Source organism: Ruegeria sp. TM1040 (assembly GCF_000014065.1).
Lineage (GTDB): Bacteria > Pseudomonadota > Alphaproteobacteria > Rhodobacterales > Rhodobacteraceae > Epibacterium.
The window spans coordinates 510,001-620,000 of record NC_008043.1; the positions used below are offsets into that span (position 1 = coordinate 510,001).

Sequence of the window (110,000 nt, forward strand, 5' to 3'; positions counted from 1 at the left end):
CAAAATACCTCCGTAAGTTCGCGAGAAGGAGGCCCGGGTCCTACGCAAGTGGAATCCGGGGGCACAAACCAGGGGGTGGCGACTGTTTATTAAAAACACAGGGCTCTGCGAAGTCGCAAGACGACGTATAGGGTCTGACGCCTGCCCGGTGCCTGAAGGTTAAAAGGAGGGGTGAGAGCTCCGAATTGAAGCCCAGGTAAACGGCGGCCGTAACTATAACGGTCCTAAGGTAGCGAAATTCCTTGTCGGGTAAGTTCCGACCTGCACGAATGGCGTAACGACTTCCCCGCTGTCTCCAACATCGACTCAGCGAAATTGAATTGCCTGTCAAGATGCAGGCTTCCCGCGGTTAGACGGAAAGACCCCGTGCACCTTTACTACAGCTTCGCACTGGCATCAGGATTGTGATGTGCAGGATAGGTGGTAGGCATCGAAGCAGGAACGCTAGTTCCTGTGGAGCCATCCTTGAGATACCACCCTTCGCACTCTTGATGTCTAACCGCGGTCCCTTACCGGGATCCGGGACCCTGCGTGGCGGGTAGTTTGACTGGGGCGGTCGCCTCCTAAAGCGTAACGGAGGCGCGCGAAGGTGGGCTCAGAGCGGTCGGAAATCGCTCGTTGAGTGCAATGGCAAAAGCCTGCCTGACTGCGAGACTGACAAGTCGAGCAGAGACGAAAGTCGGCCATAGTGATCCGGTGGTCCCGAGTGGAAGGGCCATCGCTCAACGGATAAAAGGTACGCCGGGGATAACAGGCTGATACTGCCCAAGAGTCCATATCGACGGCAGTGTTTGGCACCTCGATGTCGGCTCATCTCATCCTGGGGCTGGAGCAGGTCCCAAGGGTACGGCTGTTCGCCGTTTAAAGAGGTACGTGAGCTGGGTTTAGAACGTCGTGAGACAGTTCGGTCCCTATCTGCCGTGGGTGTAGGATACTTGAGAGGAGTTGCCCCTAGTACGAGAGGACCGGGGTGAACGATCCACTGGTGGACCTGTTATCGTGCCAACGGTAGTGCAGGGTAGCTATGATCGGAAAGGATAACCGCTGAAGGCATCTAAGCGGGAAGCCCCCCTCAAAACAAGGTATCCCTGAGGGCCGTGGAAGACCACCACGTCAATAGGCCGGAGATGTAAGCGCAGCAATGCGTTCAGTTGACCGGTACTAATCGCCCGATTGGCTTGATCTGATCCAGTAAAAGACAGCCAAAAACCAAAAAGCAAAAACAAAACTTGGACAACTCGTTGACCCTCATAAAGGGGTCAACACGTTGATGATGAAAATCATCAACACGTTGATAAAACTGAAATGAAGCAGAACATACATGTTCTGTGACATAACTCAGGTGTGGCCACGCGATTTGCCTCCGGCATATCGCTTCCGGCCACCGTCTGAACTCGCTTCGCGAGTGCAGCTTTGGGTTCTTATTCGGTTTGGTGGCCAAAGCACAAGCGAAACACCCGGTCCCTTCCCGAACCCGGAAGTTAAGCGCTGTTGCGCCGATGGTACTGCATCTTAAGGTGTGGGAGAGTAGGGCACCGCCAAACCTAATAAGAACCCAAATAAATCCTCTCTAAACAAAAAAACAAAACAAACAACGCGGGATGGAGCAGCCAGGTAGCTCGTCAGGCTCATAACCTGAAGGTCGTAGGTTCAAATCCTACTCCCGCAACCAAATCAAATACATGATTACAACAAACTAAACCTCGCATCCGCGGGGAAAATCGCGTTCGAGAAAACGAAAAACAACGCACAAGGGTCACGAGAACTCGGAAACAAGTTGGTCCAGCATATCTCGTCCCAAGGGCTTCGACAGAAACCAGCCGACTGACGCAAATGACTCAGCCTTGCGTGCATCCGCGGGATTGCTTGACGTCGTCAAAAGAGCAACTTTGACTGGCGGTTGCGCCTGGCTCAACTTCTCATCGACAATCTCCAGGAACTCAAAGCCGTTCATTCGGGGCATGTTGATGTCCAGAAGAATAAGCTCCGGTAGCCTGTCACACCGCTCAAGCTCCTCAATCGCCGACTCGGACAGGATCAACGTGTCCAGTGCCAGTTCCGACACTTCGCGCCAAAGCCGGTCGTTGTCCTTCTGAAGACGCTTGAGTTCCTGCAATTGACCGGAGCCCGTCCTACCGTATTTCGTCTCTAGCGGAAGAACGTCTGTTCAGTCACACCAATCTGATGCATCTCATCCAGAAGTGGCATGCCTGGACCCGTCAGAAACGTAACCTGCCGTAACTTCGTGACAATCTTTACAGGCTTGGGGCGCTTAGAGCCCATCTGTGCTATGGGCCTTCGGTTTCTGGGGGCAGGTGCAAACGCGCGCAGCCCTGATGCGCGGCGCGCGTTTGATGCGGCGCGTGAGCAGCCCTAGCGCAACCGTTCTTCGGATTGCGCGTCAAACAGGAACACGTCGCGGTCTTCAAAGTCAAAGCCGACGGAGTCGCCTTCCTCTAGGCTGTCTTCTTCGCGGGTTTCCACGATGAGCTTGGCGCCCTCTGCGCAGATCAGGTGATCGTAAGAGACCCCTCCCAAGCGTTCGCGCAGATCCAACGTGGCAGGACCATCGGCGCTCAGTCGGATGTGTTGCGGACGCAGGCCCACGATGACCTTGGCCCCGTCTTGCGGCAACGCTACCGAAGTGGTGATCTCGCGTCCGCCAAAGGCTCTTACCACAACCTTGCCACCGCGAACCTCTCCCTCGACAAAATTCATGCTCGGAGAGCCGATGAACCCGGCGACAAAGCGATTGTCGGGATCGTTATACAACTCCATCGGCTTGCCGACCTGCTCGACGCGCCCGGCGCGCAGCACCACGATCTTGTCCGCAAGGGTCATGGCCTCGACCTGATCATGGGTAACATAGATCATCGTTGCGCCAATTTCCTTGTGCAGACGCGCGATCTCCACCCGCATGTCAACGCGCAGCTCTGCGTCAAGATTGGAGAGCGGCTCGTCAAACAGGAACACCTCGGGGCCCCGCACGATGGCGCGGCCGATGGCAACGCGCTGGCGCTGGCCACCAGAGAGCGCCTTGGGCTTGCGTTTGAGGTATTGATCGAGTTGCAGGATGCGCGAGGCCTCTGCGACCTTCTCCTTGATCTCCGCCTTGGGGTGGCCGGTCATCTTGAGGCCAAAGCCCATGTTTTCCTCAACCGTCATATGGGGATAGAGCGCGTAGGACTGGAATACCATTGCGACACCACGCTCGGCGGCATCCAGATCTGTCACATCGCGGCTGCCGATGTGGATCTTGCCCGCCGTGGTTTCCTCAAGCCCCGCCACCATGCGCAGCAAGGTGGATTTCCCGCAGCCCGAAGGCCCCACGAAGACGCAGAACTCGCCGTCCTCAATCTCGAGGTTCACATCAAAGATGGTCTGCACTTCGCCGTATTTCTTGACGGCATTTGTCAGCGTGACACCAGTCATGATTTCGTCCTTTTCAAAAAGCGCGGGAGCGATGGTGCCCGACGCCGGTCGTGGGTCAGGTGGGGAACTGCCAGCTTTCGGCAGCCTCAGCGATCTCATTTGCAGTCTTCAAAAGCAGCGGTTTCAGAGAGGTGAGACCCTCCAGAGATTGCCGCTCTGTTGATGAGGTGATCGACAAGGCCCCCATGACACGATCCTTTGATGACAGGATCGGGGCGGCGATGCAGATGATACCGGGTTCGTGTTCTTCGCGGTCAAAGGCGATGCCCTGCGCGCGAATGTCGTCAAGCTCTGCGCGAAAACCGGCTTCATTGGCCAGAGTATGCGCGGTGTGCTGGAAAAACGCCTGCCGCCGGATCGCGTCCTCGCGGGCGCTCTCGTCCAGATGCGCGATCATCGCTTTGCCGACCCCGGTGCAATAGCCGGGGCCGATCTTGCCAGCCTGACTGAACATCTCGATCGGGGTGCGGGCGTTGCGCTTGTCCACATAGAGCACCTGCCCCTGATCGAGCTGCGCCAGGTGGATGGTCTCACCAACCTCTGCAGACAGCGCATCCAGATGCGGACGGGCCACCGGCGCAAGCGAGCTCTGTCGCCAGGCCGCATGCGCGAGCCGGACCAACCGCAATCCGGGGGCGTAGGTCTGCTGTGCCTCGTCGAAACTGAGCATGCCCTGATTCGTCAGTGTCTGGACCAGCCGATAGAGCGTGGCCTTTGGATGCACCGACGCCGCGAGCAATTCGCCAAAGCGCACAGGCCGTCCGTATTCCGCGACCTGATCCAAAACTTCCAAGGCTTTTCCGACGGTTCCGTCATTGCTGCGCTGCGGCGCATTTGCCGTTGCCATTGCTGTCCTCCCTCACGTCTCCAAGCTCAAGAGCGAAGAGACTGTTGACATTCATAGCCAGACTCTTCCATGGTTTCAATAGTTGGAAACTGGTTCCATATAATGAAACCACTGGCCGACAGTCAATATGGGAGGATACCATGAACTTGCTGAAGGGAACGGCCGCAGGACTTGCGATGGCCGTCGGGCTGGCCGCATCTGCTCAGGCATCGGAGCTGACCGGAACGCTCAAGATTTTCTCGGATATGTCGAACCCGGCACCGCGCGCGGTGATGGAGAAGATGGCGTCCGATTTTGATGCACTGCATCCCAATCTGAAAGTCGAACTGACCGTCATCGACCGCGAAGCCTACAAGACCCAGATTCGCAACTTCCTGACCGCCAATGCGCCGGATGTTGCCAACTGGTACGCTGCCAACCGCATGCGCCCCTATGTGTCGGCCGGTCTCTTTGAGGATGTCTCTGACCTCTGGGCAGAGCCTGCGATTGCGGAAAACCTTGCGTCCACCAAGGGCGCGATGACGCTTGATGGCAAGCAGTGGGGCGTGCCCTATACCTACTATCAGTGGGGCGTCTACTACCGCGAGGACATCTACAACGAACTGGGTCTCGAAGAGCCAAGCGACTGGGCAACCTTCAAGTCCAACTGCCAGAAGATTCTCGACTCGGGCCGCAAGTGCTTCACCATTGGTTCCAAGTTCCTCTGGACCGCCGGCGGCTGGTTTGACTATCTGAACATGCGTACCAACGGCTACGACTTCCACATGGCGCTGACCAATGGGGACGTGGAATGGACCGATGACCGAGTGAAGCAAACCTTTGCCAATTGGCGCGAGCTGATCGACATGGGCGCCTTTATCGACAACCACCAGTCCTACAGCTGGCAGGAGGCGCTGCCCTTCATGGTGAATGGTGAAGCGGCGGCCTACCTCATGGGGAACTTTTCCGTGGCCCCGCTGCGCGAAGCGGGTCTGAGCGACGAGCAACTTGATTTCTACCAGTTCCCGGCGATCAACCCGGATGTCGAGCTGGCCGAAGATGCGCCGACCGATACGTTCCACATCCCGTCCGGGGCCCAGAACAAGGAAGCGGCGCGTGAGTTCCTGCGCTATGTGGTCTCTGCGGACGTGCAGACCGCGATCAATGCGGGCGACGCACTTGGGCAGCTGCCGGTCAATGCCTCTTCCTCGGTGGATGATGACGAGATGCTGAACCAGGGCTTCGAGATGCTCTCCTCCAACAGCCCCGGCGGTATCGCGCAGTTCTTTGATCGCGACGCCCCGGCCGAGATGGCCTCGGTGGCGATGGAAGGCTTCCAGGAGTTCATGGTGTTCCCCGACAATCTCGACGACATCCTGAACCGTCTCGAGAAGGCCCGTCAGCGGATCTACTAAGCGTGACAGTCGGGCGGGAGCATGCCTCCCGCCCGCATCCCCCTGCGGCCATGTGGGCCGCTTTGCCGATATATTTTTGATCGCCCACCCGATCCGCCTGACGGCGGGGCGCGGTGCCTGTATCCGGGAGAGACTCCTTTGGCTGACACTACGACCCCCCTCAGAGATGGCGCGCCGGGCTGGATACGGCGCAACCGTCAGTCGCTTGCACCTGCCCTGTTCTTGTTGCCTGGGGTGTTGTTCTTCCTGTTCTACGTGATCTTTCCGATCCTGCAGAGCTTCAACCTGTCGTTTTACCGTTGGGACGGCTTGGGCGAGCCGGTCTATGTCGGTGTAGAGAACTACGTCGAGCTGATGGACGACCGCGCCTTTGAGGTCTCCATGTGGAACAACCTCAAATGGCTGCTGCTCTACTTGCTTGCGATCCCTGCAGGGTTGGCGATCGCATTGTTTCTCAACCAGAACATTGTCGGCATCCGGCTCTATAAGTCTCTGTTTTTCTTCCCCTTTGTGATCAGTCAGGTGGTTGTCGGACTGGTGTTCAGCTGGTTCTATGACCCCACGTTTGGGCTCTTGAACCAGATCCTTGGCTTTTTTGGCTTTGGCACGCTCAACGTTCTGGGCGATCCGAGTCTTGTCACATACGGGATCATTTTTGCCGGGCTCTGGCCGCAGACGGCCTATTGCATGATCCTCTATCTCACCGGTCTCAATGCCGTGGATCCAGAACAAGTGGAAGCTGCGCGGCTTGATGGGGCCAAGGGGCTCAAGATGCTGTGGTATGTCATCATCCCGCAGCTGCGTCCTGCGACTTTTATTGCCTTTGTGGTCACAATCATCGGTGCGCTCCGGTCCTTTGATCTGATCTCGATCATGACCAACGGTGGTCCCTTTGGGTCGTCGCGGGTGCTGTCGTTTTACATGTTTGAAAAAGCGCTCTCGGAATATGGGTTTCGTATGGGCTATGGCGCCGCCATTGCCGTGGTCCTGTTCCTCATCATGCTGTCCTTCATCGCCTACTTCCTGTGGTCGATGTACCAAGAAGAGAAGGGGGGCCGCTGATGTTCCCGCGTCCGATCGAGAAATCCTCGCCCGCCTGGGCCGCCACCTATCAGGCCCTGGTGCCGATGGCGTTGGTTCTGTGGCTTTTGCCGCTGATCGCGGTGGCTGTGTTCTCCATCAAGCCGGATGTGGATTTCACCACCGGCAACTACTGGGGCTGGCCCTCTGCCTTCAAAGGGTTTGAGAACTACGGCAAGGTGTTCTTTGCCTCAGACATGCCGCGCTATCTTTTGAATTCGGTGCTGATCACGGTGCCGACGGTGATCGGTGCAGTGGCGCTCTCCTGCATGACGGGCTTTGCGCTTGGGGTGTATAAATTCCGGGGCAACCTCTTGTTGTTCTTCATGTTTGTTGCCGGAAACTTTGTTCCGTTCCAGATCCTGATGGTGCCGGTGCGGGACCTCACCCTGGATATGGGGCTCTACAATACCAAACTGGGCCTGGTGCTCTTTCATGTGGCGTTTCAGACCGGGTTCTGCACGCTCTTCATGCGCAACTTCATTCGGGCGCTCCCGTTCGAGCTGATCGAGGCTGCGCGGGTGGAGGGCGTCGCAGAATGGCGGATCTTCTGGTTTGTGGTGCTGCCGTTGATGAAGCCCGCCATTGCGGCGCTGGCGGTGCTGATCTTCACCTTTATCTGGAATGATTACTTCTGGGCGGTGGTCCTGACCCAAGGGGCCGAAAGCCAGCCGGTGACGGCGGGGATCACCTCTTTCAATGCGCAATATCGCGCGGCCTACCACCTGATGAGCGCAGGCTCCATCGTGGCGGCGCTGCCGCCGGTTGCGATGTTCTTCCTGATGCAGCGGCACTTTATCGCCGGGCTGACGCTTGGGGCCGTGAAATGAGCGACGGGCTGCAACTCTGGCGGATCGATGCGCCGGGTCAAACGCTGGTGCTGTCGTCCGATGGCGGTCTGCCCGGCGCGCTCTACTGGGGCCCTGCGCTGCAGCCGGAGACGGATCTGATCGCACTGGCGCGCGCCGTTGAACAAGAGGTGACAGGCGGGATGATCGACCGGCTGCCGCCCTTGTCGCTCTGCCCGGAGGCCGGGCTCTCCTTTGAGGGTCAGCCGGGGCTGGTTGCCTATCGTGACGGAGCGCCGCTTTATCCACGCTTTCGCCTCGAAGACACCAACGGCGCGCAGTTTACCTGCCGTGATCGCGCGCTAGGACTGACGCTGTTCTTTGACTTCGAGGTGCGGGGCGGGACGATTGCGGCCTCGACCACGCTGACCTCGGAGCAGGACATCATCCTGCACCATCTCGCTGCGCCCGTTCTGCCGGGTCCTCAGATGGGGCAGGAGATTGTCGATGTCTGTGGCCGCTGGATCGGTGAATTCCAACTGCAACGCACCCCATGGCGCGCGGGCATTCACAAGCGCGAGGCCCGTACCGGGCGTTCGGGGCACGAGCACCCGCCCTTGGCCTATTTTCCCGAGGCGGGCGCGACCAACACCCACGGCACCGTTTTTGCCATGCATTACGGCTGGTCCGGCGGGCATGTGATGCTGGCCGAAGAGCTGCCCTCTGGGCGGCGCCAGATCCAGTGGGGCCATGCCACGGGCACGCAAGGCGCAGGGACAAAGTTCCGCAGCGCGCCCCTCTACCTGGCGGTGTCGCAAGCAGGGTTCAACGGTTGTGCAGTGGCCTTTCAGCGTCTGCTCAGCGATCATGTGGTTGTCTGGCCCAAGCCCGAAACTCCGCGTCCGGTGCATTACAACTGCTGGGAAGCGGTCTATTTCGATCATGACTTCACTGTCCTGAGCGACATTGCCGAGCGCGCCGCGGCCCTGGGTGCAGAACGGTTTGTGCTTGATGATGGCTGGTTTGGCAGACGCGATGATGACACCACCTCCCTTGGGGATTGGCAGATCGACCGGCGCAAATGGCCCGAGGGGCTAGGCCCGCTCATTGATCACGTCGAACGCCTAGGGATGACATTTGGTCTCTGGGTCGAGCCGGAAATGGTGAACCTCGACAGTGATCTGGCGCGGGCACATCCCGACTGGGTCTTGGGGCCTGTGGATCAGATCGAAGGCCGCCAGCAGCGGGTGTTGGACCTGTCGCGCGAAGACGTGCGAGAGCATCTTTTTCAAGTGCTGTCCGCGCTCTTGAGCGAGAACCGCATCGACTACCTGAAATGGGACCACAACCGCCTGTTGCCGATTGCGGATGCGGCCCAGACGGAGGGTATCTATGCCCTGTTGCGGGACCTTCGCAGCGCGTTCCCTAAGGTCGAAATCGAGAGCTGCGCCTCCGGCGGCGGGCGGATCGACGCGGGTATCCTGAGCCTCACGCAGCGGGTTTGGCTCTCGGACAGCAATGACGCGCTGGAGCGGATGCGCATTCAGCATGATGCGGCGCTCCTGTTGCCACTATCCGTGACGGGCTCTCACGTAGGGCCGCGCACCTGCCATACCTCCGGGCGAACCATCGATATCCACATGCGCGCCTGGGTCGCCGCCCAGCGGCACATGGGGTTTGAGATGGATCCGCGCGAGCTGACCCCGACAGAGATCGAGGCGCTGACGCGAGTCACAACCTGGTGGAAAAACAATCGCAACTGGCGCATGCAGGCGGATATCTTGCGGTTGGATGCGCCTGATCAAAGCGTGATCGCAGAGCAGCAGATGGCCGCGGATGCCAGCCGCTTTGTGGTGTTTGCGGGCAAGGCACGGAGCGTGCATCAGATCCTGCCGCGCCCCTTGCGCCTGACAGAACTTGACCCCAAAGCCCAATACCGGATCGATCTCGTCAACCGCGAGGCGTTGCACCACCTGTCGCGCGGGCGCACCGCGCTCAAGGACGGGCCGCTTACGCTCAGCGGTGAGATTCTGATGCAGCAGGGGCTGACTCTGCCCTGGCAATTTCCTGAAACGATCTGGGTGATCGAAGGAGAAAAACTATGACCAAAGACCGTCGCAGCCGTGCATGGTATGGCAAACTCGACAAGGACGGCTTTATTCACCGCTCCTGGATGAAAAACCAAGGGTTTCCGGATCACGCCTTTGACGGCCGCCCCATTGTGGGCATCTGCAACACCTGGTCCGAACTCACGCCTTGCAATTCTGGCCTGCGCGATCTGGCGGAAGGAGTGAAGCGCGGCGTCTGGGAAGCCGGGGGCTTTCCGGTGGAATTTCCGGTGATGTCGCTGGGCGAGACCCAGATGAAACCTACGGCGATGCTGTTTCGCAATCTCCTTGCCATGGACGTCGAGGAGTCAATCCGCGCCTATGGAATTGACGGTGTTGTGCTCTTGGGGGGCTGTGACAAGACCACGCCCGGCCAGCTGATGGGTGCGGCGTCGGTGGATCTGCCGGCGATCGTGGTGTCGTCTGGGCCCATGCTCAACGGGAAGTATCGCGGTGAGGACATCGGCTCCGGCACCGATGTTTGGAAATTCTCCGAAGCTGTGCGCGCGGGCGAGATGACGCTCAAGGACTTTATGAACGCCGAGTCCGGCATGAGCCGCTCCAAGGGCGTCTGCATGACCATGGGCACCGCCTCCACCATGGCCTCCCTCGTCGAGGCGATGGGGATGTCACTGCCGACAAATGCCGCGCTCCCGGCTGTTGACGCGCGGCGGATGGCGCTGGCGCATCTCACCGGCAAGCGCATCGTCGAGATGATCGACGAGGATCTGAAACCTTCTGATGTCTTGACCAAAGAAGCCTTCGAGAACGCAATCCTCGCCAATGCCGCCGTGGGGGGGTCCACCAATGCGGTGGTGCATCTTCTGGCGCTTGCGGGCCGGGTCGGGGTTGACCTCGACCTGCGCGATTTCGAGATCGGATCGGAAATCCCGCTTTTGGTCAACTGCATGCCCTCGGGCAAATACCTGATGGAGGACTTCTGCTACGCGGGTGGCATGCCCGTGGTGCTGAAGGCACTCCATGAGAAGGCACATTTGCGCTCCACGAAAACCGTTTTGGGTGGCGACATCACCGCCTATGCCGAGGGCGCCGAATGTTTCAACGACGATGTGATCCGCAGCTTTGAGGCACCGGTGAAACCTGCTGCAGGCCTGCGCGTTCTGCGCGGCAACCTTGCGCCCAACGGTGCGATCATCAAACCTTCGGCGGCTTCGGATCACCTCCTCGAACACGAAGGCGAGGCCTATGTGTTCGAGAGCATCGAGGACATGAAAGCCAATATCGACCGCGAGGATCTTCCGGTGACACCCGACACCATCCTTGTGCTCAAGGGCTGCGGGCCAAAAGGCTATCCGGGCATGCCAGAGGTCGGCAATATGCCGATCCCGCGCAAGCTTGTGACCCAAGGGGTAAAGGACATGATCCGTGTCTCGGATGCGCGCATGTCGGGCACCGCTTTTGGCACCGTGATCCTGCATGTCTCGCCCGAGGCACAGGCGGGTGGTCCGCTGGCGCTGGTGCAGACCGGCGATCGCATTCGGGTGTCGGCCGCCGGAGGCGTGCTGGAGCTGATGATTTCCGCCGAGGAAATGGAACGCCGCAGCAAAGCATGGGAGCCGGATGCCCCCCATTACACGCGGGGATATGCGAAACTTTATGTGGATCACGTCCTGCAGGCCGACAAGGGCGCGGATCTCGACTTCCTGGTGGGCAAGGACACCCGCCCCGTCACAAGGGAGAGCCACTGACATGGACCTGAACGCAACCTTTCACGACCTTGAAGGCGCTTCCGTTTTTATCACCGGAGGCGGTTCGGGCATCGGCGCATCGCTCACCGAGGGCTTCTTGCGGCAGGGGGCCAAAGTGGCCTTTGTCGGGCGCTCTGATGCCAGCGCTTTTGTCGACAGGATGGCGGAAGAGACGGGCTCGCGGCCCCTCTTCATTCAATGCGACATCACTGACATTGTGGCGCTCAAAGCCGCGATTTCACAGGCGGCAGAGGCCCATGGACCTATCAAGGTGCTGGTGAACAACGCCGCCAACGATCAGCGCCACGCCACGCTCGAGGTGGATGAGGAATTCTGGGACTGGTCGCAGTCGATCAACCTCAAGGCCTATTTCTTTGCCTGCCAAGCGGTGTTGCCTGGGATGCAGGCGCTTGGTGGCGGTGCGATCGTGAATTTCACCTCCATCAGCTACATGATGGGCAACAGCGGCTATCCGGCCTACACCACCGCAAACTCGGGCATCAATGGCATGACCCGCAGCCTCGCGCGCGAATTCGGCCCGGACCGCATCCGGGTCAACGCGCTGGCGCCGGGCTGGGTGCTCACGGACAAGCAGCTTGACAAATGGGCCACGCCCGAGGCCCTCGCCGCCCATCTTGAGCGCCAGTGCCTGAAGGATCATCTCGCGCCACAAGACATCGTGGAGTCGACACTTTTTCTGGCCTCCAACGCCAGCCGGATGATCTCCGGTCAAGCCTTGGTGGTGGATGGTGGCGTCGTGGTGTCGGGATGACCGCGCCTGAGCAGACCTCGGTTGACTGGGTGGCGGCGGATTGGGGCACCTCCCATCTGCGCCTCTGGCCCATGGGCACTGATGGCGTGCCGCTAGAGCGGATCGATTCTGATCAGGGCATGTCGCGGCTGACTGCGGATGACTACGAGCAGGTGCTGCTGGATCTTCTTGCGCCCTACCTGGCTCCTGAAACCGCGCTGGATGTGATCTGTTGTGGCATGGTTGGCTCGCGTCAGGGCTGGCGCGAGGCGCCTTACGCCGCAAGCCCCTGCGCGCCGCCGTCCTTTGATACCGCGACGGCGGTGCAAACCGACGATCCCCGGCTGCGCGTGCATGTGCTTTCGGGGGTGAAACAGCTTGCACCCGCGGATGTGATGCGCGGAGAAGAGACGCAGATCGCCGGCGTGCTGGTGGCCGACCCCGGCTTTGACGGGGTGGTCTGTCTACCCGGCACCCACACCAAATGGGTTTCGCTCAAGGACGGGGCGATCACCGGCTTTTCCACCTTTCTCTCGGGCGAATTGTTTCAGCTCATCAGCGCGCAATCCGTCCTGCGCCACACGCTTGCGGGCGCGGGCTGGGATCAGGCGGCATTCGAAACTGGCTGCCAACAGGGGGCCGCACGCCCCGAGTTCCTGGCAAATGCGCTCTTCGGGCTGCGCGCCGGTGCCTTGCTCGAAGGGCTTGATCCGGTTGCGGCGCGCGCGCGTGCATCTGGCTATCTCCTCGGTATGGAGGTCGAAGCCATGCGCGAGGACTGGCAAGGCCGCCCGGTGGCCATGGTGGGCGAGAACGAGATCGCCCAAGCCTATGCCACCGCCCTCAGACTGCAGGGCGCGTCGGTGGAAATCCTCGACGCCCAGGACATCACACTGGCTGGCCTCTGCGCCGCCCGTGCGCAAATGAAGTGAGAACCAACATGAGTCGTAACATCATCGCCATCCTGCGCGGCCTGACCCCAGAGGAGGCGCTGCCTGTCACCGACGCGCTGATCTGCGCCGGCATCACCCGCATCGAGGTGCCGCTGAATTCGCCGGACCCCTATGCCAGCATCGCCGCCATGGTGGCCTATGCCGCCGACCGGGCCATGATCGGGGCGGGCACCGTGCTCGACCAAGGCGCCGTCAGCAACCTGCATCAGATCGGCGCGCAGATGGTCGTTTCTCCCGACTGCAACCCAGAGGTCATCAAGGCCACCAAGGCACTGGGCATGCACTCTTTTCCCGGTGTCTTTACCCCGACAGAAGCCTTTGCGGCGCTCCGGGCCGGGGCCGATGGGCTCAAGTTCTTTCCAGCCTTCAAACTCGGCACTGACGGGTTCAAGGCGCTCAAAGCGGTTTTGCCGCCCGAGGTTGCCACCTATGCGGTTGGCGGTGTGGGTCCGGAGAATTTCGCGCAGTGGCAGGCGGCTGGCATCACAGGGTTTGGCATTGGCTCCAATCTCTACAAGCCGGGGATGCATGTGGATGAGATCGCCGCCAATGCCGAGGCGATAGTGCGCGCCTATGACGAGGTCTTTGCATGACCGCGACGGTGTTTTGTGCCGAGACCTGCACCTTGGGCGAGGGGCCGTTGTGGCACCCTGAGCGCGCGCAGCTTTTCTGGTTCGACATTCTCGGCAAGCGCATGCTGGCGCGCGAGGGCGATGACACACGGATCTGGCAGTTTGATGAATGTGTCTCGGCCGCCGGCTGGATTGATCGCGACACGCTCCTGATGGCGAGCGAGACGGGCCTCTGGCGCTTTGATCTCGGCACGGCAGAGCGTCGCCTCATGTGCGCGCTGGAGGCCGACCAGCCCGAGACCCGCTCCAACGACGGGCGCGCGGACCCCTGGGGGGGCTTTTGGATCGGAACCATGGGGTTTGAGGCGCAAAAAGGCGCGGGCGCCATCTATCGCTATTGGCGTGGGGAGCTGCGCAAACTCGTCAGCGATGTGACGATCTCCAACGCGATCTGTTTTGCGCCGGACCGGGCCTGCGCCTATTATACCGACACCGATCTGGGTCGGATCATGCGCCAGCCGCTTGCGCCCGAGGATGGCTGGCCTCTGGGAGCACCAGAGGTGTTTCTGGATCTCAGCGCTGAACCCTACGGCGTCGATGGCGCGGTGGTCGACCGTGACGGCAACCTCTGGAATGCGCAATGGGGAGCGGGGCGCGTGGCGTGCTACAGCCCCACGGGCGCGCTCTTGCAGACGGTGGAGGTGCCAACGCCACAGGCCTCCTGTCCGGCCTTTGGCGGTGCGGATCTCTCGACGCTCTTTATCACCACTGCCGCCGAGGGCGTGGACACCCCACCCGCCGGTCAGACCTTTACCGCGCCAACAAACGCGGTTGGGCAGCGCGAACATCAAGTCATCTTGTGAGACACTCATGAAACGAACCCTTGGCACCTGCTATTACCCCGAGCACTGGCCAGAAGAGATCTGGGCCGAAGACGCCGCGCGTATGAAAGCTGCGGGCCTGACGTGGATCCGGATTGGGGAATTTTCGTGGTCGAAACTCGAACCCACTCCCGGCGATCTGCACTGGGACTGGCTCGACCGCGCGATCGAGACATTGGGGGCGCAAGGCTTGCGGGTGGTGCTCGGCACCCCCACAGCGACCCCGCCGCGCTGGATGGCCGAGCGTCACCCGGACATGTTTGCTGTCACCGCCGAGGGCCAGCCACGCGGCTTTGGCTCCCGGCGGCACTATTGCTTTAGCCACAAGGGTTATTTTGCCGAGAGCCAGCGCATCACCCGCCTGATGGCAGAGCGCTATGGTGCCAACCCGCATGTGGCCGCGTGGCAGACCGACAATGAATATGGCTGCCATGATACCGTGATCAGCTATTCCGACGCGGCTCAAACCGCTTTTCGGGCGTGGCTGGCAGAGCAGTTCGACGGCGAGATCGGCGCGCTCAACGCGGCCTGGGGCAATATGTTCTGGTCCATGGAGTATCGCAGCTTTGACGAAATCGGCCTGCCCAACCTCACCGTGACGGAGCCGAACCCGGCGCATGTGCTGGCGTTCAGACGCTTCAGCTCCGATCAGGTGGTGGCTTTCAACCGCGCGCAGGTCGAGATCATCAAGGCCCATTCAACCGCGCCGATTTCTCATAACTACATGGGGCGGATCACCGATTTCGACCACTTCAAACTAGGTGAGGATCTCGAGATCGCGACCTGGGACAGCTACCCGCTGGGCTTTCTGGAAGACCGCGTGGGGGCCTCACCCGAGGAACAGCGCGCTTATGCCCGGCAGGGGGATCCGGATTTTCAGGCCCTTCATCACGATCTCTATCGCGCGGTTGGGCGCGGGCGCTGGTGGGTCATGGAACAGCAGCCGGGGCCAGTGAACTGGGCGCCCTACAACCCGGCACCCCTGCCGGGCATGGTGCGGCTCTGGACCTGGGAGGCCTTTGCCCATGGCGCCGAGGCTGTGTGTTATTTCCGCTGGCGGCAGGCGCCTTTTGCGCAGGAACAGATGCACGCAGGCCTCTTGCGTCCCGACAGCCAGGACGCCCCCGCCATGCAAGAAGCGATGGATGTTGCGGCAGAGCTTGGCGCGGCAGCCGATGTGCAGCCCGCGCAGGCACCGGTGGCGATCCTTTTTGATTACGATGCCGATTGGGCGTGGTCGACGCAGCCGCATGGTGCAGGGCTGAGCTATTTCCAGCTGATCCTCGAACACTACAAGGCGCTTCGGCGCGCTGGTCAGACCATCGACATCCTGCCCCCGGAGACCCGCGATTTCACGGGGTACAAGATGATCCTTGCGCCCGGGATGATGCATCTGCCAGAGCCCCTCAAAGAAGCGCTCGCAAGAAGTGAGGCCGAGGTGCTCTATGGTCCGCGCAGCGGTGCGCGTGACGGTCATTTCTCCATCCCGACCAGCCCACTGCCACCTGCATTGCCGGGGCTGGACGTGACCGTGGCACGGGTGGAGAGTCTGCGCCCGGATATGCCCATCGCCCTTAAGGGCGGTGGTGCAGTGCGCGGCTATCTTGAGGAGCTTGAAGGCACTGCAGAAGTGGTCTTTGAAACCTCCGAGGGCGCGGCGGTCGCGCTCCGGGCCGGGCGACAGACTTATTGTGGCGGCTGGCTCGATGCAGAGGGGCTTGATCGGTTGATTGCCACCGTTGCGCAGGCGGCGGGTCTGGAGTTGCGCCAGATGCCGGAAGGGGTGCGCACCCGCCGCACGGCAACCGAGGTCTTCTGGTTCAACCACAGCGCAGAGCCTGTCGAAACCGAAGTTGGCCTCTTGCCTCCGGCGGGGGTGAAACGGATCGCGCTTTAGCGCGCCCTGTCGTCATCCGGGGCGCCACCCGTTGAAAGTGTCGCGAATGTATCGGGGGGGGGGCAACGCGCGCCGCGGCTTCCGTCTGACTGACATTATCCGCTTGCGTCGCGCGGCTGGCCTTGGTTCAGTCGCGCGGAGTGAGGGGATAGTTTGATCAAGATACTGCACACCGCCGACGTTCACCTGGATTCTCCCCTGCGTTCGCTCGCCCTGCGCAATGCGGGCCTGCGCGAGACCGTTGCCGCCGCCTCGCGCGCGGCCTTCAGTCAGATGATCGACCGCGCCCTCTCGGAAGAGGTCGCCGCTATCTTGATTTCCGGCGATCTTTTTGACGGCAGGGAACGCACCGCCAGAACCGGTGCCTTTCTTCTGGCCGAACTCGACCGGCTCGCCGAGGCTGGTATCCAGGTCTATTACATCAAAGGGAACCACGACGCGGAGAACCCGATCACCGGGACGCTGGATTTGCCTCAGCATGTGCATGTTTTTGATGCCCGTGGCGGCAAACACCAGCTGTCCGAGGACGTCTGGATCCACGGGGTAAGCTTTGCCGAAAGTCATGCGCCAGAGAGCTTGCTCCCGCGGTTCAAGGCGCCTGTGGCGGGGGCGGTGAACATTGCCATGTTGCACAGCTCGTTGGCCGGGGCGGCGGGGCATGATGTCTATGCGCCTTGCAGCGTCTCGGACCTGGCCGCGATGGGCTTTGATTACTGGGCGCTTGGGCATATCCACAAGCGTCAGATCCACGCCGAAGCGCCTTGGGTCGTGATGCCCGGTATCCCGCAGGGGCGCGATATTGGTGAGGCAGGCCCCAAATCCGCAACTCTCCTCACGATCGAGCAGGGGCAGATCGCGCTCTCGGAGGTGCCGACCTCCGTGGTGGAATTTGTGGAAACCGAGCTGGACGTGACGGGGGCCGCCAACGATGAGGCACTGCGCGCGACACTCAAGGCTCACCTCTCTGTGCTCAGTGCTGCGCTTGTGGCCCCGACCGGCGTGGTTCGCCTCACGCTCAAGGGCGCACCAGCGCGGCACTGGCAGATCCTGCGCGACCGCGATGTCTGGACAGAACAGGTGCATGTGCTCGCGCAGACCTGCGGGGATCTCTGGATCGACAAGCTGATCTTTGATCTTGCCCCGGAGGCGGCACAAGACACCTCCGGCGCGTCTGACGAACTGGCCGCAACCATGGCGACGATTTGTGGCGAGCCAGGATTTCAGGAACACGCCCGCCAGTATGTCGAAACCGTTCTTCAGGACCTGCCAGCCACGTTGCGCGAACGCCTGATCGCGGATGAAGCGGCTAGAGACGCATTGGTCGCGCGTCTGACCCAAGCCGGGGCAGATCGCGTGCTGGCGCAGATGAAGGGGGCCGAAAGCTGATGCGCCTCAAACGTCTGTCACTGGATCGGTTTGGCCATTTCACCGATCAACAGTTCGATTTTGGCTCTGCCCACGATGGGCATGACTTTCATATCATCTACGGGCGCAACGAAGCCGGTAAGACCACCACGATGGAAGCCGTCCTGCGGCTGTTTTACGGCTTTCCAACGCGCGAGGCCTACGCGTTTCGCCATCCGCGCAACAATCTACAGATCTCTGCGACGCTCGATTTCAATGGTGAGCTGCGCCAGTTCACCCGCCTGCCCACGCGCAGTGGCGCGCTGGTGGATGAGAGCGGCACCCCACTGCCGGAGGCTGCGCTTTCGGCGCATCTCGCCGGGCTTTCGGAACCGGATTACCGCCGTCTTCTGTGTCTGGATGACGAGACGATTGAACGCGGCGGCGAAGAGATCGCCAATGCTCAGGGCGATATTGGCCGGCTGCTGTTCTCGGCCGCGGCGGGGGTTGCGGATCTGAGCCAGGTGCTTGATGGCGTGCGCAGCCGGGCCGATGAGATTTGGAAGAAACGCGCCCGCAACACGCGGATGCGCGAGCTGAAACGCGCGCTTGAGGAGCTCGACAAGGAGATCAAGGCCCGCGATGTCTCTGCAAACGCGTGGAAATCCCTCAAGCGGGATCTCACCAAGGCGCAACAGGCTGAAGAAGACGCGCGGACGCGTCGCGATGATCTCAATACAACCCGGGCCCGGACCGAGGCCGAACGGCGCGCCGTGCCGCTTCTTGCAGAACTTCAGGAGTTGGAACAGGCGCTTGCGCCCTTTGCGGATTTTCCCGCACAGCTGGATTTCAACCCCGAGCGGCTCGTCGAGTTGCGCAGCGATTTAGGCAGCGCCACGCAGAACATCGCGCGCCTCAGCGACGAACTTCAGACCCTTGAGGAGGAGCAAGCGGCGCTTGTATTGGATCCCGCACTTGAGGCGCTTCCTGCGGCACTCGAGGCGCTTGAGGATCTGAGTGCCCGCCACCGCACCGCTGCGCTTGATCTGGATCGGCGCAAGGCCGAGCAGCAGGAGGCGCTCGAGACAATGCGGCAGGCCGCCCGCGACCTTGGTCTCGTCGCAGAGAACGCCGACCTTGCGGCCTTGGTTCTTTCCGGCGCTGATATCACCGCGCTTCAGGACGCAAGAGAGCAACTTCGCGCGGCCATCACCCACGAAGGTCTAGAAGCGCGCGAGGTCGAGGATCTCGAGGAGCGCCTGCGCGTAGCGCAGGATGCTGTGCACGATTGTGCGCCGCTCGCTGCAGAGGCCGGGCAGTTGCAAGAGCTGCTCTTGAATTTTGATGCAGAGCGGCTGGCGACGGCCCATGCAGCGGCAGCGGAGGCGATCACAGCCGCCCAATCCCGGGCCGCCCGCAGCCTGGCAGCGCTGTCTGTGCGCCACGTGACTTTTGATACCCTGCCGCATTGCCCGAGCAGCTTGCGTCAGGCGCAGGAGCACGCGGATCGTGACGCAGCGCTGGTTCAGGACCTGCGCCGGGCGACTGAGACGCGCAATCAGCATAAGGAGGACGCCAGCGCCCGCGCCGCGCAGGCAAAGGCCCTTGAACGCGCTGCAAATGTGGTCTCCGACAGTGAGGCCGAGGCCTTGCGCACCAAACGCGACGCACTCTGGGCCGTGCATGTAGACAGTTTGGATGCCGAGAGCGCCGCCACGTTCCACGAAGCGCTGAGCCGCCACGACACCGCTGCTGACGCGCGACTGACCCAATCGCGAGAACTGGCGCAGCTGCGAGAGATTGCGCAATCAGAGGCTGCGTCGAAGGCCCGCGCCGCAGAGGCCGCCACCCGGATCACTGCGCTAGAAGAACAGCGCGATGCCATTGCGGCAGAGGTCAACGCCGCTGCCACCCAGCTTGGCCTTGCGCCGCTTTCCCCGGCAGAGTGGCGCGATTGGGTTGAGCGTCATGAAACCGCGCGCGCGGATGCCGAGGCGCTTCGGGACACCAAGGACAGCCATTCGGCCACCTTTGCGCGGGCGCAGGCGTTGATGGACGCCCTTGCAGAACGTGTACCGTCTCTTCCGGCTGATCTTGATCCGGCCCTTGCACAGGCGCGCCGGATGGCAGAGGCGGCGCGCCAGACCTCCGAGGCGCGCGGCGCCGCAGAAAAGCTCTTGCGGCAGGTGGAGCGCGACCTGAATCGGCGACAGGATCGCCACAACGCCGCACAAGAGGCCAAGAAAAAGGCCGAGGACACATGGCGGGCCTTGGTGCAGGAACTTCTGGCAGGGCAGGTCTCGCCAGAGTCGCTTATGGCCTCTTTGGAGCCACTGCGGGTGCTACGCGAGCATGACAAGACCCGCAGCGCCGCCGCACGTCGGGTCCGGATGATGGAGGCGGATCAGGCGCTTTTTGCTCAAGAGGTCAACGCCTTGGCACAGCTGCACGGGGTCGGGGTCAGTTCGGACCCGGGCCAGACCTATGGCGACCTCAAATCCCTGGCCGAGACGGCCCGCATCGCGCGCGACAAGGCCGCGCGTCTGGAGCGTGCAATTGCAACGGCCACGGCAGAACGTGCGGACAACACCGCGCGGGTTGAGGCCATAGATCAGGAGCTCCGGGCGATCGCTGCGAGCTTTCCCGAGCCCCCACCTGCACAGGACATCGACACGTTGCGCCAATGCGCCGCGCAGGCCCAGAAGGTCATTGCCGACCGCGCGGCCCGCGACCGCCTGCGCCGTCAGATCCTCTCCGAGCTCGACCTGTCGGATCTGGAGTCGGCGCGCGCGCAGCTTGCCGAGACCTCGGTTGCCACGCTCAACGCGCGCCTGGAAAGCACCCTCTCCGATCTGACCCACGCCGAAGACGACCTCACGCAGGCGATCCAACAGCGGGTCAACGCAGAACATGCGCTGGCAGAGATCAACGGCGACCGCACGGCAGCGGCGCTGGTCGAGCAAAAAGCAACGCTGGAACTGCAGCTCGAAGAGGCCGCGCTCGAACATCTGGAGCTGTCTTTGGGGCATCACCTGGCCTCAGACGCAATCAAGCGCTACCGCGACAGCCACCGCAGCGGCATGCTGACCGCCACGGAACAGTGTTTTGCCGATCTGACGCAGGGCGCCTATCCCGCCCTCAGCACACAGATCTACGGCGACAGCGAGGTCCTTTTGGCGGTCGACAGAACCGGTGCCAGCAAACGGGCCGACGAGATGTCCAAAGGCACCCGGTTCCAGCTCTATCTGGCGCTCCGGGCCGCAGCGCATGAACAACTGGTGGCGCAGGGCACCATATTGCCGTTCTTCTGCGATGACATCTTTGAGACCTTTGACGAGACCCGAACCAGTGCGGCCTGTCAGGTGATGGAAGCCATCGGCACGCGAGGACAGGCGATCTATCTCACCCATCATCGCCATGTGGTTGAAATCGCCCAAAGCGTCTGTGCCACCCCGCCAATCATTCACGAGCTCTGATTGTACCAGAGCGCGCGGAATCATTTGCCGACAGGGCGGGTTTTGTTCTAGACGCGGGCCATGGATCATTTTCTCTATCGCGATGGCGCTTTGTACGCCGAAGATGTCCCCGTAGCCGAGATTGCCGCTACGGTGGGCACGCCGTTCTACGTCTACTCCACCGCGACGCTCCTGCGCCATTTCCGTCTCTTTGACGAGGCGCTTGAGGGCACCGACCATCTGGTTTGTTACGCGATGAAGGCCGCCTCCAATCAGGCGATCCTAAAGACACTCGCGGCGGCGGGCGCAGGCATGGATGTGGTGAGCGAAGGCGAATACCGCCGCGCCAAGGCCGCAGGCGTGCCGGGCGACAAGATCGTGTTTTCCGGTGTCGGCAAGACCGCCGAAGAGATCCGCACCGCGCTCACCGGGGGCATTCGCCAGTTCAACGTCGAATCCGAGCCCGAGATGGACGTGATCAATGCCGTTGCGCTCGAGCTTGGTGTCACCGCGCCGATCACCGTGCGGGTGAACCCGGATGTGGATGCAAAGACCCACGCCAAGATCGCGACCGGTAAATCCGAGAACAAATTCGGCATCCCCATCGCCAAGGCGCGCGCGGTCTATGCCCATGCCGCCAGCCTGCCGGGCCTTGAGGTGATCGGGATCGATGTTCACATCGGCTCGCAACTCACGGATCTTGAGCCCTTCCGCCTTGCCTATCAAAAGGTTGCGGAGCTGACACAGGCTCTGCGCGCGGACGGTCACGATATTCGCCGCCTTGATCTTGGGGGCGGTCTGGGCATCCCCTATACCCGCTCCAATGAGGCCCCGCCGCTGCCGGTGGAATATGGCCAGATGATCAAGGAAGAGCTCGGTCATCTGGGCTGCGAAATCGAGATCGAACCGGGCCGTCTGGTGGCGGGCAATGCGGGGCTGATGGTCTCTAAGGTGATCTACATCAAAGAGGGCGAAGGCCGCGATTTCCTGATCCTCGACGGGGCCATGAACGACCTCATCCGCCCAGCGATGTATGAGGCCCATCACGACATCATCCCCGTGGTGGAACCGACCCCCGGTCTCGAACCGCAACCCTATGACATCGTGGGCCCGGTCTGCGAAAGCGGCGACACCTTTGCCAAACAACGCCTGATGCCGCCGCTTGCTGCGGGGGATCTGGTGGCGTTTCGCAGTGCCGGGGCTTATGGCGCGGTGATGTCCAGCGAATACAACTCGCGCCCCCTCATCCCCGAGGTGCTGGTCCACGGCGATCAATTTGCAGTCATCCGGCAGCGTCCGACCTTTGACGAGATGATAAATCGCGATACCATCCCAGAGTGGCTGTAACGCTCTGGGCTGCGCGCCCTGCCTGATCCGACGGGATCATCTCTGGCGGGCGCGGATCGCTTGGGCGTGGGCCGGCACCCAAGGCGGAGCGGTATGAGCGAGCAGAAAACCCCCGACGGACCCGACCACCACCCGGTTGAAGCAGCGCTGAGGCAGCTGGCGCCCCTGCGGCGTGCGCTGTTGCTGACGCGCGCGGGCATGGTGGCTGAACGTCTCTGGCGCAGTTTCTGGCCTTTGGCGACGGTGCTGCTTCTGGCCGCCGGTTTGGTGCTTCTGGGGATTTTCGACTGGGTCGTTCTCGAGGTCGCCTGGGGCGGTGCGGTGCTGGTGGTGCTGGGCGCGGTCGCTGCTACCGTCTGGGGCGTTATGCTGTTTCGCTGGCCAAAGCCGCATGAGGCCGTGGCCCGCCTTGACGAAACCCTGCCCGGACGCCCGATTGCAGCGATTCTGGATCATCAGGTGTCTGGGGCCGAGGATGCCGCGTCCGTCGCGCTCTGGCAGGCGCATCAGGCCCGGATGGCAGCCCGCGCCGCCGAGGCCGAAGCGCCGGCCCCCAATCTGCGTATTGCTGACCGCGATCCCTATGCGTTGCGTTATGTGGCGCTTCTGGTGCTGGTCACGGGGCTGTTGTTCGGCACCGCCTGGCGCGCAGGCAGGGTCGCCGAACTCATGCCCGGCGGTGGCAATGCGGGTCTGAATGGCCCGACCTGGGAGGGCTGGGTCGAGCCGCCGCGCTACACCGGCCTGCCGACGCTCTATTTGGGGGATCTTACCGAAGATACCCTGCGCATACCGCAAAACAGCCGCGTCACCCTACGGTTCTATGGCGATGTGGGCGATCTGACGCTGGCAGAGACCGTCTCTGGCCGCACCGGAGAGCTGCCCTCTGCCTCCGCGCCGGAGCAGAATTTCACCGTGACCGAGGCTGGGGATCTCACCATTGATGGTGCTGGCGGTCGCAGTTGGCGCGTGGAGGTGATCCGCGATGCCCCACCGCTTGTCTCTCTCGCAGGAGAGCCGGATCTGTCGGCGGATGGCACGCTGACCTTGCCGTTTAATGCCTCGGACGACTACGGCGTCGTGGGCGGCACGGTGACGATTTCCCTCGACGGGGCCGCATTGGACCGCCGCTATGGGCTGGCAACCGCGCCGGATGCCCGCGATCCCATCACGCTGCCTTTGCCGCTCTCTCTGACCGGCGATCGTCGCCTCTTCAGCGAAGTGCTCGAGGAAGAATTCTCCGCTCATCCCTGGGCCAACCTGCCGGTGATCTACAGCCTGCGTGCCGAGGATGCGGCGGGCCAACAGAGCGTTGCAGCCACCTTGCACGGCCCTTTGACCGCTCGGCGCTTCTTTGACCCGATGGCGGCGGCTTTGGTCGAGCAACGGCGCGATCTCCTCTGGGCGCGCGCCAACGGGCCACGAGTCGCAAAAATCCTGCGCACCCTCAGCCACCGCCCCGAAGAGCTCTTCTCGGACATGGGCAACTACCTGCAATTGCGCACGATTTTGAAGCGATTGGAGCGGTATAGCGCACATGGCCTGAGCCCCGTTCACCAGGACGAGATTGCAAGCGCGCTCTGGGCCCTGGCGTTGCAGCTGGAGGAGGGCGATGTCGGCGATGCGCTGGAACGGATGCGGCAGGCGCAGGAACGGCTGAGCCAGGCCATGCGCGACGGCGCCAGTGATGAGGAAATCGCCCGCCTGATGCAGGAGTTGCGAGAGGCCACCGACGACTACATGCGCCAGCTGTCGCGACAGGCGCAGCAGCAGGATGGAGACCAGGAGGGCGGCGAGAGCAGCGACAATGCGATCCAGCTCAGCCAGCAGGACTTGCAGGCCATGATGGACCGCATCCAGGAGCTGATGGAACAGGGCCGCATGGCCGAAGCCGAACAGGCCCTTCGGGAGTTCCAGCAGATGATGGAAAACATGCAGGTCACACAGGGTCAGCCCGGTCAGGGCGACAGCCCCGGCCAGCAGGCCATGGACGGTTTGGCGGATACCTTGCGCGAACAGCAAGGCCTGTCGGATCAGGCCTTCCGAGACCTGCAAGAACAGTTCAACCCCAACGCCCAGCGGGGCGAAAGCCAGGGCAATGAGGGCCGGGACGGCGGCCTTGGCCGTGGACAGAGCCATCAGGGCGGCGGCGCAGGCGGTCAGGACGACGGCCCCCAGGGCGAAGGCGGTCAAAACGAAGGCCGAGAGGCCGAGGGCGGCCAATCTCCAAGCGGGGGACAGGGCAACGGCGCGGGCGATCTTGCGCAACGTCAGCAGGCCCTGCGTGACGAGCTGCAACGCCAGCGCGATGGCCTGCCTCTTGGCGGACCCGAGGGCGAGGCTGCACGGGACTCGCTCGATCAGGCCGGGCGCGCCATGGAAGGTGCCGAAGAGGCGCTGCGCGAGGGCGATTACGCCGAAGCCATTGACCGCCAGTCCGAGGCCATGGAAGCCCTGCGCGACGGTATGCGCGCCTTGGGCGAGGCCATGGCAGAGCAGCAACAGCAAGGCCAGCAACCGGGCGGCCAGCAAGGACAGAGCACCCGTCAGGGCAATGCGCTCGACCCGCTGGGCCGGGACCGGGGCGGGCAGGGCAGCGACTTCTTTAGCCGTGACAGCATTGGCGAGGGGCAGGCCTATCGCCGGGCTTGGGATCTTCTGGAAGAAATCCGACGCCGCGCTGGAGAGCGTGAGCGCAGCGAAAGCGAGCGCAACTACCTGCAACGTCTGCTGGATCGCTTCTGATCGGCACAGCCGGTAACGGCAAAGCGCGTCGCGCCACGCTTGCCATCTGCCCGGTCACGATCACCGCCGCCGTTGCGCCGCAGCCTGTGGGACCTGTGGGACATGGGCGCCGGATGCGTCGTGGAGTCGGTAAGCAGCCCCGAGCTAAGCCGAGCTAAACGGTGAACCGACCAGACGGCTGTTATTCTGCTGCCAGCGCCTGTGCTTGCGCATCAAGCCAGAGCCGCCACTGATCGACCCAGGCCACATAGGAGCTGAGGTAAGGATCAGCTTGCGGCAGGCTCTCCGCAATCATTGCGGCATTGCTGTAAACCAGAATAGCCAGCGCCATCAGTAGGATCACCAACAGAAATCCGCGCGAAAATCCGCGTTTGCGCGCAGGTGGCGCGGGGGCATCCGCAGGCGGTGGCGTCGCGGGTTTGGTTTCCCCCGGCGCATTGGTGGCTACATCCTCAATATTCGGCAACAACCCTCTGCGCGATCCCGGCTGCGGGTCTAGGCGATCCCGGTCCAAAGGCGCGGCATGCGCCTGCGGGGCAGGGTCCAGGCCTTGCATCCGGGCCACCCGCTCCTCGGATTGGCGGGCCCGGCGCGCGGCTTCATCCTCAGGCAGGTCCTCAAGCCCCAATTCTGGCTGGGTTTCCAAACTGTCGCGCCCAGACCGCAGGGCTTCTTCGCGCATGGCTTCTTCGCGCAACACGCGCGAGATCTCGGGATCGAGACGACGCTTTGCGGGCGCGGGGTCTGCTTCGGGTTCTGGCGGGGCGGCTGGCGGTGTGCCCGGTGCAGGCGCATCCGGATCTTCGTGCCAGTGCTCTTCGGCCGCTGCCGGCTCGGGCTCGGGGGCGCTTGGCCATGCGTCCTGGGGCGGCTCCTGCAGCGCGTCCTCTCGCGTGTGAGCGGCGTCGACAGAACCCGCTTCCGTTGCCGGAGGCGGGGTGGCGGCGCGGGCCTCGGCCTCTTCGGCCATCATCTGCGTGGAGGGCTGAAACCAGGTATCACCGCAATTGGAACACTGCACATCACGCCCGTCCTGCGGGATCACATCCTCGGGCACCTCATACTGTGCGCCGCAATTGGGGCATATCAGTCTCATCCGATCTCCTTGGCGGGTGCTCTGGCCGCGAAAAGGGTGAATTTCCCTCTAATCATAGTAACTTCCTGAAAGGCAAGAAAGAGCCAATCCCCGCCGAGATCCACAATGAGCACAGGGCTGGCTCTCCTGCACCATTGAAACTGCCGCAGCGGTCGTGCAAAACACCGCGACGAACGGCGGCATCGCCAACGACGACCAAATGACACGCCGGGCTGGGATGGTACCGTGATCGAACTCGAAAACGTGGGCTACAACTATGGCGGAGGCGAGCTCTTCAGCGACCTTTCCGTGCAATTGGCCCCCGGCTCCTTTCATTTTCTGACCGGTCCTTCGGGGGCCGGGAAAACCACGCTGCTCAAGCTCTGCTACGGGGCGTTGACCCCGACGGCGGGGCGCGTGCGGGCGTTCAATATGGATGTCAAAGGGCTCGATCGCGATCAGATGGCCTATCTGCGCCGCCGCGTCGGTGTGGTGCATCAGGATTGCCGTTTCCTCGACCACCTGCCGGTGGTGGAGAACATTGCCCTGCCGCTCACGGTGTCGGGGCGTGGCCTTCTGGAAGAACAGGCCAACCTGCACGAGTTGATGAACTGGGTCGGACTTGCGGAGCGTATGGATGCGTTGCCGCCGGAACTTTCGGGCGGGGAGCGGCAGCGCGCCGCCCTTGCCCGCGCCGTGATTCTGAGCCCGGACGTCATCATCGCGGATGAGCCCACCGGCAACGTCGATTGGGAAATGTCGCAACGGTTGCTGCGCTTGCTCGTTGAACTCAACCACATGGGCAAGACGATCCTTGTGGCGACCCACGATCTGCCGCTTATCCGCGCGGCCAAGAACCAGGTACAGGCGCGGGTGCTCAGGATTTCCAACCGGCAACTGATCTCGGCGGGGGCAGACCTATGAATGCGCTGCGCAAGCTGATTTTGGGAGATGCACAGGCGGACCGCGTGGTGCCGCCGTCTGGCTTTACCGCGCAGCTGACCCTCTTTGTGTCGGGCGCGATGGCCTTTCTGTGTGTCTTTGCGCTGGCGCTCTCGCTTGCGTCGGGCCGGGTGGCGGATCGCTGGTCGGACGAGCTCGCCCGTGCAGCCACCCTGCGCATCAATGCTCCGGCTGAACAGCGTGTGGCCCAGACTGAGGCCGCGCTCAGGATCCTGCGTCAGACCCCGGGTGTGGCCAATGCCCGCGCGCTGACACAGGACGAGCAGGCGGCACTGTTGCAGCCCTGGTTCGGTGCGGGCATCCCCCTTGATACGCTGCCGGTGCCGCAATTGATCGAGGTCACGGAGGATACGCCCGGCTATGACGCGCAGGGCCTGCGTCTGAGGCTGCAGGCCGAGGTGCCCGGCGCGGTGCTTGACGACCACGCCCGCTGGCGCCGCCCGCTGGTGGAGGCCGCGATTGCGCTGCGTCGCCTCGGGGTGGTCTCGATCCTGCTGATCGGTGGCGCCATGGCCGCGATGATCACGCTTGCGGCCAATGCGGCCCTTGCGGCCAATGCGCAGGTGATCGAGGTTCTGCGTCTCGTTGGGGCGCAGGACAGCTATATCGCGCAGGCCTTTGTGCGCCGCTTTACGCTCCGGGCGCTCTTTGGGGCCACAGTCGGCGTCGTGTTGGGGATGCTTGGCGTTTTCCTGATGCCCGAAGCCTCCGAGGAGGGCGGCTTTCTCACGGGACTTGGCTTTCAAGGCTGGCGCTGGCTCCTGCCGCTTGCTATCCCGCCACTGGCGGCGCTTGTGGCCTTTGTGGCCACCACCCGCGCGGCCCGCAAACGCCTTGGAGATCTCGCGTGACCCTTGCTTTTCAATATCTGCGCTCGCTGCTCTACATGATCCAGATCTATGTGGCGATGCTGGTGCTCGGGATCGCTTTTGCGCCCTATGCGCTACTGTCCAAAAACGGCGCGCGTCAAGCCTGCAAGACCTATGCCCGCTGGGCGATCTGGTCGGCGCGCTGGATGGTGGGCATCCGCTGCGAAGTGCGCGGCCCGGTTCCCCAGGGTGAGGTGCTCGTGGCCGCCAAGCATCAGAGCTTTCTCGATATTCTGGTGATCTTCAATGCCCTGCCACAGGCCAAGTTCATCATGAAACAAGAGCTGATGTGGACCCCGATCATTGGCATCTACGCCAAACGTCTGGGCTGTATTCCAGTCAACCGCGGCAAGCGCGGCGCAGCGATTGCGCGTATGATCAAGGACGTGGCGCGCGAGTTTTCCGAACCCGGCCAACTGGTGATCTATCCGCAAGGCACCCGTGTCGCGCCCGGAGCGCAGAAACCCTACAAGGTCGGCAGCGGCGTGCTCTATGAAGAGCTGAAACAGCCCTGCGTCCCGGTTGCCACCAACGTGGGCCTGTTGTGGCCCCGCACCGGCCTTTTGCGCAAACCCGGACTTGGGGTGGTCGAATTCCTCGACCCGATCGCACCGGGACAGGCGCGCGACAGTTTCATGGCTGAGTTGGAGCAGCGTATCGAGGCCCGGTCAGATGCATTGATGGCAGAATTGGGATTTGAACAAGATGGACGCGATAGAATCCATTGAAGACCTAGAGGCGCTTTACGGGACACCGGGAGCGCCTTCTTTACGCAAGGTGGCGCGGCAAATGACGCCGCTTTATCGCAAGTGGATCATGGCGTCTCGGCTGTGCATGCTGGCCACGGTCGGCCCCGAAGGCACCGACGACAGCCCGCGTGGCGATGATGGCCCGGTGGTGCTGGAACTCGATCCGGGCACGCTGGCGCTGCCCGATTGGCGTGGCAACAACCGGATCGACTCCTTGCGCAATATCGTGCGCGACGGGCGGGTATCGCTGATGTTTCTGGTGCCCGGCTTAAACAATGTGGTGCGGGTGAATGGCTCCGCGATAGTGACTGCCGACCCTGATCTGCTGCAACGCTTTGATAAGGCAGGTAAACTGCCGCGTACGGTCATCGTGATCAAGATCAACGAGATCTACAGTCAATGCGCGCGCGCCCTGATGCGCGCCCGTACCTGGACTTCGGGTGACGAGAGCGAGGGCCTGCCGTCGATGGGCGACATCCTTGCCGAGCAGACCGCAGGCGAAGAAGGCGGTCGCTCCTACGATGAGGCATGGGCTCCCCGTGCCGCCAAAACCATGTGGTAGGGGGTTACGCCGGTGCAGGCGGCGCCATGAAAATCAAAGAACTGCCCGCGCTATCCCCCCCAATCGGGATAGGCCACGTGGAAGATGCCCCACCGCTCGGGGGATTGTGGCGCCCCCAAGAACCACCCTTTGGAAAGGGCCTCGTCGCCCATTTTTGCCTTGGGATCAAAAACCAGCTGCGGGAAATCCCGCGAAACGATTATGCGTGTCAATTCCAACAGTTCTGCAGCGTCTTCATAGCTCAGCGCATAAGGGGCGTAGGTGGATATTGTGCAACGGGAGTCCTCCAGTCGCAGGAAACTGCCCGATTGCGTGTCGATCCAGCTTTTGTCCGGTTTTTGAAACAGCCCCGACAGCAGCGTGTCTGGACTGTCTCCGGTCAGTACGGGGGCAAGACAGATACCATAAAACAGTTCGGCAATGCGTTCCGCGCGTGAGTGCGTTGGCCAGATTTGCGATGCCGCGCCAAGCCCCATCGCAAAACCTGCGACAATGATCCCGAACAGAAGGCGTTTCTTCAAAACACAGGCCCCAGATATCCGCCGGTGACCTGTTTCGGCCACCAGTGCGCTTGCCTCAGCTCATCAACAACTCGCCCACGAGGATCTGCGGGCGGATGTTGGTGAAATTGGCCACATCATCAATGATTACGCCGCCCTTTTCACCCATAGCAGTGTTGAGCGCGTCCTGATCGGGAAAGGTGATGGTCGCAATCAACAGATAGGGCGGCGGCACATCCGGCCCCCCGGCCAGCCCACGCGACGCCTCGACCGTTTCAATCAAGTCACCCCAATGCTCCTCGATGAGCGGCAGATGGGTCTCAACATAGTAATCATAGTCAAACGTCGCCTCATCGGAGGCGGGGTAGAGCACTTGCAGGCTGAGGGTCATTGGCATGTCTCCTGTTGAGGACGCAAACGGCCCGCCAAGTGGCGGGCCGCTGGTGATGGACGTGCCGGGGCGCGCCCCCCGCGCGGGGCTTAACTGTGGATCGCGCCGTCGCCGCAGGCAAGGGCTGCTTCGCGCACGGCCTCGGAATAGGTCGGATGCGCGTGGCAGGTCAGCGCCAGATCCTCGGCGGAGGCGCCAAATTCCATCGCCACACAGATCTCGTGGATCAGATCGCCTGCACCGGGGCCGATGATGGCCGCACCGAGGATGCGGTCGGTTTCCTTGTCGGCAATCAGTTTCACAAAACCACCCTCGGCCTGATGCACGGCCTTGGCGCGGGCGTTGCCCATGAACATGAACTTGCCCACCTTGATCTTGCGACCTTCGGCCTTGAGCGCGTCTTCGGTGGCACCGACGGTCGCCACCTCTGGGGTGGTGTAGACCACACCGGGAATGACGCCGTAATTCACGTGGCCATGTTTGCCCGCGATCACTTCGGCCACGGCCATGCCTTCGTCTTCGGCCTTATGCGCGAGCATCGGACCCTCGATGACGTCGCCGATGGCGTAGATGCCTTTGACGTTCGTGGCCCATTGCGCGTCGGTGGCGATCTGGCCGCGTTCGGTCATCTTGACGCCAAGCGCGTCGAGGCCAAGGCCTTCGGCATAGGGTTTGCGCCCCGTGGCGACGAGCACCACATCGGCCTCGATGACCTCTGCGTCGCCGCCTTTTTTGGGCTCATAAGAGACTTTGGCCTTGGATTTCGTGGTTTCAACGCCCTTGACGGCGGCCCCCATGATGAAGCTGAGGCCCTGCTTTTCAAGGATGCGTTTGAAGCCGCGCTGGACGTCCTTGTCCATGCCGGGACAGACCGCGTCCATATATTCGACCACGGTGACCTCTGCGCCAAGGCGCGCGTAGACCGAGCCGAGCTCGAGGCCAATGACGCCTGCGCCGATCACGACCATTTTCTTCGGGACTTTGGGCAGTTCCAGAGCGCCGGTGCTGTCGACCACAAGGCCCTTGTCGTTGTCGACCTCGACACCCGGCAGGGCGGAGGGCACGGAGCCGGAGGCGATGATGATGTTCTTGGCCTCATGGGTGTCGTCGCCCACTTTGACCTTGCCCGCCTCGGGGATCGACGCCCAGCCCTTGATCCAGTCGATCTTGTTCTTCTTCATGAGGAACTCGACACCGCCGGTGTTCTGGCCGATGACCTCATCCTTGTAGGATTTCATCTGGTTCCAGTCGACCGAGGGGCTTTTGCCCTTGAGACCCATGGCGCCGAAGTTGTGCTCTGCTTCATGCAGCATATGGGTTGCGTGCAAGAGCGCCTTGGAGGGGATGCAGCCCACGTTGAGGCAGGTGCCGCCAAGGGTTTCGCGGCCTTCTACGATGGCGGTCTTGAGGCCCAGCTGGGCGCAGCGGATTGCGCTGACATAGCCGCCGGGACCGGCGCCGATTACGATGACGTCATAGGATGCCATGGGTCATGTGCTCCTTTGGAGTTGAGCGGGGAGGGGGCGCTGCCCCCGGCCCGTACGGGCCTCCCCCGGGATATTTTGGGTTAGAAGATGAAGATGCGCTCGGCAATGTCCAGAGCGAATTTGTTCGATCTGAAAGATCATCAGAGCGCCTCCGCGATGGTGATTGGAGTTCCGTCTGGCACAAGCGACCAGATTTCGCGCATCTCGGCGTTGGTGACCGCGATGCAGCCGTCGGTCCAGTCTAGCATCAGGTGCAATGCGCCCAAGGCCCCCCAGCCATTGGGCAGGCCGTGGATCATGATATTGCCGCCGGGATCGCGCGCCGCGGCTTTGGCTGCGGCCTGGTCTGCGGCATTGGGGTAGGAGATATGCAGGCTCAGATGCGCGATGGAGTTTGGATTGCGCCAGTCGATTTCATAGCGCCCTTCGGGGGTGCGCTCGTCGCCCTCGGATTGTTTGTGGCCTTCGGGTGCGGCCCCAAGCGAGATGTCGTAGCTGCGGATGGTTTCGCCGTCGCGCAGCAGATGCAGCGCGCGGGTGGATTTGATCACGAGGATCTCATCCGCCTGTTGGTGGGCTTCGGCCATTGGCGGCGGTGTGCCGGACCCCGTGCGCGCCATCACCTTGGTATAGGCGAAGATGGCCACGCCGAGCCCCAGCCCCAGCAGGCCTAAGCGCAGGATATGTCTGGTGATGCTCATATCAGGGCGGCCACCAGCATCGCCGCGGTCGCGAGATAGCCCACGGCCCAGATCAGGCTGCGCCAGGGCACCCAGCCAAAGGCATAGGCCGGGATGTAAAGCACCCGCGAGCCAAGGTAAGCAAAGGCGCAGACGGTGGTGAAGAGCGAGGATTGTCCCGAAAGGGTGACGACCACGCAGGCGATCGAAAAGAGGATCAGCCCCTCAAAGTGGTTGTTCATCGCCCTGAAGAGCCGCGCGGTGCGTTTGGAGACCATATCCTGCAAATCGCCGCCCATGCGATCCCGGTCCCGCGGCCCTAGCGTCTGACCGGGCTTCAGCTCAAGGTTCGCAGGCACCGCCATCAGGGCGATCTGAAAGACCTGAAGCAGGGCCGCGAGGGTGAGGGCGGTGAGTTCGGGGGTCATGTCAGAAAAAACTCGCGCCAATCATCAAAAGCGTGGCGAGGAGACCAATGACATAGATCACACTGCGCCAAGGCACCCACGCAAAGGCATAGGCCGGCACATAGAGCGCGCGCGCGGCCACATAGGTCCAGGCGCAGATTGCAGTCAAGGAAGAGGCATTGTCGGTCAGGGTGAGCAGCAGCACCGCAATGATGAACGGACCGATATTCTCGGTATGGTTCGCCAGCGCGCGCCGCAGGCGATTGCTGCGTTCCGACAGCCGCTCATCCAGATTTTCGCGGGTCCCGACGTTGCCATCGCGACCGATATCGGCTTCCAGCGCCCGTTGCGACCAGATGACCGTGACCACATGGATCAGGACCGTTGCAGCAAGTGCGCTGAGTTCTGGCGTCATTGTGCCCCCTCATACTCTGAGATCAGGTGTCGGATATGGGTGGTCTCCTCTCGGGTGAAATCTCCCTCTGTACCGTCAACCACAAATTCCTGAAGCACGTACCACTCCGCGTCATTTACAAGTTTACCGCGTTTTACGGCCTTGTTCATCGTTTTGCGTATGAGGCCGGACTCCGAAAAGAAATCAAACCCGATATCCGCGCGAAACCGGGCGAGGAAAGCGTTGATGTCCTGAACAACCTCCTGCTCGCCGGATTTCATAAACGAATGAAATTCATTGGCAGTGTGGGCGTACCAGTTTTGGACCTCTTTTAGAATTTGCTTGCGATCGCTTTTGCGAGACTGCTGATCATAAAGATCGAGGAAGAAACTCCCGGGCACCACAACGGTGTCTAGGTCCAGCGTTTCTCCCGCTGGGAGCGTGGCTTCCAGCTGTGCAATGCGCCACGTGCGAAAGTAGTCCAGACCTTCGATCAGTCGGACAAGTTCGGCACGGATCTCTATATCTGGTTGAGGAGGCGTCATTGTCGCCCTGTTGAGGTCATTGCAGAAGGTTACCTTGCTTTTGTTTAAGCAAGTAGACGATGGCACATGTTGAAACGGAAATCACAATTCCCCAGTAGCCGAAAAACGTCCAAAACATGAAATTTAGCAGCGTTCGACCAAAGGCGGTGGCTTCGAGAACTGAAAGAAATACCAATAGCTGCGAGGCAAGAAATAATGCCGTAAATGCAACCGCCCGTCGCGATCTCAAGAAACTTGAAATCGCGACGCCAGCGCTTGCAACGACGCTGCCAAAGAAACCCGCGAGTGAGAGGACATATGCAATCTCGTTCGAAAGTAGTGCTGGATAACGTTTCTCTGGCATTGGCATAGAAAGAACGTCTGCAGTCCGCGACAACCCGGAAATTGCAAAAATGGCGTAACCAATGATGATTAACCAAAGCAAGATGGGCTTCCCAGACTGCAGTTGCATCGCTTTCTTACAGATCCATCAACAACCGGCGGGGATCTTCCAGCGCTTCTTTGACGCGCACGAGGAAGGTCACAGCGCCTTTGCCGTCGACGATACGGTGGTCATAGGACAGCGCCAGATACATCATCGGGCGGATTTCCACCTTGCCGTTGATTGCCATCGGGCGGTCCTGGATCTTGTGCATGCCGAGGATACCGGACTGCGGCGGGTTCAGGATCGGCGAGGACATCAGCGAGCCATAGACACCACCGTTGGAGATGGTGAAGGTGCCGCCCTGCATTTCCGCCATCGACAGCTTGCCGTCACGGGCGCGCGCGCCTTTTTCGGCAATCGCCTTCTCAATATCGGCAAAGGACATCGCATCGGCGTCGCGGATGACCGGAACCACCAGACCCGTGGGCGTGCCTGCGGCGATGCCCATGTGGACGAAGTTCTTGTAGACGATGTCGGTGCCGTCGATCTCGGCGTTGACCTCGGGGACCTCTTTCAACGCGTGGCAGCAGGCCTTGGTGAAGAAGGACATAAAGCCCAGTTTCACGCCGTGCTTCTTCAGGAACAGGTCTTTGTATTCGTTGCGCAGCGCCATCACCTCGGTCATGTCGACCTCATTGTAGGTAGTGAGCATGGCAGCAGTGTTCTGGCTGTCCTTCAGACGCTTGGCGATGGTCTGGCGCAGACGGGTCATTTTTACGCGTTCTTCGCGCGAGGCATCATCGGCAGACACCGGCGCGCGCGGGGCTGCGGGAGCCGCTGTCGGGGCGGGCGCGGATTTTGCGGCGGCGATCGCCGATGCCACGTCCTCTTTCATGATGCGTCCGTCGCGGCCTGTGCCTTTGACATCCGATGCGGAGAGACCGGCCTCGGCCATCGCCTTTTCCGCCGATGGCGCATTGGCGACATCCTTGGAGACGGCGGCAGGGGTCTCCGCCGCAGCGGGCGCTGCAGCCGGGGCCGCCGCTACCGCTGCACCGTCACCGGAGATGACGCCGAGTTTGGCAGAGGCGTCCACGGTGGTGCCTTCGGGCGCGGTGATCTCGGCCAGAACGCCAGCGGCAGGCGCGGGCACCTCGACGGAAACCTTGTCGGTTTCCAGCTCGCAAAGCATTTCGTCCTGCGCGACGCTGTCACCGACTTTCTTGAACCATGTGGAAACGGTCGCCTCAGAGACGCTTTCGCCCAGCGTCGGCACCATCACGTCAACAGCATCCCCACCCGAAGAGGCAGGTGCCTCAGCCGGGGCGGGTTTCGCTGCCGGGGCTGAGGCTGCTGCGGCGCCGCCTTCGGTAATATTGGCCAGGAGCGCATCAACGCCCACGGTGTCGCCTTCCTTGGCAACGATCTCGGCCAGAGTGCCAGCCGCCGGGGCGGGCACTTCGACTGTGACCTTGTCGGTTTCCAGCTCACAGAGCATCTCGTCTGCGGCAACAGTGTCGCCCGGCTTCTTGAACCAGGTGGCGACGGTGGCTTCGGTCACGGATTCGCCCAGAGTGGGCACGCGCACTTCGGTGGTCATGATCTCAATCTTCCTCAGATGCTCAGCGCTTCGTTCACGAGCGCAGCTTGTTGGGCTTTGTGTTCGCTGGCCAGGCCGGTTGCAGGCGAGGCCGAGGTGGCGCGCCCGACATAGATCGGACGGGTGTTCTTTGCCTTGATGCGGGTCAGGACCCACTCAATGTTGGGCTCGATAAAGGTCCAGGCACCCTGGTTCTTGGGCTCTTCCTGGCACCAGACCATTTCTGCGCCCTTGAACCGCTCCAGTTCCTTCACGAGGCTGATCGCCGGGAAGGGGTAATACTGCTCGATCCGCATGATATAGACATCGTCGATGCCGCGGGCGTCGCGCTCTTCAAGAAGGTCGTAGTAGACCTTGCCCGAACACAGCACCACGCGCTTGATCTTCTTGTCCTCAACGAGCTTGGTCTCAGAGAGACCCGTTTCCGCATCATCCCACAGAACCCGGTGGAAGGACGAGCCGGTGGTGAACTCATGTGCCTTGGACACGGCAAGCTTGTGGCGCAGAAGCGACTTCGGCGTCACCAGAATGAGCGGCTTGCGGAAGGTCCGGTGCAGCTGACGGCGCAGGATGTGGAAGTAGTTCGCCGGCGTCGTGCAGTTCGCCACGATCCAGTTATCCTGACCGCACATCTGCAGGAAACGCTCCAGACGCGCCGAAGAGTGCTCTGGACCCTGGCCCTCAAACCCGTGCGGCAAGAGGCACACAAGACCGGACATCCGCAGCCACTTGCTCTCGCCCGAGGATACGAACTGGTCGAACATGATCTGCGCGCCATTGGCAAAGTCGCCAAACTGCGCTTCCCAGAGGGTCAGCGCGTTGGGCTCTGCCAGCGAGTAGCCATATTCAAAGCCCAGAACCGCGTATTCCGACAGTGCCGAGTCGATGACCTCATAGTTGGCCTGACCCGCGCGGATATTGTTGAGCGGGTAGTAGCGCTCTTCGGTGTCCTGATTGACGATGCCCGAATGGCGCTGCGAGAAGGTCCCGCGGGTGGAGTCCTGCCCCGCCAGACGCACCGGATACCCCTCGGTCAGAAGCGAGCCGAACGCCAGCGCCTCGCCGGTGGCCCAGTCAAAGCCTTCGCCGCTCTCGAACATCTTTTTGCGCGCATCAAGGAAGCGACCGATGGTCTTATGCACCGGATAGCCCTCGGGCAGAGTGGTCAGACCCTTGCCGACCTCCTCCAGCGTCTCGGGCTTGATGGCGGTTTCGCCACGCTGATAATCCTCGTCCTTGCTGTCGAGATGCGACCAGCGCCCATCCAGCCAGTCGGCCTTGTTGGGCTTGTAGGTCTTGCCGATCTCGAACTCTTCGTTGAGGTGCGCCTGGAACGCCGCCTTCATGTCTTCGATCTCGCCCTCGGGGATCAGACCGTCCTTGACCAGACGTTCCGTGTAGAGGCTCAGGGTCGTCTTGTGACCCTTGATCTTCTTGTACATCAACGGGTTGGTGAACATCGGCTCGTCGCCTTCGTTGTGACCAAACCGGCGATAGCAGAAGATGTCGATGACGACGTCCTTGTGGAACTTCTGGCGGAATTCGGTTGCGACCTTGGCTGCGTGGACCACGGCCTCCGGGTCGTCACCGTTGACGTGGAAGATCGGTGCCTCAACCACCAGCGCGTTGTCGGTGGGATAGGGCGAGGAGCGCGAGAAATGCGGTGCGGTGGTGAACCCGATCTGGTTGTTCACAACGATATGCATGGTGCCGCCGGTGCGGTGACCGCGCAGACCGGAGAGCGCAAAACATTCCGCCACAACACCCTGACCCGCAAAAGCCGCGTCGCCGTGCAGGAGGATCGGCAGAACCGCCGTGCGGTCCTTGTCACCCAGCTGGTCCTGCTTGGCACGGACCTTGCCCAGCACAACCGGGTTCACCGCCTCAAGGTGCGAGGGGTTTGCGGTCAGCGACAGGTGGACGCTGTTGCCATCAAACTCACGGTCCGAAGAGGCGCCGAGGTGATATTTCACATCGCCCGAGCCATCCACGTCTTCGGGCTTGAACGATCCGCCCTGGAACTCGTTGAAGATCGCGCGATAGGGCTTTTGCATCACATTGGCCAGAACCGACAGGCGGCCGCGGTGCGGCATGCCGATCACGATGTCTTTGACACCGAGGTTGCCGCCGCGCTTGATGATCTGCTCCATCGCCGGGATGAGGCTCTCACCACCATCCAGACCAAAGCGCTTGGTGCCCATGTATTTTACATGCAGGAACTTTTCGAACCCTTCGGCCTCAACCATCTTGTTGAGGATCGCCTTGCGGCCTTCGCGGGTGAAGGTGATTTCCTTGTCATAGCCCTCGATGCGCTCTTTCAGCCAGGCAGATTGCTCGGGGTCCGAGATATGCATGTACTGAAGCGCAAAGGTGCCGCAATAGGTCCGCTTCACGATATCCACGATCTGACGCATGGTGGCCACTTCCAGCCCCAGCACGTTGTCGATGAAGATCGGGCGGTCCATGTCGGCGCCGTCAAAACCGTAGGATTTCGGATCAAGCTCCGGGTGCGGCGTGGCGGCGCGCATGCCCAGCGGGTCGAGATCAGCCGCCAGATGGCCCCGGATCCGGTAGGCCCGGATCAGCATCAGAGCGCGGATCGAGTCGAGCACCGCGCGCTGGATCGCCTCGTCAGAGACTTCGACACCCTTTTCCTTGGCCTTGTCGGCAATCTTCTTGCCGGCCGCCTTGGCCTCGACGGGGGCAGGCCACTCGCCGGTCAGAGCCGCCGTGAGGTCGTCGGCAGGGGCGGGCGGCCAGTCGTTGCGCGCCCAGCTGGGGCCTGCAGCTTCGGCCTTCACGTCGCCATCAGCGTCGCCCATGGCGCGAAAGAATTCCGCCCACGCGGCGTCTACTGCGTTGGGATCATTGGCGTACTGGGCATAAAGCTGCTCCAGATACTCCGCGTTGTGCCCCTGCATAAAGGAGGACGCATGGAAGATGTCGTTGGGGCTCTGTTCGGTCATTTGAGTGCCTCGTATGGGTTTGGACCGTAAGCGATCAGCCGGTTCTCAAAGGCTGAAAGCCCGAAAGGGCGAAATGTTCCGTCTCAAGTTCCAGGTGGATCTTGCGGCGAAGGCGGCCACAGGGCCGCATCAGCAACAGGATCCGTATGCCTGCAAAGCAAGCGCAGGAAGGGGGCGGGCACATGATGCCCACCCCGAAGATCATCAGATGATCGTTGGCGATATGCCGACATGGGCTGCATCAGCCGTTTGCAATCGCTTTCTGAACCGCTTCGCCCAGGGTGGCGGGGCTGTCGGCAACAACGATGCCTGCGGATTTCATCGCTTCGATCTTGTCTTCGGCGCCACCTTTGCCACCGGCGACAATCGCGCCCGCGTGGCCCATGCGGCGGCCCGGAGGGGCGGTACGGCCTGCGATGAAGCCCGCAATCGGCTTCCAACGGCCTTTTTTCTTCTGCTCGGCGATGAATTCCGCCGCTTCTTCTTCGGCAGAGCCACCGATCTCACCGATCATGATGATGGACTGGGTCTCATCATCGTCGAGGAACATGTCAAGGACGTCGATATGCTCGGTGCCCTTGATCGGGTCGCCGCCGATGCCAACTGCCGAGGACTGGCCCAGACCGATGTCAGAGGTCTGCTTCACGGCCTCGTAGGTCAGGGTGCCGGAACGGGACACAACACCAACAGAACCACGCTTGTGGATGTGGCCTGGCATGATGCCGATCTTGCAGGCATCCGGGGTGATGACGCCGGGGCAGTTGGGGCCGATGAGGCGCGATTTGGAGCCTTCGAGGGCGCGCTGCACCTTCATCATGTCCAGAACCGGGATGCCTTCGGTGATGCAGACGATGAGTTCCATCTCGGCGTCGATCGCCTCGAGGATGGAGTCCGCTGCAAACGGCGGTGGCACATAGATCACCGAGGCGTTGGCTTCGGTTACATGCTTGGCTTCATGCACGGAGTTGAAAACCGGCAGGTCAAGGTGGGTCTGACCGCCTTTGCCGGGGGTCACGCCGCCGACCATCTTGGTGCCATAAGCGATGGCCTGTTCGGTGTGGAAGGTGCCCTGAGAGCCGGTGAGGCCCTGACAGATGACTTTGGTGTTTTCGTCGATGAGGACTGCCATGATGTCCTTTCCTTTCGATTATGCGGTTTGTGCCTCGGCGGCACGCGCCGCGCTGTCGTCGGTGAGCGCCCGATCCGCGTAAAGAACCCGCACAAGCCGTGCGCGCCCCGAGATCAGGCGAAGGAGATGCAGGGGCAGAGCGCGCAGCTCGGCCATGCCCCGCAGGCGTTTTTGTTTACGGTAGAGCGCACCCTTGGGCTTGCGCTGCGCATGCCCGAGAAAGGTGCCCTCCTCAGGAGGTGTATTGCCCTGCGTCACAAGCGCAGGGGTGATCTGATGGGGTTCAAGAGAGACCGCCAAAGGGGAAACAAGTGGATTGAACAGCAACTGATCAATCGACATCGTAAATGGCCGCGACGCCAACAGAGCCTCTGCCCCCTTGCGGGAGACCAGGTAGCCGGCAGAGCCGGGATTGCGCGACAACATCGGTGCTACCTGGCGACCAAGGTGCTGCGACGCAGAGGTGCCAACCATCACCTTGAGAGTCTCGCTGCGCCAGAACTCCAGGTTCACAAGTTCACAGCCCTGCGGCCACCAGCTCAGATCCTCTGTCCATTGACGCAACTCTGCCGAGATAAAGACATCATCCTCAAAGATGAGGGCAACATCCGCATCCGACGCCAGAAACTGTTCCCAAACCTTGGCGTGGCTCAGGGTGCAGGCCATGTTGCCATGGGCAAACACCCCCCAGGGGCCAAAGCTCTTGCACTGCTGCAACAGCTCCTCTTCCGAGGTCTCGGCCAGATCCACGGCGGACACGAATTCCGCGTCCAGACCGGCATCCCTCAGGGTGGCCTGCATCGCTGCATGCCGACCCTTGGCCCGGTCCAGAGAGATCATGTATGTCGCCAGCTTCATATCTGGAAAACCAATCAGATCCTGCGCTCCCCGAACCCGAGAGTTCGGGGAAGGCGGGTTAACCCTTTACCGCTTTCACGATCTTCTCGGCCCCATCGGACAGATCATCTGCCGCGATCACGTTAAGACCGGAGTTCGCGATGATTTCTTTGCCCTTCTCGACGTTTGTGCCTTCGAGACGCACAACCAGCGGCACCTCAAGGCCCACTTCTTTCACGGCTGCAATCACGCCTTCTGCGATCACGTCGCAGCGCATGATGCCGCCAAAGATGTTCACGAGGATACCTTTGACGTTCTTGTCGGAGGTGATGATCTTGAACGCTTCGGTCACTTTCTCTTTGGTGGCGCCGCCGCCCACATCGAGGAAGTTCGCAGGCTCTGCTCCATAGAGCTTGATGATGTCCATGGTGGCCATCGCCAGACCCGCGCCGTTCACCATGCAGCCGATCTCACCGTCGAGCGCGATGTAGTTCAGGTCGTACTTGGACGCTTCGAGCTCTTTGGGGTCTTCTTCGGTCTCGTCGCGCAGGGCGGCGATATCGGCGTGGCGATAGATCGCGTTGCCGTCGAAACCGACCTTTGCGTCCAGCACTTTCAGGTCACCATTGTCGGCGACGATCAGCGGGTTGATCTCCAGCATCTCCATGTCCTTCTCGATGAAGGCTTGGTAGAGCTGACCCATCAGCTTGACGCACTGCTTCACCTGCGCGCCCTCAAGGCCGAGCGAGAAGGCAACGCGGCGCCCGTGGTACGCCTGATAGCCGGTGGCCGGATCAACGGAGAACGACAGGATCTTTTCCGGGGTCTCAGCGGCGACTTCTTCAATGTCCATGCCGCCCTCGGTGGAGCAGACAAAAGACACGCGGGAGGTCACGCGATCCACCAGCAGCGCCAGATACAGCTCGGTCTGGATGCCAGAGCCCGCCTCGATGTAGATGCGGTTCACCTGCTTGCCCGCCGGGCCGGTCTGGTGGGTCACGAGGGTGCGGCCCAGCATCTTCTTGGCTTCTTCGGCGGCTTCTTCGACCGATTTGGTCAGGCGTACGCCGCCTTTTTCACCGGCGTCGGCTTCCTTGAAGGAGCCCTTGCCGCGACCACCTGCGTGGATCTGGGCCTTCACGACCCAAAGCGGGCCGTCAAGCTCGCCTGCTGCGGTTTTGGCTTCGTCTGCTTTCATCACCACGCGCCCGTCCGAAACCGGAGCGCCGTAGCTGCGAAGGAGGGCCTTGGCCTGATATTCGTGGATGTTCATGAGAAACTGTCCCGTCTGGCTGCAATTGTCCCTTGCTAGTACGCCTGCATCAAACAAGAGGTTAAAGCCTTTTCTGCCCAGTGAGCGCTAAATGATGAAGATTTTTCGTTTTTGTGATCACAGCCCAGAGACGTGTGATCACATATGGAAAACGACTAAAATTCAGCGATTCGCGTAAGCGCGCCCGGCGTGTTTGAGAAATGCTGCGCCGCGTCAAGAGCCTTCCAATGACTGGAGGCTATAGTTTTGACCTGTCGGAAAAATTTCATTTCCCTCCCGCAATCAGGGGCGGTTCTCGGCTGGGCAGGGCCGTCTGTGCCTGGACTACCGCACGCCCAGAGATCAGGTCCAAGCCAAAGAAGCGGAAGTTCTGGCGAAAGCCACTCGTCTTGCAAGCGTCTCGTGTGCAAGATGGCTTGCCCACGTTTGTCGACTTCTATCTTTACAACGACAAGCCCAAGATGCGCCTGATCCAACGGTGGAACTTCACCGGTCTTTGGCGCGATCCAGAAACAACGATTCACGTCCCGAAATCCCTGATTTTCCCCTCCAAGATGCTGAAATGCACGGTATCCTCCTGCGCGTTCCCGCCAAGGCAGAAGAGGTTTGCGCCTTTCTTTATGGCCCGTCCTGGCGGACGTCAGCGCGCAAAGGAGAAGGATACGAGATGAAGATTGTGGATAATCGCCCGCAATTTATTCAGAAAATACGGCGTGATCGCGGTCACGACATCTCTGCTCTGAACGAGTTCTGTGCAGCGCGGGCCAAGTACATGGCTCGCGCTTTTTCGCAAACTCTGGAATCGCAGGCTACAGCTTGATCCGCGCCGTCTTGTTGGGCTTCACTCTCTGGCGCGCAGGAGGCAGATCGTAAATTCTGCTCGACCCCTTCAGGGAGCGATCCGCCTCACGCGCTTTTATCATGGTCTGCAGATGCCTCGGTCGCACCACCTCCTGCAAGCCAATCGGCTCATCCGTGTTTGGATGCGCGACGTCATGCAATGCGCGCACATGCAGACACCGAATGCCACCATTTATGCGCCCCCATTTGTCCAGGAGAGACTGTTTTAACAGGTTGTACTCAGGGGGGAGCACGAGAGGCATCAGTTGATGCTCATAAAGAGTAGCGCGCAAAACCGGTTGATCCTTTCCGATCTTTGACCGCGCATAGTTTCTATCCCAGTCTTCCCAAAAAGCGAGTGTCTGCGGGGTTCTGCGGATGGCAAAAACGCCTGAATTCAAAACTGGAAACGCGTGTGGGATATCTTTGCGGTATGACGTCATCTCGGTCCTGGAACGGGACACGCCGAGCGCTGCGGCGATTGGATGAGTGTCAAGGAGATCAAACACATCCGAGATGTCCTCGACAACGACCACGTCTGCGTCGAGGTAGATCGTTTTTTCAAAACGCGACGAAAGAAGCGCTTCCATTTTGGGGCGGGGCCCGCGATGGGTGACCGGATGTATTTTGTCAAAGATCGGATCCTCGATCTTTTGGTCGGTACATAGATCGATCTGCGCTTTTGGCATCGCCAGCTTGAGGCTGCGCGCAGCCCGGCGGGCGAGGTTGGTATATTGAAGGCCAGTGGTGGCAAAAACAAAACCCTCTCCCTCGCGGTTCTTGGTCTGCCGCGGGCGCAAGAGATTTTTCAAATAAATCATGTCTTTAGAAATTAAAATTCGGGGGGCGATGAAAGCGCTGCCATTGAACGGGGGCTTGTAGAATGGCCTGAAAACGGAGCGTTCTAAGGGCATAAGCCCGGCTCAAAAGCCGGGCTTACTGTTTTCTTCAGTTTCGAGATGCTTTGGCTTATGCCAGCGAGCTGTCGATGCCTTTGCACGCGTCTACGAGGCCTTTGACCGCGTTGACGGAGGTGTCGAACATCGCCTGCTCTTCAGCGTTCAGCTTGATGTCGACCACACGCTCGATGCCTCCGGCACCGATCACGGTCGGAACGCCGACATACATGCCGTTGAGACCCAGAGCGCCGTCCACATAGGCCGCGCAGGGCAGGACGCGCTTCTGGTCCTTGAGATAGGCTTCTGCCATCTCGATTGCAGAGGTCGCAGGCGCGTAATAGGCGGAGCCGGTTTTCAGGAGACCCACGATTTCGGCGCCACCGTCACGGGTGCGCTGAACGATCGCGTCCATCTTGTCCTGGGTGGTCCAGCCCATCTCGATCAGGTCGGGGAGCGGAATGCCTGCTACGGTGGAGTAACGCACCGACGGCACCATGGTGTCGCCATGGCCACCGAGCACAAACGCGGTGACGTCTTTCATGGAGACGTTGAATTCCTCCGCGAGGAAGTGACGGAAGCGCGCGCTGTCCAGAACACCCGCCATGCCGCAGACTTTTTCGTGCGGCAGGCCGGAGAATTCGCGCAGCGCCCAAACCATCGCGTCGAGCGGGTTGGTGATGCAGATCACAAAGGCGTCCGGCGCGTTGTCGCGGATGCCTTCGCCGACGGATTTCATCACCTTGAGGTTGATGCCCAGGAGGTCGTCGCGGGACATGCCCGGCTTGCGCGGAACGCCCGCGGTCACGATGCAGACGTCCGCGCCCGCGATGTCGGCATAATCCTGGGTGCCTTTGAGGCTTGCGTCAAAGCCTTCGGAAGGACCGGATTCTGCGATGTCCAGCGCTTTGCCTTCGGGGGTGCCTTCTGCGATGTCGAACAAAACGACGTCGCCGAGTTCTTTGAGGGCTACAAGATGTGCGAGGGTGCCACCGATCTGACCTGCGCCGATGAGGGCGATTTTGGGTCGTGCCATGGGATTATCTCTCCGGTCCGGTTGATTTCTGCCCAGATGCCTACGGCGTTCGCCTCCGCTTCGCAAGTGTTCTGCGCTGCGGCATCGCGCGAGATGGCCCCGCATCGGGGTCGGATCAAAGGGTTTACATGTCGGTTTTGTGAAGCGAGCGGTAAAAATTCTGCAATCTCGGGAACATTGGGTCGTGTATGGAGACGCTTCACGAATATGTGCGGCCCCTCGTCAAAAGGAACTCACTGTCTTGGATCTGAACTGCTCTGTGCCGAGGAGTGGGCGTATTTTGGAGCTGATTTTTGATCTTTCCCCCTTCGCGCGCCGAATCACGGGCCTCTCAATTTGGGTTCGACAGTGATCGCCGAGCAAGAGGTCGCAGACCCAATCGCGGGTCGTGTGGCGCCGTCGTCATCGAGGAGCGACGGGGTAGGCATCAATCGAGGGGGTGCGTCAAGGGGGCGGGCATCGCGCCTCTTGCGGTGCGCGCCTCGTGCAGCGAGGTTCATCGCTCGAGATTTGCTCAAGGGCGCTTCAAGGTAAGTTTTATGCTGCGGCCCCGGTCCTGCCGCCTGCCATCCCGGCACGCGCGTCGCGGTAGCGACCGTGTAGGACCGGTTTCCCGGCGGCTGCTCAGGCAATGGATGTGTTCAACGCGCCAAGGCGCGGTTTGTGATCACATGACGAGATCGACCGTTCAGTGGCGCCATAGATTCAGGTCGCACAGACCCTTAAGCCCTGCGTTTATACGGGCTCTTGTTATACCGGGTGCATGTTTCGGTGTTGGTCACAGGCGGCGCATCAGGGATGCGCCAGCCGGTTCACCATGTTCACCGATCGTGACCGCCCGCTAGAGGGATCTTCAGCGCAGGGAAGGCTCAGGCGTCGGTGTCCATTGCCGGAAGCGCTTCGGCCAGAACCTCATAGGATTGTCCCGATGCCACCAGGCAGGTCATGCCATTGGGAGTGGTGACGGTGATGGTCCAGGATCCGGTTTCTGCCGAGGCGAAGGTTTCCATAACCATGCCCTGCTGGCCCATGCCGATGCTTTGACGGCTTTCACCGTATTTTTCAGCAAGGCGCTTCACCACCATTTCGCGGGGGGCGCAGTTCTGGCTCTGAGCGGCGGACATTTGACTGGACAGCACAAGCGCGAGACCAGCGGCGAATGTAAAAAGCGTCTTCTTCATAGGTTTTACCCCTTTCGGAACGATCCCCCACAAGGGCCGTGACAGGGGCCCAAAAGGCACCCCGGCGACCTGGAATGGACCGGTTTTCTGGTGACGTAATCATGACTGCAGACCCAAGGTCCGCGTGGCGCCAGAGCGGAAAACAGCCGCCAGAGGAGAGCGCCGGTACGAGTCAGAATGGCATAGAGGTCCAAAGAACTGGTTAACTTTGAGAACGGTATATTTATCAATAGCATAGCAAATTCTCCCTGTAGTCGCCGCAGGAAGTTTCTGCGTTGCAGAAGGATTTCCCTTGAAATCAACCTGCTGCAAATGTAGCCATTTCGGTAATATTATGACTTTGACATCTCTGGGAGAGCCCTATGGATCCGCGTGCGCGCCCTTATCGTTCCGTCCTTTATATCCCCGGCTCCAAGCCGCGTGCGCTGGACAAGGCCCGCACTCTGCCGGTGGACGCGATCATCTTTGACCTCGAAGACGCGGTCTCGGTAGAGGAAAAGGAAAACGCCCGCACAACATTGGCGGACGCGCTGGCGGCGGGGGGCTATGGCGCCCGGATGAAGATCGTGCGCATCAACGGGCTCGACACTGCATGGGGGCATGCGGACGCCGAGGCGGCGGCTCGCATGGGATGTGACGCGATCCTTCTGCCGAAGGTGTCTTCGCCCGCGGATCTTGATGCGCTGGCAGAGATCACCGGCGACGTGCCGCTCTGGGCGATGATGGAGACCCCGCGTGGCATGCTCAACGCCGCAGAAATCGCCGCGCATCCTAGGCTTCAGGGCATGGTGATGGGCACCAATGATCTTGCCAAGGACATGCAGACCCGCTTTCGCGCCGACCGGTTGCCGCTGATGAGCGGGCTTGGGTTGTGCGTTCTGGCCGCCAAGGCGGAGGGCAAGATCATCGTCGATGGAGTCTTTAATGCCTTTAAGGATGTGGAAGGGCTGGCGGCGGAATGCGCGCAGGGGCGCGACATGGGCTTTGACGGCAAGACGCTCATCCATCCCGCGCAGGTTGATGTGACCAATGAGGCCTTTGCACCTTCTGCCGCCGAGATGGACCTTGCGCGACGCCAGATCGCCGCCTTTGAGGAGGCCGAGGCCAGCGGGCAGGGGGTGGCCGTGGTCGATGGCAAGATTGTCGAGAACCTCCATGTGGTCACCGCGCGCGAGATTCTCGCAAAAGCAGATGCAATTGCAGCGATCTCCGGCTAGGGCTGTGGTGGGGGCGGCGTGACGGCACCCGGCCCCTTGGCACCCGTCTGACGTTGGAGAAAGACATGGCACTTCTTATACTTGGCATCATCCTGTGGTGGGGCGCCCACCTGTTCAAACGCGTGGCACCCGCGCAGCGCGCAAGCCTTGGCGACAAGGGCAGGGGGCTCGTGGCTCTTGTTCTGCTGGTAAGCGTGGTCCTGATGGTCCTCGGGTATCGCGGCACCGAGTACATCCATGTCTGGGCGCCCGCACCTTTCCTCGTGCATGTCAACAACACGCTGATGCTGTTCGCGCTCTATTTCACCAGTCCCGGTCCCAACAAGGGGGCGCTGTTTCACAAGATGCGCCATCCGATGCTGACCGGGTTCAAAATCTGGGCGGTCGCGCATCTTCTGGTCAACGGCGATCTGGCTTCGGTGATCCTCTTTGGGGGGCTTCTGGCCTGGGCCGTGGTCGAGGTGATCACCATCAACAAATCCGAACCGAACTGGCAGCCTAATCCTAAAGGCAGCCTTGCCAAGGACGCCATGTTCTTTGTCGCTTCGATCGTGCTTCTGGGCGTGATCGGCTATATTCACGGGCTCGTCGGGCCCTCACCATTCCCGGGGTAACTCTATGAAACTCTATCGTTTTCTGAGCGAAGATGACACATCTGCGTTTTGTCACAAGGTGACGGATGCGCTCAACAAGGGCTGGGAGCTCTATGGCAGTCCGACCCAGACCTTTGATCCCGTAAAGGGCATCATGCGCTGCGGTCAGTCGGTGGTCAAAGAGGTGGACGGCACCTACACGCCCGACACCAAATTGGGAGCGCACTGACATGAGCAAGACCAACCACGGGCGTTTCTTTGAGGATTACAAACTGGGCGAGGTGATCCGCCATGCGGTGCCGCGCACCGTGTCGGGCGGTGAGCGGGCATTGTATCATGCGCTCTATCCGGCGCGACATGCGCTCTATTCCTCGGATGAATTTGCCCGTTCGGTTGGTCTGACCCATGACAACGGCGCGCCGCTGGAGGATCTGGCGGCGTTCCATATCGTCTTTGGCAAGACGGTGCCGGATATCTCGCTCAATGCGGTGGCGAACCTTGGGTATGCCGAGGGGCGCTGGCTTTTGCCGGTCTATCCGGGCGACACCTTGCGCGCCGAGAGCGAGGTGATCGGGCTCAAGCAGAACTCCAACGGCAAGACAGGCGTGGTCTGGGTCCGCACGCGCGGGCTCAACCAGCGCGATGACTGCGTGCTCGAATACGTGCGTTGGGTGATGGTCCGAAAGGGCAACCTGGACGCCGATGCACCGGAGACCTGCGTGCCGGAGCTGAAACCGGCTTTGGCCGCGGAAGATCTGGCGCTGCCTGCGGGGCTTGATTTCACGTCCTATGATTTTGCACTGGCCGGAGAGCCGCATCGCTGGGGGGACTACGCCATTGGCGAGCAGATCGACCATGTGGATGGCGTCACGGTGGAAGAGGCCGAGCATATGCTTGCCACCCGCCTGTGGCAGAACACGGCCAAGGTCCATTTCGACAGCACCGCGCGCCCGGATGGCAGCCGGTTGATTTACGGCGGTCATGTGATCTCGATGGCGCGGGCCTTGTCGTTCAACGGGTTGGCGAATGCGCAGATGATCGTGGGGCTGAATGGCGGTGCCCATGCCAACCCTTGTGTCTCTGGTACAACGATCCGGGCGTGGTCCGAGGTTCTGGATAAGGCGCAGACCGCAGCGCCCGGTGTGGGCGCGATCCGCTTGCGTCTCGTGGCCACCTCTGGCGGTGCACCCTTTGCCTTGAAAGGCGCGGATGGGAAATATGTGCCAGAGGTGCTGCTGGATCTGGATTACTGGGCATTGATGCCGCTGTGATGCAGACCGGGAAGGGGGCGCTGCCCCCTCGCGCCGCTTCTGACGAAGCGGCCCTCACCCCCGGGATATTTTGGGTTAGAAGAGGAGGGGCCTCTGTGGCGCAGGTTCTGTATCTGACGCATCCCGAGGTGGGTATTGATCCGGCGGTGGCGGTTCCTGATTGGGGGTTGAGCGCCCATGGTGCGGCGCGGGTGGCGGATCTGGCCAAGCGCGGCGCATGGAATGGCTGGCATGTGGTGACAAGTGCGGAGCGTAAGGCGTTGGAGACGGCATGGCCGCTTGCTGCCGCAGCGGGCTCTGCCGTTGAGGTGCGTCCTGACATGCATGAAAATGACCGCTCGGCCACGGGGTATCTGCCGGGGGCGGAGTTTGAGGCCGTGGCGGATGCGTTTTTTGCCTACCCTGAGGTCTCGGTGCGGGGATGGGAGCGGGCGGTGGACACGCAGGCGCGGATCATCCGCGAGGTGCAGGCTGTATTAGCGGCACAACGCGGGCGGGATGTGATCTTTTGTGGTCATGGCGCTGTGGGCACACTTTTGTATTGTGCGCTGGCCGGAGAAGCGATCTCGCGCCGCTGGGATCAGACCGGGGGTGGGCATTATTTTTCATTCGATCTTGAGCATATGACACCTATGACGCATTGGCAGGCGCTGGAGACGCTCTGGCGTTAAGCGGATGTGTAAGGATCGCGGGGTAGCCTCTGGCGACTCAGTGATTAATTCTGACTGTTATACTTGGGATTTGACTTTGTGATCACAGCAATCTGGCTTGTGATCACAACGTGTAGAAATTGCCCCGAACGGCAGCGATAACAGCGGATTTTTACCACTCGTTTGCGTGACAGGGCGCAAAAATAGGCTAAAACGTCGACAGCTAACCGGAAAGGAGCCAACATGGCCGATGTCAATCGGGGCAAACGCCCGCTTTCGCCGCATTTGACCATTTATCGCCCGCAGCTCACCTCTATGTCGTCGATCATGGTGCGCATCACCGGAATCGCGGCGCTTGCGGTGGCGCTGCTTGTGGTGTGGTGGCTCTTGGCCGCTGCCACCTCCGAGAGCGCCTTTGCGTTCATCGACGGGCTGTTGCGCAGCTGGCTGGGAGACATCGTGATGCTCCTCGCGGCCTGGGCGATCTTTTATCACATGCTCGGACGCCTGCGTCACGTGGTCTGGGACTTCGGCTACTGCCTTGAGGTCGAAACCTCTGAGAAGCTGGGCGTGGGCATGTTTATTGGCGCAACCGTACTGACCGTCCTTGCGGCGCTCGTGGTCTGAGGGAGCACATAATCATGAACTATCTAACTGACCGCAAACGCGCAGAAGGCCTTGGGGCCGGGGGGGCAGGCACCCATCATCACTGGCAGATGATGGTGAGCTCGATCCTCCTTGTGGTTCTGGTGCCGGCCTTTGTGATCACCTTTGGGCTTGGTCTCGGTGGCACCTACGAAGAGGTGCTGGCTTACTATGGCCGTCCGGTGCCCGCGATCATCACTGGTCTCACGCTGGTGGTTGGCATCATCCATCTGATGCGCGAGGCGCAGGTCGCGGTGGAGGACTACATGCATGGGCTGGCGGAAAAGCTGACGCTGATCGCAGTTGCAGCCCTGTCCTACACGATGATTGCCGCGGGGCTTTTTGCCCTCGTCAAGCTCGCCCTGTGACCCGCGCGGTAAGGAACAAAGACGATGACAGCAGCATATGAATATGAAACCCATGAATATGACGTGGTGGTTGTGGGCGCCGGCGGCGCCGGTCTGCGGGCGACGCTTGGCATGGCCGAGCAGGGTCTGCGCACAGCCTGCGTAACCAAGGTCTTCCCGACCCGCTCGCACACCGTGGCCGCACAGGGGGGCATCGCCGCCTCGCTTGGCAACATGGGGCCCGACAGCTGGCAGTGGCACATGTATGACACCGTCAAAGGCTCGGATTGGCTGGGTGACACGGATGCGATGGAATATCTCGCCCGTGAGGCGCCCAAAGCGGTCTACGAACTTGAGCACTACGGCGTGCCGTTCTCGCGGACGGAAGAAGGCAAGATCTATCAGCGTCCCTTCGGGGGTCACACCACCGAGTTTGGTGAAGGCCCGCCGGTGCAGCGCACCTGTGCCGCCGCCGACCGGACCGGCCACGCGATCCTGCACACGCTCTATGGGCAGAGCCTCAAGAACAACGCGGAATTCTATATCGAGTATTTCGCCATCGACCTGATCATGTCCGAGGACGGGCAATGTCAGGGTGTGGTGTGCTGGAAGCTCGATGATGGCACCATGCATGTCTTCAACGCCAAGATGGTGGTGCTGGCGACCGGCGGTTATGGCCGTGCCTATTTCTCTGCGACCTCGGCCCATACCTGCACCGGCGACGGTGGCGGTATGGTAGCGCGCGCGGGTCTGCCGCTTCAGGATATGGAGTTTGTGCAGTTCCACCCGACCGGCATCTACGGCTCCGGCTGTCTGATCACCGAGGGCGCGCGCGGCGAAGGCGGCTACCTGACGAACTCCGAGGGTGAGCGCTTTATGGAGCGGTATGCGCCCAACTATAAAGACCTCGCACCGCGCGACTATGTCTCGCGCTCCATGACCATGGAGATCCGCGAAGGTCGTGGTGTGGGTGAGCATGGCGACCATATCCACCTGAACCTCAGCCACTTGCCGGCCGAAGCGCTGGCGGAGCGTCTGCCGGGGATTTCCGAGTCTGCAAAAATCTTTGCAGGTGTCGACGTCACCAAAGAGCCGATCCCGGTTCTGCCGACCGTGCACTACAACATGGGCGGTATCCCCACGAACTATTGGGGTGAGGTGCTGAACCCCACTGAGGACAACCCGACCGGTGTTGTTCCGGGTCTTATGGCCGTGGGTGAGGCGGGCTGTGCCTCTGTGCATGGTGCCAACCGTCTGGGCTCCAACTCTCTCATCGACCTTGTGGTCTTTGGCCGTGCATCGGCGATCCGCGCCGGCAAGGTCGTGGACCCAGAGGCCCCCAACCCGGTGCTGAACCAGGCGTCCATCGACAAGGCCTTTGATCGCTTTGACGGGCTGCGCAACGCCAAGGGTGGCACGCCGACCGCGGAACTGCGCCTTGAGATGCAGCGCACCATGCAGGCGGATGCGGCGGTGTTCCGCACCGACAAGACCCTCAAGGAAGGCGTCGAGAAGATGGAGGTGATCGCGGCCAAGCTCGACGATCTCCATGTCACCGATACCTCGTTGGTGTGGAACTCCGACTTGATGGAGACGCTCGAGCTTACCAACCTGATGCCCAACGCGCTGGCGACCATCGTTGGCGCTGAGGCGCGCAAGGAAAGCCGTGGTGCCCATGCGCATGAGGATTACGCCGAGCGTGACGATGAAAACTGGCGTGTGCACACCGTGGCACGGGTTGAGGGCAACAAGACCTCCCTCAGCTATCGTCCGGTGATTGTTGATCCGCTGACCAATGAGGACGCCGGTGGCATCAGCCTCAAGAAGATCGCGCCCAAGGCTCGGACCTTCTAAATGACCTCTGCGCCTCCCAGAATTCTCTGCGTCGGCACGCATCACAAGACGGGTACCGTCTGGATGCGGCGTGTCTGGCGCGAGATCGGGGAGGCGCTCTCTATTCCCTTTGTTCCGGTTCACAATCCGCAGAACTGGACACGTATCCCCACCAAGGGGCGCGTGATTGTTGCAAACTGGGGTGCGCGCTTTGCGCCTGATTTGTTCGACACCCCGGAGGCGCGGTTCCTGCATGTAATCCGTGATCCGCGCGATGTCCTGATTTCGGGCGCGCGCTATCACGAGGACGCACCGGGGCGCTCGGAGCGGTTCTTGCACAAAGCGCGTGCGGATCTTGGCGGTCTGACCTACCAGCAGCATCTGCGCAGCTTGCCCAGCCGCGACGACAAGTTGCGGTTCGAGATGGGGGAGATGCATCAGCGTACCCTGACCGAGATGCTCGATTGGCCCTATGGCCACCCGCGTGCCTTTGACGTCACCTTTGAGACGCTGATGGCCGATACTGGCTGCGAGACCTTCGCGGCAGCGCTGGAGTTCTTTGGTTTTGACGCGCCAGAGGTCGAGGTTGCGCAGAAGATCTTCTTCAAGCATGCGCTTTTTGGTGGCTTCAGTGATAAAAACTCTGACGGCACCACGGATCGCAGGCTGAACGCCCATGTGGCACCGGGCGCGAAACGCGGCTGGCGGCAGGTATTCTCGGCCGAGATCGCCGAAGATTATTGCGCACGCTTTGGCGCGGCGCTGGTGCGCCTGGGCTATGAAACGGACGCGCGGGCGTGGTGCGATGCGATCGCGCCGAAGACAGCGATCCCGGAGCCCGCGCATATGGTGCAGCCGCCCCCTTTGGGGCTGGCGATGGGGGGGATGGCATGACCTCTGTCGCTGCTTTCGCCACCTCACCAAACGCCTGGGAGGCGCTCGGCATCCGGCCTGCGCGCGCCCTGCGCATGATCGGCATGCGGCGCTCTGGCAATCACGCGATTGCCAACTGGCTGCAGCGCAACGCCGAGCGTGCGGTGTTTCTGAACAACTGTCGCCCGACGCGCGACCCGCTCCTGAGCCACAATGGCATCGAGGTCGGCGGCGCGCGTTTTGCAGGCGATCCCGTCGAGGCGGCGGCTGAGGCGGGCGAGGGGGCGCTGCTATTGGTGTCTTATGAGGACACGATCCATCAGCGTTTTGTGACCAAGGACAATCTGTCCGGCCCCTACAAAAGCGCTAATTTCAGTGCTGAGTTGTTGATCTATCGCAGCTTTCTGAACTGGAGCGCCTCGCTTCTGAAAAAGCTGCAGCGCAACGAGAGTTACCGCGCGGCGGACCGGATGGCGGTCGCTGCGCGCGCTGTGGCGACCTATGGCGACCTGCTTGTCGAGGTTCTCGAAGCGCCGCAGGACGGTCGGGTTGCGATCTGCTATGACGCCTGGGCGCAGGATGAGCTTTATCGCGCGCGGCTGCTCTCGGATCTGGGTCTGAGCCTGCGCGACAACAGCCTGGGCGATGTCCAGCCCTACGGCGGCGGGTCGAGCTTTCAAGACAGCGCCACGGACCCCGCAGAGCTGCAGCCGTCCGCGCGCTGGCGCGAGATGGCCCGGGACCCCGAGTATCAGGCCCTGTTGCAGGTCGCCGCATTGGACCGCGCCTTCATGGATCGCGTTGATGCGCTTTTCCCCGCAGATGCCGCGCTGATGGCGCGCCTGCCGGATCTTCCCGCTCTGGACGTGGAGGCAGACCTGTGACCTCCCGCCCGATGAACACGCGCAGCGATTGCGCCCGAAATGACGCCCGGATCTGTCCGGGCCCAGCCCTCTCCCCGCATGTGCTGCCGCTGGCAGCCCATGTGGGCAGCTAAGCAAGGAGACACGATCATGGTCGAATTCGCACTTCCGAAAAACTCCAGGATCACCACTGGCAAGACGTGGCCCAAGCCTGAAGGCGCAACCAATGTGCGCAAGTTCCAGATCTACCGCTGGAACCCGGACGATGGCAAAAACCCCAGCGTGGACACGTATTTCCTCGATATGGACAAATGCGGTCCGATGGTTCTGGACGCGCTCATCAAGATCAAGAACGAGATCGACCCGACGCTGACCTTCCGCCGCTCCTGCCGCGAGGGCATCTGTGGCTCCTGTGCGATGAACATCGACGGGATCAACACGCTGGCCTGTATCTATGGTCTCGACGAGATCAAGGGCGACGTGAAGATCTATCCGCTGCCGCATATGCCGGTGGTGAAGGACCTTATTCCCGATCTCACGCATTTCTATGCCCAGCATGCCTCGATCATGCCGTGGCTTGAGACCAAGACCAACCGTCCCGCCAAAGAGTGGAAGCAGTCCATCGAGGACCGCAAGAAGCTTGACGGGCTTTATGAGTGCGTGATGTGCGCGTCCTGCTCCACCTCCTGCCCGAGCTACTGGTGGAACGGCGACCGTTACCTCGGCCCTGCCGCGCTGCTGCATGCCTATCGCTGGATCATCGACAGCCGCGACGAGGCAACCGGTGAGCGTCTCGACAATCTTGAAGACCCGTTCAAGCTCTACCGCTGCCACACCATCATGAACTGCGCCAAGACCTGCCCCAAAGGCCTGAACCCCGCCAAGGCGATCGCGCATATCAAGAAACTGATGGTCGAACGCACCGTTTGACCGGGACGGCTTGATCACGACTGTCTGATCGAGGCCGATAGGTCACGAGATTTGCCCCGTAGCCCATGGCGGCTGCGGGGTTTTTGTTTGCGTTCTGATACGAATTGCAAACCGAGAACGGCCCCCGATCCTGGGTGGGGGTGAAGCCCCCTCCCGTGGGGAGGGTCGGGGGCTGTTCGGCCTGTCGGCCAAACGGGACTTCTTGGTTCATTATCAAAAACAGGCGGCCGCCCATTGGGGCGGGGAGTTGGCTGGGGTGGAAAGCCCCACGTCCGAAAGTGAGCTCGGATCGGACCCAGCCTGCACCCAATGAGGGGGTGGTCTCTGGCGGGCCAGTCTCCTGAGGGTCTTGGTGTCGCGACGCATCGATCCTGACAGATCTTCCTAAATTCCGGTTCAACAGGGCGTACGCCGGGGGCGCAACGGATCCGGCGCGCTTTGCTTGCAAGGGGCGCATAACCCCTTTGCAAAACTGTCTGATGCGGCAGTGCAGCATCGTACCTAAATTGGCCCCCAGGGAGGCGCTGATACTGACATGACGAAAGACACCGCAATGACAACCGTGATCCCCGCCCCTATGACCCCGACTGCTCTTGATCAGGCCGAAGCTGCCCTCAGCCCCGCTGCGGTCGCGCTGGCTGTGCTTGAGGAAAGCTGGGCCTATTACACCCCCGAAGCCCCTGTGGTGAGCCGCGATATCGACGCCGTGGATGGCGTGCTGGCCTATTACGAAGCTGCCTGAGGGCGCCAGCACTTGAGGCGGTCCCTTGAACCGGCCTGCGCCAACCGATAGGTCTCCTGCATGCCGGTTCTTCTGCTCCTTCTTTTGCTCGGCGTGTTGGGCTATCTGTTCTGGCGGCGCAAAACCACAACGCTGACACGCGATTGCCGCTGGCGGCGCGCGCCGGGTGGCAATGGCTGGCACTGCGCCTTTTGTGGTGCCAGCGATCCCGACCCAACTCCACCCCGCGATTGTCAAAGGCCGCGCTAGAGCAGCCGCAAGCGCCCCGCCGCCCCGCGAGGGGCGGCGCCGGGCCCCAAGGCTTTGCCCGGCATCTGTGATGCAGGGCCAAAGGGGCGGGAGCCCCCCCTCGCGCATTCCATGACCCTATCTGGCGATGCCGCCGTTCGTTCCGGGTGAGGTGAAGCTCCGCGAAGAGCCCAAAGCGAACATTGGCCGTGCGAGCAGCGAACGACGGCTTAGGAGGTTCGCTGCCAAGCCGCATAGGCTTATGCCATTCTTGCACTACTCATTTGATCGAGCCGCTCGGCGAAGGCATGCTCCTCGATCCCTTCAACCAATGCCCGCCGAAAGAAGGCGGCTTGGGTTTCCGGTGCTAGACCGTTTGTCGGCGGATCGCGATCGAGATTTGTCGGAAACGAGTACCCTTCGGCGGTCGCAGCTATTGCCGCAGACAATTCGGCAACGCTGAGCTTGTTTGTTTGCTTGGCCTGAAACGCATACGGGAAAATCAGTCTACACATTCTGTCCCGATCGACTGTCTCCATTGCGCGACCGAAGGCCGATGACACCTGCAAAAGGTTGGCGAAGCGGTGAATGTCGTGGCTCGTGTTGGCTCCGGCCGCGTGAAACAAAGCGGGGGAGAAAAACACGGCATCTCCCTTGGCTAGCGGCAACTGCACATGGTGTTCTTCGAAAAGGGCCCGAAAGTCATCCCGGCGCCATGCTGCATAGCCCGGACGATATGCTTGCGAAAAGGGCAGCAGTTTGGTCGGGCCGCTTTCTAACGGCATGTCGGAATGGGCGACAGCGCCCTGAAGCGTCAGAATTGGCGAGACGTCGTGGACGTGCGCAGGATAGGACGCGCTGACATCGGAGGTTTGAAATCCCAGATGATAGTCGCGATGCGCCTGCTGAGCTGCGCCGCCGGGGTGCACGAGGTTTACCTGCGCGGTCATCTGATAATTCGGCCCCAGCCAAGCTTCGCAAACTGCCGCAATAGAAGTGTTTGCGAAATAATTCAGAAACGCGTCGGGCGAGGCTTCGCAGAGCTTCTGAAGCGAGTTCCATATCCGATCGTTCGCTCCCGACGCTGCGAAGTGATCGCCTGCGCCCCCAGTTCCCTGCTTCTCTTCCGCAATAATTCCTTCGTAAATGCGGGTTGCCTCATCCAGAACTGCCGTATCGGCATAGGCTCCCTTTAGGGCCACGACCCCCGCACCGGAGCGCAGGACCTGTGCCCATTCCGCCATGATCCCTCTACGGGTCCTGTCATCTTCGAGAGCCGGACGCAGCTTTGCCATGTCGTAGATCGGAATGTTCTTTTCGATGGCGGCCGCAAGCGGCACCTGCTCGCTCCTTGTCGCTTGACCTATGAGTGCCTTGAACTCTCCCAGATCACAGTTATCGGGGTCGTAGTAGGCGATGGTGTTATCGACGGTATCCTTCATGACGGATCCTCCCTTGTCCCGCACAGGATACGGATGCGGGGATTGCTTTGGGGCGAGAAACGCATCAAAAACACATCAAATGACACACCGTTTTCCAATCAAGGAGATCGCGCGGCAGGCGGGTCTTGGCACCGCCACTGTCGATCGGGTCCTGAATGACCGGGCGCATGTGAGCCCGCAGACAAAGCTGCGTGTTACCGCTGCAATAAAAGAGTTGAAGGCCCAAGAGGCCCAGCTTGCTGCTCATGGAAGGCGATTGTTCTTTGACTTCGTCGTTGAAGCGCCATCACGCTTCAGCCTTGAAGTGAAGGCGGCCGCAGAAGCAGTACTCCCTCAGATCGGAACCGCTGTTTGCCGCCCTCGATTTCTGCTGCAGGAGATCATGGAAGAGGATGAGGTCGTCGGGGCACTGAAACGGATCATGAAGCGAGGTAGTCAGGGCGTGTGTCTAAAGGCGCGGGACACGGCGCGGATTAGGGAAGCAGCGAAGACGCTGACCGCCGCAAAAATCCCCGTGGTCACGCTGGTCACCGACATCGGGGGTACTGATCGTCTTGCCTACGTCGGGTTAGACAACGCCGGTGCAGGACGCACTGCAGCCTACCTTATCTCCCGAGCGCTTGGGGATGTGCAGGGAATGGTCTTGGCCACGCGCAGCCATGAACGCTTTCTAGGAGAAGAAGAGCGCGAGTTCGCATTTGTCGAAACCTTGGCACGCGAGCGTCCAGGTCTACAGGTATTTGCTGTCCAGGGCGGTAGTGGAGTGGACTTTGAAACGTCAAAGCTCTTAACGAAGTCCATGGTTGGCATTCACCATCTGCGCGCGGTCTATTCGATGGGGGGTGGCAACCTATCGATCCTACGCACGCTGGAGCACAAAGGTCTGAGCCCCGATGTGTACGTGGCCCATGATCTTGATCGGGAAAACAGGGAGCTGATCCAGGACCGGCGCATCGACTTCATCCTGCATCACGATTTGCAGCTGGACGTACGGAACACGTTCAACGCCTTTCTATCCTATCATGGGCTGTCCAGTGGTCTTGTGGGGGCGCCGATCTCCACGGTCCAGGTGCTGACACCGGAGAATATACCGCGTTGAGGTCAGTCCAGTCAGGGGCGCGCTTCAACCGGAAAGGCAGACATCACCGCTTTCATCGGCAACTTCTGCTCTGTCCGGCATCCTCACCGTTCGAAGGTGGTCGGCGGCTGCATATGCGGCGAAGGTCTGCTCTTCTTCATGCGACCGCGGCATGGAGCGTCCGCAAAGCTGCAAGATCTGTCGAGTTTGCAAAGGTCGCTATCTGCGCTTCGCTGACATCAGTTCAGGGTGCAGCATCGCCTGGCCCTATTGATCAGATTTGAAGGCCCGCTTTCGGGAAGCCTTTCGCGCGCAGCGATCCCTTCGCTGCGCTTTACATGAGTGTCGTGGTTGGGCTGCCTGCCGTCTTTATTTTCGGTGGAGGGAGCGGCAGCGTTGGTCTGCTTTGGGGACGCCCGCGACGACAGCACGGGGTGGGCGCTTCGGCGTAAGCCGCCCACTCAGAGGCAAATCCTTTGGTCAGAAAAGCAGAACTAACTGGTGCTCTTCACTCAGAAAACCGGGAAGCTGTTGTGTTGGCTGCGCTTGGCGCGCACTCTACTTTTCGTAAGTTTATTTTTGCTTTGGCTGGCGATACTGTACCGATGTCGGTGTCCCATTGAAGGACCCATCGCTCTTTTATGAGCCGTTCGCTTGGGGGGGCGACACCCCAGCGCCTTGGTGAATGGAATGGGGCATCGGGCCATGTGGCCTGCGTTGCCCCTTCCAATGGTTTGGGGACATTTTTCCTGCGGAGAGTTCGTCACTCTAGCACGCCATCATCGAGCGCGGCTTCTCGCTGCCTGACCAGCTGCCGAGCTGCGCGGTACTCGGGTGAGCCAGGGGTTAATGCGTGGAGTAAGTAACGGAGCATCAGATCCTTTTCATCGTCCGAGGTCTCATCCTTCTGCTTGATGGCGGCCAAGACCTGCATTCGAGTGGCCTCAGTCATCTTGCCGTAGTGAGCTTCCGTGATGACCATGCTCTCGTGCCCGAGGTTCAGTGACCAGGCCTTACGCTCTTCAGAGCGGGTGCAGATCTGATCGCCCAGCGCTTTGAGGCAATGGCGCGCTGAATGGGGCGAGTAGGACTGCCCAACGCCTGTGCTTGCGATGCGAAAGGCCTTATTGACCGCCCCTGACGTTTCTAGGATCGGAAGAGGTGCCGGGCTGGTTTTGGGCGTCGAGAGATACTTACTGTCAGGAAACAGAGCATCCTCTCCGCCAAAGCCATTGCTTTCCAGTTCCCGTTTCCATTCCACCACGACGAGACTGATCTCGCTAGGCACCGGAAACCATCGGACGGTGAAGCTTTTTCCATTCTTCGCCCGCATTTCGCGAGCATCTTGCACCGCTGTCTCTGCCTCGCAATCAATGTGTTTGAGACGCATGCTGGAAAGAGCTGCCGCTCGCAGACCAGTAAGAAACGCGCAGGCGACGATTGCGCGGTCCCGGCGTTGGGCAAGCGTGAGGCTTGGCATGGATTGCACCATCGCCTGAGCCTCTTCTACGGACGGGTAGAGCTTGTCTGGTCGCGCCAAGGCCCTAGCCATCTTCTGCCTTGGTAGGTCGAAGTAGTCGGGCAAGGTGACGCCAAGCCGCCGATATCCCTCCTGCTTGGTTAGCCATTTTACGAATGCTGCCAGATGAGAGGCCCGATGGCGAATAGTGGATGCACTGAGGCCTGATGTGATCCCCGAAAACGCCCCCGTTTTTGATTAGAGTTTTCCGCAGAGAAACCCTGGCTGGGAGAGGAGCGGAAACGCATGAAGGCATCGAAGTTCACGGACGCGCAGAAGGCGTTCATCATCAAGCAGGCGGAGGACGGCACCTCGGTGGCCGAGGTCTGCCGCAAGGCCGGGATCAGCACGGCGACATTTTTCAACTGGAAGAAAAAATATGCTGGCCTGATGCCATCCGAGATGAAACGGCTCAGGGAACTCGAGCAGGAGAACGCGCGTCTGAAGAAGATCGTCGCGGATCTCGCGCTCGACAAGGAAATGCTGCAGGACGTCATTAAGCGAAAGCTTTGAGGCCTGCCCGGAAAAGGTCGCTGGTCGACGGGATGCGGGCGGATTGGCAGGTGTCGATCCGCCGGGCCTGCGAGGTGATCCGGTTCGATCCGAGAACCTATCGCTACAAATCCCGCCGGCCTGGGCAGGCCGCTTTGGAACAGCGGATACGAGAGATTTGCCAGACGCGCGTGCGCTTCGGCTACAGGCGCGTGCATGTGCTGCTGCGCCGGGAGGGCTGGGAGATCAACGCCAAGAAGACCTATCGCATTTACAAGGAGTTGGGTATGCAACTTCGGAGCAAGACACCTAAGCGCCGGGTGAAGGCCAAGCTGCGGGATGACCGCAAGGAGGCTGTCAGCCCCAATGACGTCTGGGCTATGGACTTTGTTCATGATCAGCTGGCTACAGGCTGGAAACTTCGGGTTCTGACGGTCGTCGACACCTTCTCACGCTATGTCCCGGTGCTTGATGCTCGGTTCACATATCGCGGGGAGGACGTGGTCGCGACGCTTGAGCAAGTATGCAAGCGCACCGGCTACCCAGCCACCATCCGTGTTGACCAGGGCAGCGAGTTCATCTCCAAGGATATGGACCTTTGGGCCTATGCCAACGACGTGACATTGGACTTCTCCCGTCCGGGCAAACCTACCGACAACGCCTTCATCGAGGCGTTCAATGGCCGGTTCCGGGCGGAGTGCCTGAACGCGCACTGGTTCATGAGCCTTGAAGATGCAGCCGAAAAGTTGGAGGCTTGGCGTAGAGACTACAATGAAGAACGCCCGCACGGGGCTATCGGGAACAAGGTCCCGGCAGACCTGATGAAATCAGTTCACGACACCAGCCCGTGAACCTGATGGAACCGCGGAAATTCTAACAACGGCCGAGGGCACGTTGGGTAGCACATCAACAGGGCGATTCTGTGGGGCAGTTTGTAGGGCAAAAAGTGGGGCAAACTGTCGGCTGAACGAATCTGAAATCGAGCAAAAACAACAACTTCAGATACTTGGGTGCATTTTCCTTGACGTAAATGGTGCCGGGGGCGGCCCCTCATTGGGGGCTTAAGCATTTGTAATAAAGACGGAAAAGGTATGTGGTTTTTCCGTGTACCCCTAGGTGTACCCCGCATCGGGATTTTACCTCGGGTTCGATGTCAGCTAACGCTGAATTGAGAATGTACTGCAGGGCGCAAAACCGGATCTAATTCTGTCCCGCGAAAGGGAGGGCGCAACAGCCTCTCCCACTTCGCCCTGACGGTATGCGTATTTCGCCAGCGTACGCAAGACTTATAGATGCGCCGAATTTGTAGCGGACTCCCAAAGATTACAGGCACTATCAAAAGTCATATCGATCAGATCAGGAACGCATTCTGGTCTGGCGGGGCCTCCAACCCGCTCTCCGTGTGATCGAACAGCTGACCTTCCTCATGTTCATTGAGCGGCTTGACGATCTGCACACCGTCGACGAAAGCAAATCCGAAGACCTGGGAACCTCCACGTCCCGCAGCATTTTCTCTGCAGGCACGGAGGACAAAGGCGAGCCCTTTGAGACCTGCGCGGGTCCCGCTCCTAGCACTTCTAGGCCCGCGAGATGATGCGTATCGTTGACGAGCATAATTCCACATTAACCGGTGTCGTGCCATGTGCGGACGGCAGCTCTGCGCAGATAGTGACCTTTGCAAAGTAGCAGAAGCTAGCCAGTCTCGAATACGTGACCGGCCCAAAGCCGACCTTATCAATTTGATCGGATGCCGCATCGCTGAAGCGGCCGTTGATTGCAATAGATCAGGCAAAGCATCGACCGCGCGAATTTAGGCTGCAGCGGTTTGATTGGTTTCTCTGACCAGTCTGATTATCTCGGCCGATTGAGTTTCACTGAAAACACCCATAATCCCCATGTCATCCAGGTCAGTGAACGGACTCTCATAGAAGGTCTTGGGGTCCAAAACGCCATTTTCGCAAAGGCTGTTGATGATTAGATCGATGAATTCTGTTTGGTTCGCCGAAAGTTGGTTGGCTGCCGCGAAATCGCTGAACAAGGCTTTCGCTGCGGCTCGATCAAGCCCCGTAAGCGACCGCAGAAACACTCCGAGACCACCTTCATTCTGCAGGCCATCCAGAACGTCATGGTCGGCTACGCCTTCATCAATCAGCATACGTTCTAGCTCCTGAAGATCGGCGGGCGTAAGTTGTTCGCCGCGCCGAATTTTTTGGAGAGCGATGTGGTCAGAATGGGCTTCGATGAATTTCCGTGTCTTGGTTTTGAAACGCACCTTATCCACGCCGCTTCCCACTTCGGGCAAGTCGATAGTGGTTGAGGTGCCGATGCTGTCTTCAAAATCCGTGATAACGTTTTTTCGTTCCTTCGGCTGGATTAGCTCTGCCAAGTTGCGGAAGCGTCGCCGGACGTCTTCTAGGATTTCAACATTGATATCCTGCCAAAACTCATCAGTTTGGATCGCCAATACGAGCTCAAGCTCTTGGGTCACTGCCGGAACATTCGAAAGGCTTTCCAAGGCGGAAGCAAAGGACACGATCCGTCTTTGAAGATTGGCGAATGCCGCGTCACCGCGAAGTAGAAGTAGTTGGGCATTTAGCACCAATAGATCGAACTGCTTTGCTGCGAGTCGGCCGTCTTCGAAAGCTGTAGGAAGACCGGCAACTTCTTCAATCAAAGCTAGACGTGCATCGAGGTCCAAAGTGTCCCAAGCTTCGGCGCTTTGAAATCGTTCGACCGGTCGGCGCGCTTGACGTACGATGAAGTTCTCTAAGTTCATGCCGAGAACTTCCTGATGCAAACGGTCCTTAATGTCGGCAGCCAAGGGGCTTTCGTTCCCGGCTTCGTCCAAAGCGCTAATCAACTCGACACGCGACACAAACAACCGTTCGCCAATTGGTCGCGCAGTAGGGCTATCTGTGATTTTCGGGTTCTCGTTGAAGAACTCTAAGTTTTGGCAGAAGTCAAAGATGATGAACTCTTGTTTGTCTTGCCCTGGCCCGAACAGATCCTCGCAAGTTCGGGTGCCTCTACCAACCATTTGCCAGAACTTCGTTTTAGAACGAACAATCTTGAAAAAAACGAGATTCACGACCTCGGGCACATCAATGCCTGTGTCCAACATATCGACAGAGACCGCGATATGGGGGGCTTCCTCCGCTTCTGAGAAATCGTCGATCAACGATTGCGCATAGGTGACACTGTAGTCGATGAGACGTGCAAACTGACCCATGTAATGTGGGTAGTTGGCATCGAAGCGCTCGACAATGAACTTCGCATGATCGCTGTTTTTAGCGAAAATGATTGTCTTTCCAAGCCTGTCGCCTCCGGCGACTTTGATGCCGTTGGTCATTAGATGCTCAAGGACTTTGTCCACTGTATCCTTGTTGAACAGCCAGCGGTTCAAGTCAGCCGCCTCCACCCGATCAGGAACCGCGCCCTCATCATCCCACTCGATTGCGTCCCACTCGGCTTTTTCTTCGTCAGAAAGGCTGTCGTAGTCGATACCGTCACGTTGGAACTTCAAAGGGACCGAGATCGATCTAGGCGGTACGAGATATTCATCCGCCACCGCATCCTCTAAGTCATAACTGTCGGTTGGTATTCCGCGTTCCAGCTCAAAGAGCGAGTATGTGTCTCGGTCAATCTCTTCGCGCGGCGTCGCCGTGAGGCCGACCAAGAGTCCATCAAAATAGTCGAAGATGGCACGGTACTTCCGATAGACAGAACGGTGCGCTTCGTCGATCACGATCAAGTCAAAGTGGCCGGGGCCAAACTGCTTTTCACCGCCTTTGACGTCGTCGATCAACCCCAACATCGTGGGATAGGTCGATAGACAAATACGAGCACCAGAATGATCGTTCCTGGCCGGGTCATGATTCTTCAGCAGGTTTGCACTTGCCGCCGTCGGCAAGTGTGTCTTGAAGGCATTGTGTGCCTGTTTCACCAGAGCAACGCGATCCGCGAGGAAGAGCACACGCCGCACCCAATTGGCGCGCATGAGCTGGTCGATAAGCGCGATGACCGTTCGCGTCTTGCCACTGCCAGTCGCCATTACAAGCAAGGCCTTCCGCTGTCGGTCTCGTTCAAAAGCCTCGCCTACCCGGCGAATGGCTCGCTGTTGGTAAAAGCGCCCAGCAATACCCTGGTCTACGGACACCCCATCTAACGATTTTCTGGTGCCTCTACGTTGGTGAAGCAGGACGAGTTCATCCCTTTTCAGGAAGCCCGATACACGACGCGGGGGGTACATCTGGTCGTCCCAGAGCCAATGTTCATAGCCGTTCGTCGTGAAAATCACCGGACGGCGCCCATACATCGTTTCAAGACAATCGGCGTAAAGCTTGGCTTGCTGCTGCCCTATCCGGCTGTCCTTCATGGTTCGTTTCGCTTCGACCAAGGCGAGTGGCTTGGCATCGTTTCCCCAAAGCACATAATCGACAAGGCCTTCACCTTTGTCATTAGGCATACCTGATACCGGAAATTCACGGTCGCGCTCCTGGTCGAGCGGCCACCCAGCCTCGTTCAGCAGCAGATCAATGAAAGCATCGCGCGTCGCGGCCTCATTGTAGTCGTGGTCATCTTGTACCGCAGTGTTGGCCTGGCGAATTTCTTTGATTTCCGCCCGCACTTGCGCGAGTTCAGCCTCGAGCCTCTTTCGACCCTCCTCAGATGCGAGCGCGGCGGCTTCAGCGTCCTTTAGCGCTTTGGCATGGGCGTCGTGCTTCTCTTTCAATGCCTGGATTTGTGCAACTGTGCTGGCACTAATCGTCAGGGTTTTTTCCAACTTTGAGGCATCGAACTGCAACGAAGAGTCTGGCTTCGCATCCTTTGCATAGGTCCGCGCCATCCAATAGCAGACATGGAACAGCTCACGCACAACAGCGGCGGCGTCCTGAGGCTTGATCGGCTTACCGCTGTCATGCGCCGCCCGGTTGCCATGATCTTTGATAAATCGCGCTTTGGTGACGATAGCCGGGCCAGTGAGTTGGCCGAGCGACGGCTCTGCAATCAATGCCGCTAGAGTGTCCTGGTAGGGCGAGCGCATCGACGGGTCGTTGCGATAAATCCATTTTATCGCTGTTTCCAAGGTCAACCGCGCCCAGAAGCATGCGCCTCGTGGGTCGGATAGTGCCGCACTCTCAGCCTTTTTCGCGTGGGCTAGAAGGTCGGGGAAATCTGCAGTCAAGAAAACGAATTGGGTCATGCTGGCTCATCCGCTCCGAGTTGACGGTCCAGTGCTTGCCGCACCAGGCCCAAGACATATGGCAGGTCCTCGTGGTCCGTTAGCTTGACCTCGGTATTCCCATTGCCCCATCGACCTACATCAGTGACATCGACCGCCATCCCACGCGGATCGTGCAGTTCATAAGGTTCAATGTTGATAGAAATCCTGAGCGCCTTGGCCTGTGGTACGACATCCGCGAAATTTGTTTCGGCCTTGTAAGCAACGTAAATCTTCAGGAACTGTTCACTTACACTCGGGTCCAACGCCATCACTTCGCGACGGAACTGCTCGAAGAGGTCTCTCATCTTGCCCGATGTAAGGTGAGGATGATCTTCGATGGTGTAACCGTTGGCCATTTCAGTCGGGGTACGATAGGTCGCCAGGATTTCGGCGCTCAGAGAAGGTGCGGCCCAAACTTCAGCGGCCTGCTGCGCAAGTCGTTGGGCTCGCGACTTGATCGCAGCTTCGTTCCACGCATCCAACGAACCCAAGCCGTTGTTGACGCGCAAAGGGCTTTCCTTGAAGCCGCCAGCCATGTCGCGCTTCTCAGCGAAACTCTTGTCGCTGTATTCGGAATTATACCCGGTAAGTGTCAGGTTCCCCAACGTGTGAAGCCATTTCTCCTGCACGGCAGCCCAGTCCGATCCAAGGGCGGCTTGCCATTCCGTTGACAGCTTTTCGTTCTGCGGCAGGATGTGCTCAATCGTGTAATCGTCGACCTCGACGCGCTCTTTTCTTCCGAAGTTCTCGAACTTCCGAAGCCAGTAAGTGCGGCTGCGGAAGTTGTAGAGGTCGCGGTCCTGAATGCGCGCGACGAACTCTTCATCACGCGGAAACCGGCGATACGACTTCATGTTGAGCATGTGTGCCTTGACGCTTTCCAGGTAGCGATCTTTTTTCAGCTCTCGGCCAAATGTCGCAAAGGTCTTGTTCAGGGAGTTCGTGGGCACGGAACAGATCGCACGACGGAAGACATAGGCCTCGACCAAGCGGACCACTTCAAGGAAATCGTCAGCGCTCAAAGCGCCCGTCTTATAGTCTTTGTAGACCTCCAGAAGGAATGGGTAGGCGACATCAACTTTCAGCTCTCGCAGATCCCTGAAGCCGAGCGCCAAGGCCTTATCTTTCTCTTGCCCCAGTACGAGCGCCCCGTAGTACTGCGAGAATTCCCAGACCTCCCGCACAAGGTCTTCCACCTCACGGCCACCGCCAATTTGTTCCTGGGAATACGCCTTGTACGCATCGTAGACATCATCAAGCCTAGGGATCGACCCTGTCACGACCGTCAGATAATTCCGCATGAAGCCATCAAAGTGCGAGGCATAGGCTGCCTGACCAAAACCTTCTTCCATGCGCCGCCAGTATTGCTCATAGAGCCGTGTTTGCAGTTTCGGCTCCAACCCCATCAAGACGAAATTGCGGATCAGATCGGCCTGCGACAGCTCCTTGCCCGTCGAGTTCATGCTTTCGAAAATCAGCTGAGGGTTGTCATGTTCCCGGCTGAGCGCCACGTCCACAATCATCAGCTTGGCAAGGCCAGAGCAAACCTCGGACACAGCCGTGTCGTCCTGGTCGAGCCAACGTGAGAACATCTTGAAGTTCTCGGCAACACGCATCGATTGCGGCTCGGGCAGGTCATCACCCGACACCACCGCGTTCAGCGTCGTTCGGTCCGTCTTGGACAATAACAGCTTGAAAGCACGTTCGCCGCTTTCATCCGGGTCCATCAGGTACCGGTTGCGGATCTTCTTGAACGAAAAGCCATCGACCGGCTCCTCGTCGGCCACCTTGCGCGACAGAGCAGAAAGGAGCAGCGTGACCGAGGTCAGGCGCTGCTGGCCGTCGATGACAAGCAGCGGCGCGCGGCTGGACGTGTTGGACAGGCTTTCTTCGATGTAAACGACCGAGCCAAGGAAATGCACGGGGATATGACCACTGCGCCCCGCACGCCGGATATCCTCCCACAACTGCCGACACTCACGCTCGGTCCAGGAATAGGTCCGCTGATAGATCGGAATGACGAACTGCGGCGCGCTGTTGATGAAGTTCAGGAGGTTGGCATCGGTGGCTTTCATGATCAAATTCTCAAATGCATATGGTTAATCAGAATAAATACGATCCGTGTCGATAAGATCGGTGAGATAAGGTGTGAAACCGGCCAAAACGATGGACATCGAAACAAGGTCGCGCATCTCAATGTCACGGATTTTACTGGCCGGATTTCCTGCGTGGCGTATGCCTGGATAGTTTGACGCAAAGCCGTATAGGTTGCCGATAGCCGCCCTAACGGTTTGGTGAGGCCAGGTAGGTAGATGGTGACACATCTGTCCCAGAGAGTCCGGATTAATACCTGGGTATCGCTGCGCAAAGGCTTCAATCAGCTTAAACTGCGCCTCAATGCATTGCCGCATTCTACGATCAGACTTGTTGTCACGAAGATCACGCACAGAGTCCTCAAAATCATTCATCAGACCTGCCAAAGCTTCGTCGGCTATGGCCGCGGCCTTTAACTCTCGGATCAACTTGCTAAAGATGCCCGGAAGCGTGGGGTGAAGGCTGAAAGGACGGCGCAAGTCGTAACGCAGGCTGTACTTCTCGAGGAAACGCTGGACCGTCAGGAAATATTCGTTCGAAAGCTCGTCGCCACCATACTCTTGAAAGACATCAAAAGCGTTCTCTAAGGCTCTTACAATCTGGGCCTCAGTTGTGTCCTGATCAGCAAAAAACTCGGCGAAGTAGATCCATGCCTTTCCCTCGTCACTTGAGGCATTCGCATACGCCTCAAGTCTGTCCTGAAAGCGCTCGAATGCAGCCCTATAGGCCGCGTCTGCTTCAATATCGCCGGGAAGATAGATTTCACCGTTCTCGTCTAAGTCTGACGGCTCAGGGTCACGAGGTTCTACAGGCGATGGGATGCTGTCCCTGAAAAGGTCCATGTAGAAACCTTGATCCAACTCATCTCCGTCACCCAAAGGTTGGAAGAGCTCAGCGATAATTTCGCTTTGAACGCCAAGAAATTCGCCGCGCATCTTACACTTCCCCCCGGAAAGCCGTTGACTGAAGGGAAGCAAAGAGCACGTCGCATGCCGTCAGAGCTGCTGCGTGCTGGGCTTTTTGGGCTTCGATTTCATGAACACGTTCAACAAACGAAACCTGCAGCTCCTTTGGCGGAAGAATGATTTCTGTCTCGCGAATTTGCTTGATGTTCAGGGTGGGCTGCGCAACAAGCCGGACCTCTTTTGTGAAGTAATTTTGTATCCGCTGAGATCGTAGTTGCTCAGCGACAAACCTCGGTTCACATCTGCTGGTGTCGAGGGGAACACGCGCAACCGCGCGAGCAACATTTGCTCCTGCGAACTCTGGAGGAGCGATGATTGTCGTGCCAATCGAACCGACGCAGCCGATTAGCACTTCACCGCCCTTCAATCTTGAACGCCCGTACTCTGCATCAATGCTCGGGGCGATCCGTTTGATTGAATCAAAAGCGACCACCGGGCTCGCTAGATCGGCGACACGAATGATCGGAACCCCTTCGGGGTCGTGAGGGCCAGGCTGTACGACACCATAATTGATGCGGTCATCAGGCAGAACCAGTTCGCTCAGATTGATTTTCTCCCACGCAGCATGGTCAGGAGAGCTTGCCCCAAACATCTCATGAAAGATCGCCTGGCCGAGGGTGCCCAGTTTGTCGAGGGCGCGGGTGCGGAAGCGGCGGAGCGCGTCTGCCTGATCCAGTATTCCCGCAATCCGCCTCTGCTCCTGCAACGGAGGGAGGGGGATTTGTAAAGATCTCAAAGCATCAAGCTTGATGCCCTTCACGGTAGCCCCTGTGGCTTGGTCTTCGAGCGTCTTTGCGTTGGCTAGAAGGGCATGCAGAAGGTATTGGCGGTCGATCCGTTGGCTTGGGATCAGCGCCTTCAGGTCTTGATTGATCGCTAGGTCGATCTCATTGATTGCTGCCTTACCAACCGCCATACGCGTCGGGACGATAATGTTTCCAGCAGGGATAACTTGAGTGGCAGAGTTCGCGACACCCGCTTGCGTTATCCGGTCGATGGTTGAGGCGAGCGATGTGCTTTTGAAGTCCTTCACAGATGCCCAAGGAATATCGCCGTCCCAGTAATCTGGAACCTTCTTGTCCGGCGTGCCGCCGCCTCTGATTTCAACCAACTCACCGAGGGCCACTGAACTCATCCCAGCATCTCCTCCAACCGATCCAGCCCATCGGCAATCTCGGCCTCAATCGCGCGCAGCTCGGCGATGATCTCTTTCGGGGGCTGGTGGTCGACCTCCTTATGCGCCACTTCCTTGTAGCGGTTGAGCGACAGGTCCCATGTGCCCGTGGCCTGAATAACGGCCAGCGGCACCATGAAACTTTGCGCGGTGCGGGGGCGTTCCCCCTCGACCTCCAGCGCGCCCCAACGGGCCAGGATGTCAGGCAGATTGTTCTTGGCGTGCTCTTCCTCGGTCAGCGCCTCGGCGGGCACTGGCCCCAACTTTTCAGACGGCAACAGATCGGTGCGCTTGTCATCCAGGCTCAGCCCGTCCGCCTCCATGTCATAAAACCAGACGTTATCCGTGCCGCCGCTTTCGGTCTTGGTAAAGATCATGATGGCAGTGGACACCCCGGCATAGGGGCGGAACACGCCCGAGGGCAGCTTGATGATCGCATCGAGCTTTTGATCTTCGACGATGATCCGGCGGATGTCCTTGTGCGCCTTGGAGGAGCCAAACAGAACTCCTTCGGGCACAACTACAGCGGCACGGCCACCGGTGCGCATTAGGCGCAGGAAGAGGGCCAGAAACAGCAGTTCCGTTTTCTTGGTCTTCACAACTTTCTGGAGGTCCTTGGCCGTCGCGTCGTAGTCCAGCGACCCCGCGAATGGCGGGTTGGCAAGGATTAAGGAATAAGTGCCCGTGTCGGCCCCATGTTCTTCGGCCAGACTATCGCGGTAAGCTACGTCGGCATTTTCGACCCCGTGCAGAACCATGTTCATCGACCCGATGCGCAGCATGGTCGGGTCAAAATCGAACCCGTGGAACATGCTGTTATGGAAGTGCTGGCGCTGTTCGGGGTTGCGCAGCATTTCCGGGTGGGTTTCGCGCAGAAACTCCCCTGCCGTGACAAGGAAACCGCAGGTGCCCGCTGCAGGATCACAGATCGTGTCCTTGGGCGTAGGAGCCATCAGGCGCACCATCAGCTCGATGATGTGACGCGGCGTGCGGAACTGGCCGTTTTGCCCGGCGCTGGCGATCTTGCCGAGCATGTATTCGTAGACATCGCCCTTGGTGTCCCGGTCATCCATCTGGATGACGTCGAGAAGTCGCATAACCTTGTCGAGAAGAGCCGGGCTGGAAAAACCCAGACGCGCGTCTTTCATGTGGGTTGCGAAGGCTGTTCCTTCCTCCGCCATGGTCCGCATGAAGGGAAAGACGTGCTGATCCATCAGCTTCATCTTCTCGCGGTTTTCGAAGTTGATCAGCCGTTGCCAACGCAGATCGTCGTAAGGACGTTCGATGGTTTCGTCATCTTTTGGATCGTCGCTGACCTTGTAGGTGAAGGTGCCCTCGGGGAAGATGCGCCGCTCCATCTCTGAGCCGAGCATGTTGGCCTTGGCCTCTTCCCGCGTATGGATTTCGTCGAGCCGCTTGATAAAGAGCAGGTAGGTGATCTGTTCGATCACGGAGAGCGGATTGGAGACACCGCCTGACCAGAAGGCATTCCAGATTTGGTCTATTTGAGCGCGGATGTGGCTGGGGAGCACGAGAATTTCCTAACGTTTTTGAGAACAATAGAACACGAAAAGAAGTTGCGCCATCGTGTGAAATTCATAGCGACTAAATTGCCTTATAAATCTCCAAACAGCGTCGACAATCGAGCTGTTCGGTTCTTGAAGCCGCCAGAGGTCCGCTTTGAAGCTTCTTGAAAATTCTTGCTGCGTAGCAGCGAATTGTCGGTTCCGACCGTGCTAACGATCAATGGGAGATCGCGTACTGATTGTAAAGTGTGGTGCGGCAAAATCAAATTCGGAACCGCTCCTCAATGTCAGCTTTTTGCCAACCGCTAGGGTCACGATGTCGGTGTCCCATTGAAGGACCCATCGCTCTTTTATGAGCCGTTCGCTTGGGGGGGCGACACCCCAGCGCCTTGGTGAATGGAATGGGGCATCGGGCCATGTGGCCTGCGTTGCCCCTTCCAATGGTTTGGGGACATTTTTCCTGCGGAGAGTTCGTCACTCTAGCACGCCATCATCGAGCGCGGCTTCTCGCTGCCTGACCAGCTGCCGAGCTGCGCGGTACTCGGGTGAGCCAGGGGTTAATGCGTGGAGTAAGTAACGGAGCATCAGATCCTTTTCATCGTCCGAGGTCTCATCCTTCTGCTTGATGGCGGCCAAGACCTGCATTCGAGTGGCCTCAGTCATCTTGCCGTAGTGAGCTTCCGTGATGACCATGCTCTCGTGCCCGAGGTTCAGTGACCAGGCCTTACGCTCTTCAGAGCGGGTGCAGATCTGATCGCCCAGCGCTTTGAGGCAATGGCGCGCTGAATGGGGCGAGTAGGACTGCCCAACGCCTGTGCTTGCGATGCGAAAGGCCTTATTGACCGCCCCTGACGTTTCTAGGATCGGAAGAGGTGCCGGGCTGGTTTTGGGCGTCGAGAGATACTTACTGTCAGGAAACAGAGCATCCTCTCCGCCAAAGCCATTGCTTTCCAGTTCCCGTTTCCATTCCACCACGACGAGGCTGATCTCGCTAGGCACCGGAAACCATCGGACGGTGAAGCTTTTTCCATTCTTCGCCCGCATTTCGCGAGCATCTTGCACCGCTGTCTCTGCCTCGCAATCAATGTGTTTGAGACGCATGCTGGAAAGAGCTGCCGCTCGCAGACCAGTAAGAAACGCGCAGGCGACGATTGCGCGGTCCCGGCGTTGGGCAAGCGTGAGGCTTGGCATGGATTGCACCATCGCCTGAGCCTCTTCTACGGACGGGTAGAGCTTGTCTGGTCGCGCCAAGGCCCTAGCCATCTTCTGCCTTGGTAGGTCGAAGTAGTCGGGCAAGGTGACGCCAAGCCGCCGATACCCTTCCTGCTTGGTTAGCCATTTTACGAATGCTGCCAGATGAGAGGCCCGATGGCGAATGGTGGATGCACTGAGGCCACCGTCTTCTTGAGGCATCTCGCCCTTCGCCAAGAGCGAAGTCCGGTATTTCCCGACGTCCTTGTCGCGGACCTGAGAGAAGCACCGGCCCTCAATAAAGTCCTCGAAATCGCGGGTGGATGTAAGGTGAGCATCCATGGTTTTCTCGTCATAGCGGCCCGCGTAGAGCTGCCAATCGTGGTTGATCCTATCGTTCATCGAAGGCCATTCCGGGACTCTAAGTGGGGCTTCTGTCCCAATATCAACGGAGTCTTCCTCTTTCCTTTCGTCTATTTTACTGAGGTTGGCATTGGGACTGAGCGCGTTTTTCAATCGCTCATATCCCGTCGCATCCAGTAACTTCATCACCGTTGCACCACACTCTGAACAGGCACCTCCAGCCATCCGACTTTCTCTTTCGGTCTGCCAAAGGTTGATGCTGAGCGGATGAGGAGACACCGCCACCTTGCAGCACAGGCAATAGAATTGATCCAGCCTCAGGTTGTGGCGTCCTTGAGCGCGCCGCGCGGCATGAAACCTGTTCAGTTCCAGGCCATGAAAGAGGTGCGGCCCTTGTCCATGGGAGGGCATGAGCCCAGCGCCGACCCAATTTGAGACGGTGTTGCGACACACATCGAAAAGCTCCATGACGGCGCGAACGTCATAGACGCGGTGTTTCTTCGCCTTGATCTTGTATCGACGGCTCATGTGCGTTTCCTTTCCGGATTCTTGGCTCCATCCTCTGGGGCATAGCGGGGGAGTTTGCGCTCAAACGTCAGGATTTCCTCCAGCCGCCAGCGGGACGTGCCTGCCGAGAGTTTGAAAGGCGCAGGAAAGTGACTGGTCCCTATCCATCGCCATATTGTTTGGCGGCTCACCCGAAAGCGGCGCGCAACGTCTTCGTCTGTCAGGTAGGCGGTAGAAGCACTCCCACCTGACACCGGCTGTTTGACGGCGGCTTTCTGATTTGCCTCGCGCCGAATTCGTTTTGCAGGTTTCTGCTTTGCTTCAGTCGGATGTGGGGGCTGATGGGGAGGAGAGCCAGCTTCTAAACTCTCGAACAGATCCGGCGTACTCTCGGGATGCATTTCGTCAGCATTTGACATCATGCACCTCCTTGCGACGGATCGAAGGAGGGATGGCCTCTGACATCCGAAGGGGAGTTGTCTTAGGTTCGTAGGCAATACTTGCGCCGCCCATGGCGCATTGGGTCGAGCACTTCATCGCGCGTCCAGCCAGGCTTGAACAACTGCTGCACGCCAGCCTACTGCGCGTTTGCTCAGCTTGACTGAAGGCGGAAACGTGCCCTCGCTCATCATAGCGTAGAGGGTGCTGCGTGAAAGGCCGGTCAAAGCCATCACGTCTTTACATCTCAGAATGCGGTCTGGGGAGGTCATAACCATCTCCTATATTTTGCCAGTAGCGACAGGAGGAGATGATCTGACAAGATGCACGCTTCCTCCCGCCAAGCGGGGTGTCCACGGAGGGACGGGAAACGACACATCTTGCGTCTATTTCATGATCGGATACTAACCCTGCGATTTAAGCCCGACAAGATCCTTTTGTATCTATTGGACAAGTGTAGAATATTTTGCATCCTACTCCGTCTGACGCTGTCCAGAGCCGTCAGCGAGCTCCTGCAAATACTTTGCCCACCACGTCGCAATTTGGACCCTCTCGTCCCAATGGGCACCGCGTGCATAGGCTTTACGAATCTCATTTCTCTCTACGTGAGCGAGTGCGCGTTCGATTGCATCCGCACTCCAGAGACCAGATTCGTTTGCCACGGTGGAGAAGGTTGCCCGGAAGCCATGGGCGGTCATGTCGTCCCCGCTATAGCCTATTCGACGCAGAGCCGCGTTCAGGGTATTTTCGCTCATGCAGCGTTTCGAAGATCGGATAGAGGGGAACAGCAACTCGCCCCAACCGGTCAGAGTTTGCAATTCGTTCAGCTTGCCCAGCGCCTCTGGCGCCAATGGCACCATGTGCGGGCGGCGCATTTTGGAGCGATGAGCCGGGACCGTCCAAATCGCTTTTCCAGATCTATCTCGGCCCATTCGGCCATGCGCAATTCGCCGGGACGCAAAGCGGTCATCGCCAAGAGCTGGAGGGCAATGCGCGTGGTCGGTTGACCGTCAAAGCCTTCAATCGCGCGCATCAGCCCGCCCACCTGTTCAGGGTTGATGAGGGCGGAGCGGTGTTTGACCGGAGCACGGGTCAGGGCATCCTTGAGACCGAAGGTCGGATCATTCTCGATCAATCCTTGGGCAATGGCGTAGCGAAAGACTTGTCCGGCAGCGGACCGCATGCGCAGGGCGGATTCGTTGCGGCCCTTCGCTTCCATCTTCCGCAGAGGGACCAAGACATCCCGCGCGGTTATCTGGCTGATTGGATACTTCCCCAAATCGGCGCAGAGGAGCGAATGCAGCCACTCCGTCTTGACGAGGGTGGAGGCAGATTTGCCTTCCAGTCGCTTTTTCTCCAGCAGGGCGTCTGCAAGTTTGCTGAAGGTTTCCCGGTGCTCGGCCTCTTTGGCGGCCTGTTCCCGCTTGCGCTCGAAGGACGGATCTTTGCCCTCTGCGAGCACCTTGCGCGCCGCGTCCCGCTTGTCCCGTGCTTGCTTGAGGCTCAGGTCCGGGTACTTGCCGAAGGACAGAAGCTTTTCCTTGTCCATCCAGCGGTACTTGAAACGCCAGAGTTTGGAGCCGCCCGGATTGATCAAGAGGAACAAGCCATCAAAGTCGGCCTGCTTGTAGGGCTTTTCTTTCGGCTTCAGCGCGCGGATCTTGGCATCGCTCAGAACAGGCATCTGGGGGTACCTTCATTTCACGACCTCGGCTGTACCCCAACCCATACCCCCATTCAGGGTAGAATGAGCGGGACCGCTCCGGACAATCTCGGACAAAGGGTCCGATATTCTCGACGGAATTCAGGCTATTAGAAGAAGCTACAGGCCACAACTGGAAGTGATTGTGGTGCCCGGGGGCGGAGGGTTATCTCCGTTTTGTTCCCGTTACAGGCACTTCTTCAGCTGGTAGCCCCAGCAAAACAATGGCTATCCAAGGTTGCAGGTGCAGGTCAACAGGCGCGGCGTGGTCTACGCTGTGGTCTACGGTTTACACTACACGTCGCACCTGGTGAGTGACCCTGTGAGGGCAGGAAGCATTGTCCACCCGTAACCCTTGCTTTTGTTCCGAGTCGAGGCTCAGGCTTTCGCTTCAGCTCATATTCGCGTTCAGGGGAGCCGTCGCTTCTGCTTGAGGCTTACTGCCTGCCGGACCCGAAGCTCCCTGTTCTCTACTGGTTGCTCGACATAGCTGGGCAGATCACGGAAGAATGCGCCGTCGGCCCGAAGTTCTGGGAGGATTACAGAACACAGAAGCTCAAGGTCGGCTTCATGTGACGCCTTCAGGCTGGCGCTCTGGATAAGAGTTTGGGTGACATCGCATTCAGGTGTAGAGAACATCTCCTCCTCGCCCATCATATAAAAGCCGTCGTGAATGATGGTCGGCAACAGAGTGTTCATAGCCCAGTCCTGAAACTCTCGGACTTCAGGCTCTTCACTCAGGAAGGCGAGTTTGTAGACACCAGCCTCACTAATCACTACAGGCGTCTGCGCGTTGGTGACCCCTGATTGAGATGACATTACCGACCACTCCGACTGTTGCAGTACAAGGGTCTGAGGATCGTTCCGAAGAAATAGACCCAACGCAGCATATACCTCGTCAGCCAGAAACCAAGCTTGGTCGCCTATGGAGATCACACTGAGGTCACCAAGGAGGTTGGAGAAGATGGTTTTGTTCTGAGACATGTTGGTCCTTTCCTATATTCGGATAATGAAACGCCACAACGCTCAATCCAGTGATCCCAAGGGGAGCCTGAGTTCGAACGTCGATGACGCTATGTGGTGGTTCTTGAAAAAGCTCAGTCCGGTGCATGGTGCGACTGCGCGACCTGTCCGTGGCTCATTCTATGGTGGCACCCAACTCCTGAGAGGCGGGCACCACGAAGCAAAGTCAGGGCATTGCACCGCATTCGCCCCCGCCAGGGGGGGGAACCGCGCTTGCTCTTACATCTGTAGGCCGTTCAGATTTTTGACCCCAAAACCTTCCCGGTCAGGCTGCCGCGCAGACGACAGGTTCAAAGACGGCCTGCAATGCGTCATAGCCGCGTCCACCGCTGACGTTGACGTCCATCAGCCCAAGGCTCTCGATGGCAGCCTTGAAGTCGCGGTGCTTGCGGATGGAGCGGTTGAAGTTGGAGCGGTCTTTCTCGCCGATGTGGTCCATGATTGCAGAGAACATTATTGGCTCACCACATCGCTCGCTTTGTTGACGCTTCACGAACTCGACTGCTTGTTTCACCCTGCCGGACAGTGGCTTGTGACGAGGTCGCCAACTGGTTAGCTGACATCCAGGAAACCACTGCGGCAAGGCTTCTGACAACCCATACCGCCGCCCAGCGATGATATAGGCGCTGCACGGGAGACATTTCCCCGCATCAAAGCCTCGAACAGAGCCTCGCCCTACAGCCTGAATGACCCCGTGGCCCAACTCTCCCAGCTCAATCTGTTTGATGAGTTCGGCGGGCGGGTGGTCAGCCACGGACCTACCTGAGCTGGCACAAGCCAAACCGAGGAGCTGGCTGTCAGGAAGGTGCAGCAGTCCAGCCAAGACCACATTCGGCACATCCTTGAAGGCGTTGGTAGCTTGATGCGTCCCCCAGTGCAGGAAATTCACCTGGGAAAGATCGGCCCTCTCGACGTAACGCTGGATCAGCCCAACCGGATCAATGCCAGCCTGCGCCTTGTGATGGACGATCAGCCAGGGGTCATCGGGCTTGGTGTCGATGATGGTGGCAACCTCGCGGGCAAGCTGATCACCGTTGCGCCTCCAACCATCCTTGCCGCCCCCTTGGTCCATCAGGTGGATCTGCAATGGGGCATAGTCCTTAGGTGCCGAACTCAAGCGAACCAGACCACCCCTATGGGTCTCCCAGGCGCTGTAAGTGTGACGAACCCGTCCTGATGCGTCGAGGACAAGGAGCGGTGCAATGTCTGCAGGCAGTGCGTCTCGGATGTTGAGCGCTATGGCCTGGTTTCCGTATGTCCGGTAAATCCGTGCTGCTCGACCAGCCAAGGCCTTGAGCTTGTCCAGCTGTTCCCGGAAGTCCTTCGCAGCAGATATCTCAAATGTGGAGATCGCAAACAAAGCCTCCAGCGCTGGCATCTGAAAGATTTGACCAGGTGGTGACGTAGCCAAATCGAACTGAAGAGCCTGGACCTGATCCGCAAGGACGGGATTGATCCTACGCAGAGGCGACAGCATGGCAGCCAGTTCATCAGCGGACACAGTGATGACCTTACCCGGCTCGATGGTCTCATCCCAGACCCGTACCGCACGAGCTTGGCTCAAGTAGTAAAACTCTCTGACCTCTGACAGGCGACGACCAGCGCAACGCTTTGCGAGCATCTGCTGCGTGGTGAAGAGAACCTGCGCCGCATCAATATCTGTGGCAGAGAGATTGGAGACCTGGTCATCCGAACAGAAGACTGCGAAGTCCGCCTCATCCAGTTCGGCTTCATCTACCAGTCGTTGGATCTCATCCAATTGGGACAAGCAGACCAAGACGCCGACATCAAGATGATCAGGACTTGCCACGACCCGCCGCAGAAAGTGGATCAGCGCTGTAGTCTTCCCCATTCCGGGGTCGAGACTGCTGAGCTGGATAGTGGGGGCGCATGACCCGTCAGCCATATCGCACAAGGTTCCAACAACATCAGCCAGGGCTTCAAGCTGTGGCTCGGTTGTGGTCATGCCTCGCGCTTGGAGCGTGCCTTTGAGATCGGCGAGGACCTGGTTTGACAACGACGACGTGGTCGAACTGGTACAACTACCCTTAGGGCTTATTGAAGTTTGTACCACTTCAGTCGAAGCATCAGTGGCAGGCATCAGCGGAAGTTCAAGCTGGCGGGGGATGTATTGCGTCTGGCCATACGCGTATTCGGTGAACGAAGTAAATTCCATGGAGGGTCCTCATCGCAGATCGAAGCCCAGCGCCGTACTCTGCTGCGGCAGGCACTGCGTTGACACTTCGGTTACTCTAATGGTGGGACCCAATTGGCCGGGCAGCATGCCCCCGTGATCAAATTGGCAACCGTTGGGAGGGCGACACGAAGTCAGTCTGCGGTCAAGATTTCGACGAGATTATCAAGCTGAGCCTTATCCTTGCGCCAGCCAACAGCATGATTGTCCAAAAGGCTCCAGAATTCAGGACCGTGGTCATGGTGTTTCAAATGCGCCAGTTCATGGATAAGAACGTAGTCAATGCAAGGCCGTGGTGCCTTGACCAGGTGCGTATTCACGATGATCTCGCCCGATGGCGAGCAACTACCCCACTGCCGCTTCATTTCCAGCAGCCGCAATGCTGGAACCTGCCGAACCCAAGGCAAGCTTTTTGACACTTGCTCCAACCGGCGGGCCAAGTAGTCACGGCCTCGCACTTTGTACCAGGCACGGACACGAGCGCGAATGTCTTCGGATGTTTGTCGCTGCGTCTCCACCTGCAGTCGGCTGCCCACAAGGCTGGCGGGCTTCGGCGGTCCATCCACTGGAATAACCTTGAGCACATAGCGGCGGCCAAGATAGAGAACCTGCTCCCCGGAAACGTACTCCTTGGGCATCCGGTGCTTATGACGCTCTCGCGCTTCCTGCACATGTTTGATCACCCATCGCGCCCGGCGTTGGACAGCTTCCGCAATGCGACACTCCGAAAAACCTGGTGGGGCTTCGACGCTAACACTCCCGTCGGGGTCGACGTGTATCGCAACCTTCGAGGTCCGCCGCTCGTCCTGACTGACGTCATAGGGGATGCGTTCATCGCCGTATGTCAATACGAGCCGAACCATCCATCAGGCCCTGTTACCGCCCGAACGGACGATGGCAACAAGTTGCCCAACCAGCATTTCCGCTTGGTCCAGCCCTCCGAACTTCTGGAAGTAGCGCGGCAACAGCGACTTAGAAATCGCGGCTTCGATGTTGGCTGGGTTGATCGAGTGCGCTTGGACAGCCTCACTTACTACTTGGTCTATGTGAAAGGCTTCCTGCACCAGCATCTCTTGATCGAGGAGTTGGTCAGTTCCCAAACCTTTGGCCTCCAGCAACGCGCCATAAAATGCTTGCGCCCGATAATTCCCGGAGAAACTGTCAGGTAGACCCGGCGTTGCCCTGTTGGACACCTGTTGCTCCAAGTCCTTGAACATCACATACTGCTTGTGGGGGTGATCGAACATCGCTTCTGCGGCCTTGATGGCGTCCTTCAGCAAGTCCGAAAAAACCTTCTGAGCATAGGGATCGTCGATCAGCTCCTGTTCAATCGTCTTGCGGATGCGGGTCTTGATGACATCGGCTTCGGTGCGTGTCTTCTCGTCAGACCAGTCCTCAGGTGAACCTGCTTGTCCAAGGTCTACCACCCGGATGAAGCCTTCCGGCTCAACGATATCCTGGCCGATCACATGCTTGTCCACGAGCTGCCTGATCTGCTGTTCGTACTGGGAAAAGTCCACAGTCTCGCCTGCATCCTGACGGGCCTGGGTGCGGATCTCGGTGAAGAACTTCAGGTCCCTCTTGTAGGTGGCGATCACTGCCTCGTCGAAAGAGCTGTCCTCGTAGAAACTCCGTGAGGCCAAGGCAAGCTTCAAGCACATCCCGAACTCGGTGAGCGCTTCGTAGAAGTCCTCCCGGATCTTTTGGCTCAGGTCGATGCTGTGGCCGGTGCCGTCATCTTCCATGCGGGGAACCAGCACACGGCGGAACTGCTCCCGGTCTTTCTTGTTTTCCACCTCCGCGAACAGGGACCACAGACGGTCATGCCGTGAAGGCAAGCGCTTGTACTCAACGGATACTTCCTCGAAGGTGCCTTTTAGATCGTCGATGTCATACCCCGCCTGCGTCTTCGCGGCGAGATTCTGGTAGTCCTTGATGGAAGTGTCCAGCTCAGCCAGGATGCCGCGATAGTCGATCAGATATCCGAACTGTTTGTCCTCGTGCAGCCTGTTCACACGAGCAATCGCCTGCAAGAGATTGTGACCCTTGATGAGCTTGTCGATGTACAGAACCGCATTGCGTGGCTCATCGAACCCCGTCAGCAGCTTGTCGACCACGATCAAGATATCCGGGTCACCATCAGTGCCGAAATCGGAGATAACAGCAGTCTCGTAGGCCTCCGCATCCTTCCCGACGGTTTTTTCCCACCACGCCTGCACTTCCGGGGTCTTGCGGTCGTCCGTGTCGTCATGCCCCTCACGGGTATCTGGTGGCGAAATCACGACTGCGCTGGACACCAAGCCCGTCGCGTCAAGCGCTTCCTTATAGCGGATGGCCGACAGTTTGCTGTCCGTGGCCAGCTGCGCTTTGAGGCCGGGGCAGTGCTGCTTGAAATGTTCGTTGAAATGCGTGGCGATATCCAGCGCGATCCGGTCTATCCGGTCTTCGGCACCATAGATCTGTCCCCGGCTGGAATATTTCTTCTTCAGGTCCGACTTCTGCTTGTCGGTCATGCTCTGGGTGAAGGTATCGAACCATGCATCAATCGCCGCGTCATTCACGTCCAGCAGCGGCTTGCGCTCCTCGTAGACCAGCGGTGTGACCGCCCCGTCTGCAATCGCATCGCTCATGGTATAGGCGTGGAGGATCGGCCCAAATTTGTTGCGGGTCTTGTCTTTCTTCAGTAGGGGGGTCCCCGTGAAGGCAATAAAGGCGGCGTTGGGCAGCGCCTGCCGCATCCGCTCATGGTTCTCGCCGCCCTGGCTGCGATGTCCTTCATCGACCAGCACTATCAGCTTGTCGGAGGTGTTCTTGCACTCCGGGTATTTGGTGGCGGAGTTGAACTTCTGCAGTAGCGTAAAAATGATACGCTCGTTACCGTGGCCAATCCGTTGCGCCAGGTCTTCTCCGGACTGAACCTTGGCGTTTTCCCCGTCCTTTTTGGTTGCGACCACAGACCCAAAGGCCCCGCCGGTAAGGAAGGTCCTGGCAAGCTGTTTCTCCAGATCGACACGGTCGGTGACGATGATCAACCGGCAGTCTGCCAGCTCCGGGTCCGTCAGCAGAGCCTTGGCGAGGAACACCATCAGGTTGCTCTTGCCGGAGCCGGTGGTGTGCCAGATCACGCCGCCCTTGCGGCTACCGTCTTCGCTCTTGTTGGCCACTTGGGCCAGAATAGCCTTCGTTCCCTGCACCTGCTGATACCGTGCAACGATCTTGCCGATCTTGCTGTCGAAGAAGATGAAGCGCCGGGTGAGATCCAGCAGACGATCCGGGCGCAGCAGGCTGACGATTAGCCGGTCCTGCTCGGTCAGCATCAGCTTGCCGCTGTGCAGTTCCTCGAACTCATTTCTCGCCCAGGCCGGACGGTCAGCGAACAGTGCATCAATCTGAGTGGCCGTCAGCGGCTTGGACTTGAGCGCCTGCATGTCAGCCTCGGCGATCTCCTCCTCGTGCCAAGTCGACCAGAACTTCTTGTCGGTGCCGGTGGTGCCATACCGCCCGCCGGAGCCTGATATCGACAACAGCAGCTGCGAGTAGACATAGAGCGCGGGGATGCCGCCTTCCTTCTGGTTACGATTGTGCTGGCTGATGCCTTCCTCGACCATGGCCGTTTCCTTGGTCGCATGGGTCGGGCGCTTGGCCTCGATCACGGCCAGCGGGATGCCGTTGACGAAGCACACGAGATCAGGCCGGTAGTGGTCGTTACCCTGGGCGCGTTGGACGCTGAACTCCTCACTGACATAGAAGCTGTTGTCCTGCGGCGTGTTCCAGTTGATCAGAGGCACCGTGACCGATGTCTTCTGCCCGTCCACGAACTCGGTAACTGTCACACCAAGCGTCAGCTTCTTATAGGTCGCCTCATTGGCATAGCGCAGCCCCTCGCTGAGACCGGTGACCGTGATCTCCTTCAGGACCTGAGCGATGCCCGCGTCGGACAGTGGATAGCGTTGACCCTTGAACGCAAATCGATGCGCTTTCAGGTACTGCCGCAGCACAGGTTCCAGCAACACCGCGCGGGTCGATCCGCGCAGACCCAAGGCTGATGCAGGGGACAGGTAGGTCCAGCCCATCGCTATCAGCATGTGCAACGCTGGGAGCTTGGAGGCTGCTTCTTCGCGGGTGTCGGGGATCTGTTGGCTCATGAGAAAAGGCCTGTGCTGAAATCAATGGGCTGATCATGCAAGATCATCTGTTCCGGTCAACCACTTAGGCGGGAGCGGAGTGGTCGCACCTCGCCCGCGCCAACTTCAGCGTCAACCTGTGACCCGGCGTTTTCCAGTCAGGAGCTGTTGCATCAACGCTTTCTTCTCGGCACGGAGCTTTCCAATATTTACACACATAGACGAGATATCTTTCCTGGCGACATCAAGCATTTGAACGATCTTGTCTTGTTCCTCCAAGGTCGCGGGAAGCCCAATGACAAGGCGATGCAGATCACCCAAAGTGATGCCTTTGACTGTACTTCCAGTGCCGAGAGCTTCCAACTTTGGCTGTACCATTTGCATGAAGTGGAAAAGATAATCGTTCCGGACATCTGGCCCGGGGATGATCGCCTTCAAGTCCTGGTTGATAGCCATCCCTTTGCCCAGTTGAACGGCAGCGCCAACTGCCATTCTCGTAGCGACAACAATAGTGCCCTTAGGGAAGTAATTGGCTGCACTGCTGTTCAAGCCTGATTGAGTGATCGTGTCTTTAGTCTGCTGAAGAACATCAGATTTGAGGTCCTTGACGCTCACCCAAGGAATCTCTCCTCCCCAATATGCGGTGTTACTCTTGTCTGGTGTTCCTCCTCCTCGAATGGCCGAAACCAGGTCCGCCAACCACACTTCACGCCACTCCTGTCCCTCAAACTCTGGGAAGCGGCGTTTGCCAGTCAGCAGGGACTGCATGAGGGCGCGTTTCTGTTTGCGGGCATTGGCCAGCTGCGCCTCGGCTACCTCAATCGCCCGGTCCCAGGTCGACAGGATCTCCACGATCTTGCGTTGCTCAGAGAGTGGGGGCAGATCAAACTCCCACTTGAGCCAACGGTCGAGCTTGAAAATCATTTTCTCGACATGGACGCCAATGCTTGAATGGAAACAGGTCTGTTGAAAGAACACCGTGTGCGCGAGGTAGTTCAAGAACTGAAGGTCAATGTTTCCGTTGCTGTTCAAAACCGAGTACTCGTTGGAAACGACAGAACCGGCCAGCTCTTGAGGCACCAGTCCGCAGGCCCCGTGAACGATCTGACGCTTGGAGATCAGGAAATCACCGCCTTCAACGATGAATTGCGACTTGACTGAGATTTCTCTGCCATCCAGCGTCCCGCGCTCAACCACACCGCCACGAGCACGTTTGACCGTCACCAAACGATAGGCCTCATTGTCAGCCATCTTGATAGGCCTGCGCACTTCCACAAGAAAGCGGGACAATGGAGCGCGTAACCACCCTTCTGGCGTCTTCCCGAGTTTCGGTATTCCGGGCTGGACAGTTGCAGGAAAAGCGCTTGCCTTCGACACGGCGTTCATCAGTAACCCAGCTCCTGCAGATAGCCTTCCATCCGGTCTTCCAGCTCGGCCATTTCGCCCTTCAACTTCATCCGTTCAGCCCGCACGGCCATCAGGTCGATTTCTTCCTCTTCCTCGAATGTGTCCACGTAGCGGGGGATGTTGAGGTTGAAATCGTTCTCGATGATCTCAGCCAGTGTGGCACGGTATGCGTACTTCTCCACCGTCTGCCGCGTCTGATGTGTGGCCACGATCTTCTCGATCAGTGTCATATCCAGCGCGTTCTGGTTGGTGCCTGCCACAAACTCCCGGCTGGCATCGACGAACAACACGCTGTCGTCAGCCTTGTCCTTGCGGAAGACCAAAATCGCCGATGGAATGCCGGTACCGAAGAACAGCTTTTCCGGCAGGCCGATGACGGCGTCCAGCAGGTTGTCCTCAATCAGCTTGTGGCGGATCTTTCCCTCGCTCGATCCGCGGAACAGCACCCCATGTGGCACAACCACGGCCATGCGCCCGGTCTTGGGCTTCAGCGTCTCGATCATGTGCAAGATGAAGGCATAATCGCCCTTGGTCTTGGGCGGGATGCCACGGCGGAAGCGGGCAAACTTGTCGGCTTCTGCGCTCTCGACCCCCCACTTGTCCAGGCTGAAAGGCGGATTGGCGACGACCACGTCAAAATGGCGCAGCATGTCATCCGACGTCCGCAGCTTGGGGTTGCGGATGGTGTCGCCCCATTCGATTTGGTGGTTCTCCTCGCCATGCAGGAAGAGGTTCATCTTGGCCAGCGCCCAGGTGGACCCGATGGCCTCTTGCCCGAACAGCGCATAGGCTTTGCTACCGCCCTCGCGGATCAGCCGCCCGCATTTCATCAACAGCGAGGCGGAGCCACAAGTGGGGTCGCAGATATCGTCACCAGGCTGTGGATCGACCAGCCGCGCCATCAGCTCCGAGACCTCCGCCGGGGTGTAGAACTCGCCCGCCTTCTTGCCCGCTGTGGCCGCAAAGCGCGAGATCAGGTATTCGTAGGCCCCGCCAATGATGTCGAGGTTACCCACTCTCGATGGGCGCAGGTCGAGCGCGGTCTTGGCGAAGTCCTCCAGCAGGTGGCGCAGGATGTCGTTCTTCTGCTCCTCATCACCCAGCTTGTTGGAGTTGAAGCTGATGTCCTGGAAGACGTCGCGCAGCTTGGAGCCGTTGGCCTCTTCGATGGCGTGGAGGGCCTTGTCGATACGTTCTCCGTTGCCGGGTTCGTGGCGACGTCCATGCAGAGCGTCGAAGCTGGCGGTCTCAGGCAGTTTGAAGGTTTCCCGCTCCATCATGGCCGCGACGAGTTCCGGGCTGTCAGGATAATGCGCCGCATAGCTGGCTTTGTGGTCCTTCCAGACGTCGCTGACGTACTTCAGGAACAGCATGGTCAGCACGTAGTCCTTGTAGATGGACGGATCGACCACGCCCCGGAAGGTGTCACATGCGCCCCAGGCGGCCTTGTTGATCTCGGATTGGGTGATCGGGGTCATTTCGGCCCTGCTCCATTTCATCTGCTCTCGACCATATCGAGTAGCGCAAAGCCTTCTCCCCCGCCAGCTTGAACTTCCGCTGATGCCTACCACTGATGCTTCGACTGAAGTGGTACAAACTTCAATAAGCTCTAAAGGTAGTTGTACCAGTTCGACCACGTCGTCGTTGTCAGACCAGGTCCTCGCCGATCTCAAAGCCACGCACAATTTTCCTCTGCCTGACCGGGAAGGTTTTGGGGTCAAAAATCTGAACGGCCTACAGATGTAAGAGCAAGCGCGGTTCCCCCCCCTGGCGGGGGCGAATGCGGTGCAATGCCCTGACTTTGCTTCGTGGTGCCCGCCTCTCAGGAGTTGGGTGCCACCATAGAATGAGCCACGGACAGGTCGCGCAGTCGCACCATGCACCGGACTGAGCTTTTTCAAGAACCACCACATAGCGTCATCGACGTTCGAACTCAGGCTCCCCTTGGGATCACTGGATTGAGCGTTGTGGCGTTTCATTATCCGAATATAGGAAAGGACCAACATGTCTCAGAACAAAACCATCTTCTCCAACCTCCTTGGTGACCTCAGTGTGATCTCCATAGGCGACCAAGCTTGGTTTCTGGCTGACGAGGTATATGCTGCGTTGGGTCTATTTCTTCGGAACGATCCTCAGACCCTTGTACTGCAACAGTCGGAGTGGTCGGTAATGTCATCTCAATCAGGGGTCACCAACGCGCAGACGCCTGTAGTGATTAGTGAGGCTGGTGTCTACAAACTCGCCTTCCTGAGTGAAGAGCCTGAAGTCCGAGAGTTTCAGGACTGGGCTATGAACACTCTGTTGCCGACCATCATTCACGACGGCTTTTATATGATGGGCGAGGAGGAGATGTTCTCTACACCTGAATGCGATGTCACCCAAACTCTTATCCAGAGCGCCAGCCTGAAGGCGTCACATGAAGCCGACCTTGAGCTTCTGTGTTCTGTAATCCTCCCAGAACTTCGGGCCGACGGCGCATTCTTCCGTGATCTGCCCAGCTATGTCGAGCAACCAGTAGAGAACAGGGAGCTTCGGGTCCGGCAGGCAGTAAGCCTCAAGCAGAAGCGACGGCTCCCCTGAACGCGAATATGAGCTGAAGCGAAAGCCTGAGCCTCGACTCGGAACAAAAGCAAGGGTTACGGGTGGACAATGCTTCCTGCCCTCACAGGGTCACTCACCAGGTGCGACGTGTAGTGTAAACCGTAGACCACAGCGTAGACCACGCCGCGCCTGTTGACCTGCACCTGCAACCTTGGATAGCCATTGTTTTGCTGGGGCTACCAGCTGAAGAAGTGCCTGTAACGGGAACAAAACGGAGATAACCCTCCGCCCCCGGGCACCATTACTTCAGCTAACACATTGGTTTTGCTCCAGCTTTTTGCACCTGCAAGGAGCCGTAGACCATGTCGGCTCAGGTGACTGCCTTCATCCACTTCTGCAGAACTTCAACCGGGTAACCAGAACCATACCCGTGGCCGACACCATCAGTCTGCCAGCCCCCGATCTGATCGACGATGTCGGAAGGACACTCAACGGCGCGAAGACGATCCCGCATCGAATGGCGGAAGCTGTGCATAGTGCATCCTTCTGGTGTCATTTGCTTTATCCATTTGTTCAGTGCAGCGCTGGCAGCGTTGGCATTTGTCTGGGGCTTTCTGTTGTAGCGCGGGAAGAGGAAATCGCTTTCAACGACCTCGCTCAGCAAACGCTCTGCAGCCCACTTGGCTTGCCCCTCCAACGGGACGACACGCTCACTGCCCTTGGTTTTCAGACGCCGCCACGGGTGTGGACGCACCCAGGCAACCAGAGAACCATCTGACCGCCGTTCAATGTCCTGTCTCGCCATTCCTGCGGCCTCAGCAAGCCGCATTCCCGTGTCCGACACGAGCGCTACAAGCCACCTCATGTCATCGTCCAGTTGGCGGCACTGGCCCTGAACCACTTTGAGTGCATCCGCTGGGATTGGGTTGCGATCACTTACGCCAGCCTCTCGGTCGTAGTAGACCCCGTTGAAAGGATTGGTCAGGGTCAGGCCAAGCTCACTGGCTGCAAAGTTTGTGACCGCGCGAACGGTCCCAAATATGCGTGTTATACTGCTGCCAGCCAATCCACGTTCGATGAGCGCATCCCTGAACTTGTTGGCATCGGCCTTGGTGAAGGCGTCGAGCTGTTTGTCACCGCAGGCGTCGATGACATAGCCGCAAGATCGTTCCGCTGCGCGGTGGAATGTCTCTGGTCGTCCTTGCCCTTTCAGGCGCAGGTAGATGCCGACAGCTTCGGACAAAAGAACAGATGAAGAGGAAATCTCAGGGGCTGCTGCACTGACCGCGACACGCCCCTCGGACTGCATTCTCAGCATATGCTTACCCGGCAGTTCCACATCCTTTGAGCGGAGGTGATACCAGTACTCATCCAACTGATCGGCGGCTCTTCTGGCCCGCGCTTCAGCGATGCGAGCAGACCGCGTTCGTAATGAGTAGGCAATGCGAGGTGAGGTGTAGTGCTTCTTCAGGTCTTTGGGGATGCGGCGGCTGAAGTAGAAAACGCCATCCTTCACGAAGGTGAACGCAGGCGAAATGGTCTCCGACATGGTCTACGGCTCCTTGCAGGTGCAAAAAGCTGGAGCAAAACCAATGTGTTAGCTGAAGTAATGGTGCCCGGGGGCGGAATCGAACCACCGACACGAGGATTTTCAATCCACTGCTCTACCCCTGAGCTACCCGGGCACGGGAAGGCGTCTCGCCTTGGGTGTGGGCGTTCTATGCCTTGTTCGCGGGAGTGTCCAGAGGCTTTTTCAAGAAAATAACTAATGTTCCGTGGGGGGGAGGTTTTTTTGGTCTTCTAGAGCGTTTTCAAGGTCTTCTTGGTCTTCGCTTGGGACCGCGTAAGCGCCATTGAGCCATTTTGCGAGGTCAAGATCGGCGCAGCGCTTGCTGCAAAACGGGCGAACACTCTGCTGGGTGGGCTTGCCGCAGATGGGGCAGCTCATGAGAGAATCTCCGACAGGGGCAGACGGGCACGTTTGCGTTGCAATTCGAAATGCCCAAGCGTGGTCCAACCGGCTAGGGTTGTTTCTTCGGGATCAGATTTGAAGGCCGTGCGCAGCGCGGTTTCAAAGGCACGGCGGTCTTTCTTGGGCATCGGCGCAGCATCAATCACGATCTGACCGCCCAGCCCCAAACAGCGCAACGCGCGCGGCAGGTTACGTGCACAGGCCATGTTTGCCTTGATCCCCGCAGCGAGCGAAGTGTCACTGCCGGTGTTCACATCCACCGCCACAAGCGCGCGGGTCGGTTCCACATAGAGATAGGCTCCTCCACCAATGGCGATCTTGCCCGACTGAAGCGCTTCCAGCGCATCGAGCACGCCGCAGCGTTCAAAGCCACCGGGTTCCTGCTCGATGTCGGCCGGGGCGGTCCATTCCCGCCATGCCTGCAGATGCGGAGCGTCTCCTTCGTGCAGGACTTCTGATTGGTTCGAGGAATCTTCCAGCACTTGCCGGGCGGCGGTGACCATTGCGGCTATGTCTTCTGCAATCTCGTCGGGGTCGGCGCCGGCGCAGACGGAGCGCAGGATCAGACCGTATTCGACGCCATCCATTTCGGAATGGGCGATTTCAAGCAAGCGGTCGCGCTCATCATCATCGCGGATCGAGCGAGAAATGTTCAAGCCCGGTGCATCAGGCGTCACGATGGCATAGCGGCTCTTGAACAGGAGCTTTTGCGTGACTGGCAGCGCTTTGCCGGGTTCGGCATAGCCAGTGACCTGCACAAGAAGCATCTGACCAGGGGCCAAGCCTTTGACCTGGCGCAGGAACGCAGGGCCGTCTGGAGTGGTGAGAAACATGCCGCCTTGGCCCTTCACAGGGCGGTCTGCGCGGGCGCGGTAAATTGTACCGGGCAAGGGCGCGTCGCCTGCGATCAGGAAATCGTCAAGCACGCCGTCCACCATGCGAGCGGCTGCTTCGCGGCCATTGATATGGTCGAGAATGATCTGGGTGCCCTTCATGACGCTGTGTCCTTATAAAGCGGGTATCCTGCGGTTTGCAGCAATGTGGCGGTCTCCGCCAGTGGCAGGCCGACGATGGCGGTGAACGACCCACTGATCCACGGTATCAGCGCGCCAGCGGGGCCTTGGATTGCGTAGCCGCCCGCCTTTCCTTCCCAGTCACCTGTTGCAAGGTAGGCGTTCAGTTCCTCGTCAGAGAGGCGTTTCATTTTTACCTGGCTCACCACGTCCTTTTGCCAGAGGCGATCTTGCTTGCGCAAAGCCACGGAGGTGATGACACGGTGGCGACGGCCGGAGAGCGCCAGCAGAAATTCTGCGGCCTCACCTGCGTCGCGTGGTTTTCCCATAATGCGCCGCCCCAGTACTACGGTGGTGTCGGCACATAGAACTAGATCTTCGGGGTTCGATGTGACGGCCTCGGCTTTCTGGCGGGTGACACGGGCGCAGTAGTCGCGCGGCAGCTCACCCTTCTGGGGTGTCTCGTCAATGTCGGGGGGGCGGATGTCATCGGGCGTTACACCCAATTGGGCGAGCAGTTCCAGCCGCCGCGGGCTGCCTGAGCCAAGAATAAACGCCATGCCTGAACTCCTGCTGTTTTGCCGCCCTGTCTACGCTGGCAGGCTGCGGCAGAAAACCATGAAACCGAAAGAGGTGCCAAAACAAAAGCCCGGCACCGGGCCGGGCTCTTAACATCAAAAGCGAATCGCGCTTACTTAAAGCGGTAGTTGATCCGTCCTTTGGTGAGGTCATAAGGTGTCATTTCCACCTGGACCCGGTCGCCTGCGAGGACACGAATGCGGTTCTTGCGCATCTTGCCTGCCGTATGAGCGATGATTTCATGGCCGTTTTCCAGCTCGACCCGAAACGTCGCGTTTGGCAGGAGTTCCTTCACGACACCGGGAAATTCGAGCGTATCTTCCTTGGCCATGTTGTCTCCATAGTTGTGTTTTCCCGAAAAGACGCGGGATGTGCGCTTAAATGGGCCTATTTGCCCCAATTTTCAAGAGCGCTTTTATAGCAAGTTATGGTTAACAAGATTTTGCAGGCGCGAGTCCTGCTCACCCCAGTGAGTCTTGTTGCGCACAACGCCGGCGCTGCGCACATTTTGGACAGCCTGCAGATCCACCTCTGCAAAGGTCCAACCGGGCTGGTTGAGGGTGCCTTCTGCGATCACGCCTGTGCTGGGAAAGCCGGTATCTGGTGGTCCAAAGACACCGCCCATCCCACAGCCTTCGTCCACGGCTTCTGACCATGCAGCAGAGCCAACCACAGATGACATCACCGTGACGCATTGCTGTTCGAGCGCGCGAGACATCGCCCCAATGCGCACGCGCCAGTATCCCGCAAGGGCCTCCGTGCAAGAGGGCACAAGAATCATATCCGCCTCCGAGAGGGCCCGCGCCAAAAGCGGGTATTCGCTGTCATAGCAGATGAGGACTGCAATCTTGCCAAGCGCGGTCTCAAAGATCTTGAGCGGGCCGCCGGGCGCAATATCCCAGGGATCGCGCTCAAACATGGTCATGATCTGTTTGTCCTGATGCGCGCGTTTGCCTTGGGGGGAGTAGAACTCCGCCCGATTTACCGGGCGCGTGAAGCCAGCATGAACGGGCGCAGATGCGCCGAGAATATGCACGTTGTGCTCTGCCGCGAGCTTGAGATGCAGTTGCGCAGCGTCTTCCATTTTGTCCGACACCGCCTGGATCGAGGCTTCGAGATTGCCTGCGATGTCGGCTCCATCCAAAGTGGCAAGCTCCATCGCACCATATTCGGGAAAGACCAGCAGTTCCGCGCCGCCATCAGCAGCCTCCGAGACCCATTTGGACAGTTTGTCCTCATAATGGGTCCAGCTGTCGAGCCAGTCGAGCGGGTAGGCGGCTGTTGCGATCTTCATGGGGCCTCCGAATGCAAGTACGGCTAAGGGCTAGCCTATTGTGCGCGGCTCGAACAGGGGCCGCGTTTGGTGCTTTGTCGTCCGGCGAGGTGTTCAGAGATCACGACACCAGAACTGTAGTGATTTTGCCGTCTCGTCCTTCTGGTCCACATCTTTCCATGAAAACTGCGCCATGACGCCCGGCAGGGGTGCATAGCCTCTTTTGCGCCAGAAGGGATCAAGTGGTGCATAGTCCGCGGGACGCAGCGGATGGTCTGCTGGGCGGATCACGCTGCAGAACGCGGATTTTCCAAAGCCGAGCGTGCGGGCGTGGGCCTCGCGAGCGTCAAAGAACCCATGCCCCGCGCCTTGGCCTCGATAGGCGGGCAAGAGCACTGATTCCGCGCAATAGAAAACCTCGGCAATATCAATATTCGTCTCAGCAAAAGCAGCGGCAAAATCGTCGGCGTGGTCCACCATTGGCGTACCTGTCGCGGCGCCCACCAGTTGATCCCCGTCAAAGGCACCGACAAGGATCGCGCTGTCGCTGTCACGATAGCTTTGCAGGTAGTCGCGCTCGTAGGCCAGATCTCCGTCATAGAGATAGGGCCAGGCCCGAAACACCTCGATCCGCAAGCGCGCGACGTCCCCGAGCGCCGCCTCAAGCGCCGCTCCCGTCAGGGTGTCGACCCTCAGTGCCATCAGGCCGAGACCTGTTTGATCCAGTCGGAGAGATTGTAATAGGTGGTCACGCGGGTGATGAGCCCGTCGCGCAGGTCAAAGAACGACCCAGCCGGGAGTTTATAGCTCTGCTGTCGGGCTTCGGGCAGGCCTTCATCTGTTGCAAGATAGGTGCCGTTCACAGTGTATTCGGCTGCCGCGCGCGTTGCGTCCGGCGTTGCAAAGATGACCATATCGGTCAGCTCTTCTTTGTAGCAGTGGCTCATATGCGCGCAGAAGGCGGCGAATTTCTCTTTGCCGACGCGGATGTTGCCCTCGTTGACGTGATGCGCCACGTCCTCGGACAGGCATGCAAGCATTCCATCGGTGTCGCCTGCGTTGAAAGCGTCAAAATAGCGCGCGATCGTGTCGTTCATTCAAGTCTCCATCGGATTTCCCCAGCGCGCAATCAGCCGCTCGAGAATCTGGTCTCGGGTTTGCCTATAGCTTTCTAGCTTGGCTTCGCGCGTCTCTCCGAGCCCAGTTGGGTCCATTATTGGCCAATATTCGACATCAAGGTGGAAAAAACGGGTGAGTTCGAGCGCCCGACGCTGACTGGCAGGCGACAGCGCGATCACCAGATCATACGAGGAAATATCGTCGCCCCATTCTTCCATTTCGTCAAACGAACGCGAGCGATGCCGCGACAGTTCGACGTCGATCTCCTGACAAACGGAGATGCAGAACCCGTCAATCTCCAGATCGTTTTTCACTCCGGCGGATTGGACATAGGTGCCTGTGCCATAGAGTTTTTTCATGATCCCCTCGGCCATCGGGGATCTGACCGCGTTGTGGTCACAGCAGAACAAGATGGACTGCGGCAGCTCCGTCACGCATCAGCCTCCGAAGTGCAGAACGCAGATCAACGTGAACAGGCGGCGGGCGGTGTCCGTGTCCACCTCGGCCTTCCCCTCAAGGCGCTCCTGGAGGACCCGACTGCCCTCGTTGTGGATGCCACGACGCGCCATGTCGATGGTTTCGATCTGGCTGGGCGGTAGAGTTTTTACAGCCGTGAAATAGCTCTCGCAGATCTGGTAGTAGTCTTTCACCACCTGACGAAACGGCGAAAGAGAGAGGTGAAACTCTGCCGCCTTGTCGCCGCCTTCGGTCTGAACGTCAAACACCAGGCGCTTTTCGCGAATCGACAGGGAGAGATGATAGGGACCTTCGGGCACGTCGCGCTCGTCCCGTTTGGGCAGGACAAAGCTGTTCTCTTCGATCAGGTCGAAAATCGCGACTTTGCGTTCCTGCTCAATCTCCGGTGTAGGCGGAGGCAGGTTGCGGTCGTCTAGTTCAATTTGGCTGATCCGGCTCATGGCTCTGGTCCCAGTTCTCTCGTCTTCCATGATCTAGCGGATCGTCCCCGTTCGCACAATCGGGCGCGCTTCGTAACCCTGCGCAATCATTGCGCAAGTGTCACGTCATCATTGCGTTAAAACACGGGGACTCTCCCAAAAAGCGAACAACCAGGCCGGGATTTCAAGGTTCTGTTAACCGCAGGACCGTTTCATCACTCTTGTCCGGGGCCACGCGGCTTCGGCGCGCAACAGGCTCAGCTGAGCGGAGGGCAGCCCGCTCAGCTGAGCTTTTGTGCATCAGCGGTTGAGTGCCTCAAGGCGAGCGAGAACGGACAGCCCGTGCGCTTCGAGGCTCTCGCTCTCGGCCAGCGTCGCCGCCGCTGGTCCAATGCTGCGCAAGGCGTCGGGGGTCATCTGACTCAGAGTTGTGCGCTTGATGAAATCCATCACCGACAGACCGGAGGAGAAGCGCGCAGACCTCGCCGTGGGCAGGACGTGATTTGGCCCGCCGATGTAGTCTCCAATGGCCTCAGGCGTATATTGGCCCATGAAAATTGCGCCCGCGTGGATCGTTTTCTTGCTCAGCGCTTCGGGATCGGCGACACAGAGTTCAAGGTGCTCGGGTGCAATCCGGTTGGAAAGCGCCGCCGCCTCGTCCATGTCACGCACTACGATTACAGCGCCGAAATCACGCCAGCTGGCGCCGGCGATGGCGCGGCGTTCCAGCGTTTCCAGTCGTTTATCGACCGCCACCGCCACCGCAGATCCGAATTCCGCATCGTCGGTGATCAGGATGGATTGCGCGCTTTCGTCATGCTCCGCCTGACTGAGCAGGTCCAATGCGATCCAATCTGGGTTGTTGTCCTTGTCCGCGATCACAAGGATCTCGGAGGGCCCAGCGATCATGTCGATGCCGACTTTACCAAATACGCGCCGCTTGGCGGCTGCCACAAAGGCGTTGCCGGGGCCTGTGATCTTATCCACAGGGGCGATGGTTTCGGTCCCATACGCAAGCGCGGCGATCGCTTGCGCGCCGCCAACGCGGTAAATTTCGTCGACGCCAGAAACCCGACACGCCAGGAGCACCAGAGGGTTGATCTGCCCGTCCGGCGTCGGAACCGTCACCGCAAGACGTTCGACTCCTGCAACCTTGGCGGGAATGGCATTCATCAGCACAGAGGACGGATAGCTGGCAAGCCCGCCGGGCACATAGAGTCCTGCCGCGGAAACAGCCGACCAGCGCCACCCGAGGGTTGCGCCGCCGGCATCCGTCCAGCTCTTGTTTTCTGGCATTTGTTCAGCGTGATAGGCACGAATACGGTCCGCTGCGAGTTCAAGTGCTGCGCGCTCGGCCTCTGACACGGATTTGATGGCGTCGTCGACTTCCTCTGCAGTGATTCTCAGCGCTGCCGAATCGGGCAGGTCTAGGCGGTCAAATTTCTGCGTCAGCTCCAGCAGAGCCGCATCTCCGCGTCCCCGCACATCCGCAATAATGTCCGCGACGACGGCGTCCACATCTGGGCTGTCCTCTCGTTTTGCGTTCAAGAGGGTGGTGAAGGATTGTTCGAAGTCTGCCTCAGCAGAAGTCAGAAATACGGGCATCACGGCGCTCCTTTTGTCGGAGCATTACCCTGACTGAACGACTGCCTCAAGTTTGATCGCCATAGCACCAATTTTGTCGCAGGAATATTGATTGAAGTGAGCGCTGAGACCGGCCTGCAGATCCGGTGCAAAAAGTACCTGTGGCGCTGGGGTGCCACGCCAAATACCTATACATAACAGTGCGATAGGCATTAAGGTTGATATCTACAGGAAGATGGTGCTGCTGGAGAGAATTGAACTCTCGACCTCTCCCTTACCAAGGGAGTGCTCTACCTCTGAGCTACAGCAGCGCCGTGAGGGGGCTTCTATGCATATTCGCCGGGGAGCGCAAGAGCATCTGGACGGTTTTTTTTGACTAAGTTAGACAAGCGTTATGGCAGAGAATAAGAAACCCTCCGGTAACCGGTCCGAGGCCTCTCGCGAAGACCGCCTGAAAGCGGCGCTCAAAGCGAATATGGCCCGGCGCAAGGCGCAAGCCAAAGCCCGGTCCGAACAAAAAGACGCCGCCCCAGGCGACGCTGAAGGATAGAGCAGATGGATTCGATTCTGGTAACTGGCAACGGCCCGCTGAACGGAGTGATTCCGATTGCCGGGGCCAAAAACGCGTGCCTGACGCTGATGCCCGCCACTTTGTTGAGCGAAGAACCGCTGACGCTAACCAATGCGCCACGTCTGAGCGATATTCGTACCATGACGGCATTGCTGCAGTCGCTTGGGGCAGAGGTTTCCTCTCTGCAAGACGGGCAGGTTCTGGCGATGTCGAGCCACGGGCTCGACAATCATACCGCTCATTATGACATCGTGCGCAAGATGCGGGCTTCGATCCTCGTGCTCGGCCCGATGCTGGCGCGCGATGGGCATGCCGTGGTCTCTTTGCCCGGTGGCTGTGCGATCGGGGCGCGTCCGGTGGACCTGCACCTCAAGGCCTTGGAGGCCATGGGCGCAGAGCTGGACCTGCGTGATGGCTACGTCCATGCCAAAGCGCCGGGTGGGCGTTTGACGGGCGGGACCGTAGATTTTCCAATTGTATCAGTGGGTGCGACGGAGAACGCTCTTTTGGCGGCGACACTCGCCAAAGGCACAACCGTGCTTAAGAACGCCGCGCGCGAGCCAGAAATTATTGATCTTGCAGAGTGCCTTATCAAGATGGGAGCCCAAATTGAGGGCCATGGCACCAGCACGATTACGATTCAGGGCGTGGATCGACTGCATGGGGCGACCCACCCAGTTGTGACGGATCGCATTGAGCTTGGAACCTATATGCTGGCGCCAGCGATTTGCGGGGGCGAGGTGGAACTGCTCGGCGGGCGGCGCAATCTGCTGGAGGCGTTTTGCCAGAAGCTCGAAGAAGCTGGCATTGAAATTGCTGAAACCGAAGCGGGCCTCAAGGTGAGCCACAAAACTGGTCGCGTCAAAGCGGTGGATGTGGTCACGGAGCCGTTCCCGGGGTTCCCGACCGACCTGCAGGCGCAGATGATGGCGCTGATGTGTACCGCCGAAGGAGAATCGGTGCTCGAAGAAAAGATCTTTGAGAATCGATTCATGCATGCGCCGGAGCTGATGCGGATGGGGGCACAGATTGATGTCCACGGTGGTACCGCACGGGTCACCGGTGTCGAGCGTCTGAAGGGCGCGCCGGTGATGGCGACGGATCTCAGGGCTTCGGTCTCTTTGATTTTGGCGGGCCTTGCCGCAGAGGGGGAAACGCGGGTCAGTCGCGTGTACCATCTGGACCGTGGGTATGAACATGTGGTGCGCAAACTCTCTGAGGTGGGCGCCAAGATTGAACGGATCAAGGAAGAGTAATGGCGGACGCCACCTTTGAAGATGGCCGCGAACGCCCGCTGAACCTCGTCGCCTATGAGGCGGAGGACCTGGAGGTGATTTCTTCGCTCGCTCAGGATGCGGTGTTCCCGGTGACGGAAATGAGCTGGCGCGCTTCGGCGCGCCGCTTTGCCATATTGCTCAACCGGTTTCGCTGGGAAGACCGCGATGCTGCCGAGCGCCGGGGGCGTGCGTATGAGCGGGTGCAATCCGTCCTGGTGATCGAGAATGTCCTGCGCGTTGCTTCGCAGGGGATCGATCGGCGCGATCGCGATATGATCCTCTCGGTGCTCTCGGTCACGTTCGAACCAGGCGAGGACGGGGCAGGGGAACTGTTGCTGACTCTCGCCGGCGACGGTGGGATTCGTCTGTCGGTAGAAGCTCTGGAGGTCACACTGAAGGACGTCACCCGCCCATACCATGCCCCGTCAAAGCAGGTCCCTCAGCATGGGGTTTGACCCCTTCTCACAGCAGGCTGCGCGTTTCGTCGCGAAGTCGTCTATTTCGCTAGGTGCCCGGTGTCTTTCATAAAGCTGGTCAGGCGCTCTGCAAAGGCTTCCGGTTGATCGATCGGCGGGACATGGCCGGTACGGCGCAGGAGCGTGAACTGAGATCCGGGAATGAGATCGAGTGTTTCGCGCACCAGATCGGGCGGCGTAGAGCCGTCCTCGGTGCCTGCGATGCCCAGAGCTGGCAGGCGCAGGCCGGAGGTGGGGGTATAGAAATCCGTGCCTGCAATGGCGGCGCAGCAGCCCAGATAGCCTTCGACATCGGTGCGCTCCAGCAGGGTTTGCGTCGCAGCATACACATCTGATTTCCATGCACTGCGTGGGAACCAGCGTTGCAGAGTATCGACGCTGATCGCTGGCATGCCGCCGCGGCGCAGAGTGTCCATGCGCCGCGTCCAGATCTCTGGCGTGGCGATTTTTGCAGCCGTGTTCGACAGCACCAGTGCGCGCACCAGATCGAGGCGCTTGACCGCAAGTCCCTGCGCAATCATTCCGCCGATGGACAAGCCGACAAAAAGGCTGTCTTGAATTGCGCAAGTCTCCATCAGGCGTTCAACGTCACGGATCAGGTTGCCCATGGAATAGGGTGCAGGGGGCACAGAAGACCCTCCATGCCCGCGCAGATCGAACGTGAGGACGCGGATGTTTTGCGGCAGACGCTGCAGTACCTTGTCCCAGATCGTTTGGTCGGTGCCAAGCGCATGGGCAAAGACAACGGCGGGTGCGTCCTCTGGGCCTATAAGGCGATAGTTCAGTTGGACGTCGCCCAGATCGGCAAGGGGCATGGTTTTGCTCTTCTTCAGTGGAAACGGGACTTTAGTGCCAGTTTCGGCGAGACACCAGCCTGTCGAAAGGAACCCATGTACACCGGGTCATGTAAAGACGAGGGGCGCTGCCCCTCGTACTCCCCGGGATATTTCTGGTCAGAAGAAGGTTACAGGAAGCGAGTAAGAGCTGCGGTGAACTGACCCGGGTCGACATTGCCGCCTGTTGCAACCGCGATCACGGCATCGCCGTCGATTTGGTCCGGGTGAAACAGTGCTGCGGCCAGGGACACGGCACCGCCGGGTTCCAGTACGATCTTGAGGCGTTGAAAGGCGATCGCCATGGCCTCAAGGGCCTGATCATCGGTGACGGTGAGGCCCGGGCCGCAGAGGCGTGAGAGCAGGGGCCAGGTGATGTCGCCCGGGGCGGGGGTGAGGATTGCGTCGCAAATCGACCCCGTGGGGGCAGGGTTCGTTTCAATTTGACCCGACGATTGCGAGCGTGCGACATCGTCAAAGCCCTCTGGCTCTGCGGGGCGGACCCGCATGTTCGGGGCATGGGCCTCAAGCGCGAGAGCGATGCCGGATGTGAGGCCCCCGCCGCCACAGCAGACCAGCACGTCGGCCTTTGTGACACCTTCTGCGGCAGCTTGTTCCGCGATCTCGAGCCCGGTTGTGCCCTGGCCTGCGATCACTTCCGGTTCGTCATAGGGTTTGATGAGTGTCAGGCCACGTTCGGCGACCAGAGGCTCTGCAGCGGCTTCGCGGCTTTCCCCTGCGACCCGATCATACAATACCACCTCAGCGCCGAGCGCGCGGGTGTTGTCGATTTTGAGCTGTGGTGCATCCGCGGGCATCACGATCACGGCCGGGGCGCCATGGGCCTTGGCGGCGGCGGCGACACCTTGAGCATGATTGCCAGAGGAATAGGCGATCACACCCCGTTTGCGCAGTTCAGGATCCATGGCCGAAAGCGCGGCCCAGCCGCCGCGAAATTTGAACGAACCGGTGTGCTGCAGGCATTCCGCCTTTACAAAGACCCGGCGTCCGGCGATCTCGTCCAGGAAGGGCGAAGACAGAAGCGGCGTGTAGCGGGCGTGTCCTTTGAGCCGCGCGGCGGCGGCTTCGATCATGGCAAGGGATGTCATTTTATGTCTTTCAATACGGTATGGATAAGGAGAAGCGCGTCGGGTTCATCCAGAAATGGAATGTGGCCGCGATCCGAGAGTTCTACCGCCTGCAGTGCGGGCAGGCGGCGGCGCATCTCGTCGAAGGTCTCTCGGGAGAGAATGTCAGAATGGGCGCCGCGGATGACCCCGCAGGGTAGCCCATCAAGTGCGGCGAACCACGGCCAGAGGCTTGGTTTTTCTTCCATCTCCGACAGGGCCTTGGCCTGCGCCAGCATGGCCTCGCGCAGGCGTGCGTCGTAGCGCAACTCCAGCCCATCCGGTGTTTCCTTGTAAAACGTCTGCGCCTCCTCAAGCCACCGACCCTCGGGGACGTTTGCAAAACTGTCGCGCATTGCGGCTTCGAGTATGCGAGCGGCGGCGGCATGGGTTTTGGCGGCGGGCCTGTGGCCCAGATATTCAAAAATCCGGCCCAGGCCCTCCTCTGCGATGTCGGGGCCGACATCATTGAGGATGACGGCCTGCAGCCGATCCCGGGCGGTGCCGGCGATGGCCATGGCAACCAGACCCCCTCGCGAGGTGCCTAGAAGGGCGGCGCGCGTGAGGCCCAGATGATCCATCAGTGCAATCACATCTCCGGCTTCGGTGAGAATATTATAGCTGGCCGGGTCTTGCGCATAATCAGAGCGCCCCCTGCCGCGCAGATCCATTAGGATCACGCGGTAGTCACCCAGATGCGGCAGCGCGTAGCGAAAATCCTGCCCGTCACGGGTCAGTCCCGGCAAACAGATCAGAGGGATTCCATCCGCGCTGCCATGCTCTTCGAAATAGAGCGACAAACCATCAGAAGTTTCAAAGCGGCTCATGCGGTGTGATCCTCTCGGGGTATCAGGCGTTTGCGGCGATTTCAGGAATGGGCTGGAGGTCGGTCAGCACATGAGCGGGGCGCCAGGGCAGGCGGTCAACGGGTTCGCCTGCGCGATTGACCCAAGCGGTGACAAAGCCGTATCCGGCGGCACAGCCGGCGTCCCAACCATTGGACGAGACAAAAAGAACCTCGGATTTCCGGGTCCCAAACCGTTCTCCAACGAGATCATAGACACGCGCGGATGGCTTGAACACGCCGACGGTTTCGACCGAGAGCACTGCATCGAGCGTGTCGCCGAGGTTGGCCGACTCTACCGCGCCCGCAAGCATTTTGGGGGATCCGTTCGAGAGGATGCCAGTCTCGTAGCCCGCATCTTTCAGGGCGCGCAGCATGGCTGGAACCTCCGGGTAGGCGGCGAGTTCCCAGTAAAGATCAAGCAACCGCTGCCTCAGTTCTGTTTGATCTTGGAGCCCCGCGGCCTCCATCGCCCAGTCCAGGCCATCATGCGTCACCTGCCAGAAATCGTCATGCGCGCCCGTCACGGCCCTGAGCCAGGTGTATTGCAGCTGCTTTTGTCGCCAATCCTGCGCCAGCGTGGCCCAGCTGTCTGCGATCTGTGCAAAAGCGGGCTCTGTTGCGGCTTGCCGGGCCGCGGCGCTCACGTCGAACAGGGTGCCATAGGCGTCAAAGATGCAGGTTTTGATCGTCATGTCCGGGCCCTCTCTTTCAGGGTGGAAAGTGCCACAGACGGCGCCGGTCGCAATGGCCTAAATTGTGTTGGTACGGGTTTACTCTGGGGCCATGGCCGTTAGGGTGTGCGTTTATCATTGGGCCTGCGTGCCTGAAACACACCAAAGAACCCGAAAGGGGGTCATCATGACCGCGGTAAAAAATGGCGACACGGTTCGCATTCACTACACTGGCAAGCTGACGGACGGCACTGTTTTTGACAGCTCCGAGGGTCGCGATCCGCTCGAATTCACCGTTGGCGCTGGCCATGTGATCAAGGGCATGGATCAAGGCATGCTCGACATGGCCGAGGGCGACAAGAAAACTTTGGAAATTGCCTGCGAAGACGCCTACGGACCGATCAATCCCTCCGCTCGTCAGGCGGTCCCGCGTGAAGGCATCCCAGATGATATCCCGCTGGAAATCGGCACCATGCTGCAAATGCAGACCCCCGAAGGCCAAGTGCTTCCGGTGACAGTTGTCGATGTGGACGAGGCAAGCGTGACACTGGATGCAAACCACCGTCTGGCCGGTCAGGATCTGATCTTTGACGTGGAACTCGTTGCAATTGCGTAACGCATGCGTTTTGGGGGATGACCTCAACTGAACTTCGGGGTTGGCGGGATCACAGCCCGCCCGCTCTACCTGGTGCAGCGTTGAGCGCCATGAAGATCGCAAAGCTCTCGCAAGTTGCCTAAATTTCTACAGGGTTTTCCGCGTCTTAGGTGCCCTGGTTTACCTTCTGTTCATTCCTCCACGCGACGGTGGCGCAGAGACGCTGCCAGCATTTGTGCAGCCGTTTGGATTTATTGACAGGAGTTCTCTCACATGCGGAATTTTCTTATTGGCGCGGCGCTGACCCTCGGCGGGACCATGGCGCAGGCGACGGAGTATCTGAACATTTTTACGTGGGACGGGTATGTCGCGCCTGAGGAGGTCACCGCAGTCAATGCTCTCCTGAAAGAGCAGGGGTACGACATCGAAGTGCGCGTGATGGATACGCTCGCTGAAGGGCCGGAACAGATGTTTGACGTGATCCGCTCGGGCGATGTGGACGTGTCCTTCCTCACCCTGAACTACATCAACATGGAAGGCGTGCCGTTCTCGAACCTTCTGCAGCCGATTGACGTTTCTTCTCCACGTCTGAGCAATGCGCAAGCTTTGTTGCCTGAGTTGAGCGCGATTGAGATGGGCATGTCCGACGCAGGTCCGCTCTATCTGCCGTTTGGCGGCGGTGCCTACGGGATCTGGGCCAACGACGATGTGGTTGCCGAACATCCGACATCGGTCGCCGAGCTGCTGAAGCCAGAGTGGAAAGGTCGTATCTCCCTGACATCCGGTCAGGTGCAGCCCAATGTGGCACTTGCGCTGATGGCAATGGGCGAGCCTCCCTTTGCGGTTCAGGATGCGTCTGGCGATCGCAAGAAAGTGGCCGAGCTTCAAAAGGCTGATGGCGCGCTGCAGACAACGTTGTCGACGCTCTATGATCAGGTGGGCTTTTTCTGGAGTGCAGGACCTGAGTTCCGCGATGATTTTGCCTTTGTGGCCTCTTATGGTCCGGGCGCATCGGCCCATGTTGCCGAGGGGGGCAACTGGAGCCTCGTGAACTTTGACGAAGGCAGCACGGTTTGGCTCGATACCATCAACTTCTCCAAGAAGCTCGAGGGTGACAAACTCGAAGCGGCGGAGATTTTTGCCAACTATTTCATTGGCAAAGAGGTCCAAGAGCGCATCGTGAACGGTCTGGGCATGGTGGCGGCGACCACTTTGGTGGACGCCAACCCGATGCTTGACGAAAACCCCAATTTCTTTGCCGAAGATCTGTTCTGGCCACCTTACACCAAAGTGGCAAACAACGTCATGAACATGCTGTCCAAACGCGCCTCCGGCGGCGGCAGCTAAGCCGTAAAACTGGATCATTTCGGATTAAAGGGGGGCGCCTTGGTGCCCCCCTTTGGCATGGTGCCGCCGCTCTGCGGGTGGCGTCCCGTAACTGGTTGCGGCGGTGCAGATTTCCTGCAACCTAAGAGGGCAACTTGCGGAGGGTGAAGCATGTCGATGAACAGACGACAATTTGGTGCGGTCGCAGCCGCTTTTGGACTGGCAAGCTGCGCAGGGCCTGTCACGACAGCTGGCCGATCCAGACCGTCCGGGACATCAAGCCTGCCACAAGACCTGCGTCCGATCCGCAATGCCGACTATGCCAAATGGGTTGCGGCCTTTCGTGAGCGTGCAGAGCGGCAGGGGTTTTCTCAGGATCTCCTCTCGAGGGCATTTCGTGGAACCGGCTATCTGCCCGGCGTCGTCAAACGAGATCGCAACCAGACCGAATTCAGCCGCACGCTTGAGGATTACCTCTCTATTGCCGTCTCGGACGAACGTGTTCGCAAGGGGCGGGCGGCGTATGCGCGCCATCGCGGCACCCTCGATGCCATCGAGCGCCGCTATGGCGTAGAGGCCCATGTGATCGCGGCGGTCTGGGGGCTTGAGAGCTATTACGGCGAACGTCGTGGCAATGTGCCGGTGATCTCGGCGACCTCGACACTGGCCTATGATGGCCGCCGCGGGGCGCTGTTTGAAAAACAGCTGATTGCCGCGCTCAAGATCCTGCGCAACGGCGATATTGCGCCGCGGAATATGACCGGAAGCTGGGCGGGTGCGATGGGTCACACGCAGTTCATTCCCACATCATACCTGTCTTTTGCGGTGGATTTTACAGGCGATGGACGGCGCGACATCTGGTCGGATGACCCAAGCGATGCTTTGGCGTCCACGGCGGCTTATCTCGCGCGAAATGGCTGGCAGAAAGGGCTCAAATGGGGCGGCGAGACCGGCCCCGGTGCACCCTCGGGATCGGTCATTCAGCCCCAGCCGGGTGGACCGGAGTTTGTCACCACGGGTAATTTCCGCGCTTTGAAGCGATACAACAACTCCGATTCCTATGCGATCGGCGTTGGACACCTTTCCGATCGGATTGCTGGTGGCGGGCCGCTGCGCGCGTCCTTCCCTCCGGATCGCTACGGACTGCGCAAAGCGGACCGGATCGCGCTGCAGAAGGGGCTGACCGCAAACGGGTTCGACATCGGCGCGGCGGATGGGGTGATCGGCCCCAAAACGCGTGAGGCAATCAGCACCTATCAGCGTCGACAGGGTATTGCCGTGACCGGCGATCCGTCGCTTGAACTTCTGCGCAGATTGAACTGACCATGCGGCACCTGTCGCAAGGCACTCATTGCTGCCTGCGCGATGCACCCGCTGGCAATGGCAGGCACCCCGGCAGACCCGCGGGCAATACCAAGCGTGCGCCCGCCGCATAGAGATCCCTTGCAAAGCCCGCCTGGTCTGACGTCAGGGTTATCGTGAGCTTCGTCGACGAGAGTATTGCACTCTCCTCTGGCAAATCGCGCAGCAGTGACGCTTTGGGCAGCACAACCACATAGGCCGGAGCCTCATCGCTGAGAAGCGCGACCACAATCAGGACTGAGAACCACCCGACCACCATCAAGGGAACGGCAATAAGGATCGCCTTAATAGTCATGGATGTGCTCTAGGGTCAGACCCTGGCTCTCCAGTTGGCGCAAGCGCTCCGCAAGGTCTGGAACTTTCAGGCTAATAAGGTGACGCGTGTCGCCATATCCCTGCCGTGTCCGGCTCAGCAGTGCGCCCGGCTCGGACGCGCGCGTTGAAAGTGCAGTGAAGAGAATATCGTCGTTGCCGGCAACCTCGACGATTTCAATGCCCTCTGTGGCCATGCGTTTTAGCAAATGGGTGAGCGCGCGATAGCGTGGGGTCTCGATCTCAATCCCCTCGGGACGTTCGGAAATGATCGTTACCCCTTCAAAGCGTTCGAGCGTTTCGGCACCTGCACCTGCGACAATCATTCGCAAGGTCAGAGCATCAGCTCCCACCTGCGCAACAGCGTCTGCGATGATATCGGCGTAGGCTGCCTTCGCGCGGTATTCGAGCCCCAGGGCGAGCCTGCGTTCGCGGTCGCGCAGGGCTGGGGTCGCTTTTTGCGCCAACTCCGTTGCATCCGCGCGAAAACGCCATTTGTACCATGGTACCTGCTGCAAGAAGCTCGCGTAGTCTGCCGCCTGCCGGGCGGAGACTTTATCAAGCGGGCTGTGCTCCGGTCCACGCAGCATTGCAAAAAGACGCCCCAGCGTTTCCTCATAGGTGGCTTTCAGCGCCAGTTCGGCGGTAAAGCTAACCCCGATCACATAGACCATCTGTTTTGTTCCGCCATCCACATCGCCATATGCGGCGGCTTCCGCGTTCAGCGCGCAAATCGACGTCCAAAATCCGCCAATAGCAGGCAGATAGGCATAGTCGTGCGGATCCCCGGTGCGCAGAACCTCCGCGTAGTCGTCATAGGCATGTACGATGTACCACTCCGGGAAGGTCATCAGAGTGCGGGTTTCCGGTCGGTGATGGGCGGGGTCAAGCCGTGCGGCATATGGCTGCGGCGTGGCATCGCCCCGGCACATCGTCTCGACATAGAGGATCGGTGCGCTGAGGGAGAGCATCAGCAGCAGCGCAACCAGCCCCAGGCGTTTGATCCAGCGCCAGAGAAGTTTCATTGTCGCTGGCCCAGATTGCGCAGGCCCGCCCAGACCGCCACGCCCCCAAGCGCGAGATGGGGGAGGTTTGCAAGCACGCGGCGTAGAGAAATCTCCATCCCGAGGGCCTCGTTGGTAAAGATCCCAAGGTCCAGGTAGCCATATCCGGTAAAGAAGCCAAAGATCCCATCGCCAAGATAGGCAAGGCCGAACAGGATCAGAAAGCTGCGCGCCGCTCGGTGAGACATCAGACCAGCAATCAAAGCCCAGAGAGCTGAGGCCACATGCAGCGCGTCATCATAAAGATCGAGTGCAAAAATCCCAAAGGCGAGCCCGGCTTCGTCGGTCAGGCCGGGGATATAGTTCAATGATGCGGCGATCATCAGCGCCACAAAATATCCAACTGAGAGTTTTTGAAGCAAAGTCATAGGCGATCCAGATAGCTGTCCCAAAGGTTGTTGCGCAGCACCAGATCCGGGTCCAGTGCGCGTTTGGCCTGCGCAAAACGCGGCGCCTGGGGGTAGGCGGCGACAAACTGTTCTAGCGTCGCATGAGGGCGGTACGGCAGGTAATAGGCCCCACCGATGGCGACGATCCGGTCGATCAGCGCCCGGGTCATGCGTGCCATATCCGCCTCTGCGCGCTGGCTGAGTTCCTGGCTAAAGGACATTACGGCCGCAATTCTCGGCGTGGTGGCAAAAGAGAGCATGCTTTGATCGTCCTGCGCCACATAACGCAGCGTGACATTGAGAAACTCCTGATAAGAGGCGGGGATCACCTCGCGGCAGGCTGTCACGAAGGCGTCAAAGGCGTCAAATCCGACGAAATACTCGTGCAGGATGTCTGTGCGGTCGGGATTTCGGTCGTCCAGCGTTGCGACGGGCTCGTTGATGAGCGAATTACGTGTCACTTCGCCCGATCCAAGCGCGGGGCCGACGCGCGTTTCGTTCCACCAACGAAAAGACTTGATCGTCTCATTGCCGAGTTGCGCCCGATAGAGGCGGCTTGCGGCATGCGCCATCCACCCCGAGCCGGACGCCTGCGGCAACTCCGTCTGATCTGGAGTCTCGCGATAGGTGACAAGCAGCGCCTTCTCAAAGAAGCTCGCGCGCTCCACGTTGAGGCGCCCGTAGGCCATCGTGACAGCTGGGTCCTCCACCGCCGCACGGAAGGCGCGCGGGAAATCTGCGGCATCCAGCAGATCAAACGTAGGGCTGAGGCGGGCATTCTTCACCATCTCGACGTCTAGATCGACGATCAGGCCCACGAGGCCATAGCCGCCCATGGCCATCCCAAAGAGTTCGCTGTTCTCTGTGGCAGAGCAGGTGACGAGATCGCCGGAGGGCAGCAGCATCCGCAGGCTTTTGACGGTTGCGCCCATCGGTCCGAAGGGCACCGGCCAGCCATGTGCGTTTACCGAAAATGTCGCGGCTACGCCAAAGTCGTTGTTGGATTGCATGACCTTGGGCGACCAGCCCTTTGGATCCAGTGCGGCGATGACCTGTGACCAGCGCGCCCCCGCGTGTACGCGATAAGTTTGCTGCGCGCTGTCGAGCGCGACCGCGCCATTGTCAAAGGTGATGGCCGTGCCGTTTCGCGGGATGGCTTGTCCCCCCATGGAATGCCGCGCCGCTCCGATATTCACCGGACGCCCCTCGGTGCGGGCCTCCGAGAGTTCGCGGCGCAGGGCTGCGATCAGGCTCTGATCCGCATCGTCGCGCAGGATCAGGTGTTTTTGGACGGGGGTCGCCGAAAGGCCGCTGGCGTCATTGAGGATCTGGGGCCCGGTCGGGGCGCTGATGCGCGCGGTGCCGTCATAGACCGGGAGGTCCGCGCCAAGCCAGCGCGAGATCCCCCAGCCCGCAGCACCTCCAAGCCCGATCATGGCTGCTCTTCTGGTCAGTGCTTTCATGTGACGTCTTTCCCGGCGCGCCAATATCCGGGCATGCCGTCTTGTCTAAGGTCTTGAAATAAAACCGGCCACGATGGCGGGTGGATGATAATTCCCCCGTTTATGGGCAAGTTTTCCAGGCTTGGCAATCGCGCGCATTGGGGGCGTCGCGACGCGCGTGGCAAAGCGCTCATGGCGCTCGCACCATGTGCCACTTGGCGGCACATGGAATCTGTTTCTCCTGCATCCCTCTGGCGAGGTCGATAGCATCTGACACCTGCCGGGTGGCGTCGCCCGCACTTTGCCCCGCCGTCCTTCAGGAGAGCCAGCATGTCTATTCGTTTCTTTTCTTCGCGGCACCGGCCCGTGCATCTGGGTCCCTTTCCGCTTGAACGCCTGCGGCGGAGCCATCAGGCAGATCTGAGCAATGTGCCCGCTGCGCTGCCGCTGAACTTTCGCCGTCCGCAAAAGCCAGACAGCATCGTCAATGCGATGTGCGAATATCAGGCGATGATGGATGCGATCCGCGATGGGCTGGTCAATGGCACCCGCGGCGATGTGCCTGCAGATTTGCAGGAGCGCTCCAACCATCTCAAGGCTTTTGGATACTTTGCGGATGCGTCGATGGTAGGTATTGGGCCGATGCGCGAAGAGGCCCGATTGTACGAACCTTGGCACAATCCCGACATCGACCGGCTGGCGGAGGACCTGAAAACCCGTCAGACCAAAACGCTGGCTTCGGGCATCGACATGATCATGGCGGATCTCAAGGATGCGATGCAGGCTCCGCCCACGACCATCGGGGCGCACCGTCATGCCATTGTGTTCCTTTATGAGATGCCGCGCGATCCGCGCCCGGACGAGGCGGGCTGTGACTGGATCACGGATGCGGAAGCACATCGCGCCTGTTTGCGCAGCGCCGAAACGGCTGTGGTTCTGGCCAATTACATCCGTCTGCTGGGGTGGGATGCCAAGGCCCACACTGGGACATCTTCGGATGTGGACCTCAACCGGCTTGCGGTTGCGGCCGGGCTTGTGCGTATGGAGGAGGGCCAGCTGGTTGCGCCCTATCTCGGTACACGGTTTGGTCTGGCGGCTGTCACCACGGATTTTGAACTGGCAGAAGACCGCCCGCTTGCCCCTCTCTCTGAACAGCCAGGTCGCGCAGGGCGCGATCTGCGCTGGTGGCTTGGCGCTGGTGCAGAGCGTTCTGCCTTGAATGGTGACCCCTATAAGGATCGCGACTTTCGCGATGGTCCACACCCGTTTGAAACGCTGAAACGAGTGGAAACTCCGACCACCTATATTGATGAGGCGCGTGTCGCGCGGGTGCCAAAGCGGGCGGATATGTTCGCGCGGGCTCAGTTCGGCGACATGGGCAAGGGCAATCAGAAGGCGGCGACCGGGGGCTTTTATGTGCGCAAAGCGGCGCCCGCGATGGCGCAACGGCGCATGCTGGGCGCTTTCGTGCTGTTGCAGGACGGAACACCCGCCGTGGGACCGCGCCCCACCGATGCTCAGCGCAACGCTGATATGGTGAAAGCTGCGTCTTACTGGCTGGGGATCGATGCGGTTGGCATCAGCCGGTGTCCGGATTGGACTTGGTACAGTCACGATGCCACCGGGACGCCTATCGTGCCGGATCAGCCGCATGCGATCTCGATGATTGTGGATCAGGGATTTGACACCACTGAAGGCACTTCGGGTGATGACTGGATCGCTGTAGCGCAATCCATGCGGGCCTATCTTCGGTTCTCTCTTCTGGGGGGCGTGATCGCGCGGCAAATTCGCAACCTCGGCTACAAGGCCAAGGCCCATACCGTGATGGATGGCGAAGTGTTGCAGCCGCCGCTGTTGCTACTCTCCGGACTGGGAGAGGTCTCGCGGATCGGCGAGGTCATCCTGAATCCCTTCCTCGGCCCACGCCTCAAGTCCGGTGTGGTGACGACCGATATGCCCATGGCGCATGATAAACCGATTGATTTTGGTCTGCAGAGCTTTTGCGAGTCTTGTAACAAATGCGCGCGCG

The 110,000-nt window shown here is 59.6% G+C and carries 97 protein-coding genes, 3 tRNA genes, 2 rRNA genes and 1 pseudogene (2 of these 103 only partly in view); 43 read left to right on the forward strand and 60 right to left on the reverse strand.

The genetic code is table 11. The features are described 5' to 3' along the window. The 3 genes from TM1040_RS02825 to TM1040_RS02835 all read left to right on the forward strand — a co-directional run. Positions 1-1,186, forward strand: a 23S ribosomal RNA gene (locus TM1040_RS02825); it begins 1,647 nt to the left of the window's first position. 243 nt (positions 1,187-1,429) lie between these two features. Next, positions 1,430-1,544 (forward strand): 5S ribosomal RNA (rrf, locus tag TM1040_RS02830). 51 nt (positions 1,545-1,595) lie between these two features. Next, positions 1,596-1,672: transfer RNA gene (locus TM1040_RS02835), tRNA-Met, on the forward strand. An 84-nt stretch (positions 1,673-1,756) separates the two neighbouring features. Here TM1040_RS02835 and TM1040_RS02840 read toward each other — a convergent pair. The 4 genes and pseudogenes from TM1040_RS02840 to TM1040_RS02850 form a co-directional block, all read right to left on the reverse strand. Then, a complete protein-coding gene (locus TM1040_RS02840; RefSeq protein ID WP_371261703.1) occupies positions 1,757-2,041 on the reverse strand; it encodes a response regulator in 285 nt (94 codons plus the stop codon). Next, positions 2,021-2,283: pseudogene (locus TM1040_RS20455) on the reverse strand (IS3 family transposase); the annotation flags it as partial. The pseudogene TM1040_RS20455 and the gene TM1040_RS02840, both read right to left, overlap by 21 nt. 90 nt (positions 2,284-2,373) lie before the next feature. Beyond that, complete coding sequence (locus TM1040_RS02845; RefSeq protein ID WP_011537096.1) at positions 2,374-3,432, reverse strand: ABC transporter ATP-binding protein; 1,059 nt, start codon at positions 3,430-3,432, stop codon at positions 2,374-2,376. A gap of 55 nt (positions 3,433-3,487) precedes the next feature. Next, positions 3,488-4,279: an IclR family transcriptional regulator gene (locus TM1040_RS02850; protein WP_011537097.1), complete on the reverse strand. Its 792-nt coding sequence runs from the start codon at positions 4,277-4,279 to the stop codon at positions 3,488-3,490. 140 nt (positions 4,280-4,419) lie between these two features. Here TM1040_RS02850 and TM1040_RS02855 point away from each other — a divergent pair, with 140 nt between their 5' ends. The 14 genes from TM1040_RS02855 to TM1040_RS02920 all read left to right on the forward strand — a co-directional run bounded on the left by TM1040_RS02855 (position 4,420) and on the right by TM1040_RS02920 (position 25,303). After that, complete coding sequence (locus TM1040_RS02855) at positions 4,420-5,673, forward strand: ABC transporter substrate-binding protein (RefSeq protein WP_011537098.1); 1,254 nt, start codon at positions 4,420-4,422, stop codon at positions 5,671-5,673. 138 nt (positions 5,674-5,811) lie between these two features. Then, complete coding sequence (locus TM1040_RS02860; protein WP_044026470.1) at positions 5,812-6,735, forward strand: carbohydrate ABC transporter permease; 924 nt, start codon at positions 5,812-5,814, stop codon at positions 6,733-6,735. Further along, positions 6,735-7,583 (forward strand): carbohydrate ABC transporter permease, encoded by an 849-nt coding sequence (locus TM1040_RS02865; protein WP_011537100.1) that lies wholly within the window; start codon positions 6,735-6,737, stop codon positions 7,581-7,583. Before TM1040_RS02860 ends, TM1040_RS02865 begins: the two co-directional genes overlap by 1 nt. Further along, positions 7,580-9,646 carry an alpha-galactosidase gene (locus tag TM1040_RS02870; RefSeq protein WP_011537101.1) on the forward strand — a complete coding sequence of 689 codons (2,067 nt, stop codon included), beginning with the start codon at positions 7,580-7,582 and terminating at the stop codon, positions 9,644-9,646. Before TM1040_RS02865 ends, TM1040_RS02870 begins: the two co-directional genes overlap by 4 nt. After that, complete coding sequence (locus tag TM1040_RS02875) at positions 9,643-11,358, forward strand: IlvD/Edd family dehydratase (protein ID WP_011537102.1); 1,716 nt, start codon at positions 9,643-9,645, stop codon at positions 11,356-11,358. The genes TM1040_RS02870 and TM1040_RS02875 overlap by 4 nt, the downstream gene beginning before the upstream one ends. A gap of 1 nt (position 11,359) precedes the next feature. Next, entirely contained in the window at positions 11,360-12,130 is a 771-nt protein-coding gene (locus TM1040_RS02880) for an SDR family NAD(P)-dependent oxidoreductase (RefSeq protein WP_011537103.1), read from the forward strand. Then, positions 12,127-13,041 carry a 2-dehydro-3-deoxygalactonokinase gene (locus TM1040_RS02885; RefSeq protein ID WP_011537104.1) on the forward strand — a complete coding sequence of 305 codons (915 nt, stop codon included), beginning with the start codon at positions 12,127-12,129 and terminating at the stop codon, positions 13,039-13,041. The genes TM1040_RS02880 and TM1040_RS02885 overlap by 4 nt, the downstream gene beginning before the upstream one ends. 8 nt (positions 13,042-13,049) lie before the next feature. Continuing rightward, positions 13,050-13,655, forward strand: coding sequence for a 2-dehydro-3-deoxy-6-phosphogalactonate aldolase (locus TM1040_RS02890; protein ID WP_011537105.1), 606 nt, complete (start codon positions 13,050-13,052; stop codon positions 13,653-13,655). After that, on the forward strand, positions 13,652-14,497 hold the full coding sequence (locus tag TM1040_RS02895) for an SMP-30/gluconolactonase/LRE family protein (protein WP_011537106.1): 846 nt from the start codon (positions 13,652-13,654) through the stop codon (positions 14,495-14,497). The genes TM1040_RS02890 and TM1040_RS02895 overlap by 4 nt, the downstream gene beginning before the upstream one ends. Before the next feature lie 7 nt (positions 14,498-14,504). Next, the gene (locus tag TM1040_RS02900) at positions 14,505-16,412 is read left to right on the forward strand and encodes a beta-galactosidase (RefSeq protein WP_011537107.1); all 1,908 of its coding nucleotides are present in this window, start codon (positions 14,505-14,507) and stop codon (positions 16,410-16,412) included. 153 nt (positions 16,413-16,565) lie between these two features. Then, positions 16,566-17,798: a metallophosphoesterase family protein gene (locus TM1040_RS02905; protein ID WP_011537108.1), complete on the forward strand. Its 1,233-nt coding sequence runs from the start codon at positions 16,566-16,568 to the stop codon at positions 17,796-17,798. Next, entirely contained in the window at positions 17,798-21,232 is a 3,435-nt protein-coding gene (locus TM1040_RS02910; protein ID WP_011537109.1) for an ATP-binding protein, read from the forward strand. Before TM1040_RS02905 ends, TM1040_RS02910 begins: the two co-directional genes overlap by 1 nt. A gap of 60 nt (positions 21,233-21,292) precedes the next feature. Further along, entirely contained in the window at positions 21,293-22,558 is a 1,266-nt protein-coding gene (lysA, locus tag TM1040_RS02915) for a diaminopimelate decarboxylase (protein WP_011537110.1), read from the forward strand. 93 nt (positions 22,559-22,651) lie between these two features. Continuing rightward, positions 22,652-25,303 (forward strand): TIGR02302 family protein, encoded by a 2,652-nt coding sequence (locus TM1040_RS02920; protein WP_011537111.1) that lies wholly within the window; start codon positions 22,652-22,654, stop codon positions 25,301-25,303. Positions 25,304-25,484: 181 nt separating this feature from the next. On the opposite strand, the gene TM1040_RS02925 is transcribed toward TM1040_RS02920, so the two are convergent. Then, entirely contained in the window at positions 25,485-26,399 is a 915-nt protein-coding gene (locus TM1040_RS02925; protein ID WP_011537112.1) for a zinc-ribbon domain-containing protein, read from the reverse strand. A 225-nt stretch (positions 26,400-26,624) separates the two neighbouring features. Between TM1040_RS02925 and TM1040_RS02930 the strand changes: the two genes are divergently transcribed. The 4 genes from TM1040_RS02930 to TM1040_RS02945 are packed head-to-tail and all read left to right on the forward strand — an operon-like array spanning position 26,625 to position 29,521. Beyond that, a complete protein-coding gene (locus TM1040_RS02930) occupies positions 26,625-27,302 on the forward strand; it encodes a cell division ATP-binding protein FtsE (protein ID WP_011537113.1) in 678 nt (225 codons plus the stop codon). After that, the gene (locus tag TM1040_RS02935; RefSeq protein WP_011537114.1) at positions 27,299-28,192 is read left to right on the forward strand and encodes a cell division protein FtsX; all 894 of its coding nucleotides are present in this window, start codon (positions 27,299-27,301) and stop codon (positions 28,190-28,192) included. The genes TM1040_RS02930 and TM1040_RS02935 overlap by 4 nt, the downstream gene beginning before the upstream one ends. Further along, on the forward strand, positions 28,189-28,938 hold the full coding sequence (locus tag TM1040_RS02940) for a lysophospholipid acyltransferase family protein (protein WP_011537115.1): 750 nt from the start codon (positions 28,189-28,191) through the stop codon (positions 28,936-28,938). The genes TM1040_RS02935 and TM1040_RS02940 overlap by 4 nt, the downstream gene beginning before the upstream one ends. Continuing rightward, on the forward strand, positions 28,916-29,521 hold the full coding sequence (locus TM1040_RS02945) for a pyridoxamine 5'-phosphate oxidase family protein (RefSeq protein ID WP_011537116.1): 606 nt from the start codon (positions 28,916-28,918) through the stop codon (positions 29,519-29,521). The genes TM1040_RS02940 and TM1040_RS02945 overlap by 23 nt, the downstream gene beginning before the upstream one ends. A gap of 50 nt (positions 29,522-29,571) precedes the next feature. On the opposite strand, the gene TM1040_RS02950 is transcribed toward TM1040_RS02945, so the two are convergent. From TM1040_RS02950 to sucC, 13 genes are all read right to left on the reverse strand, one after another. Beyond that, positions 29,572-30,042, reverse strand: a complete 471-nt coding sequence (locus tag TM1040_RS02950; RefSeq protein WP_254658805.1) for a hypothetical protein — start codon at positions 30,040-30,042, stop codon at positions 29,572-29,574. A 55-nt stretch (positions 30,043-30,097) separates the two neighbouring features. Further along, positions 30,098-30,412: an EthD family reductase gene (locus TM1040_RS02955; RefSeq protein WP_011537118.1), complete on the reverse strand. Its 315-nt coding sequence runs from the start codon at positions 30,410-30,412 to the stop codon at positions 30,098-30,100. Between the two features lie 89 nt (positions 30,413-30,501). After that, positions 30,502-31,899 carry a dihydrolipoyl dehydrogenase gene (lpdA, locus tag TM1040_RS02960; protein ID WP_011537119.1) on the reverse strand — a complete coding sequence of 466 codons (1,398 nt, stop codon included), beginning with the start codon at positions 31,897-31,899 and terminating at the stop codon, positions 30,502-30,504. A gap of 140 nt (positions 31,900-32,039) precedes the next feature. Beyond that, complete coding sequence (locus TM1040_RS02965) at positions 32,040-32,600, reverse strand: L,D-transpeptidase family protein (protein WP_011537120.1); 561 nt, start codon at positions 32,598-32,600, stop codon at positions 32,040-32,042. Next, entirely contained in the window at positions 32,597-33,007 is a 411-nt protein-coding gene (locus TM1040_RS02970) for an MAPEG family protein (protein WP_011537121.1), read from the reverse strand. The genes TM1040_RS02965 and TM1040_RS02970 overlap by 4 nt, the downstream gene beginning before the upstream one ends. 1 nt (position 33,008) lies before the next feature. Further along, positions 33,009-33,401, reverse strand: coding sequence for an MAPEG family protein (locus tag TM1040_RS02975; protein ID WP_011537122.1), 393 nt, complete (start codon positions 33,399-33,401; stop codon positions 33,009-33,011). Beyond that, positions 33,398-33,925 carry a hypothetical protein gene (locus tag TM1040_RS02980; RefSeq protein ID WP_011537123.1) on the reverse strand — a complete coding sequence of 176 codons (528 nt, stop codon included), beginning with the start codon at positions 33,923-33,925 and terminating at the stop codon, positions 33,398-33,400. Before TM1040_RS02980 ends, TM1040_RS02975 begins: the two co-directional genes overlap by 4 nt. 16 nt (positions 33,926-33,941) lie before the next feature. Then, positions 33,942-34,349 (reverse strand): hypothetical protein, encoded by a 408-nt coding sequence (locus TM1040_RS02985; RefSeq protein WP_166485498.1) that lies wholly within the window; start codon positions 34,347-34,349, stop codon positions 33,942-33,944. 34 nt (positions 34,350-34,383) lie between these two features. Next, positions 34,384-35,889, reverse strand: coding sequence for a 2-oxoglutarate dehydrogenase complex dihydrolipoyllysine-residue succinyltransferase (gene odhB, locus TM1040_RS02990; protein WP_011537125.1), 1,506 nt, complete (start codon positions 35,887-35,889; stop codon positions 34,384-34,386). Between the two features lie 14 nt (positions 35,890-35,903). Further along, complete coding sequence (locus TM1040_RS02995; protein WP_011537126.1) at positions 35,904-38,855, reverse strand: 2-oxoglutarate dehydrogenase E1 component; 2,952 nt, start codon at positions 38,853-38,855, stop codon at positions 35,904-35,906. A 241-nt stretch (positions 38,856-39,096) separates the two neighbouring features. Then, positions 39,097-39,984 carry a succinate--CoA ligase subunit alpha gene (gene sucD, locus TM1040_RS03000; protein ID WP_011537127.1) on the reverse strand — a complete coding sequence of 296 codons (888 nt, stop codon included), beginning with the start codon at positions 39,982-39,984 and terminating at the stop codon, positions 39,097-39,099. 18 nt (positions 39,985-40,002) lie between these two features. Further along, positions 40,003-40,842 (reverse strand): glycosyltransferase family 25 protein, encoded by an 840-nt coding sequence (locus TM1040_RS03005; protein ID WP_011537128.1) that lies wholly within the window; start codon positions 40,840-40,842, stop codon positions 40,003-40,005. A 58-nt stretch (positions 40,843-40,900) separates the two neighbouring features. Next, on the reverse strand, positions 40,901-42,094 hold the full coding sequence (sucC, locus tag TM1040_RS03010) for an ADP-forming succinate--CoA ligase subunit beta (protein ID WP_011537129.1): 1,194 nt from the start codon (positions 42,092-42,094) through the stop codon (positions 40,901-40,903). A 562-nt stretch (positions 42,095-42,656) separates the two neighbouring features. Here sucC and TM1040_RS20185 point away from each other — a divergent pair. Beyond that, entirely contained in the window at positions 42,657-42,914 is a 258-nt protein-coding gene (locus TM1040_RS20185) for a hypothetical protein (RefSeq protein ID WP_166485499.1), read from the forward strand. Here the strand turns inward: TM1040_RS20185 and TM1040_RS03020 are convergent. The 3 genes from TM1040_RS03020 to TM1040_RS03030 all read right to left on the reverse strand — a co-directional run bounded on the left by TM1040_RS03020 (position 42,904) and on the right by TM1040_RS03030 (position 46,047). After that, positions 42,904-43,848, reverse strand: a complete 945-nt coding sequence (locus TM1040_RS03020) for a putative nucleotide-diphospho-sugar transferase (RefSeq protein WP_166485500.1) — start codon at positions 43,846-43,848, stop codon at positions 42,904-42,906. The two genes, TM1040_RS20185 and TM1040_RS03020, sit on opposite strands and share 11 nt — an antisense overlap. Positions 43,849-43,903: 55 nt before the next feature. Continuing rightward, positions 43,904-44,866, reverse strand: a complete 963-nt coding sequence (mdh, locus tag TM1040_RS03025; protein ID WP_011537132.1) for a malate dehydrogenase — start codon at positions 44,864-44,866, stop codon at positions 43,904-43,906. An 869-nt stretch (positions 44,867-45,735) separates the two neighbouring features. After that, positions 45,736-46,047 carry a hypothetical protein gene (locus tag TM1040_RS03030; RefSeq protein ID WP_011537134.1) on the reverse strand — a complete coding sequence of 104 codons (312 nt, stop codon included), beginning with the start codon at positions 46,045-46,047 and terminating at the stop codon, positions 45,736-45,738. Between the two features lie 362 nt (positions 46,048-46,409). Here TM1040_RS03030 and TM1040_RS03035 point away from each other — a divergent pair, with 362 nt between their 5' ends. The 12 genes from TM1040_RS03035 to TM1040_RS03090 all read left to right on the forward strand — a co-directional run bounded on the left by TM1040_RS03035 (position 46,410) and on the right by TM1040_RS03090 (position 56,011). Further along, positions 46,410-47,264 (forward strand): HpcH/HpaI aldolase/citrate lyase family protein, encoded by an 855-nt coding sequence (locus TM1040_RS03035; RefSeq protein ID WP_011537135.1) that lies wholly within the window; start codon positions 46,410-46,412, stop codon positions 47,262-47,264. A 65-nt stretch (positions 47,265-47,329) separates the two neighbouring features. Then, the gene (locus tag TM1040_RS03040) at positions 47,330-47,878 is read left to right on the forward strand and encodes an NnrU family protein (protein WP_011537136.1); all 549 of its coding nucleotides are present in this window, start codon (positions 47,330-47,332) and stop codon (positions 47,876-47,878) included. Positions 47,879-47,882: 4 nt separating this feature from the next. Then, complete coding sequence (locus TM1040_RS03045) at positions 47,883-48,086, forward strand: DUF1737 domain-containing protein (RefSeq protein WP_011537137.1); 204 nt, start codon at positions 47,883-47,885, stop codon at positions 48,084-48,086. Position 48,087: 1 nt separating this feature from the next. Next, positions 48,088-49,128: a MaoC family dehydratase gene (locus tag TM1040_RS03050; RefSeq protein WP_011537138.1), complete on the forward strand. Its 1,041-nt coding sequence runs from the start codon at positions 48,088-48,090 to the stop codon at positions 49,126-49,128. Between the two features lie 95 nt (positions 49,129-49,223). Continuing rightward, complete coding sequence (locus TM1040_RS03055; protein WP_011537139.1) at positions 49,224-49,799, forward strand: histidine phosphatase family protein; 576 nt, start codon at positions 49,224-49,226, stop codon at positions 49,797-49,799. A 222-nt stretch (positions 49,800-50,021) separates the two neighbouring features. Further along, positions 50,022-50,405 (forward strand): succinate dehydrogenase, cytochrome b556 subunit, encoded by a 384-nt coding sequence (gene sdhC / locus TM1040_RS03060; RefSeq protein ID WP_011537140.1) that lies wholly within the window; start codon positions 50,022-50,024, stop codon positions 50,403-50,405. Between the two features lie 14 nt (positions 50,406-50,419). Beyond that, positions 50,420-50,791, forward strand: coding sequence for a succinate dehydrogenase, hydrophobic membrane anchor protein (locus TM1040_RS03065; protein ID WP_011537141.1), 372 nt, complete (start codon positions 50,420-50,422; stop codon positions 50,789-50,791). A 24-nt stretch (positions 50,792-50,815) separates the two neighbouring features. Next, on the forward strand, positions 50,816-52,624 hold the full coding sequence (sdhA, locus tag TM1040_RS03070; protein ID WP_011537142.1) for a succinate dehydrogenase flavoprotein subunit: 1,809 nt from the start codon (positions 50,816-50,818) through the stop codon (positions 52,622-52,624). Then, positions 52,625-53,497, forward strand: a complete 873-nt coding sequence (locus TM1040_RS03075; protein ID WP_166485501.1) for a sulfotransferase — start codon at positions 52,625-52,627, stop codon at positions 53,495-53,497. Next, positions 53,494-54,360 (forward strand): hypothetical protein, encoded by an 867-nt coding sequence (locus tag TM1040_RS03080; RefSeq protein WP_011537144.1) that lies wholly within the window; start codon positions 53,494-53,496, stop codon positions 54,358-54,360. Before TM1040_RS03075 ends, TM1040_RS03080 begins: the two co-directional genes overlap by 4 nt. Before the next feature lie 129 nt (positions 54,361-54,489). Continuing rightward, the gene (locus tag TM1040_RS03085; RefSeq protein ID WP_011537145.1) at positions 54,490-55,269 is read left to right on the forward strand and encodes a succinate dehydrogenase iron-sulfur subunit; all 780 of its coding nucleotides are present in this window, start codon (positions 54,490-54,492) and stop codon (positions 55,267-55,269) included. A gap of 535 nt (positions 55,270-55,804) precedes the next feature. After that, on the forward strand, positions 55,805-56,011 hold the full coding sequence (locus TM1040_RS03090) for a hypothetical protein (protein ID WP_044026476.1): 207 nt from the start codon (positions 55,805-55,807) through the stop codon (positions 56,009-56,011). 488 nt (positions 56,012-56,499) lie between these two features. Here the strand turns inward: TM1040_RS03090 and TM1040_RS03100 are convergent, their stop codons facing one another. Then, positions 56,500-57,681, reverse strand: a complete 1,182-nt coding sequence (locus tag TM1040_RS03100) for a phytanoyl-CoA dioxygenase family protein (protein ID WP_011537146.1) — start codon at positions 57,679-57,681, stop codon at positions 56,500-56,502. A gap of 79 nt (positions 57,682-57,760) precedes the next feature. Between TM1040_RS03100 and TM1040_RS03105 the strand changes: the two genes are divergently transcribed. Then, positions 57,761-58,780, forward strand: a complete 1,020-nt coding sequence (locus tag TM1040_RS03105; protein ID WP_011537147.1) for a LacI family DNA-binding transcriptional regulator — start codon at positions 57,761-57,763, stop codon at positions 58,778-58,780. A gap of 742 nt (positions 58,781-59,522) precedes the next feature. Here TM1040_RS03105 and TM1040_RS03110 read toward each other — a convergent pair. After that, positions 59,523-60,299, reverse strand: coding sequence for a site-specific integrase (locus TM1040_RS03110; protein ID WP_254658806.1), 777 nt, complete (start codon positions 60,297-60,299; stop codon positions 59,523-59,525). A 225-nt stretch (positions 60,300-60,524) separates the two neighbouring features. Between TM1040_RS03110 and TM1040_RS03120 the strand changes: the two genes are divergently transcribed. Beyond that, positions 60,525-61,621, forward strand: a protein-coding gene (locus TM1040_RS03120; protein ID WP_085978750.1) for an IS3-like element ISSisp1 family transposase whose coding sequence is annotated in 2 segments (ribosomal slippage) — positions 60,525-60,786 and positions 60,786-61,621 — 1,098 coding nt in all. Because the reading frame shifts where the segments join, the coding sequence is not laid out codon by codon here. A 959-nt stretch (positions 61,622-62,580) separates the two neighbouring features. Here the strand turns inward: TM1040_RS03120 and TM1040_RS03125 are convergent. From TM1040_RS03125 to TM1040_RS03185, 16 genes are all read right to left on the reverse strand, one after another. Further along, entirely contained in the window at positions 62,581-65,973 is a 3,393-nt protein-coding gene (locus tag TM1040_RS03125; RefSeq protein ID WP_011537149.1) for a DEAD/DEAH box helicase family protein, read from the reverse strand. Next, positions 65,970-68,069, reverse strand: coding sequence for a DUF262 and DUF1524 domain-containing protein (locus TM1040_RS03130; protein ID WP_011537150.1), 2,100 nt, complete (start codon positions 68,067-68,069; stop codon positions 65,970-65,972). Before TM1040_RS03130 ends, TM1040_RS03125 begins: the two co-directional genes overlap by 4 nt. Before the next feature lie 24 nt (positions 68,070-68,093). After that, positions 68,094-69,023 carry a hypothetical protein gene (locus TM1040_RS03135; protein WP_011537151.1) on the reverse strand — a complete coding sequence of 310 codons (930 nt, stop codon included), beginning with the start codon at positions 69,021-69,023 and terminating at the stop codon, positions 68,094-68,096. A 1-nt stretch (position 69,024) separates the two neighbouring features. Next, on the reverse strand, positions 69,025-70,188 hold the full coding sequence (locus tag TM1040_RS19920; protein WP_011537152.1) for a restriction endonuclease subunit S: 1,164 nt from the start codon (positions 70,186-70,188) through the stop codon (positions 69,025-69,027). After that, the gene (locus TM1040_RS03145) at positions 70,185-71,759 is read right to left on the reverse strand and encodes a type I restriction-modification system subunit M (RefSeq protein ID WP_011537153.1); all 1,575 of its coding nucleotides are present in this window, start codon (positions 71,757-71,759) and stop codon (positions 70,185-70,187) included. Before TM1040_RS03145 ends, TM1040_RS19920 begins: the two co-directional genes overlap by 4 nt. A 468-nt stretch (positions 71,760-72,227) precedes the next feature. Then, positions 72,228-73,835, reverse strand: a complete 1,608-nt coding sequence (locus TM1040_RS03150) for a tyrosine-type recombinase/integrase (protein ID WP_044026482.1) — start codon at positions 73,833-73,835, stop codon at positions 72,228-72,230. Then, entirely contained in the window at positions 73,832-74,233 is a 402-nt protein-coding gene (locus TM1040_RS20465; protein ID WP_254658807.1) for a helix-turn-helix transcriptional regulator, read from the reverse strand. Before TM1040_RS20465 ends, TM1040_RS03150 begins: the two co-directional genes overlap by 4 nt. A gap of 114 nt (positions 74,234-74,347) precedes the next feature. Next, positions 74,348-74,530 carry a helix-turn-helix transcriptional regulator gene (locus TM1040_RS19930; RefSeq protein WP_371261689.1) on the reverse strand — a complete coding sequence of 61 codons (183 nt, stop codon included), beginning with the start codon at positions 74,528-74,530 and terminating at the stop codon, positions 74,348-74,350. A 195-nt stretch (positions 74,531-74,725) separates the two neighbouring features. Next, positions 74,726-75,184, reverse strand: a complete 459-nt coding sequence (locus TM1040_RS20595) for a tyrosine-type recombinase/integrase (protein ID WP_371261690.1) — start codon at positions 75,182-75,184, stop codon at positions 74,726-74,728. Beyond that, the gene (locus TM1040_RS03155) at positions 75,076-75,936 is read right to left on the reverse strand and encodes a tyrosine-type recombinase/integrase (protein ID WP_371261691.1); all 861 of its coding nucleotides are present in this window, start codon (positions 75,934-75,936) and stop codon (positions 75,076-75,078) included. The genes TM1040_RS20595 and TM1040_RS03155 overlap by 109 nt, the downstream gene beginning before the upstream one ends. Before the next feature lie 426 nt (positions 75,937-76,362). Further along, a complete protein-coding gene (locus TM1040_RS19685) occupies positions 76,363-76,938 on the reverse strand; it encodes a BRO-N domain-containing protein (protein ID WP_011537156.1) in 576 nt (191 codons plus the stop codon). Between the two features lie 304 nt (positions 76,939-77,242). After that, positions 77,243-79,153: a hypothetical protein gene (locus tag TM1040_RS03165; protein ID WP_011537157.1), complete on the reverse strand. Its 1,911-nt coding sequence runs from the start codon at positions 79,151-79,153 to the stop codon at positions 77,243-77,245. Between the two features lie 152 nt (positions 79,154-79,305). After that, positions 79,306-80,034: a M48 family metallopeptidase gene (locus TM1040_RS03170; protein WP_011537158.1), complete on the reverse strand. Its 729-nt coding sequence runs from the start codon at positions 80,032-80,034 to the stop codon at positions 79,306-79,308. A 3-nt stretch (positions 80,035-80,037) separates the two neighbouring features. Continuing rightward, a complete protein-coding gene (locus TM1040_RS03175; RefSeq protein WP_011537159.1) occupies positions 80,038-83,316 on the reverse strand; it encodes a type I restriction endonuclease subunit R in 3,279 nt (1,092 codons plus the stop codon). A gap of 111 nt (positions 83,317-83,427) precedes the next feature. Beyond that, complete coding sequence (locus TM1040_RS19935; protein WP_166485502.1) at positions 83,428-84,546, reverse strand: restriction endonuclease subunit S; 1,119 nt, start codon at positions 84,544-84,546, stop codon at positions 83,428-83,430. A 134-nt stretch (positions 84,547-84,680) separates the two neighbouring features. Beyond that, the gene (locus tag TM1040_RS03185; protein WP_011537161.1) at positions 84,681-86,180 is read right to left on the reverse strand and encodes a type I restriction-modification system subunit M; all 1,500 of its coding nucleotides are present in this window, start codon (positions 86,178-86,180) and stop codon (positions 84,681-84,683) included. Between the two features lie 526 nt (positions 86,181-86,706). On the opposite strand from TM1040_RS03185, the gene TM1040_RS19695 reads away from it, so the two are divergent. Next, positions 86,707-87,282: a BRO-N domain-containing protein gene (locus tag TM1040_RS19695; RefSeq protein WP_011537156.1), complete on the forward strand. Its 576-nt coding sequence runs from the start codon at positions 86,707-86,709 to the stop codon at positions 87,280-87,282. A 331-nt stretch (positions 87,283-87,613) separates the two neighbouring features. On the opposite strand, the gene TM1040_RS03195 is transcribed toward TM1040_RS19695, so the two are convergent. From TM1040_RS03195 to TM1040_RS03255, 13 genes are all read right to left on the reverse strand, one after another. Then, positions 87,614-88,792: a DUF6538 domain-containing protein gene (locus tag TM1040_RS03195; protein ID WP_011537162.1), complete on the reverse strand. Its 1,179-nt coding sequence runs from the start codon at positions 88,790-88,792 to the stop codon at positions 87,614-87,616. 61 nt (positions 88,793-88,853) lie between these two features. After that, positions 88,854-88,928, reverse strand: a tRNA-Phe gene (locus TM1040_RS03200). An 80-nt stretch (positions 88,929-89,008) separates the two neighbouring features. Continuing rightward, complete coding sequence (locus TM1040_RS03205) at positions 89,009-89,191, reverse strand: DNA gyrase inhibitor YacG (protein ID WP_011537163.1); 183 nt, start codon at positions 89,189-89,191, stop codon at positions 89,009-89,011. Beyond that, positions 89,188-90,210: a ribonuclease E/G gene (locus TM1040_RS03210; protein ID WP_011537164.1), complete on the reverse strand. Its 1,023-nt coding sequence runs from the start codon at positions 90,208-90,210 to the stop codon at positions 89,188-89,190. The genes TM1040_RS03205 and TM1040_RS03210 overlap by 4 nt, the downstream gene beginning before the upstream one ends. Beyond that, entirely contained in the window at positions 90,207-90,788 is a 582-nt protein-coding gene (locus TM1040_RS03215; RefSeq protein ID WP_011537165.1) for a Maf family protein, read from the reverse strand. Before TM1040_RS03215 ends, TM1040_RS03210 begins: the two co-directional genes overlap by 4 nt. Positions 90,789-90,919: 131 nt before the next feature. Next, entirely contained in the window at positions 90,920-91,138 is a 219-nt protein-coding gene (gene infA, locus TM1040_RS03220; RefSeq protein WP_005620785.1) for a translation initiation factor IF-1, read from the reverse strand. 84 nt (positions 91,139-91,222) lie between these two features. Beyond that, positions 91,223-92,101, reverse strand: coding sequence for a carbon-nitrogen hydrolase family protein (locus TM1040_RS03225; RefSeq protein WP_011537166.1), 879 nt, complete (start codon positions 92,099-92,101; stop codon positions 91,223-91,225). A gap of 93 nt (positions 92,102-92,194) precedes the next feature. Next, the gene (locus tag TM1040_RS03230) at positions 92,195-92,782 is read right to left on the reverse strand and encodes a GNAT family N-acetyltransferase (RefSeq protein WP_011537167.1); all 588 of its coding nucleotides are present in this window, start codon (positions 92,780-92,782) and stop codon (positions 92,195-92,197) included. Next, complete coding sequence (locus TM1040_RS03235) at positions 92,782-93,177, reverse strand: ketosteroid isomerase-related protein (protein ID WP_011537168.1); 396 nt, start codon at positions 93,175-93,177, stop codon at positions 92,782-92,784. Before TM1040_RS03235 ends, TM1040_RS03230 begins: the two co-directional genes overlap by 1 nt. Then, entirely contained in the window at positions 93,178-93,633 is a 456-nt protein-coding gene (locus TM1040_RS03240) for a low molecular weight phosphatase family protein (RefSeq protein ID WP_011537169.1), read from the reverse strand. A gap of 3 nt (positions 93,634-93,636) precedes the next feature. Beyond that, positions 93,637-94,116: a UPF0262 family protein gene (locus TM1040_RS03245; RefSeq protein WP_011537170.1), complete on the reverse strand. Its 480-nt coding sequence runs from the start codon at positions 94,114-94,116 to the stop codon at positions 93,637-93,639. Between the two features lie 279 nt (positions 94,117-94,395). Further along, entirely contained in the window at positions 94,396-95,700 is a 1,305-nt protein-coding gene (gene hisD, locus TM1040_RS03250) for a histidinol dehydrogenase (protein ID WP_011537171.1), read from the reverse strand. Positions 95,701-95,915: 215 nt separating this feature from the next. Further along, positions 95,916-95,990 (reverse strand) — tRNA-Thr (locus TM1040_RS03255). A 244-nt stretch (positions 95,991-96,234) separates the two neighbouring features. Here TM1040_RS03255 and murA point away from each other — a divergent pair. Further along, the gene (gene murA, locus TM1040_RS03260; protein WP_011537173.1) at positions 96,235-97,506 is read left to right on the forward strand and encodes a UDP-N-acetylglucosamine 1-carboxyvinyltransferase; all 1,272 of its coding nucleotides are present in this window, start codon (positions 96,235-96,237) and stop codon (positions 97,504-97,506) included. Next, a complete protein-coding gene (locus tag TM1040_RS03265) occupies positions 97,506-97,982 on the forward strand; it encodes a DUF2948 family protein (RefSeq protein WP_011537174.1) in 477 nt (158 codons plus the stop codon). The genes murA and TM1040_RS03265 overlap by 1 nt, the downstream gene beginning before the upstream one ends. A 41-nt stretch (positions 97,983-98,023) precedes the next feature. On the opposite strand, the gene pcaD is transcribed toward TM1040_RS03265, so the two are convergent. From pcaD to TM1040_RS03285, 4 genes are all read right to left on the reverse strand, one after another. Then, on the reverse strand, positions 98,024-98,818 hold the full coding sequence (pcaD, locus tag TM1040_RS03270; RefSeq protein ID WP_011537175.1) for a 3-oxoadipate enol-lactonase: 795 nt from the start codon (positions 98,816-98,818) through the stop codon (positions 98,024-98,026). A gap of 149 nt (positions 98,819-98,967) precedes the next feature. Next, positions 98,968-99,945 (reverse strand): threonine ammonia-lyase, encoded by a 978-nt coding sequence (locus TM1040_RS03275; RefSeq protein WP_011537176.1) that lies wholly within the window; start codon positions 99,943-99,945, stop codon positions 98,968-98,970. After that, positions 99,942-100,790, reverse strand: coding sequence for an alpha/beta fold hydrolase (locus TM1040_RS03280; protein WP_011537177.1), 849 nt, complete (start codon positions 100,788-100,790; stop codon positions 99,942-99,944). The genes TM1040_RS03275 and TM1040_RS03280 overlap by 4 nt, the downstream gene beginning before the upstream one ends. Positions 100,791-100,812: 22 nt before the next feature. Further along, entirely contained in the window at positions 100,813-101,502 is a 690-nt protein-coding gene (locus TM1040_RS03285) for a haloacid dehalogenase type II (RefSeq protein ID WP_011537178.1), read from the reverse strand. A 166-nt stretch (positions 101,503-101,668) separates the two neighbouring features. On the opposite strand from TM1040_RS03285, the gene TM1040_RS03290 reads away from it, so the two are divergent. The 3 genes from TM1040_RS03290 (at position 101,669) to TM1040_RS03300 (ending at position 104,725) form a co-directional block, all read left to right on the forward strand. After that, positions 101,669-102,097: an FKBP-type peptidyl-prolyl cis-trans isomerase gene (locus tag TM1040_RS03290; RefSeq protein ID WP_011537179.1), complete on the forward strand. Its 429-nt coding sequence runs from the start codon at positions 101,669-101,671 to the stop codon at positions 102,095-102,097. A gap of 252 nt (positions 102,098-102,349) precedes the next feature. Continuing rightward, positions 102,350-103,423 (forward strand): ABC transporter substrate-binding protein, encoded by a 1,074-nt coding sequence (locus tag TM1040_RS03295; protein ID WP_011537180.1) that lies wholly within the window; start codon positions 102,350-102,352, stop codon positions 103,421-103,423. A gap of 150 nt (positions 103,424-103,573) precedes the next feature. After that, positions 103,574-104,725, forward strand: coding sequence for a lytic murein transglycosylase (locus TM1040_RS03300; RefSeq protein WP_044026484.1), 1,152 nt, complete (start codon positions 103,574-103,576; stop codon positions 104,723-104,725). Between the two features lie 25 nt (positions 104,726-104,750). On the opposite strand, the gene TM1040_RS03305 is transcribed toward TM1040_RS03300, so the two are convergent. The 4 genes from TM1040_RS03305 to TM1040_RS03320 are packed head-to-tail and all read right to left on the reverse strand — an operon-like array spanning position 104,751 to position 107,992. Continuing rightward, entirely contained in the window at positions 104,751-105,059 is a 309-nt protein-coding gene (locus tag TM1040_RS03305; RefSeq protein ID WP_011537182.1) for a hypothetical protein, read from the reverse strand. Further along, a complete protein-coding gene (locus TM1040_RS03310; RefSeq protein WP_011537183.1) occupies positions 105,049-106,101 on the reverse strand; it encodes a hypothetical protein in 1,053 nt (350 codons plus the stop codon). Before TM1040_RS03310 ends, TM1040_RS03305 begins: the two co-directional genes overlap by 11 nt. Beyond that, complete coding sequence (locus TM1040_RS03315) at positions 106,098-106,508, reverse strand: hypothetical protein (RefSeq protein WP_011537184.1); 411 nt, start codon at positions 106,506-106,508, stop codon at positions 106,098-106,100. The genes TM1040_RS03310 and TM1040_RS03315 overlap by 4 nt, the downstream gene beginning before the upstream one ends. Beyond that, the gene (locus tag TM1040_RS03320; protein ID WP_011537185.1) at positions 106,505-107,992 is read right to left on the reverse strand and encodes an FAD-binding oxidoreductase; all 1,488 of its coding nucleotides are present in this window, start codon (positions 107,990-107,992) and stop codon (positions 106,505-106,507) included. The genes TM1040_RS03315 and TM1040_RS03320 overlap by 4 nt, the downstream gene beginning before the upstream one ends. 309 nt (positions 107,993-108,301) lie before the next feature. On the opposite strand from TM1040_RS03320, the gene TM1040_RS03325 reads away from it, so the two are divergent. Beyond that, positions 108,302-110,000 carry the 5' portion of a 2Fe-2S iron-sulfur cluster-binding protein gene (locus tag TM1040_RS03325; RefSeq protein ID WP_011537186.1) on the forward strand. The gene runs 1,514 nt beyond the window's last position, so only the first 1,699 of its 3,213 coding nucleotides appear in the window; the start codon lies at positions 108,302-108,304; the stop codon falls past the right edge of the window.

Coding starts and splice junctions, on each gene's coding strand:
- TM1040_RS03210 (WP_011537164.1), bottom strand. CDS start 90,210: ATGAAGGGCACCCAGATCATTCTCGACCATATCAATGGCCGCGAAGCA.
- TM1040_RS02885 (WP_011537104.1), top strand. CDS start 12,127: ATGACCGCGCCTGAGCAGACCTCGGTTGACTGGGTGGCGGCGGATTGG.
- TM1040_RS02875 (WP_011537102.1), top strand. CDS start 9,643: ATGACCAAAGACCGTCGCAGCCGTGCATGGTATGGCAAACTCGACAAG.
- TM1040_RS02945 (WP_011537116.1), top strand. CDS start 28,916: ATGGACGCGATAGAATCCATTGAAGACCTAGAGGCGCTTTACGGGACA.
- sucC (WP_011537129.1), bottom strand. CDS start 42,094: ATGAACATCCACGAATATCAGGCCAAGGCCCTCCTTCGCAGCTACGGC.
- TM1040_RS20185 (WP_166485499.1), top strand. CDS start 42,657: ATGCACGGTATCCTCCTGCGCGTTCCCGCCAAGGCAGAAGAGGTTTGC.
- TM1040_RS02995 (WP_011537126.1), bottom strand. CDS start 38,855: ATGACCGAACAGAGCCCCAACGACATCTTCCATGCGTCCTCCTTTATG.
- TM1040_RS19695 (WP_011537156.1), top strand. CDS start 86,707: ATGTCTCAGAACAAAACCATCTTCTCCAACCTCCTTGGTGACCTCAGT.
- TM1040_RS19935 (WP_166485502.1), bottom strand. CDS start 84,546: ATGGCTGACAATGAGGCCTATCGTTTGGTGACGGTCAAACGTGCTCGT.
- TM1040_RS03030 (WP_011537134.1), bottom strand. CDS start 46,047: ATGAAGAAGACGCTTTTTACATTCGCCGCTGGTCTCGCGCTTGTGCTG.
- TM1040_RS03295 (WP_011537180.1), top strand. CDS start 102,350: ATGCGGAATTTTCTTATTGGCGCGGCGCTGACCCTCGGCGGGACCATG.
- TM1040_RS03165 (WP_011537157.1), bottom strand. CDS start 79,153: ATGGAATTTACTTCGTTCACCGAATACGCGTATGGCCAGACGCAATAC.
- lpdA (WP_011537119.1), bottom strand. CDS start 31,899: ATGGCATCCTATGACGTCATCGTAATCGGCGCCGGTCCCGGCGGCTAT.
- TM1040_RS02980 (WP_011537123.1), bottom strand. CDS start 33,925: ATGACGCCTCCTCAACCAGATATAGAGATCCGTGCCGAACTTGTCCGA.
- TM1040_RS02855 (WP_011537098.1), top strand. CDS start 4,420: ATGAACTTGCTGAAGGGAACGGCCGCAGGACTTGCGATGGCCGTCGGG.
- sucD (WP_011537127.1), bottom strand. CDS start 39,984: ATGGCAGTCCTCATCGACGAAAACACCAAAGTCATCTGTCAGGGCCTC.
- TM1040_RS02850 (WP_011537097.1), bottom strand. CDS start 4,279: ATGGCAACGGCAAATGCGCCGCAGCGCAGCAATGACGGAACCGTCGGA.
- TM1040_RS03135 (WP_011537151.1), bottom strand. CDS start 69,023: ATGCGCGGCGAATTTCTTGGCGTTCAAAGCGAAATTATCGCTGAGCTC.
- TM1040_RS03275 (WP_011537176.1), bottom strand. CDS start 99,945: ATGACATCCCTTGCCATGATCGAAGCCGCCGCCGCGCGGCTCAAAGGA.
- TM1040_RS02895 (WP_011537106.1), top strand. CDS start 13,652: ATGACCGCGACGGTGTTTTGTGCCGAGACCTGCACCTTGGGCGAGGGG.
- TM1040_RS03035 (WP_011537135.1), top strand. CDS start 46,410: ATGGATCCGCGTGCGCGCCCTTATCGTTCCGTCCTTTATATCCCCGGC.
- TM1040_RS03105 (WP_011537147.1), top strand. CDS start 57,761: ATGACACACCGTTTTCCAATCAAGGAGATCGCGCGGCAGGCGGGTCTT.
- TM1040_RS02935 (WP_011537114.1), top strand. CDS start 27,299: ATGAATGCGCTGCGCAAGCTGATTTTGGGAGATGCACAGGCGGACCGC.
- TM1040_RS02955 (WP_011537118.1), bottom strand. CDS start 30,412: ATGACCCTCAGCCTGCAAGTGCTCTACCCCGCCTCCGATGAGGCGACG.
- TM1040_RS02845 (WP_011537096.1), bottom strand. CDS start 3,432: ATGACTGGTGTCACGCTGACAAATGCCGTCAAGAAATACGGCGAAGTG.
- TM1040_RS03090 (WP_044026476.1), top strand. CDS start 55,805: ATGACGAAAGACACCGCAATGACAACCGTGATCCCCGCCCCTATGACC.
- TM1040_RS03225 (WP_011537166.1), bottom strand. CDS start 92,101: ATGAAGATCGCAACAGCCGCCTACCCGCTCGACTGGCTCGACAGCTGG.
- hisD (WP_011537171.1), bottom strand. CDS start 95,700: ATGCCCGTATTTCTGACTTCTGCTGAGGCAGACTTCGAACAATCCTTC.
- sdhA (WP_011537142.1), top strand. CDS start 50,816: ATGACAGCAGCATATGAATATGAAACCCATGAATATGACGTGGTGGTT.
- TM1040_RS02890 (WP_011537105.1), top strand. CDS start 13,050: ATGAGTCGTAACATCATCGCCATCCTGCGCGGCCTGACCCCAGAGGAG.
- TM1040_RS03175 (WP_011537159.1), bottom strand. CDS start 83,316: ATGAGCCAACAGATCCCCGACACCCGCGAAGAAGCAGCCTCCAAGCTC.
- TM1040_RS03205 (WP_011537163.1), bottom strand. CDS start 89,191: ATGAGCTGCCCCATCTGCGGCAAGCCCACCCAGCAGAGTGTTCGCCCG.
- TM1040_RS19920 (WP_011537152.1), bottom strand. CDS start 70,188: ATGAGTTCAGTGGCCCTCGGTGAGTTGGTTGAAATCAGAGGCGGCGGC.
- TM1040_RS03315 (WP_011537184.1), bottom strand. CDS start 106,508: ATGACTTTGCTTCAAAAACTCTCAGTTGGATATTTTGTGGCGCTGATG.
- TM1040_RS03185 (WP_011537161.1), bottom strand. CDS start 86,180: ATGACCCCGATCACCCAATCCGAGATCAACAAGGCCGCCTGGGGCGCA.
- TM1040_RS03235 (WP_011537168.1), bottom strand. CDS start 93,177: ATGAACGACACGATCGCGCGCTATTTTGACGCTTTCAACGCAGGCGAC.
- TM1040_RS03230 (WP_011537167.1), bottom strand. CDS start 92,782: ATGGCACTGAGGGTCGACACCCTGACGGGAGCGGCGCTTGAGGCGGCG.
- TM1040_RS03305 (WP_011537182.1), bottom strand. CDS start 105,059: ATGACTATTAAGGCGATCCTTATTGCCGTTCCCTTGATGGTGGTCGGG.
- infA (WP_005620785.1), bottom strand. CDS start 91,138: ATGGCCAAGGAAGATACGCTCGAATTTCCCGGTGTCGTGAAGGAACTC.
- TM1040_RS02865 (WP_011537100.1), top strand. CDS start 6,735: ATGTTCCCGCGTCCGATCGAGAAATCCTCGCCCGCCTGGGCCGCCACC.
- TM1040_RS03195 (WP_011537162.1), bottom strand. CDS start 88,792: ATGTCGGAGACCATTTCGCCTGCGTTCACCTTCGTGAAGGATGGCGTT.
- TM1040_RS03050 (WP_011537138.1), top strand. CDS start 48,088: ATGAGCAAGACCAACCACGGGCGTTTCTTTGAGGATTACAAACTGGGC.
- TM1040_RS03155 (WP_371261691.1), bottom strand. CDS start 75,936: ATGCCTGTTCTGAGCGATGCCAAGATCCGCGCGCTGAAGCCGAAAGAA.
- TM1040_RS03080 (WP_011537144.1), top strand. CDS start 53,494: ATGACCTCTGTCGCTGCTTTCGCCACCTCACCAAACGCCTGGGAGGCG.
- TM1040_RS19930 (WP_371261689.1), bottom strand. CDS start 74,530: ATGGTTATGACCTCCCCAGACCGCATTCTGAGATGTAAAGACGTGATG.
- TM1040_RS03150 (WP_044026482.1), bottom strand. CDS start 73,835: ATGAGCCGTCGATACAAGATCAAGGCGAAGAAACACCGCGTCTATGAC.
- TM1040_RS03265 (WP_011537174.1), top strand. CDS start 97,506: ATGGCGGACGCCACCTTTGAAGATGGCCGCGAACGCCCGCTGAACCTC.
- TM1040_RS02970 (WP_011537121.1), bottom strand. CDS start 33,007: ATGACCCCCGAACTCACCGCCCTCACCCTCGCGGCCCTGCTTCAGGTC.
- TM1040_RS02965 (WP_011537120.1), bottom strand. CDS start 32,600: ATGAGCATCACCAGACATATCCTGCGCTTAGGCCTGCTGGGGCTGGGG.
- TM1040_RS03075 (WP_166485501.1), top strand. CDS start 52,625: ATGACCTCTGCGCCTCCCAGAATTCTCTGCGTCGGCACGCATCACAAG.
- TM1040_RS03300 (WP_044026484.1), top strand. CDS start 103,574: ATGTCGATGAACAGACGACAATTTGGTGCGGTCGCAGCCGCTTTTGGA.
- TM1040_RS03125 (WP_011537149.1), bottom strand. CDS start 65,973: ATGACCCAATTCGTTTTCTTGACTGCAGATTTCCCCGACCTTCTAGCC.
- TM1040_RS20595 (WP_371261690.1), bottom strand. CDS start 75,184: ATGGGCCGAGATAGATCTGGAAAAGCGATTTGGACGGTCCCGGCTCAT.
- TM1040_RS03280 (WP_011537177.1), bottom strand. CDS start 100,790: ATGAGCCGCTTTGAAACTTCTGATGGTTTGTCGCTCTATTTCGAAGAG.
- TM1040_RS03005 (WP_011537128.1), bottom strand. CDS start 40,842: ATGAAGCTGGCGACATACATGATCTCTCTGGACCGGGCCAAGGGTCGG.
- mdh (WP_011537132.1), bottom strand. CDS start 44,866: ATGGCACGACCCAAAATCGCCCTCATCGGCGCAGGTCAGATCGGTGGC.
- TM1040_RS03285 (WP_011537178.1), bottom strand. CDS start 101,502: ATGACGATCAAAACCTGCATCTTTGACGCCTATGGCACCCTGTTCGAC.
- TM1040_RS03290 (WP_011537179.1), top strand. CDS start 101,669: ATGACCGCGGTAAAAAATGGCGACACGGTTCGCATTCACTACACTGGC.
- TM1040_RS03245 (WP_011537170.1), bottom strand. CDS start 94,116: ATGAGCCGGATCAGCCAAATTGAACTAGACGACCGCAACCTGCCTCCG.
- TM1040_RS03215 (WP_011537165.1), bottom strand. CDS start 90,788: ATGGCGTTTATTCTTGGCTCAGGCAGCCCGCGGCGGCTGGAACTGCTC.
- TM1040_RS03020 (WP_166485500.1), bottom strand. CDS start 43,848: ATGCCCTTAGAACGCTCCGTTTTCAGGCCATTCTACAAGCCCCCGTTC.
- TM1040_RS02870 (WP_011537101.1), top strand. CDS start 7,580: ATGAGCGACGGGCTGCAACTCTGGCGGATCGATGCGCCGGGTCAAACG.
- lysA (WP_011537110.1), top strand. CDS start 21,293: ATGGATCATTTTCTCTATCGCGATGGCGCTTTGTACGCCGAAGATGTC.
- pcaD (WP_011537175.1), bottom strand. CDS start 98,818: ATGCCCCTTGCCGATCTGGGCGACGTCCAACTGAACTATCGCCTTATA.
- TM1040_RS03065 (WP_011537141.1), top strand. CDS start 50,420: ATGAACTATCTAACTGACCGCAAACGCGCAGAAGGCCTTGGGGCCGGG.
- TM1040_RS02975 (WP_011537122.1), bottom strand. CDS start 33,401: ATGACGCCAGAACTCAGCGCACTTGCTGCAACGGTCCTGATCCATGTG.
- TM1040_RS20465 (WP_254658807.1), bottom strand. CDS start 74,233: ATGTCAAATGCTGACGAAATGCATCCCGAGAGTACGCCGGATCTGTTC.
- TM1040_RS03100 (WP_011537146.1), bottom strand. CDS start 57,681: ATGAAGGATACCGTCGATAACACCATCGCCTACTACGACCCCGATAAC.
- TM1040_RS03320 (WP_011537185.1), bottom strand. CDS start 107,992: ATGAAAGCACTGACCAGAAGAGCAGCCATGATCGGGCTTGGAGGTGCT.
- murA (WP_011537173.1), top strand. CDS start 96,235: ATGGATTCGATTCTGGTAACTGGCAACGGCCCGCTGAACGGAGTGATT.
- odhB (WP_011537125.1), bottom strand. CDS start 35,889: ATGACCACCGAAGTGCGCGTGCCCACTCTGGGCGAATCCGTGACCGAA.
- TM1040_RS02925 (WP_011537112.1), bottom strand. CDS start 26,399: ATGAGACTGATATGCCCCAATTGCGGCGCACAGTATGAGGTGCCCGAG.
- TM1040_RS19685 (WP_011537156.1), bottom strand. CDS start 76,938: ATGTCTCAGAACAAAACCATCTTCTCCAACCTCCTTGGTGACCTCAGT.
- TM1040_RS03085 (WP_011537145.1), top strand. CDS start 54,490: ATGGTCGAATTCGCACTTCCGAAAAACTCCAGGATCACCACTGGCAAG.
- TM1040_RS02910 (WP_011537109.1), top strand. CDS start 17,798: ATGCGCCTCAAACGTCTGTCACTGGATCGGTTTGGCCATTTCACCGAT.
- TM1040_RS03170 (WP_011537158.1), bottom strand. CDS start 80,034: ATGGTTCGGCTCGTATTGACATACGGCGATGAACGCATCCCCTATGAC.
- TM1040_RS03310 (WP_011537183.1), bottom strand. CDS start 106,101: ATGAAACTTCTCTGGCGCTGGATCAAACGCCTGGGGCTGGTTGCGCTG.
- TM1040_RS02900 (WP_011537107.1), top strand. CDS start 14,505: ATGAAACGAACCCTTGGCACCTGCTATTACCCCGAGCACTGGCCAGAA.
- TM1040_RS03040 (WP_011537136.1), top strand. CDS start 47,330: ATGGCACTTCTTATACTTGGCATCATCCTGTGGTGGGGCGCCCACCTG.
- sdhC (WP_011537140.1), top strand. CDS start 50,022: ATGGCCGATGTCAATCGGGGCAAACGCCCGCTTTCGCCGCATTTGACC.
- TM1040_RS02880 (WP_011537103.1), top strand. CDS start 11,360: ATGGACCTGAACGCAACCTTTCACGACCTTGAAGGCGCTTCCGTTTTT.
- TM1040_RS03130 (WP_011537150.1), bottom strand. CDS start 68,069: ATGAAAGCCACCGATGCCAACCTCCTGAACTTCATCAACAGCGCGCCG.
- TM1040_RS02920 (WP_011537111.1), top strand. CDS start 22,652: ATGAGCGAGCAGAAAACCCCCGACGGACCCGACCACCACCCGGTTGAA.
- TM1040_RS03045 (WP_011537137.1), top strand. CDS start 47,883: ATGAAACTCTATCGTTTTCTGAGCGAAGATGACACATCTGCGTTTTGT.